This is a genomic window from Candidatus Babeliales bacterium (assembly GCA_035944115.1).
GTDB lineage: Bacteria > Babelota > Babeliae > Babelales > Vermiphilaceae > DASZBJ01.
Window position 1 is genome coordinate 1 of sequence record DASZBJ010000038.1, and the last position, 106,206, is coordinate 106,206.

The window sequence follows — 106,206 nt, forward strand, 5'->3', positions numbered from 1 at the left end:
TGTGATAAAAAGGGTTTTCTTACGCAGTCATTGCGAGGAACGAAGCAATCTAGCCTCGTTAATAAAGGAGATTCTCATACAAATCTATCCAATCAGGATTAATGGTTTTTATTAGATGTAGTTTTTGCTCTCTTGAACCTCCCTTGATCTGTTTTTCTCGTGCAATTGCAGATTCCATAGTTTCATGCGGTTCATAAAATACCAACAATTTGCATCCGTATTTTTTTGTAAAGCCTTTGACGAATCCCTGCTTATGTTCATGGATTCGTTTGGCGAGATTAGATGTTACTCCAACATAAAGAGTGCCATTTTCTTTGTTAGTAACAATATAGACTGCGGGCTGTTTCATAAACAATATTTCTTTGTGAGGCTCGATTGCTTCGTTCCTCGCAATGACGGCGATCGAATACCAATAATGCTATAGCCAGTCTGACACATCTCATAAATATCAATACGATAAAATTTGATTTTTATATAAACCTGTTACGTCGAACTCACGTTAGTTAAAAAGCCGCTAACATGATCATATTATTAATTGTCCCACAGCTGTGGGACAATTAGCTTTTTCAGAAACACCCCGTAATTTACTTCATCTTTTTCAATTTTTTCAGTCCCGCTTCGATTTCTTCAATAGAAGGTAGCTTACCTTTAAATTCTTTTGGCAACGATTCTACCAATTTAGTTGTATAACTCGATATGCCTATCGGTTTTTTAATATCTCTTAAAGCATATTCCGCAACATAATTATTTTTTGACCTACACAATAGTAAGCCAATAGTTGGTTGATCGCTCGGAATTCGCAATAGATCGTCTATGGCAGATAAATAAAAATTAAGCTTTCCTGCATACTCTGGAATAAATTCTGTATTTTTAAGTTCAACAACAATAAAACAGCGCAATGTGAGATGATAAAATAATAGATCAATATAAAAGTCCTGTTCACCTACCTCTACGTGATACTGTTGTCCCACGAAAGAAAATCCTTGCCCTAACTCAAGTAAAATTTTTTCAGTGATTTTTACACCCCAACCTTCAGATGCAATTTTGTCTAAAAGAACTTTCTCCATGTGCCATAACTCTTGCGTAACCGATAATGTAGCTTTCAGCTGTGTTTGGGCTATATCTTGTTTAATAGTATCTAGAAATTGTGCATATTGCTTAGGTTCTAAATCAATATTTTCATCTTTTATTATCTTATTTTTTTTTATTGGATTACGCATGGCACTCCATTGTATATAATACGATTGTCTATGAATATCCATTGAATATACATAATCACTTATATTTTTCTACACGCAGCAACAGAGAAATCAAAATATGGTAACTAAAAAAACCGCTCATATAGCCGTATCCCACAGCTGTGAGACAATTAAGCTCTTGATCAAATTATATTCACAATTTACTGATTATTGGCCCTACTGCCTCCGCATCCCGTTTTTTCTGGACTTCCTGAAGATATGTAGCAATTTCTTTGGACTTTATACTTTCAGCAATCTCCAAAGCAGTTTTGCCATATTTATCTTTAATATCAATATCCGCACCTGCACTTACTAAGAACTGTGCTACGTCCAACCTCCCTATCATCGCTGCCTCCATTAATGGCGTTATACCTTGCTGATTTTTAGCGTTAAGATCAGCTCCCCGCGCCAACAGTTTTTTGATGCGTTTTATTGCATCGGGTTGCCTTACGGCTTCAAAAATACTCATTTCCGTTAGACGTTCAATCGCAGATTCAACTACTGACCGCTCCTGAGATGTCAGAGGCTTTTGCTGCGCTGTAGGTTCTGCGCCATAAACAGCCTTAGCATAATATCGAGAGCCTGCGCGCTCTGCAAAAATTTTGCTCGCCACAATTTTAACAGCTTCTTTCGACTCTCTTAATTGCTCTGCTGAAAGAGTCGTAAATCGAAACATCTTTGCTCCTAGAGCAGGATTTAATAAAGGCCCCATTTTTGAAAAAAACAACCGTAGCTGTATTGTTTTCGACTCGGGAACAGCATCTGGGTTAATTTGTAATAACTCAAGAATGCCACTACATTTTGTATACCGTTGACGCACGTTGTCATATAACATAACCCCTTTATTATCCGTTATAATTGGCTGACCATATTTATCACGAAGTTGCTCTTTCTGCGGAGCCCCCCATGCTTGGCAAAGATACGCACTATCATCAACTAAATTTTTTGGTATAAATATTTGTACAATATCACCCGTTTTAGGTTTATTTCTCTTGTTAATATCAATAAGATCCCGAATAAATGATTCCTTAAATCCATAGTGCTTAAATATTTTTTTTAATGGAATATGAATAAAATTGCTTATACCTTGTTCATTCAAAAAATAATCAAAGGTACACTCACCGCTATCTTGAAAATTACCAAACAGTAGAGGATTAACGGCCAAGAGAACCACCCGTATATCTTCACGATTATCATTTAAATCATTGTCACCAACGGTAAAAGGATTAGGAATACCAAAGCTATCTAAATAACTATTAACATCTTTAAAATCAGATCCGTCTTTCCATAACCGCAAAAACTCAAAATCGAGGCGTAACTGTTTTTTATATTCCCATGCATATACATTTCTTAACAATTCTACAATAATCCTATTTCCCTGATTTTGTGCATGATAAAAAACAAAATGCGTGTCCCTATATCGCTCCTCATTTTCCAACATCCGCTGTATTATTGTCTCTCCAAATAATCTCAATTGCGTTTTCCACTTTTGCACAACCGCTTGGCAATGCTCTGGCCTTTCAATAAATGTACTCGTCGCACCAACATCTTCTGGTGATATGGCAGATTGCGACTTAGTTGGTTGCATTTGTTGTTTCAGCTTCTGCAACCGCCTTTGCGCGTTCTGTACTGAAGCATCACCTGCAACTTCTTTTACCCCTGCATCTGGCTGCATATGCCCTACTATGCGTTCTACCCGTTTACGCGCATGCCCAGATTGATCAGCTGCATGCAATTGCACACTCAAACCAAAATTAATAATAATCGTTATCAAAAGACTCTTTTTTATATATTGCTTCAGCTGCATCATTCGCCACCCCAACATTATGACTTATAATTTACTTTTTATTTTCTCTCTCTGTTGCTTTACATCCTGAAGATATGTAGCAACTTCTTTCTTATGCCTCCATATCGCAATATCTAACGCTGTTTTATTACCTTGATTTTTAGCGTCTATGTTCGCTCCGGCATCTACTAAAATTTTAATCACTTCTAACGATCCATATGCAACGGCATGCATCAATGCTGTTTCATCAGCGATGTCTTTAGCTTCAATATCCACACCTGTTTGCAATAAAAATTTCACTATATCAATATTTTCACCGGCAACCGCAAACATCAATGCTGTTCTACCATACGTATCACGCACTTGCTTATTTGCACCTGCTTGTAATAAAAATTGTACAACATCAACCTTGCCAGCAGACCCAACCGAGTATAGCAATACCGTTCTACCATCCTTATCACGCGCCTCTTTATCCATACCTGCTTGCATTAAAATCTTGACCACATTTAATCGCCCCCATTGGGCTGCCTCCATCAAAACCGTCTGTCCTGAATGGTCACGCGCCTCGATATCAGCGCCATTCTCTAAGAACAGTCTCACAAAGCCCGCCATTCCGTCTCGAGCTGCCACCATTAATGCTGTTTTACCGTCCTTATCACCAGCATTAATATCTACCTTTGCATCCAATACCAAATATTTTATAGTCTCGATATTTGCCCAGGACACTGCACTCATCAATATCGTATGATCATATTTATCACGCGCCTCTTTGTTTGCACCTGCTTCTAGCAACATATGTGCAACGTGAAATCTGCCTTTCTTCACTGCATAAAAAAATGGAGTTTCTCCCTCAGCGTTTACCTGATTAATATCAACACCCTGTGCCAAAAGCTTTTTAACTTCTTCTACAGCATCGAGCATTGTGATTGCTTCAAAAATATTTATTGGTATCACCAACCGATCAACTGTCTTCTCAATAATATTCTTCTCCTGAAATGTAAGCGGCCTTGGTTGAGCCTCATTTTTTTCTTGCGATGTAAGCAGGTTTGACTGTTCTTCTGCTCTTCTTGGCGATGCTTGCTCTTTAGTTCCCAATAAACCTTCCTTTATACGACGCAATAATGGTTTTTCATAATGGGCAAAAGCTTTTCTTAAAACATCTTTAACTGATTCTTTATATTCCCGTAACTGTTCTACAGAAAGGGTTGTAAAACGAAATATTTTTGCTCCCAGATCGGGATTTAATAACGGCCCTGTTTTTGAAAAGAAAAGCCGCAATTGTATTTTTTTAACATCTTCAACAGCATCTTTATCAACTTGTAATAGCTCAAGAATTGTGCGGCACTTTGTATAACGCTCACGCCTATTGTCATATAAGGTAATACCTTTATCATCCTTTATAATCGGCTGACCGTTTTTATCGAGAAGATAGTTTTTTTGCGGAGCACCCCATGCTTGGCAAAGATACGCACAGTCATCAACTAATTCTTTTGGTATAAATACCTGTACAATGTCTCCGGTGTTAGATTTATTTTTCTGATTAATATCAAGAAGGTCTTTAATAAAAGATTTATTAAGCCCATACTTTTGAAAAATATCTCTTAACGCACTCTGAACAAACATTTTTATACTGCGATCACTCAAAAAATAGGCGAAGGTACATTCTCCTTCCCAATCAAAATTACCAAACAATACTGGATTTACGGCTAAAAGCATTGCTCGAATCTTTGGATCATTATCATTCATATTGTTCGGACCAACCGTAAATGGATTAGGTATACCAAAACTATCCAAATAGCTATTAACATCTTTGTAATCAGATCCTTCTGTCCATAATCGTAAAAACTCAAAATCCGAGCGCAATGGTTTTTTATTTTCTCTTTCATATAGATTTTTTAAAGTCTCTACTATAATCCTATTTCCTTGTTGCTGCGCGTGATAGAATACAATATGGGTATCTTGATATCGCTCCTCATTTTCTAACATTTGTTCCACTACGACCCTGCCGTACTTTCGCAGTTCATTTTTCCATTTCTTTATAACAACATCGCAATGCTCTGGTTTTTCAATAAATTTGCTCGTCGCACCAACATCTTCTGGCGCTAAGGCTGATTCTGGCTTGCTTGGTTGTATTTGCTTTTTTAATCGATCAAGCCGCTTTTGCGCTTTCTTCGCTGAGATATCACCCTCAGCTTCTTCCCTTTTTACCCCCGTATCTGGCTGCACGTGGCCCATCAAGCGTTCCGCACGTTTGCGCGCTTGCGAGTCAGGCTTCCTACTTTGCCAAGGCTTCGTAGGACTAGCGGCATGCAACTGCACACTCAACGCACCATTAATAATAATCGCTATCAAAATACTCTTTTTAAAATACTGCTTCATTTTCCACTCCCCGCCCTAATTTTGATCTTTACAACTTGCTTTTTATCTTCTTTATTACCTTTTTATATCCCGGCATCTGCTCTTTATACTTTTGCTGTAAATACTGCGCAATATCCGTATACCCCTTATCTTTCGCTATCTGCCACGCGGTTTTTCCATTATCATCTTTAGCATTAAGATTCACCCCGGCCTCTACTAAAAATCTCACTACGTCAAACTTACCTTTTTCAACAGCATACATTAACGGAGTCTGACTATCTTTTTCCCTAACAAAAGGAAACTTTGGAACTATTTCTTTTTTAGGAAATCTGGCAAGCCATGTCATAGCATCTGAATGATCAATCACTGCAAATATATTGCTCGACAATTGCTTTTTCTGCTCTTGCAAGTATTCAACGACTGCATCGCGCTTCTCTTCTTTCGCAAGATCTAAAGCAGTTCTATCTGCTTTGTCTTTAGCATCAAGATCAGCACCGCCTTGTACTAAAAACTGTACAATATCTAAGTAGCCTGCGCGCGCTGCAAACATTAATAAAGTCCTATCATACTTATTACGTACGTCTTTATTTGCTCCTGCATCTATCAAAAATTGTACAATGCCTAAATCTCCCGACGATACTGCATACATCAATGCTGTTTCATCATATGAATCTCGAGCTTCTTTATTCGCGCCAGAGTTAACAAGTAACCGTACAAGATTTGCTTGTTTTTCTATAGTTGCAACCATTTGATCCTTATACCGATCGCCCCTGTCATCCTTCATGGAACCAATCAATTCTCTTAATCTCGCCAAAGCACAGATGAGCGCCGTCCATTCATATTTTTCACTACGCACTTCTTTATCTGCACCGGCATTAATTAAATATCCTGCAATCTCTGCCCTAGCCATTCTCGCTGCACGCATTAATGCAGTCATACCCTCTGCGTCACGATCATTGATGTCAACGCCTGCTCCGACTAAAAACTGCACTACTTTCTGCTGCTCATATCCATCTTTTTCAACGGCGTAGATTAATGGCGTCTGACCTTTTTTATTCTTAGGATAAGAAACAAGAACCTCTTTAGAATACTTTCTCAGCCATGTCATTGGATGATAATCATCGATCGCCGCAAACACATCAGTCGTCAGCTTTTTATATTCCTGCAAATAGTGTGCAATCCTCGACCTGCTTGTACTCTCAGCCATCTGCTCAGCCGTTTTGCCATCACTATTTTTAGCATCAAGATCAACCCCTGCCCCCACCAAATACTCTACTACCCTAATTTTATCTTGCTCAACTGCATACATTAACGGCGTAAGCCCATCCTTATTTGTACCATACGTAACAATCCGTTCTTTTGAAAATTTGTTGAGCAGATCCATGGCATCGGGATGAGCAATTACCGCAAATAAATCGGTCAATAAAATAAAGTTCTGTAGGTATTGCGCAACGCCTTCTGCTCTCTTTCCCACATCCTGGGCTATCTGCAAAGCCGTTTTACCATCCACTCTCTTAGCATCCACTGTTGCGCCAGACTGTACCAAAAATTTCGCTACATCTAACTTGCCATACTGCGCCGCAAACATTAATGCAGTTCGTCCCTTTGTATCGGTTTCATTAACATCAACACCTGCTTGTACTAAAAATTGTACTACATCGGATTTACCTTTTTCAACTGCATACATTAATATCGTACGCCCATGCTTGTCTTTTTTATAAGAAACAATCTCTTCCTTTGAAAGCTGTTTAAGCACTTCCACAGCATTTGGTCGATCGATTATCACAAATGGGTCAGTCCGTTTGGCTTGTAAATATTCAACGATCTGTTTACTACTCGGTCCTCCATCTTCCGCTATTTGCAAAGCAGTTTTTCCATCCGCATCCTCAATATCAACGTCAGCGCCTGCTTCTACCAAAATTTGTACAATTTCTAGCCAATTATAATCTGCAGCGAGCATTAGTGCTGTTTTGCCTTTCTTATCTTGAGCATTTTTATCGACACCTGCTTGCAACAAAAATCGTACTGTATCTAATCTTCCGTAGTGAGCAACAAGCATTAATGAACTCTGGCCATCTTTATCATAAGCATCCTTATTAGCCCCTACTCCAACCAAAAACTGTACAATATCTAAATATCCATAGTTAGCCGCACTGATTAATGCCGTTCGCCCTTGTACGTCATAAGCATCTTTATCCAAACCTATATGCACCAAAAACCGCACAATCTCTAAACTGTTTTCTGCAACCGCATGCATTAGTGCCGTCTGACCTCCTGCATCACGCACCTCTTTATCAGCTCCTGCATTTATCAGAAGTTGCACCGCCTCCAAATCTCTAGATCCCGCTGCATACAGAAATGCTGTTCTACCATGCTGATCACGAGCTGCTAGATCAACACCCGCCGTTACCAAAAATCGTATAAGGTCTAATTGTTTGTTTCTGGCATCAATCATGTCAGGATATGAAAGATGCCTTAATTCTTTCAATGCATACATTAACGCTGTTTCACCATTTGCATCATGCGCATCTTTATCCACACCCGCTGCTACCAAAAACTGTACTACTTCTAATTGCCTACTATATGCTGCAAGCATTAATGCTGTTTTTCCCTTTTTGTCTTGAGCATCCTTATTAGCGCTAGCATCAACTAAAAATTGTACTATATCTAGTTTCCCCTGCTGCGCCGCAAGCATTAATGGAGTCGCACCATCTTTATTTTGAATGTTTATATCAGCACCTTTTGCCAACAACTCTTTCATTATTGGAAGTGAATCAGACGCATCCATTGCTTGCAAAAGATTAACCGGAGTTGTTAAAACCCCAAATGCTTGCTCAACTTCACCTTTTTCTTTTAGATTAAGGCCTCTCGGGCTTTGCATGGGATCAGCGCGATACACCGTTTTTGCATAAAAGCGTGCTCCTGAATGAGTATGAGCAAAAATTTCCCGTGAAGCTGCCGCAACCCGCTGTTTATATTCCTGCAGCTGTTGCGGAGTAAGAGCCGTAAACCGAAACATCTTTGCCCCCATATCAGGGTTTAACAGCGGACCAGATTTAGCAAAAAAGAGCCGCAGCTGAATATCTTGTGAGTTCTTAATAACTCCTTTTTGCGTCTGCAATAACTCAAGAATCTTATCGCATTTTACATACCGCTCACGAACAGGATCATAATCACCTTCATCATCCTGATCATCTTTTTTTATCTGCACAATCGGCTGATCATTACCATCAACAAAATACGACTTTTTAGGAGCTCCCCATGCTCGGCAAAGGTATGCGTATGTATTGACTAAATGTTTTGGTATAAAAATCTGTATAATATCACCCGTTTTAGCAGGAAAATTTTTATTAATATCGATAAGTTTATGAGCTAAATTTTCTTCAAATTTATACTGACTAAAAATTGCTCCTAATGCTTCTCTAATAAAATTTGCTATACTACGGTTTGCCAAAAAATATTGGAAAGTACATTCACCGCTATAATTAAAATTACCAAATAATACTGGGTTGACCGCTAAAAGCAATCCTCGTATGTCTGCTCGATTATCATTTAAATTACCCACCCCAACCGTAAACGGATTAGGGATACCAAAACTATCTAAATAGCTATTAACATCTTTGTAATCAGATCCATCTTTCCATAATCGTAAAAACTCAAAATCAGGGCGTAATTTCTTCTTTGTTTCAAATTCATACAGGTTTCTTAAAAATTCCACAACCAGCCGATTCTCTGTTTGCTGCGCATGATAAAAAACAAAATACGTATCTTCATATCGCTTTTCATTTTCCAGCATCTTCTTTATTGCATCACCATGCTTTACTAGTTCTGGAAACCACTTTTCTTTAATTTGAGGGCAATAATCTGGTTCTTGCAGAAACATCTCCGTCGCAGCAACGCCTTCCGGTGTAAGAGCTTGTTTGGGTGTGCTTGGTTGCACTTGTTTTTTCAACCGCTGCAAGCGCTTTTGCGCTTTCTGTACTGAAGCATCACTTGCAACTTCTTCCTTTTTTACCCCTGCATCTGGTTGCACATGCCCCATAACACGTTCTACCCGTTTACGCGCTTGCGTTGATGAGTTGGCTGCTTGTAAATGCAGGACCATACTGAAACCAACAACAACTATCAATAAGCTGCTTTTTAAGTATTGCTTCATGGACTACCCTTCTCACCAATTATTGACTTACAAACTACTTTTTATTTCCCTATCTTGCTTTTTCTGCATATCCTTCAGGTACCTAACAATCTCCTCGTTTCCTATCTCTCGCGCAATATCCAATGCAGTGCTACCATTTATATTTTTTGCAGAAATATCTGCGCCCATTTCGACTAAGAATCGAATCACCACTTCTTTTCCTAAAAAAGCAGCATGCATCAACGCTGTCCAGCCATTGTTGTCTGCAGTCTCTTGATTAACATTCGCTGCCACTAAAATTTGCACTGCCATCACACTTCCTGCTATAGCAGCATGCATTAATGCAGTCAATCCATTTTCGTCCCCAAGTTCTTTATTTGCCCCTGCTTTTAATAACACCTGCAACACGTCGCCATAACCCAATTTGGCTGCATACATCAGAGCAGTTTGTTTATACCGATCGAATGCATTTATATCCGCACCAGCCTTTAATAAAAGCTGTACAACATTCGCTTTATGTTCTTTTGTAGCAACAATCAATGGGGTATCACCAAACATATCTTTGGCATTGATCACATTTTTTTCCTTTAAAAATTTACCCATCCATTGCATGGTCTCCGGATGCTTTATTGCTTCAAAAATAGTTGTAGGCTTTGTCAGTTGTTCACGAGCCTCGACTGCTCGCTTTCTTTGATCAGGCTCAGATCTATATTCTCGCTCTCTTTGGTGTATATTGCTGTACAATTTTCCCAGCTGCATACCAAAAACTTCCTGTTGAACTTTACGCATTATCGCACCTGAATGAGCTGCAACCATTCGTTCTGTCACCCCTTTAACCGCTGCCTTATAATTCTGTAATTGTTTTTGATCTAATGAGCTAAACCGAATTATCTTCACCCCCATATCAGGATTTAGAAATGGTCCGTATTTTGAAATAAATAGTCGCACTTGTATGGACTGTATATCTTTAATGCGATCTGCTTGCGTCTGCATTAACTCAAGAATGACACTGCATTTTATATACCGTTGACGAACTGAATCATAATCAGAAAGCCCTAACGATTTACCCGCAATATCAACGATATATTCTTTTTGAGGAATGCCATACACGTGGCATATATATGCGCAGTCATTAACCAACTCTTTTGGGACAAATATCTGCAGGAGATCCCCAGTTGGCGCAGGGAATTGCTCATTAATTGCAAGCAGCTGCTCTATGAATTTTTCTTGCAACCCATATGTTCTAAAAAACTTTTCCAATGCCACTTTAATAAAGTTTTCCAAACTACGATTTCTCAAAAAATAATCCCAGGTGCATGAACCTTCGTTATCAAAATTATTAAAGAGTATTGGGTTTACTGATAATAGCACCGCACGAATTGCTGGGCTTAAATCATTGAGTGTTCTTCCACCTACCGAAAATGGATTAGGAATGCCAAAACTATCTAAATAACTATTAATATCCTTATAATCAGAGCCATCCACCCAAAAACGAAAATATTCAAAATCTTCTCGCAACGGCTTTTTATAAATAAATGCATACAAATTTCTTACAAATTCGACAAGGACCCGATTTTCTTGCTGTTGCGCATGATAAAACACAAAATAATCATCTTTATACAACTCTTCGTTGTAGAGCATCTCTTCTAACATTTTTTCGTATTGTACAAATGATTTCTGCCACAATCCCTGTACCACACCGCAGTAACCGCGCAAGTAAGAAGTGAGCGCTGCCGTATCTTGAGGCACAATGATTGGCGTAGATTTTTTGGCCTGCACCTGCCCGGCAAGACGAGCCGCTCGGTTTTGAGCTTTTTGGACAGAATCATCTGCAGATACATACTGACCTACAAAAAAAGTGGTCGCAATGCCAAATAATAAACCATATTTTATCACCAGCTTCACTTTCAACTCCCTTCCGTCTTCACCTAGGGGCTACGACGTGACCTTGTCCGACCCCTAATTAACAATTTAATTATTTAATGGTTTTAAAATAATACATTTGTTTTCAAATAATCAAGGAAATGAAAACAACAAAGAAAAAACCCAATCTGTGATGAGACTGGGTTTAAAAATCGAAAGTACCAGTGAAATGCATATGCACTCGCCAAAATTTTTATTTTCTCTCATCCCTTAATAAGGGCACCTAAAAACTTGAATACTATGTCTAGCAAGCCATCTGCCACTTTTATCCTACCTATCTCTTTTCTTCCTTCTAACCAAACAGCCACATCTATATGTCCATTTTTGCGAGCCCTCTGCCATGCCCACTGTCCCTTATTATCTTTGTTGTGTAGATTTGCACCCGCCTCTACTAATGCCTTTACCGTTTCCAATCGTCCCTCAGCAGCAGCACGTAACAAAGCCGTTTGGCCATCTTTATCAGTCGAATTTACTGATATCTTGTTTGCCACTAACAGACGTACCATATTTGTATCTTTCGCTTCCATCATCGCTGATCCATTTAAAGCAGGGTCTGCACCTGCGCCAAATAACAACTCAACTATATCTGGCTTATTGGCTCTCACCGCAGCTGCTAATAAAGTAAACCCTTTGCTATCTTTATGATCTATTCCATACCCCTGAGATTTTTTCTTCTCAACTTCCTTTTCAACTTCCTGCACTGGCAAATGGCATAATTTTACATAATCAGTACTGGTATGCACACGCAACACACATAGTAACAACCCAAAAAAATATATAATTTTCGCCAATTTTTTCATATAGAATCCCTCTGTATTTAAAAATAATGTTTTAGATACCTAATGTTACCACAATAATTAAAGATTTTTAAAACAAATCATGGTATGGTAAACAACAATATGTACTTCATAAAAATGGAATTATCTCATGAACCGCATACACCAACTTCCTCCGCACGAAGCTCATAAAATTGCCGCAGGAGAAGTAATCGATAAACCTGCAAACGTTGTTAAAGAGCTCGTTGAAAATGCAATCGATGCAGGGGCAACACAGATCACTGTCTACATAGAAGATGGCGGCAAACAGTTGATTCGTGTTATCGATAATGGGTGCGGTATGTCATATGAAGATGCCCGTATCTGCATTGCACAGTATGCAACCAGTAAAATAAGTTCCATTAATGATTTAACGCATATCAGCACGTTCGGTTTTCGCGGTGAGGCCCTGGCCAGTATCTCTGCCGTTAGTAAAACAATGTTAATCACCAAAGAAGATGACGCTGTACAAGGTATATCACTGACCATAGAAAACAGTGCAATCATACAAGAAGCACTGGTATCATGTAATACCGGTACCGACATTACTATTTCAGACCTGTTTTATAACATCCCTGCACGAAAAAAATTCTTGAAAAAACGGGATACCGAATGGCGTGCGATACTGCAACTGATGCATGCAATTTGCTTATCTTATACGACAGTTAGCTTTAAACTATTTCACGATGGTACACAGGTCCTGCATTGCCCTAGGACTGAAACAGTTCTTGATCGTTGCACACAAATTTGGGACCATACTGTATCACAGCATCTCGTTACCCTACCTAATGAAAATAACAAAACGAACACTATTTCTATAAGCGGCGTTATCTCGAATCATCATTATTACCGCTATGATCGCAGCAATATGTTCTTTTTTGTTAATAAACGATGGGTTAAAAACTATAACCTTGGTCGCGCGTTACTAAAAGGTTATTTGAATGCGATTCCACCACAACGTGCACCACTCACTGCTCTCTTTATAGAAGTCGATCCAACAGAACTAGACGTGAACATTCATCCACGAAAAGAAGAAGTACAGTTTCTACATCCCCATTCAGTTGAAACAGTACTGCAAAGCAGCGTAAAACAAACGTTGGAAAAAAACTTAACGCGTAATATTACACAGCCAACAATATCGACAAATTCACTCACACCAAAAACGTCTTATTTTGATCAAGCACCATATCAATCATACGAGCCTTATCAAAGTTCATTTACCTCATCAGCATTAATTTCAGACAAACCAGCTCTTCCATCTTTTGATTTCAATGCTCCCGTATTTGATGCACCTGCATCCCCTACACAACCACTGTTTGAAGAATATAACGATATACAACAGCCTCTGTATACAACCACACCAACTCCCGCTGCTTCAATAGTTGCTGAACAAAATGATGCTTTTCTTACATCAGAAAAACAGACAGCATATACATTGATTGGACAATATAACAAAACATATATTTTGATTGAACAAGAAGACGGACTCTTTTTAGTGGATCAACACGCGGCTCATGAACGAGTCCTTTACGAATTATTTGCCAAACGATTTAATGAAATCGCCACAATAAGCTTGCTATTCCCTCAAATTGTCACCCTTTCGGACCACGATATCGCGCTCATAACGCCCTATTTAGAACTATTTACGCACAATGGCATCATTGTTGAACCATTCGGGCCTAATCAATTAATAATTCAATCGACCCCAGTGCATCTTAAAAATAGTGACTGCGATGCGCTTATTAAAGAAATAATCAGTTGGATTCACGAAGAGCAAGATGTTACCACGTCAGATTTTTTTGAAACCGCGCATAAAAAATTACGCGCACAGATGGCATGTAAAGCAGCAGTCAAAGCTGGTGATGCAATGACAACTGAACAAATGCAAACCCTTCTTAACGACCTTGGAAAAACCGATAATCGTTTTACCTGTCCTCACGGTCGCCCAACAGGATGGCTACTGAGCTTGCATGACATAGAAAAGAAGTTTAAGCGGAAGAAATAATTCTTAAAAATCGTTACATACGAAATCGGTTACCAGTCCAGGCACGAAACATAAGCTGTGCCATAGAAAAACCACGCAACTGCATGCCATGATGAATACAAATAAGACCAGCCGCTATACAAAAAAGAGGCCACAATAAAGGCCGTATTCCAAACATTAAAAAAAGAGCACCTACTAAAAGATATAAATTCCCCATAAATCGATTACTCATAATCATTCCGCCCTTATTTCATAATAAAATCTTAATTCAATGTAACTTTAGAATAATTAAAAGATCGAGAATGCGCAAATAGGTCTATTATATCGAACGTTTAGATCCTTTTTGCATCATATACAGGATTCCTTTTGTTACTTCGCATACCATCAAATAGGCAAGCGTTAAGCCGGCAATCCATAGAAGCCCATCATACGTCGGCGGCATGAATGAAAACAGCTCTCTTCCCCACGTAGTACAGGGAATCAAGATTCCTATACAAATGGTGATCCCTACAAATAACAATAGCCACCAAGAGGGGCGTACTGCATATGCAAAGAACAACTTGGTTCGTCCGGAAAAAATATATAACGTCTCAGTAACAATATTAAAAATAAACCAATGAGTTTGAAAAAATATCGCGCTATGTCCATAAAAATGATATAAAAACAGAAAATCAAAAACCGAATTTAATAGTGCAAAGATAATGATCGGTACCATAAATTGTCGCAGATTGTACCGCGTTGGTTTTTTTATCTCTTTAATATCTACATTATCTGTTCCAATAGCAATCATGGGTGCATCGGCAAGTATATTCACCAATAAAATTTGCAAAGGCAGCAAAGGCAAAAAGGGAACAAAAAAAGACATAGCCGCGATAGAATATAAATTACCTATATTTAATGCCAAAGTGATTCTCAGATAGTTAAAGGTATTAATGAACGTTTGCCTACCAATCACAATGCCATTAATTATGGTTTTTAAACTTTTTTTGAGCAAAATAATATCCGCAGCGTCTTTAACCGTATCACTTGCACTGTCTACTGCTATGCCAACATGCGCTTCATGCAACGCTAAAATATCATTGATGCCATCGCCAAGATATGCCACTGTTTTATTCTGTTTTAAAACAGCAATCAGCTCAGCTTTTTGTTCTGATAAAAAACGAGCAAAAACAGATGATGTCTCCGCCGTATGCTTTTTATCTTCTGCATTAAGTTGTGCAAAATCTTGACCTGAGATAACCAATTTTGGATCGGATATTAATCCTATACTGTATGCTATATATCCCGCGATCTCCGGGCTGTCACCAGTAATAATCTTTACCGCAAGCCCTAACTTGCGCGCTTTTTTAAGCGTATACTGCACGGTCTCTTTAATCGGATCATACAGTGCAATAAGACCAATGAACTCTAAATCAGATTCCAACGACCATAAATCGTTTATATTCTGTGCGCTAACTTTACGCGCAACTGCCATAACACGACATCCTTTATGTGCCTGCTCCTTTACCCAAGCAACCATATCTGCCTTTTTTTCTTCTGAAAGATGCGCACGTGACAGTATTTCTTCATGTGCGCCACGTACCACCAAGATATACTGCGTACCATGCTGCAACAGCACCAATGATCGTCTATATTTTGTATCAAATGGAACCTCTTGCACCCGATTATATTGAGTAAGTAAATCAAAATCTGTTGGAGACAGCGTATCCCATGCGGCAAAGTCAAACGGACTTGTTGGTCGCACCTCTTTTGTAAAAGGCTGAGCTCCAGACAAAGACATATAAAAAACTGGATTCAACTCACCAACGGCATAGACATCTCCCACGGTCAAGACATTTTCCGTGATAGTCCCTGTTTTATCTGTACAGATAACTTCCAAACTTCCTAAATCCTCTATAACTGCAAGACGTTTGACCACAACATTGTTTTTAGAAAGAATCAAAGCCCCACGGGAAAGTGCAACAGTAATGATCGTTGGTAATGCTTCAGGAATAATACCTACTGCAAGCGCTACCACAAACATCATAAGATCTCCATAATCTTTTGGTGATCTAAACATTAGCTGTGCAACTATTAAAACAATCAATGTCACTACAATCATCTGGATTAAAAAATAACTTATTCGCTGTATCGTATTAAAAAAGTCTGTTTCATGAATTGTTGCTGTTACCGTCTTACCCTCTAAACCAAATACCGTTTTTTCGCCGGTAGCAAAGACAATTGCTTTACCCATACCTTCAACAACAACAGTTCCACTAAAACCAATATTGCTCGCTTGAAAAACGGTCTCAGATGCTATAGTTACTGACTCAATCGTTTTTTGTACCGGTAATGATTCCCCAGAAAGATTTGATTCATCCACCAAAACATTATGACTCTCTATAAACCTAACATCAGCAGGCATTGCATCGCCTGCCTCCAGCACAAGAATATCTCCAGGAATAATCTCTGCATTTTTTACGATTACGGTTGCACCTTGCCTTATCACTTTTGACGATCGCTCTAAATATTTACTCAAAAGTTTCACTGATAATGTAGCCTTATATTCCTGATATGCACCAATAAAAGCGTTCACACCAACAATAGATATAATGATGATAGCATTCATCCATTCATGCAAAACCAGAGAAGTAACAGACCCTACTAATAACAATACAACTATTGGCGATTTATATTGCATGTACATAAAATCTAAAAACTGTACCTTCTTTTCAGGCAACTCATTTCTACCGTATTTTTTTTGATACTCTGACACCTGCTCATTCGTAAGCCCAGTTTGAGCAGAGGAATTAAAGCGTGTTATGATTTCTTCTTTCGATGCGCTTGAATACTGCAAAAATAACGATCGTTTATCAATATTCATACATATTCACTCATTTTTTTAAAGATTTTTTAAGAAAGCCATCATATATAAAAACACATACGAACTACTCTATAGAATCGAGATATATTTTGTTAATCACACGCTCTTTTATACAGAAAAAACAGCGGGAAACCAGCACTCTTGCTATCATTCATCACATGTATTTTTAAAAATTAATAATGAATAAAAACCAAAAAATATTTAAAAGAACAGAGTTTTATCTTTATAATCCACAATAAATTATTAATAATTTTGCAATAATAACAGTCGTCTTTTTTTCCTTGACAATAGCACAACTGATTGTTACGATCTCTTTGCATTATATGAGAATAGAAGAAAATATAAAAAGAGTCCCTAAATGAACAATGCATCTTAGCATTGTTCACCCCCCTAACCCTTCAGCTTTTTTCAAAAGTTGAGGGGTTTTTTAATGCTATTAAAGAGAACATTACATTAAAATTAAAGTCCGCTTTTTCGTTTGAAGTGGCTTGTACAGAATCAATAGAAATTAAAGCGTGAGATGCACATAACTCATAAACGAACTGCAAAAACTTTTGGTATGGAGCGACAACATCAAATCGTACCATGCCCAACTGATACCATCCTTTATCTGTATCTCTTTCAGAACCATACGAATTAAATACGATGCCCGTGCGATACAACACAGAAAAAATAGTCGATGTTAACATTTGAAAACGATCGACAATAGCACCCTGCTGCAAGTTTTTAAGCTCATTAGACAAACCAATTATCGACTGATTCAGCACTTTACACATCGTATCGGATTCATGACATTGGACAATCTGCTGTTGGATTTCATTGATTTTACTATGATACCCTTGTATATAACTTTCGATAGTATAATAACTAGCAAATAACCAAACACCCACTAATCCTACAAGAAATAGTGCTAATAAAAGATACCGATAGGCATTGCGCATATCGGCAACTAATGAAAACAATTTATTAAATCGGGGAATAAAATACATACAATCTCCTTATAAGTATCACCCCAATTGCAATTGTATTATTTTACTATCACCTTAAAAAGTGGACTGCGTCCATTGCATTGGGTCTACCTGCATATTATTCACACGCATCTCCCAATGTAAATGATATCCTTTTGCGTACCCAGTTTTTCCCATAATTCCAAGCGGAGCGCCTTGTGCTATTTTTTGACCAACTTCAATATTGGCAAAATTTTCAAGATGATAGAAAAGAGACAACACACCAAAACCATGGTCAATAACTACAGTATTTCCTGAATCCTCAAATCGGTCTTTGAGTACCACTTTGCCCGCCTGTGTCGCCCATATTACCGATTTTTGCGTACTGCTAATAACATCTAACGCTCCATGTTTATAGCGACCTTTTTCTTGCGTTGTACGAATGGTGCCAAAATCACAGGTAACCTTAACGATATCTATCGGTGTACAGAAACTTCCGTTCCATAATTTTTTTTGCTCAGATTGCAGACCCAACTCTTCTATCATTCGCTCTCTTTCTGCAATACTTAATCCCAATTTCCGCTCTGTTTGCACCATCTCTTTATCAAACTGTAAAGTCTGTTTTTTAAATGGGAACATCACTACTTGCATCTTGTTATCTAGATGTAAAACATTACCTACGTTATCTACAATCTCTACCGAAAATAGATACTCATTGGGCGCTTGCTCACATAAAACGGGGACATAACATTCATAAATAGGAGAGCGATCCGCTTCCGGAAAACAGGTATAATCTGAAGATAATGCCGTTACTTTTGCTTCTTTAATTGGCTTATTGACCTGAAATTGTACATGTAATGTTCTGCCTTGCAACACCTTATAATCTGCATCTGGTTTTACAAAAGCTGCTTGCAAGGGATTATTGTCTACATAAAATTGACGACTTAATGTTGCATGTTTTTTTGCAAACGTTTTTTCTGTAAACTCTGCACGAACTGTATGTTCACCATTCGCGATACTTTGTGTTGGAATAGCAAACGGATAATCTTGGCCACCACTTACACTAAATTTATTAAGAAGCGGTTGATTATCTAACCAAATTGAAAGTTCTCCACGCTTATTACATGCTACGCAACATTGAATGTCCCCTGCGTAATATGAGTTATTTTGCAACCCTTCAATCTGCACATTGGGAATGGTGGCATCAAAAAAATATCCATACCCATACCAACCAACCAACGCCGTAACACCAAAAACAAATAATATCCCTAATTTTCTCTCACGAAAAGCCATTGCACACCCACTATTATTTTCTACACATTATAAATACTGCTAATGGTGTATTACTATAATGTTTTTTGAAAGGGACGTAAATGTAAAAACGCTCATTACTGCATCAGTATGATGCATCGCAATAAACAAAAAGTTCCGATTTTAATCACAATGATTTTTAAGAAAAACCATCACAACTCAAAATCGGAACTTTTAAATTATCTAACTAACTAATTAATCATCATACTGGAGATGCGGCAAGCTCCTGGATTTTGTCTTTTTTCATTCCTTGAGCTTCCTTCCAAGATGGAATGTCGGCCATTAATTGATTAACAATCTCTGCTGCAATATTCACCGTACTCACACCGCGTGCAAGTTTATGGGGCAGCTCAAACCCCCCCCCTGGCTGCTTAATAGCATCCACCTTCCAATTCTCACAAGCACCTTCTGTTTCTAACTCAAGATCGTTAATACGTGGTGTAAAATGACTCGCAAAAATAAATAATACGTACGGACACTCGAGGAGCTCTTTTGCAAATAAACAGCATTGCTCTGCTCCATAATCAGCATGAGTACCCTTATACAATTCATCAATGATAAATAATCCAAGAAGATCTTCGTCACATCTGTTTTTACCTCTCAATAACGATTGCGCTCTCAAGCCCTCAGCTTTATATGATGACGCCTTACCCGTAAAATCAGCAACATTCAATGACGATCCCAAGTACCCGAATGGAGTTAGTTTCACTAATTCTCCTGGAGCAATAGTTAATGACTGCGCAAGCCAAATATCTAGTGCCGACCCTTTTAATATCGTTGATTTTCCACCCATGTTAGAACCGGTTAAAATCATACCACGCATTCCATGCGCAATACCCAATTCTACGTCGTTGACCACGGCTTTATCGGTATCCACAAACGGATTCCAAGAATCTGTGGCTTGGAAATAAGGTAGTTTTGCATTGCTATATTGGGCAAAGCTATAAGAAACACGTTCATCTTTATATTCTTTATACAACTTTGCTATTGAAAGATATGCATCAAGTTGACCTAACACCTGTAATGGCCCCACCAAATCAGCACGTACAGTATCTACATGTTTATATGCAACTAAAATACGTCCCATGTGCGGCGGGAAGAATGATATACCGGTGTCTTTTTTAAAGGTGTTTGTCTTTAACAATTGCTTTAAATGCTGCAACGATTCCGATCGTTCTTCACCTAAGAAAAAATCTCTCAACGCATGTTGCTTATCGACAATCGGCATAAAATTATGCTGCTTTAATGTTTTATTAGCTAATTCAAATGTTGTAAATAATTGTTTCGTACCGACTAATGTTCCTTTTAATCCTTTTAAAAATTCACGTCTAGTTACTTCTGAATTATAAATACCCTTCACGGCCTCATATTTGCCATAGTAAAAGAGCAACATCTGAGAAAAATGCATTAAATGGCCAACCATAGTAGGGCCTGAAAAGTTTTGCCCAAAGATGTCTTTTTCATCACGATTTTCCCCAACGGTTGAAAACCATGCTTTTTTCAAAAGCCCACCAAAAATAGATAAAAGAGCTGGTATCTTATATGGTGTTAAATCTTGTGGTGTTCCATCTTCATTTGCTCCTAGCTTACCACCAGCAAGCCCAATAAGACCTGCAATCACTATCCCTATTTCTCGTGCATTATGTTGAGTCTGATGCAACCAATGATGGAAGGTCGCTTCCAAAAACTCACTCAATAAAATTGTGCGCGATGCAGTCAAAAGCGGGAAAAAGCGATTCCGGAATTCTAACATATACTGATTAGTATTATAATCTTTGAAGCCATCAGCAGTAAAATAATAGTGATTACCCTGTCCTTTAATAATAGACCGTCTTGACTTCCAAATCGGTATGATATTTTCTTCTATTCCTTTTAGCTCTTCTACTACCTGTTCAACTTGGGTATAGAATGCTGGATCGTTGATAAGCGCTTGAATAAACTCCTGACGATCTTGTAATGTTTGTATGTCTCGCACTGGATTTGCGACCATATGCGCTAAAACTGCTTCACCAAACACCGTTTCCGTTTTATTAATCCTTGCAAAAAGGTGGTTACCCAGCTCATCATTCTTACTCAGCGGATCATTCTTCCCACAAAAAATATGTAAATCTTTTAAAATAGAGGCGACCGATTCTCTCTCTATATACTTGCCTTGCGTTAAATGGGTCTGCTCATATTGATCAAGCATAGAAAAAACGATAGCGCGTCGCTCGAAATCGGTAACTTCCCATGAATCGTGATTAATAAAGGACTTCACCCCAAAAGACGGTAAATAGTAGTTTGCTACATCTTTATACCCCATTGGCACATAACTTAAGCCCGATGTAGCTTTATGCTCCGCCGATCCAAGGGTAAAGCTATAGTGAACGGGCCCCAATAAGGCCAAGGCTATAATGAGAGACCTATAAATCCAACTGAATCCACCATTTTTACGTACCATTGCATTCCTTTGATAAACAATTTTGCCACGAAACTGGCATATGTACCTATCCATTCATTCCATTTCAGGAGGGCCTTAAGATGCATAATCAAGTAATGCACACCCCTTTTATAACCATTAGATATATTCTAATAAGTATACAGCGAAAAAAGATAAATAGAACTGGCCCCCCACGCTCAAAACAGCGAACTTCTCTATAAAAATTCAATTTGAATCGACAGACATGCATAAGACACCCCAGTCAACAAAGAGCCTTTTTTTTGCTAAAATAGAGATATATTAGTAAAAAAGGAGCTTATATTCATGAATACAGCCTTTCTTAACACATTGCCCATAACGCCCGGGGTTTACCTGTTTAAAGACCCTACGGGCACAATTTTATACATCGGTAAGGCAAAATCTATTAGAACTCGCGTTAAAAGCTATTTTAATAACTATTATACCGACTGGAAAATAGACAATCTTATCAAAGAGCATGCCAAGGTGGACTATATAGGCACAAAAAACGAGACTGAAGCTTTGCTGCTTGAAGCGCAATTGATCGCCCAACACAAACCAAAATATAATGTTCTGCTTAAAAGCGGGCAGCCCTTTGTCTATATTCTCTTTACCGCTCACACACCAAGCAGTCCTTCGGTTATAAAGATCGTCAGAAACAAGAAGCTAAAGGGCTGCTACTTTGGCCCCTTTTTACACAAAAATCATGCACGCGGCGTTTATCGCTACCTCATGCAAACATTCAAACTGTTCTTATGCAATAAGACTATTGCCAATGGTTGTCTTGATTACCATATTGGGATCTGCGCGGGCAATTGCATGCAACAATTTGACACGCAAGATTATCTCTTTCGCCTTGATCTTGCGCGTGCAGCACTAAAAAGCAATCATGACCTTTTTTTAGAAAATATTAAAACAAAAATAGCTGAATATAATCGCGAGTTAGTATTCGAAAAATCACAGCAACTCAATAACTATCTCGAAAATTTTGATACCATCTTTACCACTATTGCCACACGGTATTCACCAACGAAATACGAAGATGCTATTAATACCGTTACCACACCGCGTTTGCAGCCAGTTGATTCCGCGATTAATTATCAATTACAGCAATTCTTACAAATCGACACCCCAATCAAAACAATCGACTGCTTTGACATCTCTCACTTTCAAAGTAGTTATTTAGTTGGGTCATGTGTTCGTTTTACCGACGGAAAACCGGATAAAAATAGTTTCCGACGCTTTAAAATCAAAACACTTTCAGAACAAAATGATTACGCCGCACTACAAGAAATTGTAACACGGCGCTATAAACACGAAGATGATATTCCTGATTTAGTGTTAATTGACGGTGGCAAAGGGCAGCTTTCTGCCGTTCGTCGCATCATTCCCCAAGCTCGTTGCATTAGTTTGGCAAAACGAGAAGAAACCATCTTTGGAGCGCAATTTCCCGATGGCATCAAGCTGGATTTACAAACCGATGTTGGCCGATTGCTTATTGCTCTTCGGGATTACACTCATCATTTTGCTATTACGTACCATCGCAAACTACGCAGCAGCAGCGCTCCATTTTAGAACAACTAACCCCCTTTTGACCAAAACATTTGTTAAAAAGAAAAACTGTGATAAACCTAAATACGCACTTATTTAGTTTCTTTAATTTTTAGTAATGAAGATGAATTATAAAAAGCTAACTTTTGTAGCAAACTGGAAAATGAATCTCACCAGCGCCGCTGCCACAGAATTATATAAAAACAATAGCGACAGCTTTGATGCTCTGGCGACCAAACACGATGCCACCATCATCGCATGCCCTCCGTTCACCGCTCTTACTCCGCTAGCAGCAGCTCTGAAAACAAGTCCTCTTCATCTGGGAGCACAAAATTGCTCTATTCATAATCCAGGCGCATATACTGGAGAAATATCTGCACAAGATTTAGCAGAAATTGGAAGCGCATACTGCATTATTGGGCACAGCGAGCGACGCACGTTGCTGCATGAAACGGATATTGATATCGCAATAAAAACAGAACAACTACTCGCTCACAATATTACTCCCATCATATGCATCGGTGAGACGCAGGAAGAATATGACAACGGAAAAACAGAAGAAAAACTACGCACACAATTAAGGCTAGTATTTAACATAATCAAACGGTACAGTGATAAAAAAATATACATAGCCTATGAACCTCTATGGGCTATAGGTGCGCATACAACCCCTGATAAAAACTATTTAGAAAAAATATTTAAATGGCTCATCATTTTTTGTGATGACAATAACACCGGCAATAACAATACTTTTTTCTTTTTGTATGGCGGCAGTGTCAATGAAGAGACTATTACCACATTACGCACAATCATCGACATAGAGGGATTTTTGATAGGAAGCGCAAGCTTAGATTTTCAAAAATTTGAGAAAATAGTATCATTAGCGTATATATAACATAGAATAACTTATTGATAGTTTTAATCCGGAGAAAACGATGCTTTACAGCCTACTCATGACTCTTTTTTTCATTATGTGCTTTTTTATGGTGCTTATCATAATGGTACAGCAAAGCAAAGGCAGTCTCGGACTTGGTAGTCTTGGCGGTAGCGCACAGATGCTTTTTGGTGGATCTGGCGGTCAAGATCTTTTTCAAAAAATAACCTGGACCTGCGGTATTATTTTCATGGTGGGAAACCTTATTCTTGCTGTTATGAAATCACACGAATTACGCTCTTCAAAATATATAACAACTACAAAAACTGTTGTACAACCGGTTGCTCCAACTCCTGAGCCAGCAACACCATCAACAAATACTCAACCGCAAATTTAAGAATTAAGTGAGTGCCAAGTGCTTATCCAATATATCGATATAATCGGCGCATCTGTTTTAAGACAGTGCAGTAGACTTGGCACTTTCGTTTTATTTTTGATTCAAGCTATTAAAACTCTTTTTTCTTCCCGCCTAAAAATACATAAAACTTTTGAACAAATGGAAAGAATTGGAGTTGATTCTTTATCGATCGTAATATTAACCGGTACTTTTTCGGGCCTGGTGTTTGCGCTACAAAGTTACATTGGATTTAAACGTGTTGGCGGCGAACAACTCATAGGTGCCGTTGTTGCTCTTGGTATGATTCGTGAATTAGGACCCGTACTTACTGGCCTTATGGTTACCGGACGAGCGGGATCTGCTATTGCTGCTGAAATTGGCACCATGCGCATCACCGAACAAATTGACGCGCTTACTACACTGCGCATTAACACTTTTCAGTATCTTGTTGTGCCACGCATCATTGCAGGCACTTTCATTCTTCCCTTTCTCGCAATTGTTTCTATGATTTGTGGAATAATCGGCGGATACATGGTCTGTGTATACGTTCTTGAGCTAAACGGCGAAGAGTATGTAAATAATATAAAACTACATGTAGAGCTTGCAGACATCAGAGGAGGTCTTCTTAAATCATCTGTGTTTGGATTTATTTTAACCTGGGTTGGATCTTATAAAGGATTCTATACGCAAGGAGGAGCGCGTGGTGTTGGTATAGCAACGACAGCCTCTGTTGTTCTTGCTTCAATATTAATTATTATTTCCAACTACTTCCTGACCAAAATGCTTGAACGTCTTTAAACAAAAAGTAAAACAATAATGAGTATTATAAAGCTGGTTGACCTTAAAAAACGTTTTGATGATACATGGATCACCCGAGGGGTAAACTTAGAAATTCCCGAAGGAGAAATGACTGTCATTATTGGTCGTTCAGGAGAGGGAAAATCGGTACTTTTAAAACAGATTATTGGGTTGCTAAAACCAACCAGTGGGCAAGTTATTATTGATGGTGTTGATATTACAACATTAAATGAACATGATCTAAACCAACAGTTTGCGAAGTTTGGATACGTTTTTCAATTCGCTGCACTACTTGATTCTCTTAATGTTCTTGAAAATATCGCCATCACGCTTCTTGAAAATGGCATGTCAACTGATGAAGTTTTACCGATCGTTAAGGAAAAACTAGCGATGGTAAATCTTAATGAAGACACCCTACACAAATATCCTTCTGAGCTTTCTGGCGGTATGAGAAAACGGGTAGGTCTTGCGCGAACGTTGATAACTAATCCGAAAATCATTTTATATGATGAGCCCACAACAGGGCTTGATCCTATTACCGCACGCGTTATTCATGAACTCATGAACGATATGCAAAAAAAGCTCAAGATAACCTCTGTCATTATTTCTCACGACGTAGAAATCTTTAAATACGCAGATAAGGTTGCACTGCTGCATGAAGGTAAAATTCAATTTTTTGGCGATGCCGCAACTATCTGGCAATCGGATAATCCATACATCTATCAATTTATTCGTGGGCTAGCAGAAGGCCCAATTCAGACCGAGATTCCAAACGAAAAAAATAAGTTTTAACGCTTGTCTAACAATTCCGACCATATTTACTCACCAAATATCGGGAGTAGAAACAGTGCAAAAAATTTTATATGTTCAATGATGAAGCATGTAATGAACATATAAAGTAATAAAAAAAAGAGTGAGCATAGATGAAGTTTTATTCTTATTTCCTTATATTTTTTCTTTCATTCACCCGTTGTTTTGGTCTGACGTCACAAGAGGTGATGCGTCACGAGCGCACTATTGATCTCTTTTATATATACATAGAACGGCAATATTACGCAGAAGGGCAAATAGCATCTCCCTATTGTGTGTTGGCTTGTGTTGTAACAGAAACAGTTGCCCGTCAAGAATTTTTGCAAGCGTCAGATAAAGCACTTTCGGTAACTTCGTTACACATTCCTCCGACCACAAACAATCTTGATCTCAAAGAGAGCGTACACTCATTTTTATCAGATCCATCCCCAGAAAAAACGAATGGTATTTTTATACATAATGCCGTACTGAAAGCGGTATTTGGCAATTTTAGTATTAGTGTGAATCTCATAGAATTAGCATGGTTTGCATTCAACAAGTTACAAAGATTTATAACAACAACAAGAGTAGAGAAAGAGTTTGTTGGGCGATACCACGGATGGAAGCAAGAAGATTTTCAAAATGAAGCATTACAAGTTATTAAAAAAGGTCAGCAGGTTGATGATAATAATAACAATGCGCCGCTTTCACCGGTGGAGCAAGAAGCGATTTTATCGGAATATCATCTCTATCAATTTGATGGCTTTCGCTCATATATAAAGACATTTCCGCACTATGCATCATTTATAAGAGAGTTGCGTATACGTCTTCACGATGATGAACATCATACCGGAAATAGATGGTGGAAAAAATTTCCGGGTTTTTTTTATGAAACATTTCCTGATGTTGTACAGTCTCTTTACCAGGAAATTAAGCATGAGCGGGCAGAACAGATAAAACGAGAGGAAGAAGAGGCAGATCGTAGAAAAGAAGCGAAAAAATTATTGCATGAACAAATTCAAGAACGTTCACAGTATTATGCTGCATATATGCATGAATGCGCAGATGAGTATGCTCTTGAAGTTATATCAGGCACATGTAACAGCGATGCGCAAGCAGAACGGTTTACTAAGCGCAGTCAAGCGATCATGCAGGCAGAAAAAGAGCATTATCGTTTAAGGACATACCAGTATGATTCATCACCACAGCGCGATAATTTTTTACAAAATCACAACCTGAATCCGGATATTTTTAGACAATGCGAGGGATCAGCTATTCAACAATGCTTGCATCAAGAAATAATTATTATTGTGGATCAAGCTGCAGCGATTAGCTCTGAATATGGGCATATGCAAGATCCATCAGTTATTTTTTTTACTGATACGGTTGGTGACATAGCATCAGTTTCAGCAGAGTATAATCACGCAGGGCATACTAAACAGGCATTAATGCTGATCGATTGTTGTTGGAGTTTTTTAGATTGTTCGATTGGCGTCGCACAGGGACTCTGCGACAGCGGGTATAAGATTTACGACGCAACGCAAGATCCTTTTATCACTGCATATAATATGGGGAGTAATATTGGCAGCGCCTTAACCAATGGCATGTGGCATTTAGGGAGAGTGTTTTATGAATTATTCAATGTGCTCGTTGAGTGTGAGACTGATACAGGGGCTGCGGAGAAGTATTTTACGCAAAAGGCTAAAAATATAGGAGCGGTTGCAACTGCTCTTGCAGATAAAATACAAAAAGTACCTTTGCAAACTGTTGCACGCGAGGGTACTGCGATGGTAGTTGATGCGTTTCTCACTAAAAAATGTTTGGGAGCTCTGCATACGTTCTATACAACAGTACAAAAAGAACTTATTCCTGTTATACAAGCCATCGAACGCACGGGAGAGGTGCCGGCGATTGCATGTGTTGCTGAAATTATAGTTGCAGAAGGCGCTGCTACAACTACTCAATTGTTTAAACAAGCAGCGGATGCGGCGGAGGCAGTAAAGGATGCCGGCGGTAAAATTGCCGCAACATTGCCATCAATAAAGCTACCCTGTAAAATTGATTATATGATTGCTCACGAACAGGAGATGTTAGGGTTGTTTACACATTTTAAAGATGCATTCAAATTTGGTAGTTATGACTCCGTTATTGGTTTGAGAAACCTTAAGATTACGCCAAACGATTTGAAACATATTTTTGGTATTGAAATTACACAGCAAATGAAAAATTCTGGAATAATTAAGACTATAGTGCAAGGCTTTCATCATAATTTGGGAAATACAATGAGTCATCTTATACACAACCAAATTGTTGATAAAGCAACTGGTGTGATGAAAGGGACGCTTCGTTTTTTAGGAAAAGAGATAGAAGGTAAAACATTTTTTCCTTCTTCATGGTCACGCCCAAAAGTATTGGAAAAAATTGCAGAATCTTTATTAAATCCAATAGAAAAGCCTTTTTTAGATAGGGGGCGTTGGGTATATTTTGGGCTTACCAGTGAAGGAATTAAAGTTAAAACTGTGTTTGAGACTACTGGAAGCTTTGTAAGCTCATATCCAGTTTGGAATGTTTAAAGAGATTAAAAATGAAAATTATAAGACTGAAGTTTAGTGATGGCATTTACCTTCCGGCAGAGCAAAGTTACGGTGACTTTGGGATTTTAGCAGGATTTTTAACTGATGATGCGTGCTCGTATAGTACACCATTGTATAGACAGTTTATATACGACTCGAATAGGACGGAGACAGGAGGTAATTATAGTATTATTGAAAAAGAGAATAACAATGTTCTTATTGGATGTGTATTTGATGATGATCCATTTGAACCAGCTATAAAAATGACACAGCAGCAATTTCTTTCAATTTTAGATCAATGGGAAGAACTTATTAAATTGCGACCAAAAGAAATCATTATTTTTAAAAGAGGCGATTCATACATTTTAGAGGGACGGAATACGCCTTCAAAAGAATAGTTATAAAGAGATTACAATGAAATTAGTAACTTGTGAGTTAATTGATGACAAAGTCTATATTTGTGAAAACTCATCAGGGGGTGATTTTTGGATTTTAGCAGGTTTTTTGACAAGTGATGTTGGAGGGGGTGCATCTTCATATAGAGAATTCATAAACAATCCCAATCAGATAGAAACAAGTAGTAATTATACCATGATGGAGAAAGAAGGGGATGAGTTGTTACTTGCATGTCAATTTGATTATGATTTTGAACCATGTATAAAAATGTCCCAAAAAGAAATGCTTTCAATTTTAGATCAATGGCAAGAACTTGTTAAATTGCGGCCACAAGAAATTATTATTTTTAAAAGAGACGATTCATACATTTTAGAGGGACGGAATGCGCCTTCAAAAGAATAGTTATAAAGATCGAACATGAAAATTGTGAAATTTAAATTGATTAATGATATCTATCTTAGTGCTGAACCAAGCAAGGGAGACTTTTGGATATTATCTGGATTTCTTACAGACGATGTTAGAGGAGGAGGTGTACCTTCATATAGAGAATTCATAAACAATCCTAATGAGATAGAAACGGGTGGTAATTATATGATGCTTGAGAAACAAGGCAATGACATGCTACTTGGGTGTCAGTATGACGACGACTTTGAACCATGCATAAAAATGCCCCAAAAAGAATTGTTGTCTATTCTTGATCAATGGGAGGTTCTCGTTAAATTGCGTCCACAAGAAATTATTATTTTTAAAAGAGGCGATTCATACATTTTAGAGGGGCGTAATAAGTCTTCGAAAGAATAACTGTATCGTTGGAATTGTAACAATTCCTAATCTGGTGAAATTTTTCTGATAAATTCTTATTTTTCAAAATCTTTATACAGCATACTCGCTTGTATTTCACGATTATCTTGATACTTACCACTTTTTCCTGTTGCTGCATACTTCTCGTACTCACCGTGTATTGTGTGATAAAAAATCTGACAAATTTCTACATTCGGATAAATACGCACTGGCTGCACACACATTATTTCTAATGTCCAAAAACCTTGAAATCCAACATCACCAAAACCAGCGGTCACATGTATAAAAATACCAAGGCGTCCAATGGATGAGCGCCCTTCAAGCATCGGCACATGTGTATGCGTAGCAGTATATTCAAGAGTTCTTCCCAAGTACAAACGGTTCGGTTCGAGCAATAAACCTTCTTCAGGAATAATAATTTTAGTAGTTGCTTGTTTTTGTTTCATATCTAAAACGGCATCATTGTAAACGAGCAGCTCATTATGTAACCGCAAGTTATAACTATTAGGACCAATTTGCGCAGGATTAAATGGTTCAATAATAATATTTTTACCCTGCTGAAGCTCGATCTCTTTTCCTGAAATAATCATCTTAAACTCTTTATAAAACTGTTTCACTCTCTGATATTTGTAAGATTACCACAAACTGGTTAGAATATAAGCAATGTTTTTTTAAAAAAGAGGTGTTCCATGGAGATAGAAAAAAATCATACTATTGCTGTTGAAAAAATAAAAGATGAGAGCAATCAATTTCAAGCTCTTGCGCACGAAGTTGGTAAGATAATTGTTGGCCAAGAACAGATTATTAATCTTATTAGCATTGCCATTTTATGCCACGGGCATATCCTTCTTGAAGGAGTTCCTGGGGTAGCAAAAACAACCATGATCAAGGCAATAACCAACGCTCTCGGGCTTACATTTAAACGCATTCAATTCACCCCCGATCTTTTACCTGCAGATCTCATTGGAACATTAATTTATAATCCCAAAACACAAGATTTTGAGACACGAAAAGGTCCTATTTTTGCAAACCTTATTCTTGCTGATGAAATCAACCGCGCTCCTGCGAAAGTACAAGCCGCTCTTTTAGAAGCAATGCAAGAACAACAAGTGACCATTGGATCTCAAACATTTGCACTTGAGACACCCTTTTTAGTATTTGCAACACAAAATCCAATAGAACAAGAGGGTACCTATCGTCTGCCTGAAGCGCAAGTAGATAGATTTATGTTTAAACTGCTGGTTGATTATCCAAACAAAACACAAGAACGCCAAATTATAGAGCGTTCTTTTAATAATTATTCAGGACAACCGGTTTTTTTTAATAATGATATTGCTACAACGCAAGCATTAGTAAAAACGATCTACGTTGATAATAAAATCACTGATTATATTCTTTCTATAATTTTTGCAACACGAGAACCACAACAGTATGGACTTGATGATATCAAGAAATACATCAAATATGGTGTGTCTCCGCGCGCAACATTAGCGCTTTATAATGCATCAAAGGCGCATGCTTTTTTAAAAAAGCGACATTTCGTAACACCTGACGATGTTAAAGCGGTATGTATACCAACATTGCGCCATAGAATATTACTCAGTTACGAAGCAGACGCGGATGAAGTTTCAGCCGATACAATCATAAAAAAAATACTCAACACGGTCCCTACTCCATAATGAAATGATCTTTCTGCATGCCCTCCTTGACAAGGATATAATTAGAAAGGTATCGTGAAACATATAAAAATGAAAATTTTGATAAGGAATATTTAATGAGACATCCATTGTGGATACTAAACAGCACCTTATTAAGCTTATGTATTGCTATACTTTTTTTTATTTTATTTTCTCGACAAGATGTACCTGAGCAAGAAGATATCGAGCCAACTTCAACACAAAAAACGGTTGAAAAACAAGCGTCTGAAATAAATATAAAAAAAATATACGAGTATGATTTGTTTGGCACGTACCACAAAGAACAAATCGAAACCAAGCAACCGGATTATCTTGAACCGCTACCAACTCCGCCACAACCACGCACGCTACAAATTCCTGAAGATCCAAAACCGCAATTTATCGATCCATTAAAAATAACGTTACGTGGTATTACGTATATTATTAACGATTATACTAAAAATCGCGCTATTATTGCCGATTCCGTAACAAGTAAAGAATCAATTTACAAAGTCGGCGATATTGTAGAAGACGCGCAACTCATAAAAATATTTAACAAAAAAGTGGTATTTTTACGCGCAAATGGACAGCAAGAGGTCATTTACTTACGAGAGCAAGATGCGAAACAAGATCAAGAATATGTTGCAATCGGTGACTGGAAAGAAGTAGTACAAAAACTATCTGACAACGTATATATCATCAATAAAAATAAGTTTACACAGCGAGTAAAAACAGTTGCTCAATTTATCGAACTGTTTGATTTAACAACGGTATATAAAAAAGGTATCAGTATAGGATGTCGTATTGGTGCGTCAGGGCAAATAACCGTAGCCCACTCATTTGGGTTCAACGCTGAAGACATTATTATCAGCGTAAATAATATCCCTGCTACAGATACTCCAAATCGACTTAATATTTATAAAAACATACTAAACCTAAAAGACAATGAAACAATTATAGTCAAAGTTATGCGCAACAATTATCCTATAGTAATACAATTTAAATTTGAAGAACCGAAACCAAAGATTAGTTCCCTACAACAAAAAAACACAACCGAAATTTCTCAAGATAAAATACAACAATTACAACAACGACATTCTTTTGCACCGACGCTACGAGAAATAAGAGAGCAGGAACGAAAAAACATGTTAAACAAAGGCAAATTGTCACCAAAACAATCGCCTCAACTTCCTGAGTAAGAGTTATGAAAAATTGTAAAAAAGCATCCTTATATATCAGCTTTTTATTTTATGCTCTACCAAGTGTATGTGGTAGTGCTTACACCCCAAAAGCTGATACCTCTAATACACCTCCATTGAATACATCTATAACCTCTCAACCGATTTCTCATTCTATTCCACAACAATTTAGTAATCCCATAATTCCCCTTACCAATACAACTGAAGCTCCCAAGGAAGAAGCCGAACCTATTAATCCAACAGTTGCCCTAGAACAGATCAATAAAAATGCTGCAGAACAACTACCTATTTATACACCTAACAGCACCAGCGAAGAAAAAACTATTGAGTTCCAATTTGAAAACACAGGACTAGAAAATCTGATTTCCCAAATGGCTGATCTTTTTGATATTACCTTCATTTCTGATGATAGCATTTCACCTTTACCACAACCTGGTGGCAAAGCTATTGTGGGAAATAAAATTTCATTCAAGACGCATGCGCCATTAAGCACTTCTGAAGCATGGAATCTCTTTCTAACATTTTTAGATATTGCTGATTTTGCATTAGTCCCTACAAGCGATCCAAAAATTTTTAGAATAACGACCAGCGCAAAAGCAAAAAAATCATCCATTCCCTCATTTATTGGTGTATCACCTTCTACACTACCAGATAATGATCTGCTTATTCGTTACGTTTATTTTGCAGAAAAAAAAGGATCTCTTGCTAACATTGAGCCCATTATTCAAGCACTGCGCAGTAATGCATCCGCATTTGTAACTCTTTCAGATCTAAATGCCTTTGTTTTAACCGATAAGGCATATAACATCAAAAGCTTGATGAATATTGTTACAGAGATAGATAAAGGGGTTCACCCGGCCATGTCTGTTTTAAAGCTGAGACAAGCAAGTGCTAAGGATATCAAAGCGTTATATGATAATCTTGCAAAGCCGGAAGAGCAGCCGGTCACTGCCCGTCTTTTAGCTGCTCAAAAACAAAACTCCTCTTTATATTTCCCTGAAAACTTACAGCTTATTGCAGAGCCTCGTACAAACTCACTCATTATTTTTGGTCCAAAAGAATCGATTGCAAAAATTCAAGAGTTCATCGTTGAGCATATCGATGTAGAACTCGGCGCTGAAACCCGTTCGCTGCTGCGGACATATAACCTCAAATATGCCGACGCTACAACCGTTGCTAGAATTATGAACGAAGTCACTAAATTTGGTAAATCGACCGATGCAGGAAAGGTCGGTGGTGTACGAGATGGAGATAAATACTTAAAATCTCTCTCCTTTACACCTGAGATAACCACGAATCGTATTGTAATACGTGGAGAAGAAGAAGATTATCAACAAGCGAAGGTTATTATAGAAAAACTAGATGAACCTCAACCGCAAGTTAATATCGAAATTTTAATATTAACGCTTGATTTACAAAACGTAAAAGCACTGGGTACGCAAATCCGCAGTAAAACAGATAGCATGACCAGCTACCGAGGTGGTATCGATGGGCTCGTTGGTACTAATGTTAAATATCAAACGTCTGGGCTCAATGTTGGAGGAGGACCTAATTCCTTTGTTGTTAACAATGCTGCAGCTGGAGTCAACCGCTTGCTTGGTGATCTTATAAAGCTAGTATCTAATCCTATTGCAACTGCAGGAAATACTGCGGTAACTCTCGGAAGTGATGTTTTCGGCGTCTGGGGAATATTTGATGTTTTAAGCACCATCACCGATACACAAATTGTCTCTAATCCATTCTTAACAATCAGCAATAATCAAACCGGTATTGTTGAAGTTGGTACAGAGCGACGAGTGGTCACCAACCAAATATTCTCAGGAGGTACCACTGCAGATGGGCAAGGAGCGGATAAAGCTACTCTTAAAGTTGAAGTTACGCCACAAATCAATTCTGATGGGATGATCGTACTCGATCTCAAGATAAATGTTGATGAATTTACGGATGTCGCAAACCTAAACTCTGGAACAAAAATCGAACGTGAATTAAAAACATTTGTGATATCAGCAGATAAAGAAGTGATTGCTCTTGGTGGATTAGTTAAAAATAATATTAATACCAGTACCAGCAAAGTCCCTGTTTTAGGTAATATTCCTCTCCTTGGATGGCTCTTTAAAAATAAAACGAAAGTACAAAACAAATCAAATCTTCTTATTTTAATATCAACGCAAATTATTCCTGCACATACTACGCATATCACCCATAATCATATTGACAGCTACTACAGAACATTAGACGAGATGCAAGAGACTCCAGAAAAAAGAGATCCAATCAACCGCTTCTTCTTTAAAGAGCATTCACCAACAGAAAAAGTGCTCGATGATTATATCTTTGTAAGAACAGGATGTGAGCCCGGTATACGATCTGGTAAATGTGAAGCATTTGCAGAAAATAAAATACCGAAAAAGAAAAGACGAAACAAAAAAAACAAACGAGAAAAACGACGCGCGTACGTTAAAGAATCGAAACTCAACGAAATAGGAGTTTCTCAATGATTAAAAATGTACTTATTCCAGAAAGCTTTGGTAATTATGCCATATTTCCAAAACGAATTATTGGTATCTACATTGAAAAAACAGAGATACATGCCACTCAAATATTGCTTAAAGGCGCAACAAAAACTATTGAACGATATGCAACGCAATATTTAGAAAATGGGACATCTACAAACTATAATGAACGCGTTTCGCAAGCGATTCGCGCCCTTATAGACTCGCTTGATCCATATGATGAAATCTATACGTCACTCTCTAGCTCACTCGTTTTTTTTAAAGAAATTCGATTGCCTTTTATAAAATATCAACAAATAAAAAGTGTAATCGAATTTGAAGTGGAACCATTACTTCCTTTTTCTTTGCAAGATGCGGTCATTGATTTTATTATTACCAAACAAATACCAGAAGAAAAAAGCTCAGAGATTTTGATCGCAGCGGTACCAAAACAAACCATTGCTGAACATGTACAGTTCTTTAACCAGGCTGGTATAGATCCTACGGTGGTTACTGTTGATCTCTTTGCTCTGTATGGCTTATTTAATGACTACCCAGCATACAGCACTCTTGCCGAAGGGACTGCAATCATATATCTAGGGTTACACAGTACACAGATAGCATATTTATATGACGGCCAGTTACGGCTCATTAGATCTCTACCGAAAGGCATCTTTACTATTGCAAAAACAGCAAGTACTACTTTGGCAATAGATGCTACTGAGGTAATGGAGTCATTGACACGATTTGGTCTTGAAAAGCCCAATGACCCACAATATAACGCTGCCATATCCAGCGCTTTATCTAATTTTTGGAATGAAATTATATTCACTTTAAATTCTTTCGCCACTCAAACCGTCCTTCATCAAACCATAAAACAGATTTTCTTATTGGGCGAAGGGGCCCGTATTCACAAGATTGAACCATTTGCGCAGGCAAAGACAGGGATTCCTTGTGAACAGCTTCAAATACAAAAAATAATCGAAGCGTTAGGAATAACTCCACCAAATAAAAATAACCTCCCTCAAGCAAATATAATTAGCATAAGCACCGCACTCCAAACATCAAAAACAAAACTGTTTAATCTGCGAAAAAAAGAACTCAGTGTTGTTGGCGATGCGTCTCTTTTTTACAAACAATGTATAGTTGCATGTTCTCTGATTATACTTCTTTTTGGCCTACTCACTGCACACAGTTTTTTTCAAACAAGGAAGCTTAATAATGCAGCAGCTGCTTATTCATTGGAGGCAAAAGAAATAATAGAACAACAGTTTAAAGGAATTGAATCTGATAATCTTGAAGATATGGTAGATGATGCTAACCGACTGGTGCAAAAAGAGGAAAAACTGTGGTTTGCCTTTAATCCTGGACGTGCATCATTTTTAGAATATATTCTTGAACTAACCAATAGAATTGATAAAGAAGCGCTTGGATTTACCATAGATAGATTACATATAATTGATACTACAATGACTATCACGGCCCATGTAAAAGATCATGATGCATTAATAGTTTTAGAAAAAGAATTAGGACAATCAAAGCTATTAAAACAAGTTGGCAAGCAGCAATCTCCTAATTTTACCATGACTATAAAACTCGCTCCTAACATATAGGAACATGTATGTATGTTATAGAAAAACTTCGACAATTTATCGACAACCTGGATGAGCAAACGTTTTACAAATATCTTTTAGGGGTCATTGCGATTATAACAGTGATCGTTGTGATGCTCTGTTTTCGTTATTACAGCAAAGTTGATACCGCAATTAAAAAAATAGAAAATATCAATGAGTTGCGCGATGATTTACAACGCACTTTGAGTAAATACCAACGCGTTGCAAAACAGCGTGCGCAAGTAGATATAATGCTTACAGAAAGCGCTTCCTTTAAAATTGAAAATTATTTTAATAAGCTGCTTGAGCAATTGCACTTATCAATTGCAGAAAAGAAAATTGGATTCGAGCATTCTCAAATCGATCAAAGTGAGTATCGAGAACGAATATTAAAAGCAAAATTAACCAATATGAACATGAAAGAAACATGCGAACTTATTGATGCAATAGAGAAAAACACACGAGTATTTATTAAAGAACTTGAATTATTAAAATCAAAAAAACAGCCTAACATGCTTGACGTCAACCTTACTATAGCGACCCTGGAGCATAAATCTGTCATAATAGAATAAATAGAGCTTATTTATGAAAATAAAAAATATCATTCTCTGTCTGATCAGCGGTATATGTGTATCATTTACTACGGAGTCTCTTACAAAAGCACAATTTCCTACCTTACTCGCACAAAAAATCAATGAAGATCATGACATTACATCTTCGAGTGACGCAACTATTTATTTTCAATATGAAAACGAAGATATTACCAATATCATAAATATGCTTGCTGCTGAAAAAAAGGTGAATATCATACTTCCAACCGGCAGCAATTCTTTAGAAGCAAACAAAATAAAAGTAACTCTTTTTATAAAAAACCCTCTGACTTTAGATGAGGCATGGAGTATCCTCTACACATTACTTGACGTTACGGGGTATACCATGGTCCCCAAAAACGATATGTATGTCATTATGAAAAATAGTAAACTTATTGCAAAAGAACCAATACCACTCTACGTAGCAACACCAATTGATCGAATACCAAACACCGATCAACCAATTCGCTATCTCTATTACCTCACCAATAAAATAGCTGATGACCCATCAAAAGATACTATTGTAACCACTTTAAAAGATATTCTTCCCGAAACCGCATCCATCAATGTGGATACTGCTACGAATGCTTTAATTATCACCGATAAAGCAAATGATATACGATCGGCTCTTGCTATTCTTGATGCCCTGAATCAAAAAAAATATAATGAAATTATCGATACAATAAAACTTGAATATACCTCTGCCGAAGCTATTGCAAAACTGTTTACCGAAAATATCTTAAAGACATCTAACGATTTAAATAAATATAATTTAAAGACTCGATCACAAAAGGAAGATGCTTTTTTTTCTTCCCAAATAAAAATCATAGCAGATCCTCGCACCAACAAACTGTTTATTCGCAGTAAAGAACAACAAACCATTGATCAAATTAAAGATTTTATTTTCAAGTATATCGATGTACCTCTTGATACTGGAAAATCTATTCTTCATATTTATCCATTGCAGTATCTTAACGCTGCAAAGTTTGCAACAACACTTGGAAAAATAGTAGAGTCTGAATCATCGGGCACCTCTCAAGCGCGCGGAGAATCTCAAACAAAAGGTATTGATCGGTTTTTTGAAAATGTCCTCATAACACCTGCTATTCAATTAGGAGAAGAAGCAGCAGGTCAATTCAGCGGTAATAAGCTGATAATCGCTGCAAAAAACGAAGATTGGTTTTATATCAAAAAAATAATTGAAGAACTTGACACTCCACAACCGCAAGTAATCATTGAAGTTCTCGTAGCAGACCTTTTGGTTGAAGATACAAAACAGCTTGGCAGTATAATACGTAACCCACAGAATCTTGATTTCAAAGGTAATGTCGATATCCAGGCTGCACAAGGTACCGCTATGGTATTTGACAAACCCCCTACAACCCTTGCTTCAGATTTATTAGCACAAACAGGTGGGCCAGAAAATGACTTGTCTGCTGTTCAATTTACTGCCCTAGGAGAAATGGGAGAACCTGGCTCAACAGCTGTTTCATTTAGCGACAATCAAACTGGATCAACATGGGGTATTTTACAAGTATTAGAAAAGTTCAGTTATAGCAAAATACTATCTCATCCACATATCATTGCTCTTAATAATACAGATGCAAAAATAAGAATTGGAGAACAGCGTTTACTTCCTGGAGAAGCCACTGCGACTTCAGGTGGACAGGTTATCAACTTCCAAAAGGTGAACGCTGACTTAACGGTGACCATCACACCACGCATAAGCTCTGATAATACGGTAAATCTACAAATAACTATTAATATAAATGAATTTGGACCAAGCAACTCCATAATAAAACGTACCGTAACCACTAATGCTACTGTTGGCAGTAATGATATTTTATCTCTTGGTGGACTTATCAGAACTGATTTAACAAACAGTCTCAATGAAACTCCTGTATTGAGTCAAATTCCAATTCTGGGGTGGTTCTTTAAAAAACGAAGAAAAGCTGCTGACAGAACAAATCTAACCATATTTGTTTCTCCAACAATAGTTTCTCCTCGTCTGCGTGGTGGTATTAGTACATACACGAAAGATTATATAAACCTGGCATCAAGTTATTCTGTAGAAGCTGATCTTTTCGATGGATTACGTGACCCAATCACTCATTTCTTCTTTAAAAACAACATCAATGTTAAAGATGAAGTAGATGAATTCCTCAGCAGAGAGGCTCCTAATACACGGCCATTATTCGCTAACAGATCAACACAAAATCAACCAACTGCTACCACTGTTATTGCAAAAAATGAGTCCACTAGCAGTATTCCCACTGTTCCACCTGTTGCATCATCGACTCATGCCGGAATGGCAACAACAGAACCATCACATGCACTAGACGTATCTACAATGTCTATTGCCGCACATAAACCTGCTGGTACAATAACAACATCATCCGACAATACACAAGCGCCTTCTATGACTGTAACTACTCGTAGAACAATGCCAGAGATTCATGAAAAACCTGCTCGTAACTCAAGAATACCGCAATCTGTTCACAATCATATTGAGCAACCTATAATGGCCATAGCTTCAAAAGAAAAAGCCGAAATTCCTACACGGGAAAATCAGCTTCGTAATCTACTAAAAAATGAAAGTAATCCGTTAGTAAATATATAAATTTTACGTCGTGCCCAAGTCATGACGACCAGATATTGAGGCTCTGTTGGTCATTTGTTATCAAACATAGAAAAAAGAAGATCGTCTTCTATTTGTAGGAGACGATTGTATTTCGCCATACGCTCGCCACGAGAGCATCCACCTGCTTTTAACAATCCTGCGCTTGCGCCAACTGCTAGATCAGCAAGAAAATCGTCGTTAGTTTCACCCGAGCGATGAGAAAGTATGGGAGACAGCTCATTACCTTTGCAAAACAAAATCGTTTGTAAGGTTTCTTTTACAGTACCTATTTGATTAGGTTTGATAATCACTGCATCAGCAAAGCCTTCTTTGATTCCCCGTTCAATATGTCCCATGTTGGTCGAAAATATATCATCACCAACAAGATGTATGTCCTCTCCGAGCGCTACCATCATATTTTTCCATCCACTATAATCGATTTCAGCAAGACCATCTTCAATCGAATAAATTGGATATCGCTCACAAAGCTGTTTATACACTTGAATCAATTCTTGTGATCCAATATGACGATCACCCCATGCATATGTCTGCTTGCTCGTATCATAGAATTGTGATGCCGCTATATCAAGCGCTAATACAATAGAAGATGAATCAACCGGTGCTTGATGAATAGCTTCCATAATCAAATCTAACGCTTCATACAAATCAACACATAACGGCGCAAACCCTCCTTCATCACCAACAGCAACCGTTTTACCCTTTTTAATCAAAATAGCTTTAAGGGTATGTGATATTGTCATTGCTTGCTCTAAAGATTCACGGAAAGTAGTTGCGCGTGTTGGTATAATCATACATTCTTGCACAGCAATGTTACTTCCTCCATGCACGCCACCATTTAAAACATTGAACATATTAAATGGAATTGCCACAGATTCTTGCTCACATAAATGTGCAATCAATTCATACACATGCAAGTCATTCACCATTGCCTGTGCCTTACATACTGCAATACTTGCCGCTAAAATAGCATTTGCACCTAACCGTGATTTGTTTTCAGTACCATCAAGCTCTATCATACAGCTATCGAGAGTAATGACATCTGGTTCTTGTCCTATTAAAACAGGAGCAATAATTGTTTGGAGATTTTCAATAGCTTTTAAAACCCCTTGCCCCATCAACCGTTCTCCGCCATCACGTAGCTCTACTGCTTCGTATCCACTACGCGAAGCGCCGGAAGGAACCGATGCGGTAACAAAAGATCCATCTTCCAAAAAAAGATCACACTCTATAGTTGGAATTCCTCTTGAATCGAAAATCTCCCGACCTATTACTTGTGCTATTTTCATACTACTTTACCCCGTTTTTTTCTATTTAATCTTTCTTTTTAGGTGCAAATTTAAGCCCATAATCCTGCAACTGTGATTCCTCAACTTCTGCAGGGCCATCCATCAAAGGATCATAACCACTTGCAGTCTTAGGAAATGCAATTACTTCACGAATAGAAGATGAATTACTCATGAGCATGATTAATCTGTCTAAACCAAGTGCAATACCACCATGAGGAGGGAATCCCAGCTGTTGCGCCTCTAACAAGAAACCAAATTTTTTCTCTACTTGTTCTTTAGTAAGTCCTAATAACTTGAATACTTTATCCTGGACTTGCGCATCATGAATTCGAATAGACCCACCGCCTAATTCAACACCATTTAGCACCACATCATATGCACGTGCAGTCATCTCACCTGGCTGTTGTGTCTCCCATCCATCTTGTGGACTCGTAAATGGATGATGCGTCGCATCCCATCGTTTATTTTCTTTGTCATATTCAAATAAAGGAAAATCAGTTACCCACGAAAAGTTAAATTCATTTTCTGGTATCATCCCAAGCTCTTTGGCCATTTGACAACGCAATCTGCCCAGTAATGTCCATGCTTCATTATATTCACCTGCGATAATAAATAGCACGCTTGATGGCTTTAAATCAGGAATTACTGTTTTTACTTGCGCAAAGAAATCTACGGGCAAAAATTTAGAAATAGGAGACTCAATAGTTTGCTCATCTTTAAATCGCATCCATAGTAGTCCCTTTGCACCGAATTTTTGTGCTTTTGTTACCCATGCATCCAATTCTGATCGAGAAAAATCATGGCTGTTAACATGCAACGCGCCCACCTTACCAGCAGTATCCAGTACTGAGCGTAAAAATTTCAACTCTGTTTGCGCAAACAACGAAGTAATATCATTAATTTTTAATGCATACCGTAGATCTGGTTTATCTGAACCATACATTGAAAACGCCTGGGCATACACAAGCCGTGGAAACGGAGTAACAATATCGATATTAAAGGTTTTTTTCCACACATGGGCTAATAATTTTTCTATTACTTCAATAACATTGCCCTCTTTTACAAAGGACATTTCAATATCAAGTTGTGTAAATTCTGGCTGACGATCAGCACGTAAATCTTCATCACGGAAACAACGAGCAACTTGAAAATACTTTTCCATACCACTCGCCATTAACAACTGCTTATACAGTTGTGGAGACTGTGGCATTGCATAAAAAGAGCGTTCATGAGTTCTCGATGGAACTAAAAATTCACGCGCTCCTTCTGGAGTATTTTTAGTTAAAATCGGTGTCTCTATTTCATAAAAACCTTGCTGATGCAAGCATTCTCGCATTGCAAAGATTACTTCATGTCGTAACGCAAATTTTTCTCGCATAGACGCACGACGCAAGTCAATATATCTATACTTCAACCGAAGTTCTTCATCGACATTACCCGCCTCATCCAACGAGAACGGCAGCGCTTTACATTTGTTTTCAATTACCAATTCAGTAACTTGTAATTCCCATTTTCCGGTCGCTAAATCTTTATTAGTAGTTCCTGCAGCTCGCTCTACAACTACCCCAACCACTGAAATAACAAACTCTGAACGCAATGCATGGGCTGCGTTGTGTGCATCTTTAGAAAAGTCAGGATTAAAAACAAGCTGCATAAGACCAGTACGGTCTCGCAAATCAATAAAAATAAGTCCGCCATGATCTCGACGAGTATTAACCCAACCAGAAATGCGAACCGTTTTACCTAAAAATTCTTGATTAATTAAACCACACGCGATAGTACGCTCAAAATAATGCATGCCTTTCCTTACACAGCTAATTGTTGTCAAAAATGAAAGATAAGAATAACTATAACATATTTCATGAATTAGCAAAAAAATAGCTCAGAGACTGCGCCTCTGAGCTATTTTTATTATCCTAATAGTTCTGCAGCAATTAGAATCTATATTCTAATCCCGCATTTAAAGTAATTGCTACGTTATGCCCTATGTTTGGCAATGGATCTACTGCTTCTCCATTGCGTACGGCCCGACTTAAAATTGCTTCTTGGCCTGAATTTAATGGCTTCCCTTTAATGTCTTTATAATGCTGTCCGGGGAAGAATACTGATCCTACAAAGAACCATTTTACATCCTTAATCGGATTGTAATCAATAAACACGTTAAGCTCTACACCCAAAAAGTTACTTGCATCAACGTATAAATCTTTTCCTAAAATCGCATCAAATTTCTTAGTTGCAAACTGCTGTCCATAAACCAACAAGTTCGGATTTAAATTGAATTTTCGATCCCAATGTTTTGGCTTCCAGCACAATGATGTTCCACCAAATACTAGATTTGAAAACCCTGAAACTTCAAATGCAAATGCACTTGGAGCTTGATTTGATTTTGGAACAGATAGCGGTCGTTTCACTTTTCCTGCACCACTCATTAAGAACGCACTGCGTACACGAGTACCCGAGTATACTTCTTGTAAACCAATAAATCCTTTATAATTTCCGTCTATTGTTTCAGAATTTGGATTGGTGTCTCCAGATGCTACCCCTCCTGCTATTGCCCAGAAAATATTTCTATCACACATCCAATATCCAATGTCCGCAACAGCCATCCATCCCTGCAATTTGTTATTATAAGGATTTCTAAATCTATTTTTAGCATTTATAAGCTCAGTTGTTCCATCTAGCGGTTCATTGTTTAATGCATCAACCAAAAAGGCTTGATTCGTTTGACCAATCGTTTTACCATTCTCTGTCTCATTCTGATATGAACTTTCAATCGTAGTTTGCGCAGCACCTTTAGCAAATGGAACCTTCAGGCCATTTTGAGCTACAACATGTGAGTTTACCTCAACCAATACACCGCCACGATTTTCAAGATTTACTACGTTGCGATCCCAACCGCGTACTTTTTGGTACCCAATATTAACTGCGGTGTCAAAACCAGCTTCCCATGTTTTGCCGATATATTCTAATGCCAATCCTACAGTACCCAATTTACTTGCCGCATCACCCAGAAACTCCACTTGCTGTTCTCTGTCATCATTAAATAATGCATATGGCTCAATAGTTAACTTATCCGAACGACTTTTGCTCAAAACGTTCCATTGTAGTCTACCTGCTACTACATAATTAATTTTCCCATATCCACGTTCTGGATTAAACCTACGTCCAAATTCTTGCATTTGAGTTTTAGAACCAGTTTCAGCAAACGATGCACTTCTATTATTTAAGATACCTGCATATAAATCATAAGAAAGACATTCTTCCGCAAGCTCGCCAGAAAGCTTGGCACCAAAAGCATACTGATCAATAATACTTTCAGCGTAAAACCCTAAATTTTCCGGTCCAACTAAATATGCATCACCAAGAGAAATACCTCGTCCTAACTGAAACGGAAAACTACCAACGGTTAAAGTATGACAATTTAAAAAACCTAAATTAAATAATGCATCCATAGCACATTCAAGCCAAAGTTCTCTGATCCAAAGGACATGGCGAGGGATAGAATGCGAATGCCTACCAACCACTGCGTTAACTGGTTTAACTTCTGCAGCAGTAGTACGTGCAATACTTTCTGTGTTACCCCAGATACCTTTATTACGTATCGTGGCATGGCAAATAACAAGATCGTCACCAAATGTTTTTTGTCCATATTTAACGTCAGTCGTAATATCAAAAGTATGACGCCAGAATATACTGCGATCTTCTCTTACATTACTATTTAAAAGATTAATATTTTTACCCCAAAATGCTTCTGGCCGAAACCTTCCACAAAGCAAAAATACTACATCTGATGATTCTGGCATACCAAGCGTCAAATCAATAGCATTGGTTGATACACCCGTCAGAGAAACAATAAAAGCCAATATGTATATACAATTAAAACTAAACCTTTTCATGAAATCCTCTAAAAAACCTCTAAATTTTTAAACATATCCATCCCTTTTATCGCTCTTGCATCTTCTCATCCAGACAGCATGTGCAACGCCATTACGGTGCCTGAAAAAAACAGTTAATAACAAACGATAATTCAGTAAAATGTAGTCTTTCTCATTGAATTGTCAAATGAATGGTATAAAGTGTCTTTATAGAAAGCCTTTTATAATCCCCAAACAATGAGTCCTTTTATGATAAAAAAAAACACCCCGCTATTAATCGGAGCACATATATCAATAGCCGGAGGTTTTGAAAAAGCCATTGAACGAGGAGTTTCAATAGGATGCACCACAATTCAAATTTTTACTAAAAGCAACCGCCAATGGCATGCAAAGTCAATTACTGATGAAGAAGCAGCTACCTTTAAAGCAACCGCCATTCAGTTGCATATTACTATTATTGTTGCACATGCAACATATCTCATTAATCTTGGATCCCCCGATGCAGCAACACGCAGCAAATCTATCTCAGCAGTTGTCGACGAGCTCCATCGCTGCGAAAAACTGGGTATAACATATCTTGTGCTACATCCAGGGTCTCATTTATCTACCAACGAACAAGAATGTCTTACATCTGTTGCCGATAGCATTAATGCAGTTTTAGAAAAAGCTTCTGGCAATACGATACTGTTAATAGAGAATATGGCCGGACAAGGCTCAATCGTTTGCTATACCTTCGAACAAATAAAATATGTACTCGATCGGTGCACCTTTCCAGAAAGGGTTGGCGTCTGTTTTGATACAGCTCACGCATTTGCAGCAGGGTATGACTTTAGAGACAAAGCAACATACAACGCCATGTGGGAACATTTTGATTCTACAGTAGGGTTATCGCGGTTAAAGGTTATTCACCTAAATGACTCTAAAAAAGAGTTAGGGTCTCGTGTGGATCGTCATGAGGATATTGGAAAAGGCTTAATAGGACTTGCGGGGTTTAAATTACTGATAAACGATTCCCGATTGGCTCATATTCCAAAAATACTTGAAACGCCACAAGAATCGCTCGAGGATGCTTTGCGAAATATAGAAACGGTGAAATCTTTGGTTATTTAAAAATACAGAAAAAAGGAAATCCTTTTAAAAATCGAGAAAGCAATAGAAAAAGATCATTCAATTCTTCTTAAGTCAAGAGGAAATTGCAGTAAAATTTTTCAGATCTTTTTCCATTACTTTTCCCAGTAAGCAGTGCATTTAACTGTTAGTTCAAGGAGGAGTACGCCTTGCAATTAAAACGCACAACAATTTTCTACTATTTAGCGCAAGTTGCAAACCAATAAAACATTACAAAAAATGCAACAACAAATACCCCTTATAAATAGGTACTTTTAAGAAAACACTATTGTTTTTTACAAAAAACAACAACAAAGAAACAATGCAAATTGGCTCTTCTTACTTTTTCTTATAAAAAGCTTTATACAAAATAAGAACCCATAACGCTACTATCCCAAAATAGAGAGCCATAATGTATTGCACTGCCAACTTATTAACGACTAATGCAAAGAAAATAGTCCCTAAAGCAATATTGGCTATAAAAACATATGCTAAAACCATCCATTTAGACCATCCACTCTTAATGAAATAGATAGCAAAGTGATCCAAGCTACCCCTATAACAAGGGATCCCCTTATAGGTTCGAATAACAATCAACCCGCACAGCTCTAGCAAAGGAACGAAAAACAAAGGAAGTAATAAAAAATCTTGATACAAATCACCGCTTCCCCAATCAAATAAAAAAGGGATGAATGACAGAAATCCACCAATATACAACGCCCCTGCATCACCCAAATAAATAGAGGCTGGCGGAGCATTGTACGTAAAAAAAGCACTCAGTGTTCCAATAAAAATGGCCAGAATTGCAGCTTCGGCTAATAGGCCACTACACAAAGCGTACATTAAAAAAGTTGTTGATATACATAAAGCTTGGAGAGCAGCTAGCCCATCCATAACATCAATAAGATTAAAGGCGTTGATAATGGTAAGCACCCATAATAAATAACCCAAAAAATACCATCCAGAAAACAAGAAGTTTTTATAATGAAAAAGCGTCGCAAAACAAAGCAACGCTGCAACGAACTGGCCTAAAAATTTTTGTTGTGGGTTCAATACTATGCAATCATCAACAAATCCCACTAAAAACAACGCGGTTAGCCCTGCAAATAAATACACAAAAAAGGGATGAAAAACGAACAAAAAAAAAGGGATTATGAATCCAAAATATATTGCACACCCTCCCCAATGTGGTATTGGAGAGGTATGTATTTTTATTTTACCATCTGGTGTATCAATACAACCTAATAAGGTTGCCAACCACCTGCAGATAGGAATCAACAGAAAGGTACAAAGAAATGCGATTAAAAAACCTTCGATTACTACATGTAACTCTGCCACACCTGTCCTTTTTTAAATACAGTGCATGCAATTAAATACTATATATCTGGCTGCTCAATAAAACATTCAACTCTATCGTTTTCCTGCCAGTCGCTATAATTTTCTACTAAAAAAGCACATTCAAAACCTGTATGTACTTCCTTAACAACTTTTTTATCGCGCTGTAATGTTTTAATAACGCCCCCACCAATTTTTTGCTTCCCGCGCCAAACAACTACAGAACCTTTGCGAGAGAATGTTCCATCAGTGACATAGCATCCCGCGATAACACCTTGGCCTTTGATATCAAATACGCGACGCACAACAGCCTCACCTGTTTTCACAAGCTTCATTGCTATTTTTTTCTTACTCATAGCAAGGGCTTCGAGGTTTTCAAGCAGTTTATAAATAATATCAAAAAGTCGAATCTCAACGCCTTCTTGTTGCGCGAGCGATAATGCATTTGGCTCTGCTTTTATATGCAATCCAAATAAAATAGAGCGAGTAGAAGCTGCAAGAGAAATATCCCCTTCTCCAATATCACCTACTAAAGCCCGTATGATATTGAACTGGCTTTTTATTTTTTTACCAATCTTTGCTATAGATTCCAACAAAGCTTCTTTCGATGAATTGGTATCAACTTTTATAACAAGATTAATTACTTCATCACCCGTTACAAGCGATTGAGAAAAAGAAGACACTTGTTTAGTAGGGTTAGCTTTAGCTTCACGATAATCAGCTTCAGCTACTTCTTGAAAAAAGTCTCCAGCTTCAGGCAGTTCTGCAAACCCTGCAACACGCACTGGATGAGATGGACCAACAGATTTAATACGAGCCCCGTAAGAATCTACTAATGAACTTACCTTTCCTACGGTATTGCCACATGCAAAAAAGTCTCCGACTTGCAAGTTTCCATGTTGCAATAAAATTGTTGCAACAGAACCGCGCCCTTTTTCCAAACAAGCCTCTAAAACATACCCTTTTGCAGACCCAGTAACATCTGCTTTCAATTCCATCAATTGCGATTGCAATATAATCATTCCCAGCAACTGTTCAATTCCAATACCATTTTTTGCAGATATTGGCACCATAATAACATCGCCACCCCAGTCTTCTGAAATGAGATCATATTGCGCTAAACTTCTCTTAATAACATCAACACGCGCCTGATCAACTCTGTCAATTTTATTTATCGCAACAATAATAGGCACTTCCATTTTCTTGGCTTGCTTTATAGCCTCTATCGTCTGAGGCATAACACCATCATCAGCCGCCACGACCAAAATGGCTATGTCTGCAACCTTAACTCCACGCATTCTCATACGAGAAAACGCTTCATGCCCTGGAGTATCTATAAAAACAATGTCGCCCTGTAGAGTTTTTGCTTGATATGCGCCCAAATGCTGCGTTATTCCACCTTTTTCTCTGGAGGCAACACGGGTTTTTCTAATAAAATCCAACAAGGTTGTTTTACCATGATCTACGTGCCCCATAACAACCACAACGGGAAGCCTTGTTTCAGACTCTCCCTCAGATGATTGAATGACACCTTTATCGATCACTTCTTGCGTAGACGTCGCTGTGCTAACCGGAATGTCATAATGAGTAACAAGTCGCGCAACAACATCCTTTTCAATCACTTTATTTTTTGCTGCTACAACACCCCACTTAAGCAGTGTCATAATCACATCTACCACCGATTTTTCAGCAGCGGTAGCAAATGCATCAACGGTCATCGGCATTACAACAAATGGAGCTTTTTCAATTTTTTTTGGTTCAATTACCACTCGTGCTGTTTTAGCTGTTTGCATAACTTTTGGAGTTGTAATAGGTTTTTTTGTCTCTTGTACTGTTTTATGTACAACAACATCATCAACTTTTTCAACTATACCTTTGTTAGTTTTAAAAATTTTATTGAGATAATTCATTTCTTTCTCTGCCAATACTGACATATGGCTTCCAATATTAAAGTTACCTTTAGAAAGAGCGTCTAGCACTTCTTTCGTCGTAAGATTATTTTGCTTTGCAAACTCATAAACACGCATTGACATTTATTTTATACACCAATCAAAAAATGCATTTAAATATTTTACTACTAACAACCTTTGATACAAATAACTAATCTAGATCATCATTATCATTTACATCGTCAATTGAATCTAAATCAAAACTAACCAATGAAGGATTATCACTTTTGATAAGAACAATATTCATACCAACCAATCGAGATGCAAGTGAAATGTTTTGTCCCATTTTACCGATAGCTAACGAACGCTGATCATCATCAAGCCAAACATGTGCTTCGTTGTTATCCATAACTTTAACTTTATTTACTTGAGCAGGCTTTAATGCGTTTTTAATAAGAGTTTCTATATTATCGCTCCATGCGATAACATCTATTTTTTCTCCACCCAACTCTTTTAAGATAGGCTTGATACGCACACCACCAACACCTACGCAAGTACCAACAGGATCAATGTTAGAGTCGTTTGAAAGGACAACAATTTTTGATTTATATCCAGGAGCGCGAACGATGTTTTTAATTTCAACAAGCTTTTCAAATACTTCTGGAATCTCGAGTTCAAATAATTTCTGCAAAAACGAATCCGAAACCCTATCTAAAATCAGCTGACTTTCGTTTTTCGGCTCAGGCAAAACATCTTTAAGCAGCGCTCGAATTGTATGTCCAACCACACAGCGATCTGTTGAAATAGACAAAGATTTAGGTAAAAAAGCATTAGTATCTTGTAATATAACAACTGTGCCAAAACGTTCACACTTATGAACGACACCATACACAATGGTGCCTTCTTTATCTTTAAACTCATTATAAACAGCACTGGACTCAATCTGCCTAATCTTACCCGCGATAACTTGCTTAGCGCGCAACACATCAACTCTACCGATGCTGCCTTCAAACGGAACCCAAACAACATCTCCTGTTGCCAGATCTTTGTTAAAAGCCCGCGCCTTTCGTATGCTAATTTCAGCTTCGTCATCGCCAGACGCTGCAACAACAACTTTTTGAATCAAAACAACTACATCATCAGTTTTAGGGTCGTGTTCTACTTTAAAAGTAAGATCCGGATACTTTTTGCTATAAGCAGCAAGCATGCCTTCACAAATAATGGCACTCAATATATCGCGGCTAAGGCCTCGTTCCTCAATGAGTTGATCGATAACTAAAGAAAGTTTCACGGTTCCCTTTTATGGTATAAACATTGATAATCATTAATTTTAACAAAAAACACACAAAAGGCAAAAAAGCTCTCTGTGGGATTGGTTGAGTGATATGGGTGAGCTTGGCAATCTTATTATTATATTTATATATATTTATTATTTCTTTAATAATAGGTCAAGGGGGTAGGTGGTGGATAACTTTGTTGATAGGTGCTCAATCTTTATATTTTATGCGGGGTTTCAGATTCTTGGGGGGTGGTGGATAAGTGGTGGATAACTTTGTTGATAAGTGAGAGTGTGTAGTGTTTATGGGGTGTTTGGGGTTGTTTGTTGATCGATAACTAATGTTTATGGGGTGTTTCGTGGGATTTGAAAAGTGAATGGAAAAAGTTATCCACCACTTATCCACCACTTATCCACCACTTATCCACCACCACAGGGTGAAAACTTTGTATTTTTTTAGAAGAGTGTGCTTTTCAGTTGTTGCTTTGAGGTGCATTTAGCCAATCGTAAATCTGATATAAACCGACCGGTTTTTTTATATTTTGCAAAATGTAAGCGGTATAGCGGCTGAAAAGAAGGAGGTGTTTGGGTTGCTTGACCAAACAAAGCACGGTTCTACGAAATGGATAGAATGGATAGAGCTGTTGCGAAATGCATTTCGCAACAGCTCCAGTGGTTACTATTTGATCATGTGTCCCTTATTTTCTGTGTTTTTTGTACATACATTCTCTTGTTGCTTTTTATTAAGTATTAAGAAAATCACGTGTATAGCCAAAATTATTTAGTTTTTTAGGGATAAGAAATATTGCAAGAAGTTTGACCATTGATTTGTTTGGGCAAATTTCGTATTTGGGTATGAAAAGTGCATTCTTTTTTCAGGAAAATATATAGAGATACCTTTAGCAAGTCGTAAGTTTTTCCCGGCTACATTAGCAAATGCAACTTGATTTACTAAATTACAGCCTTGTTGCAATTCGGTACGCAGAGAATTTAGTAAATCAGGAGTTTGTGTGTTGAGTGTTACGTATTTCAGGTTGGCTATAAGATTGGTATATAGGTGATGTAAGTCTAGGTAACTGGGTTCGTCAAAATGGGTGCATGCGCGTTTATTACGACTTGCGTTAATTGCGTTCTTCATGGAATCATTTTTGTCTTTTTGTAGACAAGAAATTAATAAAGCAGCAACTGTGTTAATGTTGCTTTCTAACGCTTGTACCTGATTGAGATTGATTGCTGATTGTGTATAGTCATTAGTGATCGTGTTATAGGTGTTTTGATATGCCATGACGATGTTGCGCGCAAATTGTTCTGGGGTGAGTGTGCTTCTGTCAAATGGAGCAAGAACTTCTTGATAATTCCAACCTGTTCCGAGTTCAACTTCTTGTGAACCAATGAGAATATCTCCATATGCTCTTGCTAGGTTTGCAATTTCTATTCCTGCCATCAAGCATGTATCAAATCCGATGATATCAAATTTGCCATTAAGGTAATTAGCGGTGACTGTTTTAAGGGCTCTCTCTAATTTTTGATTACTGAGATAATTTCCCGTTGTGTCGTCCCAGCAAACACCGCGTTCAATAAAGTTTTGTTGTTCAATAAAATCCATAAATCCAATGTCACGGTTAAGTTCGAGCTTGTCTAATGTAGGATTAAAAGAAAATAGTTTTGTTGGATTGATGATGCGACCATTTACTGGATCAAGTGGACCTGTTCCATGATTCCAGATGATAAGAGCATAGTGATTTGCAGGATATTCATTTATTGCCCATTCACAACAAGAAATTAATGTATTTGGATCGCCGCTATCTTTACCGGGTAAATTGGCATCATCAGGATTAACGAGATAAATTTTGTTTTTAACAATGTAATATCTTCGTGATATTTTTTTATTCTCAGCAATGGTGGTATGCAGTTCTACAATGATATTTATATGTTCATTGGATCCTACTTCGGCCATTTGTTTAATATTTCGTGCTGCAAAACTTTTTAAATCATTATCGCCCGCCACATAGACGACAAAGGTCCAATCTTTTACTTGTCCTGCATATACACTATTGGTGACAGCATAGAGTAATAAATACCAGGGAAGCAAGGCATAGGTTCTAAATATATAATGAGAGAAGTTCTTTTTTATATACATGACAATCGTTCCTTTTTTCTAGAATTTCATTGTCATTGTAATATACGTAACCGATTTAATGGCTTGCAATAGTTTGCAGAGGTTTTTTCAGGAGTTCTGTTTTGATGAGTGAAAAATATGCGAGTGCAAATGTTAATCCAAAACTAAGTTGAAAATCGAGAAAGAGGAGCTGTATAGGGTTATATAATAAGATACACAAGCAGATAAACGCTAACAGATGAAGAAAGTTATTTTGTAATCGCAACAAACTGTTTATCTTATATAAAATAACTGTTGCAAGAGCCCTATAAAATGGAATGCTAGACCAACTAAGCAAACAATAGATGCAGTTGACGATAATGAGAGTCAGATATTTATAGTTGCAAGATATGGGAATTGTGTTTAAAAGCAACAGCCATAGATATACCAAAATCACTAAATGCAACCCCGATCGTGCGAGATAATGCATGATTCCCCAGATAGAGAATGCTGCTTTGATTGATGTGGAATGTTGCTTTTTATCAGTGTTGCTTTTTCCTAAAAAGATTGCACTGAACATGGTAAAGCAATGTGGAGAAAATTTCTGTCTTAACGAGTTATACAGCGATTCTTTTTTTTGATGTATTAAACATTGCCATGACTGGCGATCTGTATTTTTCAGGGTGTATTGTAATTTTGGTATGAATAATGTAGTTCCAATGCCCTCTTTGATCAGATATTGAGAGAAAGAAGAGTTTGGTGCGTTTTTGATATAAATGTCATGCACTTCAATAGTGTCACTAACGCATATATCTTCTTTATTGTTTGTATAAATTTGGATTTTCTCTTGGTGAGAGGTCCATTTGTTGACTGAATCATTTTGTTGCTTTGTTGCAATGTTTTTGATGGTGATAACCATCTGTCTGTTAACGTATTGGATATCAGAGACAGTTCCGGTAATATCTATTTTTCGCTGATTGATCTGCGTATGAAATCGTTGAAACTGATTGATTTGTCGTTGCAATAAGAATCCGCCGCAACTGTAAATGCCAATACACAGAATTATTGCGGGAATTATTTTTTTGAAACTCCATGAAGAATCTGCGTAAGAGATGAATGCAGAAATAGTTACGCACAAGATGAGCGGTAGCATGATGTAATGATTTTGTGTGTATTGTGCTGCAATGCCCACTATGTATATACCCGTAAGAAAAACAAGTGGAGGGGTTTTGTAAATAAGATTTGGTGGTACTAGCATAAGTATTTAAGCGTGCATTTTATATATGATAAGCTCTCAGGATTGTTTCCGCTTGTGTGGATAAATTTCTATACCCTAGTACCGCCTCTAAATAGCTAACGATCTCCGTACTGTCAGAAGCACGAGCGAATTCTAAGGCCGCTTGATTATCATTATTTTTAATGTACATGTCTGCTTCTGCTGTTATTAATATTTTTACAATATCCAATGCATCATAATTAATTGCATGCATTAAAGCGGTATTGCCGGTGCCATCTTGAGAGTTTAAGTCTACTTTTTGTTTTATTAAAAATTCTATAACGTCAAGCTTATGGTGTTCAACTGCATGCATTAAAGGAGTCCAGCCACTTGCATGCTTATCAGGGATGGGCGTGTTGTTAAACATTTTTTTGATTTCTTCAAGAGCGTTAGGATGTTCAATTGCCTCAAATATATTATTTGGCGCAGTTAGAGTTTCAATCGTTTGTGTGACAGTATCCTGCTCTTGATCTGTCAGAACTCTGAAGTTATCAGTTGGATTAAAGATGTATCTATTAATAGTATCTTGAACTGTACGTATATAGGAATCAGTTTTAAATATTTTTTTTGAGATTTTTTTAATCAGATGTTTGTAATTTTTCAATTGATTTGGATTAAGCGTTGTAAATCGAAACATTTTTGCTCCCCTATCAGGATTTAACAACGGCCCGTTGTTTGAGAAAAAAAGTCGTAGCTGTATCGCTTTTGAATCTTCAAGGAGCTGTGTGTTGTTTTGAATGATATCGAGAATCGGTTTGCTTTTTATATATCGTTTGCGTTCTGTGTCATATCCATCTTCAATGGGCTGGCGATCACTATTGAGTATATGTTCGCTCTGCGGCGCACCCCATGCTTGCGAAATATAGGTATGATCATCAACCTCATCTTTTGGTATAAAGATCTGTATGATGTCACCAGTTTGACAAGGGAACTGATTATGTATCTTAAAAAAATCATCTATAAAGTTTTGTTGAAACCCATACCTGGTAAAAATATTTTCTAAAGAAGTGCGAATGAAATTTGCGATACTTTGGTTATATAAAAAATAATGCCAGGTACATTCTCCGGCCCAATTAAAGTTACCAAATAGTACTGGATTCACGGATAAAAGTACTGCTCGAATGTCTGGACTGTTATCATTCAGGCAGCCAAGGCCTAATGTAAACGGGTTAGGAATGCCAAAACTATCTAAATAGCTATTAATATCTGGATAATCAGAACCATTTTGCCAAGAACGGAGAAATTCAAAGTCAGAGCGTAGTGGTTCATGGTGTATGAATTCATATAAGTGTCTTAAAAATTCAGCAATAATCCGATTTTCAGTTTGTTGCGCGTGGTAAAAAACAAAGTGAGTATCCTTATATCGCTCTTCGTTTTCGAGCATCTTTTTTATGATAGTTTCTTTATGTTTAGCCAGTTCTTTACGCCATCTTTCTTTTATTGATTCGCCGTAACCAGCAATACGAATGAAATTTGAAGTGGCAGCGAAGCTTCGTGGTATGGATGATCGATGTATGGCATGCACAGGTAGCCCGGCGCCCAAAACAACGAAAGTAGCTAATATTATATGATTTTTTATAGATAATTTCACTGTATCCCCCCATAGGATCTAAGTATCAAAATAATTAATTAGGCGCTATTGATGTTTTTATATTAATGTTTGACTTGCAAACTGTCAATTGATCGGACTGCATAAGAGGAATGGTCCGCGTAGGGAAAACCCCGTCTTGGAATGGTTAAAATTCGATTCCATGAGTAAAGCTTGGATGTGTGTGTTTGTGGGTAGCGGCTGTTGTGTGGATGCTACTGCAGCAAGCGCTTCATTTTATTGAGTTGGTCTCGCAGCTCTATAGCCTGTTCGAAATCAAAGCGAGCAGCGGCCTCATGCATCTTTTGTTCGATTGCAATGATCTCTTGCAAGGTAGGTAGCTGGGTTGCCGTCTCTTCTTTCTTTTTCTTTTTACCTGCCGAAGCAGCAGCAATTGCCTTTTGGATGTTAGCAATGCTTTTGGTAACCTCGCGCAGGACTGTTTTTGGAGTAATGCCATGTTCTTTGTTGAAATCTTGCTGCAAGGTACGTCGTCTGCTGGTTTCATCTATCGCAGCGCGCATCGATCCAGTAATGGAATCGGCGTAAAATATGACTTTTGATTCGGTATTACGAGCGGCTCGACCGATAGTTTGAATTAATGATCGTTTGTCGCGTAAGAAACTTTCTATATCTGCATCCATAATCGCAACCAGGGCAACTTCAGGAAGATCAAGTCCCTCTCGGAGTAGATTGACTCCAACCAAACAATCAAAGACCCCTAGGCGTAATTTTTGGAGCAATTCCGTGCGCTCAGGCGTTTTTAGATCGCTATGTAGATAGCAGACTTTAATTTTTTGTTCTTGCAGATAGCGCGCGAGTTCTTCAGCAAGCTTTTTGGTAAGTACAGTTATTAAGGTACGGAAACCTTTTTCGGTTGTTTGATTAATTTCAGAAATGAGATGATCGATTTGTCCAGGACGTGGATGGATTTCGATAATTGGGTCAACGAGTCCCGTTGGACGAATAATTTGTTCAACAATCTGGTCTGAATGAGTTAATTCATATTCTGCTGGTGTAGCCGATATAAATACCGCATCTTTAAAATACTGTTCAATTTCGTCAAATTGTAGTGGGCGGTTGTCATAGGCAGAAGGCAGTCGGAAGCCAAATTCAATTAATGCTTTTTTACGTGCTCTGTCTCCCGCGTACATGCCGCGCAGCTGAGGGAGTGCAATATGGGATTCATCGACAACGGTTAAAAAATCGTTACCAAAGAAATCAAAAAGCGTGTATGGCTTTTGCCCAGAGATGCGCCCATCAAAATGGACAGAGTAATTTTCAATTCCAGAGCAGTATCCCACTTCACGAAGCATTTCAACGTCATGAGCAACTCGTTTTTCTATGCGCTCACGGTAAATAGGATTTTTAAGTTGTGGCGCCCATTGCGCAAGCTCTTGTTCGATGCTTTGAATGGCAGCATCCATGCGATGCTTAGGGGTCACAAAATGTTTAGCAGGAAATATGACTGTGTTATCCAACTCATGCATCACTTGGTTGTTTTGTTTACTGATCCATTGAAGCGTGCTGATTTCGTTGCCAAATAGTTCGATGCGTAGCGCATCTTTTTGGTATGGCAGTAGTACAGTAATGGTATTACCCGTTACAGAGAAAGTACCTGACATTTTTTCTATATCATTACGCTTGTATTGAATGTAAATCAGTTTATGAATGAGTTCTGCGCGCGATATGGTTTGATTGACCTTTAACGATAACGCGAGGTTTTTATAGTCAGCGGGATTACCTAACGAGTAAATACAAGAAACTGATGCAATTACGATGGTGTCTTGTCTATTAACCAATGATGCGGCTGCCTCTACACGTAAGCGATCAATTTCACTATTAACTTTGGTTTCTTTGGGTATATAAATATCTTGTGCCGGCAGGTATGATTCTGGCTGATAATAATCATAATAACTGACAAAATAGCAGACTTTATTTTCAGGAAAAAAGAGAGAAAATTCCTCATAGAGCTGTGCAGCCAAGGTTTTATTAGGTGAGAGCACCAATACGGGCTTATCTTGTTGCGCGATAACATTGGCAATAGTAAAGGTTTTTCCAGAGCCGGTAACGCCCAAAAGAGTTGATTGTCCAGGTCTTCCTTCAACGAGTTGTTTGATCGCTTCTGGCTGGCTGCCTGCTGGGAGATAGGGGGAATGTAATTTAAATAAAGGTTTTTTTTCCATACCAACCATTATAGCAGTAACTGATAATAACTAAAACAGGGGCTTGAGGTATATATGGTGCTGTGTTCAATCTATAGATGTAGGTTCGGACCTAGCTAATTTATTGAGTTGCATTTGCAAGATTATTATAGCGATTGGTTGCATAAAGAAAATTAATAAGAAGCATCCGAGAGTAGTGCTTGCCTTGCCATTCAGGATATACCGTGAAAAAGCCTGTGAGTACTTATAAAAGAAATAAATATTTAAGAAGGGTATGATAATGAACCACGCAGTTGGGATGGATGCTCCCCGGCAGTTTAATTCATTTTTAGTGGTTACAAGCCAATGTAGATAAAAAATCATATATGCGATTAAGGCACCAGGAGCAAATATGATTGCGGGCATTGGATGTTCCGCTGTAGTGACGATAATAGATAATGTGCTGAAAATAAAAAGTGTTATGAGTGGTATGCTTCTTTTTTGTATCATAATAAATCCTGACTTTTGTTAAACAAGAGAAAGTATCTATTTTTATGGATCTATTGGCAAGAAGATTATGTATGCAGGTATTGGGAAAGCACAAAGGGAGCCATCAGCCCCCTCTTATTCAATTCAAATGCATTTTTATAATCTAGATAGGAATATGCAGTACCTTTTTTTGGAAAATATTAGCGCTTTGCAGCGAGCGTAAGATGAGATTTTTTGAAATCTTTTATGAGATTGTGATTGTTGAGTTGTTTCCAATAGGCGTGAGTATTATATAATGCCAATATGCCAGCATGTGCTACCCCTACCTTTTGCGCCCAGGTGGCAACTGGTGCATTGTTTACCTGCCCCCGGTATAATCTTGCGGCAGCAGCAAAAGCAAGTCCCCAGAAGGGATTTTTAAGCATTCCTGCATCCTTTAGAGATGGTTTTTGTGTAGGTAAGATTTTTCGCCAAGACGGAGCTTTTACCCTCATTCTGTTTGCAATCAGATTTGCGGTTTGTAACATAGGGTCTAGATAACGTCTTAGGTTTAGGATGTTCGCAGCTTCCACCTGTCCTCCCGCCGCTCTTTCTGAAGCAGTCAAGTAATCATTTAGACAAGATTTATGATGCTCTAGTGCGGTATGATAATCGTTGCTCGAGTATAATGAAGAAGAATCATCATTAGCGCTGCAGTTTGCTGGGATTTTTTCCTGAATTTCCAAGACTTGGCTGGCCTTCTCGAGGAGATTTAATTGATGCATACAGTCAGATCATAGATCTCTTTCAGTGCCCTCATGCCTTTCTGGTTCTGCTTGTTTATGATGTTTAATTATAGCGCTGTGTACCATTGCGTAGAGGGTGGACATTTTAGTGGAATGAGCGATTGAGTTTTTGAGTTGTTCAATTGCGTGAGTGTCAGTAGGAGTGTTTTCTATTGCAGCCGAATATAGAGCGGTGTGTACAAGGGTAGAGCATAATATGATTACGAAGGTGATTGTTTTTATATTTTTCATAAAAAGCCTCATCTGAGAGTATGGAGATTGATAGTTGTGAGTAAAATATAATCTTTTTTCCATACCGTCGAGTTTTTTGTTTTTAATGTAAAAAGTGGTAAAAAGCAAACCAGGAGGAATAGTTATTCCCCCTGATCTACACTTAAAATCTGATTTTTCTGTTTAGTCGATTAATACTTGATCTAACACTTCTTTTGCATTTTTTACGAATGTGATGGTCATGCCTTGCGTAATGCCCTTTTTCTCTGCTTTTTTGAAATCAGGTATGTTTTCTTCTGAAAGGAAGACGTGCATTATACCAGCTTGTTTTGCGCCGAGTAGTTTTTCATTGACGCCGCCGATAGCAGTTACTTGTCCGCGTAAATTAAGTTCGCCGGTCATAGCACAGCTTGCATCTACTTTTTTGTTTGTTAAAACAGATGCGATTGCGGTGAGCATGGTTATACCGGCAGATGGCCCATCTTTTGGTGTGGCTCCTGCTGGTGCGTGAATGTGAATGAAGTGTGTATCAAGCAGAGTTAGATCGATACCAAGTTCTTGAGCGTGTTCACGTGCGTAGCTTAATGCAATGTTTGCAGATTCTTGCATTACCTCTTTCATCTGTCCAGTTAGTTTTAATAATTCTGTGTCATGTGTTGTACGAGGAATTAACGCAGCTTCGATTTTAGTAATCCCGCCCCCTACTGGAGACCAATACAATCCATTAACAATACCAACCATATCTTCTTGTGATTCAAGCGGGTTCTGTATAAGAGGTTCACCCAAATGCTCGATTAACATGTCGGCAGTGATAAATATCTCTTTTTCCATTGGAGTGTTAGTAGTCAAATGGTAGGTGATAATTTTTGAAAGTAACTTGCGAATGGTACGTTTCAGTTGTCGTACTCCTGTCTCTAGCGTGTAATCTTGAATAATATTAGTTAATGCATTTTCTTCAAAAGAGAGAGTGGTGTCATTAAGACCAATATCTTTTTTAACCTGGTTTATTAAACATGTCTCTGTGATCGATTTTTTTTCTTCTAGTGTGTAGCCAGCAAGGGTGACGATTTGCATTCTATCAAGGAGAGGCCATGGCACTTGGCTGGCATCATTCATGGTCGTAATAAAGAGGACTTTTGAAAGATCATAAGGAATATCAAGATATTGATCTTTAAATTGACTATTTTGTTCAGGGTCAAGAATTTCGAGTAGCGTAGCATATACTGAGTCATTTGTTTTATCGATCTCATCAAGCACTATCACAGGATTGCTCGATCCGCATTCTTTTATGGCGTTGATGATTTCGCCTGCAGTAGCATTGACGTATACTCGAGGATTTCCCCGCAATGTGGATTGATACTGCACGCTGCCCAGTGATATTTTAATGAATTTTCTTCCTAAACTTTCGGCAATAGATCTTGCTATTGATGTTTTACCGATCCCTGGTGGGCCATACAAACCAAGTACGGGGAGAGATTTTAGATCTTTATTTATAGTAAGCGTGGCTATAAAGTCTAGGAGCTCTTCTTTTATTTCATCCATACCGTAATGAGATGTATTGAGCTTTTCTTTAATTTGCTCCATGTCTAAGTTGTCTTGCGTCCTATAGTGCCATGGTAATGAGAACACAAATTCAAGGTGTTTTTTAGTTATGGAATCTTGATCAAGCCTAGTTGCTGTCCCTGCATTATCGATCTCTTCATAGAGATTGATTTTGTATTGATCGGCTATGGGGAGCGTTTTTACTTTCATATACATCGAAGCGAGATCTTTTGATGATTGAAATTGTTGTGCTGCATAACTATCTTCTAGCAAAGGAGCACCGAAAAACTGTTTGATATGTTCTGGTGTTATAGTCGTTATTTCTTCCCCTTTCAGATATGCTTGAGCGAGTTTTGCAAAAATCGATTGTATATGCTGCTGCGCCTCTCTCATACCAGCATCTTTTGTGTATTGTTGAAAGAGTAAGGTAAGGGCTTCATCTTGGAACGTGATGTTATGATCTTGCCAGCCCATAAGTGCTATTTGTTTCGGGATAAGAACGGTTTGAGCGATAATTATTTTCTCTTTAATGGTGTAGCCATTTAAATCGATAACTTTCATGCGGTTAAGCAAGGGCGCAGGAATTTTACTTTTGTTATTTGCGGTAGCAATGAAAAGCACTTTTGAAAAATCGTAAGGAATGCCAAGGTAATTGTCACTAAATTGCGAGTTTTGTTCAGGATCAAATAGTTCTAATAGTGCCGCTGAAGGATCGCCGCCATATCCGCTCATTGTGTTTATCTTATCAATTTCGTCGATAATTATTACGGGATTGCATGTGCCAGCTTGTTGAATTGCAGTAATCGGTCGTCCTGGTCGTGCACTGATAAAAGAGCGACGGAATCCTCGTATTTCACATTCATCGTGTATTCCACCAACAGATATGCGGGCCGACTTTCTTCCTAAGCTGCGTGCTATTGATTCTGCGATCGATGTCTTTCCGGTTCCAGGAGGACCCACAAGGCATAGTATTTGAGGAGTAGCATCCTTGGCAAATGCGCGCAGGGCAATGTATTCAAGTATTTCGTTTTTAGCATCAGTGAGGCCAAAATGTTTTTCATTGAGAGCTTTTTCTACAATAACGGGATCTATATTTTCTTTTGTATAGCGATTCCATGGTAATGAAAAAACTATATCAAGGTACGCTTTATTGCTGCCAAAAGGATCCGCGCTCATTACTTCTTTATACAATGTATTTTTGCTGCTTTGTGAGATAGGCAGGTTCATGATAGCCTGCATAACTTCTGTACGGGTGGAAGGTGCGAAGTTATCAGAGGTAGATTCTTGTAAAGATTCAATGGCGATATTGTTAATATGAGCATATATCAGAATTATGTTTCTTATTTCTTGATTAGGGGCGCACGTTAAAGCATTTTGCCCTTGGAAATTGGTATGGGCTATATCAGCATTGTGCAGTAGGAGTAGCCGTACAATTTCTTTATGCCCCTTTGTAATGGCATCAAGAAGAGCGTTATTTCCCATGTGACTATCGATAACGGTATGATCTGCACCAGCTTTTAAAAGCCATTCTGCAATGTCAGCATGTCCTGTGCGACAGGCGCATTTGAGCGAGGTTTCATTGATCATGTTGATCGCGTTAATATCGGTGTAAGAGTTCGAAAGCAACGCTTTTACTATGTTTTTATATCCGTAATAAGAGGCAAACATTAACGGAGTGCTTTGATTGCTATCTCTGACATTGGGGTTGGTGCCTTGGGCAAGCAATGTTTTTACGGTAAGCTGCGCAAGGGAGGTATCGCGGCCATAGTAGACGGTATTAAATAGTAATTTTTCTTTGATGGTGTCAGTAAAGCTTTCGCAATGGGTAGGCAGAGGCGCAAAAACTGCGGCAAAACCGAGAATATAGATATAATTACGGGACATTTTATGTACTCCTCGGATATGTTTATCCAATAAAATGTTTCATATTGTATTTTTGAAAAAAAGCTAGAATCAGTATTTTGTATCACTATTATACTACGTTGTTTGATTTTTTTTGCAATCGCCTATAGTCCAATGGAATATGGGCGATTTGGAAGGGGTATTTGCTTATAAAACGATAGAATGCTATTTCTTATTAGAAATTACTTGCAATAAAAATAATTATATTGTTAGAGTAAGTATCAATGTAAAAATAAATAGGGTAGTAAAGTAGTATTTTTTAAGGGGGGAGCAATGTTAAAGGGTATTAAAGTAGTAAGCAATTATTCGATAGCGGTTTTGCGCGTGTTTTTTATTTTTTTAATGTCGTTGTTTTTTCCGTGGTTATTTCTGTATCACGTGCAGCTTAATGTTATTGACAATAAACCAACAATGTATTCCGTGTGTAACGAGAATAATAATTCTCCTACGGGTTTAGAAAAAGAGAAGATGATTCTTGTATAAGTGGAGTGCGAGCTATGAAGCGTATACTATTGTTAATATTGTCATGTTTGCCTTGTTGCGCGAACGTTTTTCAATTGGGCGTTGAAAATATTTCTCCTGCATTTGTTGCATGGCTTGCGGGTCAACGTGTTGGTCTTGCAACTAATCAGACCGGCGTTAATCAATTGGGCAAAAGGACGATTGACATACTGAAGGCAAAAGGAATTAATCTGTGTGCAATTTTTACACCTGAACATGGAATAACGGGAACAGTCGGTGCTGAGCTAAAGGTAAAAGACTCAGTGGATGGCAGCACAGGTGTTTCGATTTTTAGTTTATATGCGGGAGATACGGGTAAAAAAATAACACAACAAACGTTGGATCCAGTAGATGTAATTATTTTCGACATGCAAGATTCTGGTATGCGCCATTATACGTATATCTCCACATTATTCCACTTAATGAAAGCAGCTGCTCATTTTAAAAAGCGGGTGGTAGTGCTTGATCGCCCTAACCCATTGGGATGCAATATGGAAGGTCCATTAGTAGATGATGGACTAATTTCATTTATATCCATTGCATCGATTCCTGTTCGACATGCTATGACAATCGGTGAGCTTGCTTTATATTTTAATAAAATGTTATTGCATGATGCAGTTGAATTGCATGTGATAAAAATGAGCGGGTATGAACGCAGCAAGGGTATTCAAGGGAAGTTGCTTGTTGGACTTTCTCCGAACATACAAAGTGCAAATTCTTGTTATGGATATAGTTTTTTAGGATTATTAGGTGATATTGATCCATTCCATATTGGGGTTGGAACAGATAAAGCTTTTCAATGCATTATGCTTTCTGAAAAAATGAAAATAGATCAAACGGTTTGGCAGCAGCTACAAAAATTATTAGGTGAAATGCACATTAATGGGTCTCCATACCGATACTACAATGAAAAAAAGAAAGATTGGTTTCAAGGATTATCGCTCCACTTTTCGGACATCAATAAAGTACATTCGTTTACGCTTTTTATGAAAATTTTGGTGCTTTTTAAAAAAGCAGGAGTTACATGTTCTTTTGGGGTTAATTTTGATAAAGCTGTCGGGACATTAGCGGTGCGTGAATTTTTGGCGGGTACTTTATCTGCTGCAGCATTTACTAAAAAAATAAATGATGGTCTTGATAGTTTTTATAAGCAGGCACAGCTTGCTTTCTTATATCAACCAAATCCAACGCTTATCCATGTGCCAATTCTGAATTAGTCTGAGTTTCGCCTAAAGACATTTGAATGGCCGCGTCCACATGAGACTCGACCATTCAAATATTTTCTTTTAGAGCTTTATATTAAGTTATAAAAGTGGTTTGTTGACTTGTTTGCATTGATTAATAAGGTAAACAGGTGAATTCTGCTGATGGTCGTTGGGTGTCAAGCATTGTTTTTTAAGAAGGGATTCTTTCAGAAAGAAATAAGATTCGATATTCGCAACGAAAAAATTGAAGAATAATTTTTCAGAAAAAAAGTTAAAAAATCTATTTGATAATGGGCGCTTAAAGCGTTACATTTATAAGATATCTATAAGTGGAGGTTTTCCATTTGTCCGATTTTTTTTGTTTAAAAAATGAATGAGATGTGTTGTTGCGCAGGTGAGGTGTCTGTATGATGTGCGGAGTAAAGAGTAACTTTTTTTAATTAAGAAGGGTTTGGCTATGGAAGATTTTGCAAAAATTATATCGATCACCAAAAGTGATGGAACGATCGAACCACTTAATGTGGAAAAATGGCGACAAGAGATCGCATGGGCATCTAAGGGGCATGAGGCATTTATAGTAGTTGAAGATATTATTCAAGAAACGATGAAGAATATCTTCAATGGCATAATGACGAACGAAATAGATGATGCACTTATTTTGGCTTCAACAGGACTGATTGAACGAGATCCTGGGTATAGTTATGTATCCGCACGACTTTTGCTTAAAAAATTATATAAAGAAGTTGTGCGAGAATCGATTGTTACCAGCAACGTGAGTGATGCTTATAAAGCTTCATTTGTGAATAACATTAAGCATGCTGTTGAACAAAAGGTTTATGACACCCAGATGAATTCATTTGATCTTGAATATTTAGCGCAGCATCTACGCCCTGAGCGTGATGAGTTGCTTGATTATATGGGACTTAAAACCCTGTATGAGCGTTATTTTACCAAGCATGAAGGGACTCGATTGGAATTGCCGCAAGTATTTTTTATGCGTGTTGCAATGGGAGTTTCGCTTAATGAATCAAATAAAAATGAAAAAGCAGTCGAGTTTTATAATGCGTTTTCTCAATTTCTGTATGTTCCGAGCACTCCAACATTATTACATTCTGGATTAGTGCGGGCGCAGTTAAGCTCATGCTTTTTAAATACTGTATCAGACGATTTAAAGCATATTTTTAAATGTTACGGTGATAATGCGCAGTTATCAAAATGGTCTGGGGGGATAGGAACGGATTGGACTAATGTGCGTGCAACGGGTGCTAACATTAAGAGTATTAAAGTAGAAAGTCAGGGTCTTATTCCGTTTTTAAAAATTGCAAATGATACAACTGCTGCAATTAATAGAAGTGGTAAACGGCGCAGTGCTGCGGTTGTTTATTTAGAAACGTGGCATTTGGATATCGAAGATTTTATTGATTTGCGCAAAAACACCGGTGATGAGCGTCGAAGAACTCATGATATTAATACGGCAAACTGGATACCAGATTTGTTTATGAAACGGGTTTTTGCTGATGATAACTGGACTCTTTTTTCTCCTGATGAAGCACCAGACTTGCATCATATCTATGGTAAAGAGTTCGAAAAGCGCTATGCAGAATATGAAAAACAAGCACAAGAAGGTGTAATAGAGAAATTTAAGGTTGTTTCTGCAGCAAAATTATGGCGTAAGATGTTAAGCCGTTTGTTTGAAACAGGTCATCCATGGATAACGTTTAAAGATCCTTCTAACATTCGCTCGCCGCAAGATCATGCAGGAGTAATTCATGCATCGAATTTATGTACCGAGATTTTGCTTAATACTTCAGAGGACGAAACTGCGGTTTGTAATTTGGGATCAGTTAACCTTGGCCTTCATATCGTGGATGGAAGACTGGATCAAGGATTGTTACAAAAAACAATTTCCACTGCTATGCGCATTCTTGATAACGTTATTGATTTGAACTTTTATCCAACTATTGAAGCGCAAAATGCAAACTTTAAACATCGTCCCGTTGGGCTTGGCGTTATGGGCGTACAGGATGCATTGTATCTTTTGGATATTCCATTTGATGATCCTCGTGCTTTAGAATTTGCTGATACTTCTATGGAGGCGATTTCCTATTTTGCGATTGCAGCTTCTTCACAACTTGCAAAAGAGCGCGGTGCATATGGATCGTATAAGGGTTCAAAATGGGATCGCAATCTATTTCCGCATGATACCATTGAGCTTCTTGAGCAGGAGCGTGGTATGCCTATTGAGGTGCGTCGCGGAGGAATGCTTGATTGGGCCCCTGTGCGTGAGCATGTAAAACAGTATGGTATGAGAAACTCAAACTGTATGGCTATTGCGCCAACAGCAACGATTTCAAATATTGTTGGCTGTTTCCCGTGTATAGAGCCTATTTATAAAAATATATACGTTAAAGCGAATATGACGGGTGAATTCACGGTTGTTAATCGATACCTAATTGAGGATTTAAAGAAGCTAAATATGTGGAACCAAGATATGCTTAATCAACTTAAGTATATGGATGGTAACGTTGCCATGATCGAAGAAATTCCACAACATTTGAAAGATAAATATAAAGAAGCATTTCAAATTGATCCTGAATGGTTATTGCAGTTGACTGCTGCCCGTTCAAAATGGATTGACCAGAGCCAATCTCATAACGTGTTTATGCAGGGTGTATCGGGTAAAAAGCTGAGTGCTATTTATGAAAATGCGTGGAAAATGGGAATCAAGACTATGTATTATTTGCGTACGCTTGGTGCAAGTCAGATTGAAAAATCGACATTGGATGCGAAAAAGTTTGGCTATACGCAAAAAAGGCAGTACACATCTGTTGATAGTGCAATGAGCTCGGATGTGCGGCAAATTCCTGCAACTATGGCAGAAATGGGAAAGTATGTGGATGAAATGCCGCAATCGCCTGCAACTATGGCTAATGCGTGTAGTATTTTAAACGAAGAAGAATGTGAATCGTGTCAGTAACGCAAGGAAAATTAGATGATTCAAAAGGGTGTTATTAATAATTCAACGGTAAATCCAAATAAGATTTTACCGATGACCTATTTGTGGGCGCGTCAGCATTACAAAGATGGAGTTGCGAATAACTGGACTCCTGAAGAAATTTCGATGCAACGAGATGTTGAACAATGGAAGTCTGATACCGTATTAAGTGCAACAGAACGACGTATGATTTTGTGGAATTTAGGATTTTTTTCCACAGCAGAATCATTGACAGCAAATAATTTGGTACTTGCAGTATACCAGCATGTGACCAATCCTGAATGTCGCCAATATATTTTGCGTCAAGCATATGAAGAGGCGGTACATACAGACACATTTATTTACTGTTGCGATTCATTGGGGCTTGATCCTGAAGAGATTTATACTATGTATGAATCTATTGAATCTATTAAAGAAAAAGATGATTTTGTGGTCCAATTAACGAAATCACTTTTTGATCCTACTTTTAAAACTGATTCGCCAGCGAACATTCAAAAGTTTCTGCATGATCTGATTGGATATTATGTGATCATGGAAGGGATTTTCTTCTATGCTGGATTTGCCATGATGCTTGCATTAAAGCGGCAGGATAAAATGGTGGGCATTGGCGAGCAGTTTGAATATATTATGCGTGATGAGAGCTTGCATCTTGCATTTGGTTGCGATTTGATTAACACGATTAAAGTTGAAAACCCTGAAATTTGGACGGAACAATTCCAACAGGAACTTGTTGATCTTATTAAACATGCAGTAACTTTAGAAAAAGCCTATGCAATTGATGCGTGCCCGCAGGGTTTATTAGGAATTAATGCAGAACAGTTTTGCAATTATGTAGAACATATTGCAGATAGACGTCTTGAGCGCATTGATTTACCAAAGGTATATGGCAGAGAAAATCCATTCCCGTGGATGTCACAAGCAACAGATTTGAGCAAAGAGAAAAATTTCTTTGAAACTCGAGTGACAGAGTATCAGACAGCTGGTTCGCTTGATTGGGAATAGTATCTATATTTATTGTATATAAAAGAGGCTACATGTTTTTTGCATGTAGCCTTAATTTTTTCTTAGCTCTCAAGTATAGCTTTTGTTTTAGAATAAGCACTAAAGCCAAAGCAGTATTAGGAGTTACTGATGTTTTTTTATAGTTTCTTCTACCTGTTTTTTATCTGCGCCTGAAATGGTACAAACCACGGCATTATTTTTAACAAAATTAAAGGTAGGTATTGAGCTGACTGAATATTGAGCTGCTAGGTCAGGTACGTTATCAATGTTAACTTTGACAAACACCACCGCAGGATAGGTATCGCTTAATGCATTGAATACCTTGGTAAAACCTTTGCATGGTCCGCACCAAGGGGCGTAAAAGTCTACAACTACCAATTTACCCTTGTTGTTGGCTACGATGGTATCGTATTGTGCCTTAGAGGTTACTTCTTGAACTTGGGCAAAAATAGGTGAAGCTAAGCTTAAAAACGAGGCTAATCCAATTACGGCTATGAACGATTTCATTATAATCCTTTGATTTATAACGGTTAATTATAAATATATCTTCGCACGTCTAACATTACAGGGTCAATTTTTATTGTCAACAAGCTTGATTATATCGTAATAGTCGGGGTTTTCAAATTTTATAATTCAATTCTTGATTTTTCAAATAGAATACTGTTACCATATTCTTATGTAATAAATGTTTATACCAGAAACTCTTATTAAGGAGATATGTATGTTAAAGAAAATGTTAATGGCTAGTTTAGTGTCTGTAATGGCTTTATCTAGCTCGTCAAGTTTTGCAGGATGGAGAAATGGTGAAAAAGCGGGATGCGGTCCATGCGCTAAACCAGTAACAACATGTGAAAAGTTTTATGAGCCTCAACCGGACAAATGTCATGAAGTTTGCAAAAAACAGCCACCAGTATACAGAGAAGTTTGTGTACCACAGCCGGACAAATGCCATACAGTTTGTGACAAACAACCAGACATATACGAAACAGTTTGCGTAAAACAACCAGACATATGCACAGAAAAATGCACAACGGTTACTGAAAAAACAAGACGGTGCAAAACTCCTTGCAAAAAAACTTGCCCTAAACCATGTGCTAAGAAACGTTGCGATACAACACGTCGTAACCGTGACTAATGTTACAATACTCTTATTAAGTTAAGGAGGTATTATGTTAAAGAAAATGTTAATGACTAGTTTAGTAGCTGTAATGGCTTTTGCTAGCACACCAAGTTTTGCAGGTGGATGTCGCCCATGTGTGCGTAAACCACGATGCGAAAAAGTTTGCAAAGCAAAACCTGCATGCCCGCCAAAAAAGAAATGCAAAAAAGCTTGTGTGCGCAAAGCGTGTGCTACAAGACGTTGCAATCGTGGCGGATGCTAAAAATATCCTTTTTTTATTTTGAAAATAAAGAGCGCATAACTTAAATGGTATGCGTTCTTTATTTTTTTAAATATTCTATTTTGGGTTGATTATAGGTAATCAACCTGTTTTTGTATCATCGGTTATTGTTCCATCGAGCAATGTTATAATGCGATTTGCATGCTTGGTTAGTGTTGCATTATGAGTTACCATAACAATGGTGCAATTATTGTTATTATTAAGATCGGTCAATAATTTCATAACTTGTAGGCCAGCCTTTGAATCAAGATTACCGGTCGGTTCATCCGCAAGAATAATAGCAGGATTATTGATAAGGGCTCGCGCAATAGCAACCCGCTGTTGCTGCCCACCAGAAAGTTGATAAGGAAAGCGATATGCAAGATCTTTAAGCCCAACGGCTTCAAGTTGGGCAAGAGCATTTATACGTGCAGAGGGTTCTGAAAATCCTGCGTATAATTGAGGGAGAGCTACATTATCTACTGCAGTTAAGTCGGGCAACAAATTAAATTGTTGAAAAATAAAGCCGATTGTTTTGTTTCGTATAGCAGCAAGTTGATTTGGATTCATGCGAGATACATCTGTTTGATCAATGGAATAAGTCCCACTTGAAGGCATATCTAGGCAGCCTAGAATATTAATGAGGGTTGATTTGCCGGATCCGGAAGGCCCTGCAAGCGTTATAAATTCTCCTGGTTCGATGGAAAACGAGATGTTGCGCAAGATTGGTATAACACTTTTATCTATTATTACTTGTTTGCAGATATTTTCTGTTTTAAGAAATGCCATCTTATTACCTTCTTTTACCAAGTAATGCATCGGCAGGATTCATTAATGATGCTTGATGTGCAGGCTGGTAACCAAAAAATAAGCCTATGAGTGTCGTAGTCCATAGAGCGATGATGATAGGGTATATCTCTAATTTAGTGGGGACATGCATAGTGTGACTGAGGACCAGTTGTATGATAATGCCAAGAATGACACCAAATAATGCGCCAAACAGACAAAGCATAATCGCTTCAATAAGAAATTGTAATTGAATCATTTGTTGCGTGGCTCCTAAAGCCAATTTGATGCCGATTTCTCGTGTGCGTTCACGAACTGATAGTAGCATAATATTCATAACACCAATTCCACCAACAAATAACGCAAGTAATCCGGCAATAAAACCAAAAATCCTTATCATATTTGATGTTTTATTTGTAGATTTGGCAAGAGCGGTGTGATCTAAAATGGTAAAATCATCAGGGATGTCGGGAGTTTTTTTGTGTAGCGTTTGTAAAATTTGTTTAATTTTTCTTGTGATTGTCTTGTTGTTGTTCTGTTTTTGATTGACTTGTAGTGCAATAAAATTAAGATTTCCCTTTCTAACCCCTGCTTTTTGGGCATAAATTTGCGCAGTAGTAGAGGGTATAAATGCATCGTTGTTAGGATCGCTGAGCCCTGCAAGGTGAGCAATTGGATTCATTATACCAATAACCGTAAATAGCTTGTTAAATATGCGGATTGTTGCACCGATTGAATGCGCGTTGCCAAAGAGCTTGTGATTAAGTGAATATCCCAAAACCACGACTGGTTCATATTGTTCTATGTGCTGTTGTGTAAAAAAAGCTCCTTTTTGAAGCGTTAGATTTTTAATGTTAAAAATTGCAGGATCTGCACCAATGATTTGTTGGATTATGATATTTCGCCCCTGTTCTATTGTTGTATTCGTTATATACCCTCGAGAAATTGCTAGGATATCCTGCGATAGTAGTTGTTGTAGTGCTTGAAAATCAGCCTCTGTTAATGTTGTATTATTTGTAGCAATATCATTCAATGATATTGCTCCCCGTTGTGTTATATTATCAGGAACAATAACTAAACCCCCTTCTGATAAAGCTGTTAATTCAGTGTGTGTAGTTTGTTCGATGCCATTGCTGATTGAAACAGTTACAATAACTACCGCAATGCCAATGCTAATTCCTAGTGTTGTCAGTAATGATTGTACGGCATGGGTGCGTATGGTGTGGTATGCGTGTTTAATAAGAATATGCATATTCATGTTGTTTCCTTTTTCTAATATCTACTGTTTAGATTTTGTTGTATAACGTCCATGACTATATCCGCTTGAGCATCAATTCCAGAAGTAATTTGGGCGGATAAAATATTTTGTGTACCAATAGTGACTGCTTTTTCATAAAATGCATGATCTTTATATATCCAAAGATATTTAACCTTTTTCAAGGAATTATTTTGTTGTTTACTATCATCATCTATTGTATGAACTGAGTATTGTAGCTTTGCTGCAATATCTTTAATCATAGATTGAGATATAGCAAAAGCATACTGTGGTACAGTTACTGCATTTTCAGTGGAGGCTAAAATGATATGCGCATTGGTACTCATACCAAGTCGGAATAGTTTTTCAGAATTATCAACTGGTACGATTGCAGTATAACTAACCATGCCACCAGATTTAATAGGAGCGTTGCCGATTGAGGTTATAGTTCCTTTGATGATTTGATGAGGCAGTGCGTCAAAAGAAAGCGTTACCGGAGTGCCAATAGTGACGTTGCCAATATATGGTTCATCAATTTCCAACTGCGCTTCCATAGATGAATTTTTTGCGAGAGAGTAGAGAATAGTTGCGGGAGATGAATTGGTAACAGTTTCACTTTCAGTTGAGTTTTTTGTAAGTATGAATCCATTTTCTGGAGCAATGATTTTTTTGTTATCAAAAAGGAGAACTATTTGTTGATGATTGGCCTGTTTTGCTTCAACATTTGCTTGCGCCACTTTATAATCCCGTTCTATTTGTTCAAATGCATCCTGTGAAATATAACCATTTTCATACAAAACTTGCTGGCGTGTATAATATGATTTTTGATATGCAAGCAGAGCCTTTAGTCGTTTAAGCTCTGCAGCGCTTTGTAGAACTTCAGTATCACTTTTACCATCATCAATATCGGCAAGAAGATCTCCCTTTTTTACATGTGCGCCTTCTTGATAATACATTTTTAAAATAGTGCCAGGAATTTTACTACCTATTTTAAGAAGGTCAGTCACTTCTAATTTTCCTCGTGCACGAATTTCATTGGTTATAGTTGTTATTAATGGTTTTTCTGTACTGAAAAGTTCATGAGTTTTTTTTGTAGGAAGAAACTCATGAATTGAAAAACCAAGAAGTAGCATAAAGCTACATAAAAAGCAGGTATATATTATTTTATTCATTATCGTATTTATCATAGATGTATTCCTATATATAGTGTGATGGATAGCCAGATACAAATAATAGCTCTCTATATTTTTTTGCTGTTGCAACTTCAATATTGATGAAGTTGAATCGTGCATTTGCCCAATCGAGGTCGACTTGTGCTTGTTCTAAAGATGATAATAATCCTGTTTCAAACTCTATCTGTTTTCGTTTGTACTTGGTCTGTGCATCAAGTAGCGCTGTTTTTTGTGCATTCCTTTGTTCCAGTAGTTGTTGTAAATCATAGTATGTCGTTTGTACTTCATTGGTGATGGATACCTGCAATGCTCGTTTTTCTGACTGCGCGGCAAGTATTTGCGCATTTGCTTGATCAGCTTTAAAAGCATTGGTACCACCGTCAAAATTCCAGGTTATGTTGGTAAATACTCCCCAGGCTACTTTGTCAAAACGGGATATAAACAGCTTGCCATGATCATGGCTGTTTTTTGCCACTTGTACTGATAGTGAAACGGTGGGTATGTACGATTTTTTTAATAAACTTTGCTCCATGCATGAGATTTTAATGTGTACATCTTGTATAGCAAGGCTACTGCGATTCTTATAAGCGAGTTCAAGATAATGCTCTACAGGATGTTGTTGCGCCTGCTCAATAGCAGTGGCGATAAAATCATGGGTAGCGTAGTCATCAGGTTGGTATGCGGTAGGACTTTCGATAAAACTGTTTAATGTGTCTAATGTTTGTTGCACCTGTTCGTGATAGTTTTCAATTGTTGCACCGCTTTGTTTAAATGCAGCACATTGGCCGCTCCATTGGGTAATATCAATAAGACCAATGTTTTTTGATTCTTTTGCATTGTTTATGGAAAAAATTGATGCATTATCTAGTGCTGCAATAGTTTTTTCTTTTTGTTTGAGAGCCCAGGAATTAAGCGCTGTTTGCTCGACTTCAAACCGTATTCTCTTTTTATGGCTTTCTTTATGGAGCTGTGCGATATCGATTTTTTGTTTTGAAATTTTATAATGAGCATAAGGTCCTGCAAAATCGAGTAATAAAAGATCGCAACTGAGATTAAAGATTTTGTTGGTCTTAGTTAAAGCTGTTGTGGGGCTAAATAAGTTACTTGAAAAAACGTTAGGAAATTTAGTGAATGATATTTCTGTACTGATATGTGGAAGATATCCAGAAAGATCGACTGCGAGTTGTTTATGCGCAGCGTCGATAGTGTAATCAAGGGCTTGCAGGCTGGAACGGTAGTTATATGCAGTTGCAACTGTTTCTGGAATTGAGCTACTACGTAGATGATTTTGCGGAGAAAGAGCAGCATCCATCTTTGCTGTGTATAAAAAAAATGATATACATGCGGCAAATGAAACGCAGCGGTATATGTTTTTTAATACAAAATTCATTAACACTCTCCGTATGGGATTTAAATTAAAGCTATCATAAGGAATGTAGAGAGTGATTTGCAACGATATAAAAAGATTTATTGATTATAATAGGATGTTTGCTGGTTGACCATCGATAATTGCAGTATTAATTTTTATAGCCCAACCATCACACATTCTATTTTTAGCGATTTGAAATTCTTCGGCTAGTACAGGATCGGTGGTGGTTAAGCGAACTCGTTTCCCGTCAATTATAACAAAAGGATCGATCCCTCTAAATTTACTGGTAACCAAAAGATTTGCTTCTTGTTTAGTGCCAACAAGATTGTGATAATCAGATGCATGTAAAATCATATGCATATTTTTTCGAATCAGATGGTCATTGGAATCTAATAAACAATTCCATATTTCTTGATCTACACCAAAACGAATATCATCCATGTGTATGATCTGTATATCGAGGCCTCTTAAAATTGCTTCAGCAAGCCACATTGAATGTACATAATTTGTTGCGCTTCCCCAACAATCTTGAGACATAAAAAGAGAAAACCGTACCAGTTTTTTGAGTAATTCATAATCATTGCTGATCCACTGGCCGTCGATGAATTTGATTTCATAAAACATGCGTGCCGCTTCTTGATAGGTAATAAATCCTTGATAAAAAGCCCCTTGTAGGTTGTAATCAATTCTATCAGCGCAGAGTGTTGGTAAAGGTTGTTCTAGAGCAGGAAATAGTTCTTTTTTCGGTAAAACATCTTCAATGGTGTAGCCATACTTGTGTAAAATTTCACTCAAGCCACTCCGTTCAAGATAATTGCCGTGCGTAAGAGTCTGGTAATCTTCTTCTTGGTGTTGTCGTTTGAAAATCCAATCGCCTACATGTGAAAAAACGGTATGTGAAACATCATGCAGGAGCCCTGCTATTTGTTCTTCTAAGCAGCAATTATTTATGCGAAGCAAGAAAAAAACACCGAGCGAATGATCATAGCGGGTATAATTTTCACAATGTGTTGTGTAGTAACTAACGCCATATTGATGAATGCCTTTCAGTCGTTGAAAAGCTGGACTTGTTATTAACTCTAAAAGAACGGGTTCTTGTACATCAACAGGTCCATAGAACGTTTCTATCGTATCGGCAACAATAGGATTATAAATCAAGAAAAAAAGGATAAGTTTTTTTGTAAAGTGTAGCATAGCATGTACCAATTTTATTTGTTTTTATTTTTAAGTTTTTTTATTTGCTCTACGCTAAGACCTGTTTTTGTAGCAATGGTTGAAATATCTAAAATATCTAAAAGATTTTTAGCTATTTCTAAAGCCTTTTTTTCTTCAGCTTTTTCTTCGGCATATTGTATTTTTCCTGCATAAGAACGCCTTTCATCTAAATAACGATCATACGCTTCTAGTTCTGCTAGTGACCAATTGCCTCGCTCAAGCACGTCAAAAGCTTCTTTAATTTCAGGGTTTTTTAATGAAGAAGGAATTTTTTGCAATGTTGCCGCATGTTTAAAGAAATAAATCCATTTATCAATGATAGAACTATCCTCATCTACTTCTTTATTAAATTTTTTAAGCTCAATAAAATGAAACTCTAAATGTTTCAGTTCATGTGCATGGGTTTTACTATCTAAAATAAAATGATGACTAACATAATGAGGGTTGTTGTTAAAAAGTGCGAAATCAAGCACACCAATAAAAATAACCGGCACTAACTCTTCATAGTTTTCTTTTTTTGCAAGTTGCCTGCTTAATGCGATAGAACTGTAATATTGAGCTCTAAGGGCATAATGTTTTTGCGTGTCGACTTGCATTTCAATAATATATTGATGTCCTTTCTGATCAGTACAGCGTACATCAACGATGCTCATTTTGGCTTCACGCATTTCGGGAAGATTATTAGGGTCATTCAAAGTAACATCAATAATTTTATTTCCTTCGGTTCGCTCTAATACACTATTTAAAAAACTGATCAAAATATCTTTATGAGCCATATTGGCAAACAGTTTTTTAAATCCTATATCACTGGTTGGATCCATAAAAATCATAGTTTTATCCTTAAAGTAGAAATCTGTATTAATAAGCGTATCATTTTTTATTTTGGTTTCACTTTTTAATATGAATTTATCGTTTTAGGAAAATAAAAATATAGGATGTACACACTAACTATGTACACCCCATTTTTTTAAACATTAATCACCAATTCAGATCTTGTTCATACCCAAGATCAATAAGTAATTGCCCTGCTACTTCTTTAAATAATCGTTTATGTTCATCGGTAAAATATTCTTTCCATCCACCAATTTGTCCTTGTCGGAATGTATGACTTAAGTTAGGGCCAAAAAGAGACTCGGCAACTATTTTTAATTCTTCATCAGAGCGAGTTAATTCTAGATGACGAGCTATTGCATGTACCGTTTCAAGTTGTTTTTCATCAGATCCTCCGCCACGAGAACCAACTAAATCTTCAAATCGTATATTAAGGATTCCAGGATATTGCATCCATGGTAAATACCGTTGATAGAGTTCATTGATGTTGTGGTTAACGATAGGACGTTCACCATATAAAGCTCCTTGAGTAATCAAGTCGGTAATGGCATCGTGTACATCGATTGTGGTGTTGTAGATTTTCATGTAATAAAAAATGAAAGAAATGATTTGGTCGCGCGGGTCTCTATACATAAAAAATAGCTTTGATTTGTTTTTTTCAAGAGCAGTCGCGATGGCAGGATCATACAACAAATGCATCCACCAGAATGCATTAGCCGGCAGATTCATGAGAGCATTGAGATGTTTTTCTGAATCTATCAGGAAATATTTACTCAATCGTTCTTTTTCAGTCAGGGTGATTGAACTGACATTATAGATTGGTTTTCTATTGGTGAGTAATTGAATGCATTTATTTCCAAGGTTAGTGCCGCATTTTAATATGGAAACTTGCAGCATCTGTTGATGTTGAGATTTTGCAAATGAGAGTGAAGCACAAAGGAGCAAGGCGCTAGATAAAAGAATTGAAAGTATATACGTTTTTTTCATAGTATTCCTTAAGGTTGTTACCAGTTCATATCCGATTCATATCCTAGATCGATGAGTAATTGTCCGGCGATTTCTTTAAACAGTTGCTTATGCTCATCAGTGAAATGTTCTTTCCAGCTACCGATTTGTCCTTTACGGAATGTATGACTTAATGTAGAACCAAATAGAGAGTCAGCAACGGTGGCAATTTCTTTATCCGAAAGGTCAAGCTGTAGATGTTGTGCCATAGCTCTCACCGTTTTATATTGTGCGTCTTGTGGTCCACCGCCATTAGGGCCAACTAAATCTTCAAAGCGTACAGCCAATGCATTGGGATGGTGCATCCATGGTAGATAGGCTTGATACAGTTGATATATATTGTGATTTGCAATTGGTCGCAAGCGGTAAAGGGTTCCTTTTGTTATTAAATCAGTAATAGCGTCATTAATATTAATGGTCGTTTTATTGATTTTCATATAATAAAACACAAATGAGATGATCTGATCGCGTGGGTCACGATATATAAAAAAAAGCGTCATGTTGTTTTGGGTAAATAGTGTTGCGTACCGTTCATTATGCATTAAATGCAGGCGCCAAAACTTATCTGCAGGAAGATGCATCATATATTCTAAATCTCGCGCGGTTCGAATGGTGTAAAACTTATTGAAATGTTCATCGCCACGCCAATTTCTCCAGGGGACGTTATGTATAGACTTTCTGTTTGTCAGTAGCTGTATACATTTTTTTGCAAGGTTGGTGCCGGTCTTTGGAGCAGAAATTTCCAAAATCTGTTGATGGAAAGCCGAATATGAAAACGAGGCACATAGCAGTATTGCTATGGCAAGAGATACTATTTGATCCTTCATACATTTTCCTTTTTTAGGTGAAAAATATTTTCTACTGTGATTTCATGAAAATTTTATTTGCGTTATCGATTTATAGGGTATTTATGCATATTTGACCAAAAAAAGTTTATCTATAAACTCGAATTGTATGATTTTATTAATAATTAATTGAGACACAAAAAAATTTCTATGAAGAATCTTTATGTTAGATAAACGGTACGATCATAAAATTTTTGAACCAAAAGTGCAACAAAAATGGGCGGCTGAGCAAACGTATAGTGCGGATAATAATTCTGGTCCATTGTATACGATTGACACACCACCTCCTACGGTTTCCGGTTCGTTGCACATGGGTCATATATTTTCTTATACCCAAACTGATGTTATTGCCCGTTATAAGCGGATGAATGGTTTTTCTGTTTTTTATCCGTTTGGTTTTGACGATAATGGGTTGCCAACAGAGCGGTATGTAGAAAAAAAGAAAAAAGTTTCAGCGCATAAATTGGGTAGATCAGCTTTTATTGAGCTATGCTTGCAAGAGACGCATGAAGTTGAAGAGCAATTTAAATTGTTGTGGCAGCAGATGGGGCTTTCTGTTGATTGGGATTTATGCTATTCAACAATATCAGTAAGCACTCGAAAGCTAGCACAGGAATCATTTATCAAGCTGTATAAAAAAGGTTTTATTTATCGTAAGCATGAACCGGCTTTGTATTGTACTACTTGTCGCACCTCTGTGGCGCAAGCAGAATTAGATGATATTGAACAAAATTCATTTTTTAATGACATTGTTTTTAAAGATAGTGAAGGCAATGATTTAGTGATTGGAACAACGCGTCCAGAACTTTTGCCATCATGCGTAGCGTTGTTGTATAACCCTAAAGATGAACGGTATCAGCATTTAAAAGGCACTAAGGCGACCGTTCCATTGTTTGATTTCGCAGTTCCGATTTTAGCTGATGATGCAGTGGTAATAGACAAGGGCACAGGACTGGTAATGTGTTGTACCTTTGGAGATAAAACCGATATTGCGTGGTTTAAGAAATTTAATTTTTCGTATAAAAAAACTATTGATTTTGATGGCACTTGCACAGAAATTGCCGGACAGTTTGCAGGACTTAAGGTAGCAGAAGCGCGTGCAAAAATTATTGAAACCTTGCGCGAGCAAGGTCTTTTGCTGAATCAACGAGCTATTTCCCATGCGGTTAATGTACATGAGCGATGTAAAAAAGAGATAGAATATATCGCTTTAGAACAATGGTTTTTAAACATTCTTGATCATAAGAAGAAGTTGCTTGCGCTTGCAGATGATATTGCTTGGTATCCATCATTTATGAAAGCCCGTTATAAAGATTGGGTGAAAAACATTGGCTGGGATTGGTGTTTATCACGCCAACGTTTTTTTGGTATCCCTTTTCCGGTATGGCATTGTCAAGATTGTAACCAGATGCTATTTGCGGATACTAGTGAGTTGCCCATCGATCCACAAGAAGTTGCGTGTACAAAAGTGTGCACTACGTGCGGTAGCACTAACACGGTGCCAGATACTGATGTAATGGATACGTGGAATACGTCATCTATCACGCCGTATATTCTTGCGCAGTTATATGCGCCATCATCAACACCGTTTGCAGAAAAAGTACCACAATTTTTACCGATGAGTATGCGTCCACAGGCACATGATATTATTCGTACCTGGGCATTTTATACTATTGTAAAATCGTGGATGCATCATGACATTGCACCGTGGAATGAAATTGTAATTTCAGGGCATGTGCTCAGCGACGCCAACCAAAAACTTTCCAAATCACAAGGTGGTGGCAAGCTTGCGCCAGAGACATTGCTTGAGCAATACCCGGCAGACGCGATTCGTTATTGGACGGCATCAGGTGGTCTTGGCTATGACGTTGCTTATTCTGAAAGTCAGTTAAAAGTTGGATTGAGACTCATTACCAAGTTATGGAATGCATTTCGATTTATAGAAGAGCATATTGCAACGGTAGATCCTGAACAAATGCCAAAGCATCTTGGTGTGGTTAATGAGTGGATTTTGCATCAAGCTTCTGATTGTTTTAAAAAATACAAAGAACAATTTGAAAATCATGAATTTGGTGCAGCATTGGCAGTAGTTGAACCGTTCTTTTGGAATGATTTTTGTGATAACTATTTAGAACTGATTAAAAATCAGTTATTCAATCCACAACAATATGATGAGCAGCAAGTGATTGCAACGCGATGGACCTTGTATACCATTGGTTTACGGTTCTTGCAGTTGTATGCACCATATCTGCCGCATGTTACAGAGCTGTTGTATGAATCGGTGTATAAAAACCGTCTGAAGATTGCTTCCTTGCATCAAACCCGGTTTGCGGACATTCAGCATGCATATGTTTTTGATAAGAGTGTGGTGACGATGCAAGCGATTAATAGCCTTGCAGCGACGGTACGAAAATTAAAAACCGAGCGAATGCTTTCATTAAAAGCACCGCTTGCTACGTTAACGGTATACGCACAAGATGGAGCAGTGATTCGGGCTTTAGAGCAGGAACAGCAAATGATTATTGGGATCACGCATGCGCAGGATCTGAAATTTAACGTTGTTGCATCGCTTGGTGAAAGTACATTGCAAGAAGTTGACACTCTTTGGCATGCAAGTGTGGTGATATGATTTTAATTAAAAATAGGCAGCGTAAGATTGCGGTGGACGTGGCACAGTTAGAACGGGATACGCAAACACTTCTGGATGCTTTGGGGTATTCAGATTTTGATATTGGAATTCTGCTGACAACCAATGCTACGATTCGCAAATACAACCGTGAATATCGCGACAAAGATAAGGCAACAGATATTTTATCGTTCCCCTATCATACTGAGTTGCCTGCTGGTCAATCGATAAAAGTAGAAACAGAGGATGATAAAAATTTAGGCGATTTGATCATCTCGCTTGAATATGTGTATAACGATGCGCAGAACTACGATGTGACGTTTGAAAAGCGTATGCAGGAATTGCTGGTGCACGGGATATGTCACTTGCTGGGGCATGATCATATAGAAGATGCTGATTATGAAACAATGCATAAAAAAGAGATGCAGTTGTTAGCATTGATTGCAAAGTAAAAGTGAGCTTGAGAGAGCAGTGAAGCGATTTTTATTTAGTTGTTTATAAGGGTAATAACCTAAATAATGAGGTTCTTCATGGTTCGAGACAAAAAGATATATAAAATTAGCTATGTAATTTCTGTAGCTATTTTTTTGATTTTACCGGGAAAAATAAAGGCTGCTGATAGTGATGAGCATGTAAATTGGCATGATTCTCCTGAAGAATCTATTCCTCAGAGGCGAAGGAGCAAAGGAGAAACTGTACCAGCTGAACAGACTCTCTTGTACATGCCTTGGCTGAATCGAAAAAATTTAACATTCGATAGTTTAACCGGTCGCGTGGTTCCAAGGGTTCGCAAGAAGCCAGTCGTTGAACCCGACGAGGAAATGGAAGCAATGTTTGGTCGTCGTCGTGTGACTCCCAAGAATCAAAAGAGCCCAGTTGTAAGGTGTGAAGAAGAAACGAAAGAACAATCTGGTCGTCAAGATAATCATACTAATCTCCAGAAGGCAGCATCGCAAATTGGTTTTATGGCCCGCTTGAGGTCTGTTACTGGCAGCCTTACTCCAGGTCAGGCTCTACGGTTTGTGTTTAGAGGAAAGGTCCCTGTGGCGCCTTCACAAGCTGGAGAAGAAAATAAAGAAACGCGAGATTTGTCTTCAGGTATAACGAAATCGAGCAATCCGCAAGCACATATAAGGAACATGTATTTCGATCCGAATACGGTGAGAAATTTGCGTAAGGCAGACTATCCACCGTTGAGACCTCCAGAAGATAGTAAACCACCTAAGCCTTCTAAAAAATCGGTTCAGGTTAGCATGTCTGATTTTGCAGACAACTCATCAACGGGGGAAACGATATTAGCGGGAATGGATTTTCTTAGTCGGCCTTTAGGAGGAGGAGGGCTCACTCAAGAACTTGGAATAGCTCTGCGTTCAACCTTGATGAGCATGGTAGCCATGAAAATGATGGGTGTATTGGAGAATCTACCTGTTCTAGGAATAACTGCTGGATATGCGGCTTATGAGATTATTCGGAATGGACCTCAAGCATATTTGGAGAACATAGCGCGGCTTAAGCAAAGGGAATCGCAGCAAGCAACAATAACTAATGCCTTACAACAACAACGTGCAGAACAACAGGATATACAGAATAAATTGGTGCTTGTAGAAAGTCAGCTAAATGTAATTGCAGCGCAAAAAAGATTGAGTGATACGTTAAGCGAACAAGAGCGCGATAATTTACAAATGTCTGAAAAGCATGCATTTTTACAAGCAACGTTATTGCATGAGAGAATCATGAAATTATCTCCACAAGTAGTATTGGAGCCTCAGATTGCAGCAACTCGTGCACAGCGTTTGCAAACAGAGAAGCAGGTTACACAAATGCTCGCAGATCAAGCAAATAAAAAACAGCAAAAGAAAGTTTTGGGTGCTCAGCTTGAGAAACCAAGCAGTACTCAGGTTGCGCAAGAAGGCGATGTTCACACGCAACCAGAGCAACCAATTCTTACATCGACTCCACCACTAGCATCAGATATACCTGCACCAACCGGTCAAGCGAGTAAAGAGCAGCAGCAGAAGGTTTTAGGTGCTCAAGTTGAGAAAAATAATGCTATTCACACGCAACCAGACCAACCAATTCTTACACCGACTCCAGATATATCTGCATCAACCGCTGCTGTATGGATGCGTGCGCAGACTCGTCAGAAGATAAAGTCGGGAGACTGAAGATTTTCTGAGAATAGGCACTAAAAAGAAATAAAAAAAGAGCTCAGTATTTTCTGAGCTCTTTTTTTTGTACAATAACGTTCTCTTACTTGTGCACCTGCAGTACGTGTGGGTATCGATATGCCAAAATGAGTAATCCGATTAAGTTTGGTATTGCAACAAATGGCAGTAAGAACTCCATGAACCCCCATACAATTTTAGGTTGTACGAGCGTTGCGCAGAATATTAAAATCATACTGATGATCAAATAACTGTTAACGTAACGAAAATTGGTTAATGCGCCAAAGACCTGTCTACCGTTGTAACTATTACCAATCAAAGTAGTGAATACAAACAGTGTTATGGTGATTAAAAAAACATATTTTCCAAGCAGCGGAGATTTGAGCACAAATACTTCATACAGCAATGTTGATCTAAATTCACCTTGCATCCACACACCATTAACCAGCACTAACATGCCAGAAAGCATCGATAGCAGCGCATCAGAAACCATAGAAAACATTGCAAGCAATCCTTGATCAGTTGCGTATTGTACGTTTGCTACCGCATGAGGAATTGATGAGGTTCCCATGCCTGCTTCAGTAATAAAAATTCCTTTGTAAAAGCCCATACGCATTGCTTGATAGATCGAAGCTCCAACAGCACCACCAACTGCAGCAGAAGGGGTAAAAGCGCTTTTACAAATTAAAATCAGGGCATTTTTAAGCGCGGGTATATCTTGAAAGAGAAATACGAGTGCAAAGATAACGTAAAAGAAAAACATGAATGGAACGAGTTTACTTGCTGTTTCCCCTACTCGTTCAGATCCACCAATCAGTACCAGATATGCTAAAGAGGTGATGATAAAGCCGGTGAGCCAGATTGGCATGCCTTCTTGTGCATATACTTGCGCTATGGTGTTTGATTGTACACTCGACCAGCTGATGAATACAAAAAGCATGATGCATGCATACCAATGTGCCAGATAAGGATGTACTACTTCCAAATAGCGCATTGGTCCGCCAATGATTTCGCCACTAGCTGATTTGATTCGTGTATGGAGAGCAAAAACTACTTCGGTAAATTTTGTTGCAGAGCTGAAAAAGATATACACCATCAACCAAAAAAGCGCCCCGGGACCGCCGATGAACACAGCAAGAGGAGGCCCCATTAGATTTCCCATGCCGATGGTAGTTCCCATTGCGGTGCACAACGCTTGGAAAGGGCTGATCATATGCGTGATATGATTAGCATCTTTTTGGCTTGCAGCGGGAAGGCCATTTTTAATAATGGTGATTAATCGCGCAATGCCATGAAATTGGAGAAATCGTAATTTAAAAGTAAGAAGTAGGCCAGTGCCTAAAAATATAATTACTGCTGGTAGGGCGATAAGATCGTCAAACCATTTAAAAAATTCAATGAAATTCATAGAAATCCTTAATGTCGATTATTTGAGTTTCGATAAAAATGATAGTGCATGTCGCATGAGTACATCAAAAGGAAGTATGTTATCGGGATATGCATCGTTAAGATGTTTCATGGTGCGGCTAATTTCTGTCTGTGTGTAGTTAAGCGAAGAAAGCACTTGCGAAACGGTGCTTAATTGCTTAACAGTCCCCGTAGATCCTAAGTCGATGCCCGATTTGAGTAGTTGGGCAACTTTGTGTTTGAGTTGTACGATAATTTGTTCTGCTTTCTTTGCGCCAATGCCGTTTATTTTATAGAGCGCTGCATCGTTACCGGTTTGTACTGCTTCTAAAAAAGCTGCTGCGCCAAGGCTATCAAGGATAGTTAATCCAATTTTTGGACCAAGACCCGAGCAACTGATGATAAGCAAAAAAACTGTTTTATCTAATTCCGTTGAAAATCCAAAAAGAGAAGGACCTTGTTCTTGATTCCAATGAAGATATGTTTGGATAGTGGTAGGTTCATTGAGAGTAAAAGCAGTGCCATTGGGTACTTGGATTGTAAAGCCAATACCGCCAACATCAATGACGATCTGCTGCTTATCGCTTAATTTTACTAACCCAGTGACATAGCTCAACATATAAATCTTTCTGTGCGATTCGAACTTTTTTTGAGAAATACAGTTACTCAGTAAACCTAAAAAAAGGAGGTTAGGCAAGGAGAATGTCATGCTGTTTGTTGATAGAAGAAAGATAGGGCTTGCGTATATCATGTGGCTAAAGTTACAGATTTAGTAATTCTAAGGACATGACATATGCCTTCTACGGCGAAAATAACTGTTATGGGTGGTTAAAACAATTCAGAATGCGATCCTGTTCTTATTAAAATTAATTCTTCAGTGGTTAACTGGTATATCAAAAGCCAATCCGGTTCAATATGACACTCCCAGCAATCGGAATAATTGCCTTTGAGTTTATGGTTTTTATTTTTGGGAGGAAGTGGCCTATTGAGCTGAAGCTCGCTAATGATATGGGCCAGTTTTTCCATATTATGCTTTTGTTTTATAGCAGTTTTAAAATCTTTTTTAAATTGTGACTGCCAGACTATAATGAGCATGTCGTTAACTCAGTTTTTTAAAAAGCTCTTCTACGGTAACTGCTTTCTTGAGGCCTTTTTTTGTTTTTAAATCATCAAGAGCCTGTTTCGTTATTTCATTCGGAATATGGCTTTCTGGGCATTCTGAATAATGCTCTAGTCCGCGCTCTAAAAGTTCTACAACAACTTCTCGCATGCTTTTGCCATAAAAAGCTGCGAGCATTTTGAGTTTTTTATGGTCGACTGTTGGAATATCTATGGTAACCCGTGTATTGGTCTTATTTGTCATTATAGTCCTCTTTTAATATGTTTTTCTCTTATTGTACCATAAATACATAAAAAATTAAATACGTTGATATGTATTTACTTAAAAAAGGCTGTTTTTTATTTGAGACAAACGAGAAAGTTACCACGTTGAAGCAACGAATTCATCTAAAACTCGTTGACAAATACGGATCACATGGTACCCTTTAAGACATTGAATTATTTGAAAATTATGTGGGAATAGCTCAGTTGGTAGAGCGTTGCCTTGCCAAGGCAAAGGTCGCGGGTTCGAATCCCGTTTCCCACTCCATCTTTTGTAAAAAACCGTTGTTTTTATGTGAAAGTTGGTAAAAGCCGTTAATTCTGTTACCATCAACAGTATCTAATTTATCGTATTAGCTATGAAAATCATCTCCTACACGTAATAATCGTGATACATCATAGAGATGATAGAAATCAAAAGGTTTATATTATGAAATCGATTATAGAAGAAGCTTCATCAGTAGCAAAAGCTATAGAAAAGGGATGGGAGCAAGCGGGCAAACCACAAGAATTCTCTGTCCGTGTATTTCAGGAATCAGAAAAAAACTTCATCGGGATGACGAAAACTCCTGCAAAAATCGCAATATTATTTGATTATGCCACTCCAGCGGTTGGGGAGAAACAGGAAAAAAAGCAGACTAAGTATAAATCCGCTCCTGTGCAGCAAAAACATATTTCTCCTACTGAAAAACCAACACACACGCCAGCACCAGCTCAGCAAAAGCAACACGTAAAGCCGGTAAGAGTGGCAGCAGAGCAGCAGCAAGCCAATACCCAAGAGAGGGTTGAAAAAAAGAATGAACCTTTTTGGACGGATGCTATGACTGCTGAAATTACCAGTTGGATGAATGGTGCTTTGCAGTTGCTTGGTAAACCAAACAGTGGCTTTACCTTTGACGTTAAGCGGTATTATTTAAAAATTAGTTTTAATACTCCTTTGTTTGCAGATAAAGAAAAAGAACGTACGGTTTTCAGAAGCTTTGCACATGTTTTGATGCAGGTGCTGCGTAATAAATTTAAAAAGAATTTCCGTGGATTTAAAATCATTCTATTGAGTGAGTAAAATTGTACGTTATATGATGCAAAATCATGATTTAGAAACAATTGTTGCGCAATGTACTCCAATTGGAAAGGGAGCAATTGCCCTGATCCGCGTTTCAGGTATTGATAGCGTGGATATTGTTTCACGAGTAAGTCTGTTACCAGGTAAAAAGTCATTGATGGCATTACCATCACATTCTATTCATTATGGCACGATAGTTGATACGGAGCATCGCCTGATTGATCAGGTGATGTTTTTTTTAATGCGAGCACCAAAAACGTTTACAGGGCAAGACACGGTTGAAATTACCTGTCACAACAATCAGTTTATTGTGCAAGCGATCATTGATCGCTTGGTTTTTGTTGGTGCGCGTATGGCGCAAGAAGGTGAATTCAGTAAGCGTGCAGTGCTGAATGGTAAAATGGATTTATTGCAGGCAGAATCGATTAATGAGCTTATTCATGCACATACCATGCAGGGTCTTAAAAAAACATTGGCGCAGTTAGAAGGTAGCTTTTCTCACGCTATTGCTCAGATCGAACATGCTATTTTAAAAGCAATGGCATTATGCGAAGCTTCGTTTGAATTTATAGACGAAGAGATGACATTTGATGCTCAAATTTCTGGAATTGTAGCGACGACGTTGGGATCTATTGCAGATATCAAAAGAAGCTTTGATCAGCAGCAACGCATAAGAGATGGCATACGCATTGCGCTTATAGGATCGGTAAATACGGGCAAATCTTCTTTGTTTAATGCATTGCTTCATAAAAAGCGATCGATTGTGACGAGCATTGCCGGAACGACACGAGATGCAATTGAAGCAGGTATGTATCGTAACGATCAATATTGGACATTAATTGATACTGCTGGACTTCGTGAAACAGATGATGTTATTGAACAGGAAGGGATCGGTATATCATTTAGGCATGCGGCGTGCAGTGACGTGATATTGTTGATTCTTGATGGTGCACGTGTGGTATCTGATAAAGAGCAAGTGGTTATTGATGAGTTATATAGTACCTATAATGATAAGATTATAACGGTGTGTAATAAAAGTGATTTGCTCAGCGAGTTTGAAAGAAAATCTAAAAATATTTTATTCGTTTCAACAAAAACGGAAGAAAATATCGATTTGTTAGAAAAAAAGATAGAAGAAAAGGTGGCAGAATTATGTGCTCAAGCAAATGCGCCTTTTTTACTTAATATGCGTCAGTTTAATGTACTATCTTCGCTAGAAAAAAAATTGATGATAGTGCAAGCGATGGTTTCTCGTGAAATTGCGTATGAACTTGTTTCATGTCATTTAAATGATGCACTTGCATGTTTGAGTGAGTTGACTGGTAAAACAGTGAGCGAGCAAGTTCTGAATACAATATTTAAGGAATTCTGCATTGGAAAATAAAAAATTAAAAGGGCAAGGTTGTTGGATTGTTCAACAGCTTTATCTAATGGGTTGTGATAGGGATCTAATACGAATTTAGGGAATAAAAATATGAAAAAAATTGTTATTTTTACTTCTTCTGGCGGTGGCGGACAGATATCAGTTACCAAAGCGCTTGCAGAGCATTTGTCGGGTGCCTATCAAATAGTGCCATCCTATATCTTTGCATCCGTGTTAGGATCTATTGATCTTATACAGACATTAACATTTGGAAAATATACGGGTGAAGATTTATATAATCATCTTCTTGCAAAACAAAGCTTAAAGATTTTCAATGGTCTTTTTTATAAGTTAGGTAGTATGTATTATGGTTTTTATCATAAACGGACCAAAAGATTACTCAAAGTCTATTTAGAAGAAGAGAAGCCGGATTTAGTAATTTCTGTAATACCGTATGCCAATCAAGGAATTTTAGAGGCAACGCAAGAATTAGGGATTCCGTTTTTACTATTCACTGCTGATTTAGATCCATTTATTTATTTGCATAACATGGAATATTGTGATGATAAATTATTCAAATTGGCGGTACCGTTTAGCGATCCAGTGCTTTTATCTCATGTAGAAAAATATGCAGTTTCTCAAGACAATGTTGTTGTAACGGGATACCCGGTGCACCCAGCTTTTACACAAAAGAAAGACTCCGCTGCAATCAAAAAAGAGCTACAAATTCCAGCAGATAAACCCGTGGTTTTTGTGCTTCTTGGTGCGCTTGGTTCACCATCGCAATATACGTTTGCTCAAGAGCTCGCTTCAATTTCATACCCGGTACATATCATTTTTGGTGTGGGTAAAAATCATGAGATGAAACAGAAAATTGAAGACATTGCATATCCTGAACATATCACGAAAATGGTTATTGGCTTTACAGATCGCGTGGCTGATATTATGGCGATATCTGATATTTTGCTCACAAAATCGGGCTCAGTGAGTTTTTGTGAAGGATTGTATATGAACGTGCCAATGTTACTTGATGCGACTGCTGACACGGTTATACAGTGGGAAAAAGAGAATCACGTACTTGTTGAACGTCTTGAATTTGGTGTTTCAATAAAAAATTATAAGCAAGCGGTTGATATGATTACGTATTGGTTGGCAAATCCCGAGGAGCTGCAGAAGGTAAAACAACGAATCATGAATTTTGAAAAGAAGGATGGATTGATCGGTTTGCAACAGATGGTAGGTCGATTACTCGAAACGTCGGTTGTGGTGCAAGCGCGAACTTTTCAAGAATATCGAATCGCGTCGAAATTGAATTTGTTAGATTAATGGTAATTTCCAGAAAAAAGGGACTACTTTTATGGCAGTCCCTTTTTTTGATCTTAATTATGAGTAGATGATATGGATTTCATCACGTCTGTTAGGAGCTTGTTGTGTGCGGTCACCAGTTATAGCGACGCCATTAACAACAACAGGCATTTCTGAACCGCGTCCTACAATTTCTATGCATTCTTGAGGAACACCAGCATTGATGAATCGATCAGCGAGAACTCGGGCTCTTTTTTCAGACAACGCTAAGTTATAAGCAGCAGCGCCTGCTGATTTGCATGCATGTCCTTCGATAACAACCTTTGGTAGATCTGCTTCATCACCAAAGAATTTGCATTCTTCTATAGCACTTTTAACAAGAGCTACGTTGTGTGCAATATTTTCTTCTTGGTTTTTTGTAAGGTCATATGAGTTGAACTCAAACTGTATGTTTTTACAAGGGTTATTGTTGTTGTATGTTGCTTCCACCCAAGCAAAATCATCAGTAAATGGATCAGAGAATGTTCCATTATTGGCAAGACCAAGCTCATCATTTGAGATAAACTCTCCCATTTCTTCATCAAATGAACTTGAGCTTGTTAATGGGATATCGATATTCATGCGCGTATCTTTTTTACTTTTTGCAACAGTTGCTGGCTGGTTTCTTTTGTCTTTTTTACGACTTCCACCACATCCAGGCAAACTTACGAGTAGCACTAACGATAATAAACCAAATTTCTTCATAATGTCCTCAATTCGTTTAAATATAAAAGCTACCAGACGCAACTTTAACACAAGTTTGATCAATTTTCTACTCATGAAGATGATTATCAGTTATATTAACACTATTTAAAATATCTCCGTGTTATGTCGCATGGAGAGTTAATTACAATGGATATAGGATGAAAAAAATAATAATCAACAAAACTCCTTGGCAAACAAGAATAGCTATATTGGATAATCAAGAGTTGCAAAATATTTATTTTGCTCCTCACCAAGGAACTCAGCTTGAGCGTAGTTTTTTTAAAGGAATTATTACTAAAGTAATTGCAGGAACGCAGAGTGCTTTTGTTGATATTGGGCAAGAAAAATCAGGTTTTCTTCATATTTCTGAAGTCGATCATGAACTTGCAATACAAAAAATTAGCGCCACAACGCAAATTGATGATGACGAGCCGGTAAAAGATGAAGAGCCAGTAAAAAAAATATCAAAACGAACCCACCATTCTCCGGATATTAAAGATATATTTAAAGAAGGTGATCCGGTTCTAGTGCAAGTGAGTAAAGAGCCTATTTATGAAAAAGGTCCTAAATTAACAACGTGTTTTACTCTTCCAGGACGATTTATTGTTTTGATGCCAAATATTCCTCGTATTGGTATCTCTAAGAAAATAGAATCGAGAGAAGAACGAATACGACTTAAAGAGATAGTGCGCGGACACCTACCTGAAGGCATGGGCGCCATTATCCGTACTACTTCAGAAGAACAGAGTTCGAAAAATTTAATAAAAGATATCGACTTCTTGGTTGAAACGTGGAAACAGATTCAAAAGAAATTTAAAGCAGCGCAGTCAGTAGAAAAAATTCATGAGGATTTAGATTTAGAGTTTCAGGTAGTGCGTGATTCTTTAGATGATGATGTTGAATCTATTATTGTGGATGACAAAGAAGCGCAGCGTAGAATGTATAAATTTGTAAAAGATATTGCGCCTGAACACAGCCAGAACATTCACATATACACTGACCAAGCAAATATTTTTGATTACTATAACATTTCAGCACAAATTGAAGCTGCGTTAAAAAAACAGGTCAATTTAAAATCTGGTGGTTCTTTGATTATAGAATCGACTGAGGCTATGACAGTAATTGACGTTAATACTGGTCGCTTCACCGGTAAAAAAAGTTTAGAAGACACTATTTTTAAAACTAATTTAGAAGCCGCTGGAGAGGTGGTGCGTCAGTTGCGATTGCGTAATATTGGCGGACTGATTGTGATTGATTTTATTGATATGAGCAGCAGTTCAAATCGCAACAAGTTATTCAATACGCTCGGTAAAACCCTAAAAGAAAAAGACAAATTTCAATCAGTTGTTTTGAAAGTTTCAGAATTTGGACTTGTTGAAATGACACGCAAGCGGTCGGGTAAAACATTAGTACAAGAACTTACTAATACATGTCGCGCTTGCCATGGTCTTGGTTTTATAAAATCGCTACAAACTGATTGTTATGCAATTTTTAAAGAATTAAAAACAGCGATTGCGCAAGGTAAGGATTACAAAAAGATCCTTCTTGGGGTTAGCTCGGCCATGTTTGATTATATAACATCGACAGAATATGATGCGATATTACAACTTGAAAAAATGTGTTCTTGTAAAATAGAGGTGGTTCGAATGGCTGATTTTGCCACTGGGCAATACACAATTGAAAAAAAGTGATACAGTAATTACGTTTAGATCTTGAAATATGGTCAATTGATGCATATCGTTGGCCTTATTTTTTAGTATGCAAAAATTAAGGAATTATTGTGTCAAAACAGGATTCAGTATTGAGTCGGTATCCAGATTATACGATTAATATTGGTATAGAGGTACACACTCAGCTTACGACTAAAAGTAAAATTTTTTGTTCATGTCCTAATGAAGTGACTATTGAGCCTAATAAAAACATCTGTAATGTTTGTGCGGGGCATCCTGGAGTTATGCCAGTGCTTAACAAACAGGTTGTTGATTATGCGATCGCCGCGGGACTTGCTACCAACTGTACGATAAATCCTATTTCGACGTTTGCACGTAAGCATTATTTTTATCCTGATTTACCAAAAGGGTATCAAATCACGCAAAGTGATAAGCCGATCTGTCTGGAAGGATACGTGCCCATACGACTTGAGGATGGTACGGTGAAAAATATTCGGCTTATACGAATACATATTGAAGAAGATGCGGGTAAAAATATTCATTCTCCGTATGGTAATGAAAGTTTTGTAAATTTAAATCGCGCAGGGACTCCGCTTTTAGAGACCGTTACGTATCCAGATATTGAAAGCACAGATGAAGCAAAAGCATATTTGAGAGCATTACGATTAATTGTGCAGCAGCTTGGCATCTGTAGTGGAAATATGGAAGAAGGCGCATTTAGAGCAGATACGAATATTTCTGTGCGCAAAAAAGATGCAAAAGAGTTAGGAACTCGCGTTGAGCTTAAAAATATTAACTCTTTTAAGTTTATTGGTGATGCAATTGAGTATGAGATAGAGCGTCAGATCAACGTACTGCAAGCTGGAGGCAAGGTTTATCAAGAAACGCGTCTTTGGGATAGTAAAAATAAAAAATCGATTGTTATGCGTGGTAAAGAAGAAGCCGCGGATTACCGTTATTTTCAAGACCCAGATCTGCCACGATTGGAAGTTAATCCAGATTGGATCAGCAGTATACAAGTAACGTTACCAGAGCTTCCTTATGAAAAATTTGAGCGATTTATAAAAGAAAATGGACTGTCTGCGTACGAAGCTGAGATTATCGTTGACGATTTGGAACTGGCTAATTATTTTGAAGCAGTTTGCGCAGTAACAAAAAGTAAAAATAGCATAAATTGGATATTGCGTGATCTGATGGGATATATCAAAGAAAGCAAGATATCATTGTCTGAATGCAAAGTGACGCCAGCCTATTTAGGATGTATTGTTGATTTGCTCGATGCAGGTAAAATTAATAACCACACCGCGAAAGATATTTTTGCAATGGTAGCGGAAACAGGAAAAGATCCTGTTGTTATTATCAAAGAGCAAGGACTGGAGCAGATTGGTTCAACAGAAGAACTGGAAGTAATCATTAAAGAGATCATTGCTGCTAATCCTGAAAGTGTTGCGGAGTATAAATCGGGCAAAGATAAGCTATTTGGATTCTTTGTAGGACAAGCGATGAAGAAAACAGCGGGTAAAGGAAGTCCGGCAGTGATTCAAGACCTTTTGAAAAAACATCTACAGTAAATTATATAATTTTTTTTGATCTATTAATAAGCGTAGGAATTGTTTCCTGCGCTTATTATTTTTTGTATCTGTAACACAGGCGATATTTATATACTCTTGTTTTTTTTGGTGATGCGGACTATGGTAAACGGCGTTGGCATTGATGATTGAGATGAGAAGTAAAAGGGAGTTATATGAAGCGACTGTTGATTGTTTTTTGTGGTATCTCTGTATCCTTTGCAGCGCCCCCTCCTGCAGTAGAAGCAAAAAAAACAGTGGGGGCAGATGGGAATACGTATATAGATATTACTGTTAACGCGGAAAGTGGTAGTAAGGCAGATGCTGCTAGTAATGGCAAGTTAGAAAAAGAAAAGGAAGATCCAGAAGACTGCAGTAAATATATTGATAAAGAGTTATTGCACAGAATGAGATGGGTTTCTTATGAAAAATGGGTAGAAAATATGGCCCATTTTTCCAAGTATAAGCGAGAAAAATATCTAACACTTTCAGCAAGAGAAGAAAATTTTGCTAGTCTTAGGGGTCATTATAAAAAAATGCGTCAAAATAGACCTGTTCTTGAAAAACAGTATGGAAAAGAGTTTGTAGATCATGTAATAGATACTGTTTATGGACATTTTTTAGAAGAGGAAAAAAGGATCAACAAGCGCACTTGGTTTAATAGTCCATTGGAGAAGTTTATAATAGCATATGAGGGTGTGAAGTATAATCCTATAACAGGGGAGTGGGAGTAATGTGGAGAAAGCAATTTGTGTTCATAGTTCCGTTTATTACGTTTTTTTGTCATATAAAGGCGGGAGCTGATGGTAATAGTGAAGGGGAACTTAAAGTTAATAAAGCAAAAAATGGGGATCTGTATATAAGGTTAAATATAAACAGCATAAGCAAGGCGATAAGCAATTCGAGTGTGCAAACTAATCCTGTTCCAGAACCAATCAAGCATGTGCCGCAAAAAATGGTTCAGACCTCTTTGGATGATTTGCCTGAGCAGCACCCGCAGGGCTTGTTTTCTACGGTGTTTGGAAATATGCATAATTCTTTGCATTATACGGCGCGATGGGGGGTTGGTTTATCAATTTGCGCCTATTTATTAGTGCTTACTAAATTAATGCGGGCCTCGCGATTGATAGGAAGTGAAGGTTCCTGGGCGGTGTGGCGATCCGATGTACCAACGGCGGTATTACAAGAGCTGAGTGTCGAGGTAGTTGCGCATGAACTGTATGAAGCAATTCAAAGAAAATATATATTTGCGGAGTTACAACGTAATAATCTTATGTTGATGGGGCTGTTTTCTCGTGATGTGGATCATGAGCTTGATCGTATGCATCAATTTATTTCTTTACATGCGCGGATTGATAGAATGTATATGTCTATTTTATTTCCTAAGCAGACAGATTTGATACAGCAGGTGCATTATTATATTGATAGGCTTAATTTTTTGAAGCAAATTCTTGAGCAATGGATGCACGTGAACATTTAGGTGTTATATATGCGTATTCTGTACACAGGTTGGGCAATTGTATTGTGCGGTATTGTATCATGTCCTGTATACACAAAAGATAGTAAAGATACATCTTTTGATCAGGCGGTCCAGGCGATTATCAAGGAAAAACCACAAATAATTGCCCAAGCAGAAAAAATTAAACAAAAACCAGTGTTATGGTACACCTACGAAGAAATGCGAAAATCGATTGATGCGGTTGCAGCATTGTACTTGTTATGGCGCGTGGCAAATATTTATTATTATACATATCATGCGCCGATGCTTATTACTCAAGAAAATATTATCTTAAGGGGATTACGATATATTGGGGGTGGAAGCCTCCCATCGTTAATTGGTGTACATTTGATTCCACAGTCATTACAGGTTTTTATTACTTATTTTGGGTTTGCGCGCGCAGTGGTGCTTGTGGCATTAGAAATTATTATATATAAAACAGTTGCCAAGGTTATTTTATATTGTTGTTATGCCGATTTGTTTGATGTTGTCGAGCAGGGGGCAATACGGATCAAAAGGCTGATTTCTGCATTCTTGTTATAAAGGATCTTGGTTAGAGCCTATTTTATGCCTAGAGACGATTTTTATTGAAAATAAAAGGTTTAAACCATTGCTTTTTAGTTATTCTATTTGTTACTTTTAACCATATAGAGCTCTAATGTATATATTTGAATGAAATATATATACCTGTTTTTGTATATGCAATCAGAGGGCATTGGCCTTATCTAATTGTTATATACGTACACTATTTAATATTCAATTTTTAGGAGGATTACTTATGAATAACAAACCAATGGATAAAAAGATGGATAGATCTACAGATAAATCTGTTAATCCAAAATCTGCAACTCCACAAAATCAACATGGTCAGCAAAATCAGCACAACAAACATGCTGATAAAGATCAGAACAAAAACATACACGCTGGTAAAAACAAATCAGAAGAATGTGATGATCGGTCATGCGACAATAAAGCGAAACGTAGCTAAATCCTACACTAGCTAAATTTGTTAATAAAAAAAGGGGTGACTTTGGTCACCCTCTTTTTCGCTTTTAAACTTTTTTGTTTTTAAAATTCACAAGAGAAAATAAGGCCGACTGCACTGAATAATGCAGATCGCTGTCCATTGAATGGAATTTTTCCATATAACCATAATGAGGGTCGCGCTGACGCTTCAGGCAAGTGGCACCCAAAATCATACCCTATTTTTCCTACAAAAGTATGAGCGGTCCATTCTTGTAAGCTGACTGCTGTATTGGCAATACGATTTGAGTGATAAGGAAAATCAACTGCGATTTTGTCATCACCATGTTTTAGGTATTGGTAATTCAGTCTGCATGATAAGCCTTTGCAAAACTCCTCAAATCCTATGTATAAATTAAACTGTTGCGTGAGTCCCCAATCTTTATATGCACATGCTTTTTGTAAGAGTAAGAGATCGGTCTGACTGTGATCGGTTTTGACGCGGCGGTATCGGCTGTTGCCAAATAAATGGAGTAGTTCCACGTCCACACCTGCATACATATAGTCTCCTAGTGTCAGTTCAATACTGCCACCAAAAATAAGCCCCGTTGCTCCATCATGTCCAAATGGCAATGCAAATATTTTATCATCGTCTTGTTTTAGTCCTGTTGGTAGTGATAATCCTATGCGTGCATTGAGCTGTACGTTTTTTAAAAAGGGTTTTGCTTGTTTAAAATTTTCTAGCCATTCAAGTAATAAAACGCCGTCTCCTAAACCGGTACGATGCCATCCCTCAATCGAAAGTCCCCTGCCATACTTATTAACAATAGTGGCTAAATTATCAACAATTTCAGTTTTAAATGCTTCATTATTGGGGTTTAGCTCACTGTCATAGCACCAAGATACATTTGATAGTCGCATGCTATAGACAGGAAGATAAAAACCGAGAGACAGGCCATGATTAAAAATAAATCGTGTGGCAAAAGAGAAGCTGTAGCGAAGGTCCAGTTTTCCTGTAGGAATTATGCGTCCCTCTACGCCATCATCTTTAAATGTTGTAAGGAGGGCGGCTAGCTCAAGTAGAAGTGGATCATTTGGATTTCCGTTTGCCATTGCAAGAATATTTTGATCGCTGTTCCAGATGCGCAATGCATTATTGCAATGCTTTTCAGAATCGTATGTGCGTGTTGAAATTCCTGCTTGCCCAAGCGCAGAGCATTGAAACAGTGACTCACAATGGTAGGGAGGCTTGAGAGGTATATCGTGTAATGAGGTGAGTCCCATGCTACACATATAAGATCCATAGCTAATTGTGCTTACTATGATAGATAATTTATACATTGTTCGAGCGGTGATCATCTATTAATCCTTTTGGTTACATTATCGTGCTATAAAAAAGAGGAGATTGTTTGTTTTTTATTTTATTCATTTACTCGTATGCCAAAATCTCCAATGGCAATCCATGTTCCCAGTGCCTCAGATCGTAATATGTGTGAGATACCTTTTGTATTTTGTATATCAATCGGGGCATAGAATGCAGAGAGAGAGAGGCCAAGTTTTAGACCTGGTATGTCAGTGTGAGATTTTTCCACTGCATGAAGATATAATGCGCCATCAGTGGTAAAACTTTTATTAAATTGGGTAAATGTATAGAGGGGGTATAGCTCATTATTATATATACTGTCTCGTATCAGAGAGGCAGTTGTTTTATTATGTGCGGTTTTTATTGCAAAACGGGACAGCGCAGTCCCTTCTCTTTCCGCTGATTTACTCATTGCATATACCATTCCATGTTGTGCATAAGCAAGATCTTGTTCTCGCCCGGTGGTGGTAATCGCGGTCAAATGATAGGTGGATTTTGTTTTATAAGGAACGGAAACAGTAGACCAGTTTGGTTGTGATTCGTTTGTTATAGTTGTTTCTAATAACTGTTCTTTTGTTGCTAGAAGAATGTATGAGTTTGAAACGATAACATCATTCAGCCGGTCCGTTTTTTGGGATATTTGTGCGATTGTTGCGGCTGAATAATCGGGGCTGCTGATATGTATGCGTTCTAATTTTATTGGGGTAAGAATGTATAAATACCCATTATCAAAAATCAGTTTTTTAACATTAGGTTCATTGCTGATTATTTTAAATTCTAATTTGTCGGTAAGGTTATTAAGAGTCGTTTGTAGATCTGATTGCCATCCCTTGCCCTTTTGGTCAGTTAATATCGCAACTCCTTTTTCACCAGCAACAAATAATAAACCACCTTTTGCTGGAGTCCATCCTATTTCCGCTGCATAGATATCGCCGATTTGATTAAGAGCACCGCCGGTGCAGAGTGTAATCGTATTATTATGGGAACGATCTATAAGACCGTGTAGATATTGTGTTGTATCCGGCTCGATAACAGGAGTTGTTTTTTTTGTATTATGGTTAGATTCTGTTGTTATGCACGCAACTTTATTACGTCCTGTTGCAATGAGCAAAGAGGTTGTGGCAATGCCAGGAGTGATGGTGTGTGGGAATTCAAATAAGCCAAAAACTCCCCCCTGTTCTTGAGGGAAAGAGCTGCTGAACCAACTTTGTAATGGTGCAAGAGCGTGCCCTTTGCCCCATTCTGTCGCTGCAATAGTATTAATTTCTTGTTTGGTTGTGCCTTGCAATGTACAAAAAATTCCAGTCTTGTCGTGATAGGTAAATCCAAAAAGATTAGTAGATGGATGTGCTGCGCGTTTCCATGAGCTCCAGGCAGCTATTTTTCCGTCTTTGTCAAAGATAGCTTGTGAATAGTAAATGCCGGGCGCAGTGTTGATTTGATTATCTGATACGAGCACAAAAACAGAGTCGCCGTGTGCTTCAATTGCATCAATAGTTCCCGCGGTAAGAGGACCATTTCCCACACGTGTGGCGCTATTATCATCTATAGCGTCTGTAGTATACATATCGTCTGCTTCTTTTGCCGGTTCAAGAAATGCACGGTGTATGAGTTGCTTAGGGCTGTTTTTAGCAAAGAGCTCCTGTGGAATTGCGCTTTTACAGGCCAATGTACCATGTGCGATGTTATCAGCAGCGCTATTTTCTTGAAATCTTCTATCAACAAGTGGCAATGAATACAGTTGGTTTTTTGTTTCTTGTGGGGTGCCATTGCCTCCTACTACCAGAAGATAAGGAAGATGTGATGTGGGCCAAAATGTACGTACATGATGCAGAGATACTGATTGTTCTGCACCTCGCGTGCCGATAATGTGATTGTTCGAGGTAAATAGGTGATCGGGTGCGATTGGTACAAAAATAAGTGCACCTTGTGGTGTGAATGCGCCAACGAGTAACGCACGTGCACCATCATTTTGCTCTGGCCCTGCAGTTACTTGTAGAGCAACATAGAGACGTTTGAGTTTTGCATCCCAATGCATATCAATTACTGATCCTACAGCAGAAAGATCATTGCCTATTTTTGCTGTTTTAGTACTGCAGTCAATGGGGTATGCACGCGGTACGTTTGCGCTCAGTTGTGCATCAAGTTGCCAAATAGCGGCTTTCTTTACTGATCCTGTTCCTGTAACATGCTTATAAATATTGATAACGGCAATCCCACCACCTGGTTGTCCAAATTCTCCTTGTGAACTTTTTACTGCCGCTAAACAAAATGACATATCGCCAATGCTGCCGAGTAATCTGACTATTCCGGTGGATGGTATGCCAAATGCATCTTTAATGTGACGTGTTACATATAAAGAATCGCTGCCGATAGTTTCTAGAAAATAAATATCGGATGGTGCATCTGCGGGCACTGCAAGAAGACTTTCATGAAACATATTTCCTTGCGCTTGGCTCATAAAGCTGACATCGGCTTGTGTGGCAACCAGAGCAAGATGCGCAATGCCAGTATCATGCAAAGGATTTTTTTGATCTTTTTCTCCATCGATAGTCACTTTTTCTTTCATTAATCCGAAACATGGTCTGCCGTCATAAGAAAGCGCTGTAATGGAGTATTCTTTTGCCAGGTTTTTTTTTGTAGCAGGATGGGCTGCAACATATACCATATCACCTGCCGGACGCGTGATGTATTGTTGCACAGAGAAATCAAATGTTTTATCTGAACTTTTTGTAGGATTTGTAGGATCATGTTTTTTGACAATATGGGGAGATATAGAAGTCGCCCAAGCAAAAAGCAATAATGTAGCGATAGAGGAATTACAGGAATTTTTTGTACGCTTCATCATATTCGTATTCCTTAAGATGGTAAAGAACGGTAGGTCTTTTTTGTAATCATAGGTTTTTATTGTAAAAAATTTTGACAAAAACTACCACTATGGACTTTGAGCTGACCCGGAAAATCTGAATATATTTATTTGCCATATTAAAAACTAATCGAGACAAAAAAGCCTCCGATCGTCGTCGCGAAGACGATCGGGTGTCAAGAATGCTAAGACTATTATTCATGAGTCCATAGCGTTTGTTCTGTTGAAAGAAATTAAATCTTAAATTTTGGATAGGCTCTTTGCCAGCCTGTCTATATTCAATTGAACTTATATCAAAATAAAAAATTATATGTTACGATTCATTTTGATATAAGCAGTGTTTTTATTTATGTATGGTTATTATATGCAAGCTAAAATATTTTCAGCGACCACCATTGGTGTTGACGCGCATTCTGTGGAAGTAGAGGTTGATTTATCTCCTGGACTTATTCAATTTTATATTGTTGGCCTTCCTGATACCGCAATAAAAGAAAGTAGTAAACGTATTCAAACGGCCCTTAAAAACAGTGGTATTCGCTTGCCCTGCAAACGGATCACCGTAAATTTAGCTCCTGCTGATTTAAAAAAAGAAGGAACTTTATTTGATCTACCGATTGCTGTCGGAATTTTACAAGCAGCAGGTCATTTAGAGGTTCCGCTATCATTTCTGCAAGAAACATTGGTGATGGGTGAACTTTCATTGGATGGAAGTATTCGGTTCATAAAGGGAGCGCTTGCCATTGCCTATGATGCACATAAGCTTGGCAAAAAACGGGTCATTGTACCAAAAGAAAATGCCCATGAAGCAGCACTTATTAAAGATTTAACAGTTATTGGAGTTTCCCATTTAACGGAATTAGTTGCTTTTTTGCGTGGTGAATATGAGATCGCGCCAACCCAAAATTCTTTCGATAATTATAGCGAACAAGAATCAACATCATCGGTTGATTTTTCTCAGGTTAAGGGGCAATATCAGGCAAAACGTGCATTGCAGGTAACTGCAGCAGGATCGCATAACATTTTATTCATCGGTCCCCCAGGATCGGGAAAGACGATGCTTGCAAAACGGTTGCCGAGTATTATGCCGCGCCTGACCTTTGATGAAGTGCTTGCGACCAGCAAAATCTATTCTATTACCGGTAAATTGCATGGCACGCCGTTGATCGCGCAGCGCCCTTTTCGTGATCCGCACCACACAATTTCGCAAGCCGGTCTTGTTGGAGGAGGCTCCTATCCACAACCAGGAGAAATTAGCTTAGCCCATAACGGCATTTTATTTTTAGATGAACTTACGGAATTTAAACGTACGACGCTTGAAGTGATGCGTCAGCCGCTTGAAAATAAGCAGGTGAATATTTCTCGCGTTAATCAATCAATAACATTTCCGGCTTCATTTTTGCTTATTGCAGCCCTTAATCCATGCCCATGTGGTTACTGGGGCGATAAAAAGCGTGCATGTAGCTGCAGTCAACAGCAAGTTGGTCGGTATTTAGAAAAACTTTCAGGACCGTTGCTTGATCGGATTGATATTCAGGTGCATGTCCAAGGAGTTGATTATGATACGGTTAAAACAGATCAACTATCAATGAGCTCAGAGCAAATGTGTGTTGGAGTTAATTGGGCATTGCAGGCGCAGAACAAACGATTTGGCAATCCGACTATGCGAAACGCTAATATGCGTTCAGATCAGATAGAGCAGCATTGCATATTGACTCCCGCAGCGGAAGCTGTGGTCAAAAAAGCATTTGATGTGCTTAATTTGAGCATGCGAGGGTATCATAAGATTCTAAAGGTTGCCCGTACCATAGCGGATATAGAAGAAAAAGAGATAATCGATGTGCCACATATTCAAGAGGCGATTATGTATCGTTCGCTTGACCAGAATCGTGATAGTCAGCGTATCTAGGTAACGCGAACTCGACCCAAAGATGCGGATTTTTGAGAAGAGGATTTTGTCTTCTCTTTTGTCGCGAGCGAAGTGAAAGCGTAGCGCGGCCCTACTACGGGCCATATATCTTCTGTCACAGCAAGACACCTAATAAACTCTTGGATCAATGGATCGGTTTTTTAATATAGCAAAGATTTTTCGGACAGACCTTTGCGGTTCTTGCAGCCACGACATATTGTATTTTGTCGCCATTAAAGTATTATTATTACAGTGTTTTTAGCTATTTATAAAATGTTTTTTCTCTTTTGTGTCGATCGGGGATTCATACATGAAAAGATTATTAAAAAAAATGACATTGCCTTTGGTGGCAGTTTGTATGTTTACTGGGCAAATCAGGGGTCATGAAGCCCAGCTATTAATGGCAAAAAAGCCAGAGACTCCTGTTGAAGGTGCGCTGAGCGAAAAATCCAAAACTGGCGTTAATAAAAAGCGTTTGGCTGTGGGGATTGGTCTAATGGCGACAATGCCAGCGGGTATTGGTTTTGAATCTTTTTTATCAACTAGAGTTGGTCGTGGGTGGTTGGACAGTGCATATGCACAACTCACTACATTGCGTAGATACAACGCAGACCCCATAATTGGCGTATTTGTAGTTTTTCCCCTCCAGTACCTGCATTAGCCAAAGGAGGGATGAGGATTTATTTGCCTTATAGGGGACAACCTGCTATCCATTTTTTCCGGGAAGGCGCGTTGGCACTTACCTATTATGGTATTCGCTTATCTACCCCCGCTGCATTTCTGGCCGGATCCTATATTGTATGTAAAGCATTGAAGGCCGCGCATGAGGCCAACCGACAAGGCTGTTGAGCAACATCTGTTATCGCTCGTTATCTGCCAAGGTGTTGCATATCTAATGCACCTAAAGTATCATTATTACAGTGTTTTTTGTATTTTTTAAAAAGGAATAGCTATGAAGGATATCGCGAAAGTAGTAATGATCAGCATAGTATCTATGACATTCTTTGGGTATACAGGGCGTATAGAATCGCAAGCATCATGTACGAAAAGCTCTAATACGACGCCGGTAATAGCGCAGATTAAAGCAATCGCGCACAAAGTTGGTTATATTGGAAATACAGCGGCAAGTACACTGGCAGCGATTTGGTTATTACAGCATCAGGAGATACCAGGGTTTTTAAGTCCGTATATAAGCATGCCTGCTAATCGGGGAGCTCATGTGACAATGCGTGGCTTAATTTCTTTTGCTGGATTATCTATGCTGTACGTAACTTGGGCTAAAGTGATTAAAAGATGGTAAGTTCTTGTAGGGTATATATCGTAAATGTGTTGGGAGGATTTATAATGCATGGTTCTTTAAAAAAAACAGCATTGTTAATTGTTTTGTTTTCAGGTGCAGTTGGTCAGACAGGATATGTGGTTGCCAATAAACCTAAACCAGCGGGCATAGTATCTAAAGTAGGCAATGCCGTTAAAAAAACTGTTGCGACGGTAGTTGGATTACCTTTATTCCTTGCGGCGCCGATTAATGGTGTATTTAAGGTAATGACTTCTGATAAAGAGATGTTTGCTAAATTGTATACAGCGGCTAAAGATTCGCTTGATAAAATGAATTTTGATGAATCATCAAGGTTGCCTGTATTGCATTTTCTTAATCGTGAAGGTATTCGTAAGCAGTGGGCAGCAAACGTTACCTTAGCTTTTTGTGCGACAGTACCTGCTTCTATAATGGGCGCAGTTATTTTGTATCAAACATGGCTTCAAAAATCTATTAATAAAATCCCATCGCGTAAGAGAAAAGAAGATGTGCAGGAGACTGCGCTTTCTCAATTGATGCGGCTGGTTCAGCAGGTTGAATCTGATAAGATTGCAACACAGGACTTAAAAACGATTGTGCAAGACGCAAAGCAGTTACTTGAATCTATTGCGCATTCAGCTGAACGGGCCGAATTTGCTGCGCAACAAGTTGAAGCGCTTGTTAAGCAGCTTGAGTCATCTGATGTGGTTCAAGCAAAAGGTAATTATCATTCTATGAAAGCCTATAAAGATGCGAGAAAGCGACAGGCTGAGGCTGAAGCAGCAGCAGTTGCTGTGGGCGGATTATCATTGCTTATCGCTATAGCGCTAATCGGCATATCTCGATAAAAAATATGATTATGGGCATCGGGATAGATAGTGTTGAAGTTGCACGATGTGTATCCTGGATTGGTTATTCATCTCAGCAATTATCACGAATCTTTTCTCATGATGAAATTAATTATGCGAGCAGCAACCCGGCAAAAAAAGCAGAACGGTTGGCTGCTCGCTTTGCTGCTAAAGAGGCGTTTTGCAAAGGGTTGCACGCAGCATATCCAGGCAATCGATATTCGTTACTTACGGTGTGCAGGGCCGTGGCAGTGCTGCATGGAGGCAATGGTGCCCCATATTTAGTTGTTGATTGGCGCCTACTTGGACTTGATGATCAGCAGGGCATCCGGATTCATCTTTCTATAACGCATACTAAAACAGTTGCGACCGCGTATGTGGTATTAGAATTGTGAAAATGTAAAATTCGTTTAGAATTATAAAGTAATATCAATATAATAAAAAAGTTATCGTTAACGGTTTGAGGAATTTCGAATGAATAGTTCGTCTAAAAAAGTTGTATATGCTTTGTTGTTTTCAGTTGGGGCAGCACAGATGCAGTATGCGGTTGCTGTAGAATTCGATCAGGTGTGCGAATCAGTGGGAAAAGGCCTTGTCCAAGTACTTTCTTTCGCGCGTGATACTACATGTTCAGCAGGAGGTAGTGTAAAAAATGGTGTCGTTGCAGCCGCAACTGGGGTAAAAGATGGCACGGTTGCTGTGGGAAGAGCAATAAAAACCAGTGTTGGGACTCTTGTTGGCGGGGCTTGTTTATTGGCTGTTCCGATTGTTGTGGGTGGTAAACATTTTATTCTGAAAGATATCTTACACTATCATGAATCGTACAAAGCAGATGTTTTGGAAGCGATTAAAGATCATCAATTTGAAAAGCCAGAAAGTTATAAATATAATAAATATGGGCGTAGGGTGCAGGCAGCGGAAGATCAGGGGTCTGAAAATACGCCAGTTGACGATAAAGCGGCTGCAAATAAGGTTATAGAGGAAATGCAGCATGCAAACAATCAATTCTATAAAGATTTGCATGAATTAAGTATTAAATTGGATAGACAATGTGCTGCTACAAGAAACATGGCGCAAATAGGAGATATAGCATTATTTTTAGCAGTGCCTTTATCAGTTGTTGGTTCAATTATTATCTATAAAATGTGGTTTGAAAAAGAGGCTGAAGTTGAAAAAACGGTGAAAAATAGCTAGTTCTCTATGCCTAACCAGCAGAAAGCAGTTATTTTAGGGCGTTTTTCCAATAGGGCATAAACTTATTTTTCTACTTTATTTGACAAAGAATTAAATGTCTTTAATCTAAAGATAATAGAAATCAAAATTGATCGATCTTTTCAATAAGTCAATTTTGATATTAATTTCGGAATATCGCGGGGTAGAGCAGCTTGGTAGCTCGTTGGGCTCATAACCCAAAGGTCGCTGGTTCAAATCCAGCCCCCGCAACCAAGAAAATCAAAATTAAGGCCTTGTATTTACAAGGCCTTTTTCATTAGACCTCTTCTGAAACCATAAAATTTATGGCATACTCATGATCTGTTTATATAAAAAAAGGTTATGAGAACATGAAATATGAAAAATTAAAATCATCATCAGAGGCACAATTTCGCAGAGTAACTGGGGTCAAGCGC

The 106,206-nt window shown here is 38.0% G+C and carries 84 protein-coding genes and 2 tRNA genes; 43 read left to right on the forward strand and 43 right to left on the reverse strand.

From position 1 onward, the window contains the following. Positions 1-58: 58 nt before the first annotated feature. From VGT41_04300 to VGT41_04330, 7 genes are all read right to left on the reverse strand, one after another. On the reverse strand, positions 59-349 hold the full coding sequence (locus VGT41_04300) for a GIY-YIG nuclease family protein (GenBank protein ID HEV2601495.1): 291 nt from the start codon (positions 347-349) through the stop codon (positions 59-61). 235 nt (positions 350-584) lie between these two features. Beyond that, the gene (locus VGT41_04305; GenBank protein ID HEV2601496.1) at positions 585-1,220 is read right to left on the reverse strand and encodes a PDDEXK nuclease domain-containing protein; all 636 of its coding nucleotides are present in this window, start codon (positions 1,218-1,220) and stop codon (positions 585-587) included. A gap of 172 nt (positions 1,221-1,392) precedes the next feature. Then, a complete protein-coding gene (locus VGT41_04310) occupies positions 1,393-3,048 on the reverse strand; it encodes an ankyrin repeat domain-containing protein (protein HEV2601497.1) in 1,656 nt (551 codons plus the stop codon). 21 nt (positions 3,049-3,069) lie between these two features. Next, complete coding sequence (locus VGT41_04315; protein ID HEV2601498.1) at positions 3,070-5,403, reverse strand: ankyrin repeat domain-containing protein; 2,334 nt, start codon at positions 5,401-5,403, stop codon at positions 3,070-3,072. Between the two features lie 28 nt (positions 5,404-5,431). Continuing rightward, a complete protein-coding gene (locus tag VGT41_04320) occupies positions 5,432-9,538 on the reverse strand; it encodes an ankyrin repeat domain-containing protein (GenBank protein ID HEV2601499.1) in 4,107 nt (1,368 codons plus the stop codon). 27 nt (positions 9,539-9,565) lie between these two features. Next, entirely contained in the window at positions 9,566-11,422 is a 1,857-nt protein-coding gene (locus tag VGT41_04325) for an ankyrin repeat domain-containing protein (protein ID HEV2601500.1), read from the reverse strand. Positions 11,423-11,643: 221 nt separating this feature from the next. Next, entirely contained in the window at positions 11,644-12,240 is a 597-nt protein-coding gene (locus VGT41_04330; protein HEV2601501.1) for an ankyrin repeat domain-containing protein, read from the reverse strand. Between the two features lie 127 nt (positions 12,241-12,367). On the opposite strand from VGT41_04330, the gene mutL reads away from it, so the two are divergent. Beyond that, positions 12,368-14,260: a DNA mismatch repair endonuclease MutL gene (gene mutL / locus VGT41_04335; GenBank protein HEV2601502.1), complete on the forward strand. Its 1,893-nt coding sequence runs from the start codon at positions 12,368-12,370 to the stop codon at positions 14,258-14,260. 13 nt (positions 14,261-14,273) lie between these two features. On the opposite strand, the gene VGT41_04340 is transcribed toward mutL, so the two are convergent. The 5 genes from VGT41_04340 to VGT41_04360 form a co-directional block, all read right to left on the reverse strand. After that, a complete protein-coding gene (locus VGT41_04340; GenBank protein HEV2601503.1) occupies positions 14,274-14,471 on the reverse strand; it encodes a hypothetical protein in 198 nt (65 codons plus the stop codon). 87 nt (positions 14,472-14,558) lie between these two features. Beyond that, positions 14,559-17,102: a cation-transporting P-type ATPase gene (locus VGT41_04345; protein HEV2601504.1), complete on the reverse strand. Its 2,544-nt coding sequence runs from the start codon at positions 17,100-17,102 to the stop codon at positions 14,559-14,561. Positions 17,103-17,500: 398 nt separating this feature from the next. Continuing rightward, positions 17,501-18,091, reverse strand: coding sequence for a hypothetical protein (locus tag VGT41_04350; GenBank protein ID HEV2601505.1), 591 nt, complete (start codon positions 18,089-18,091; stop codon positions 17,501-17,503). 54 nt (positions 18,092-18,145) lie between these two features. Then, on the reverse strand, positions 18,146-19,342 hold the full coding sequence (locus VGT41_04355; GenBank protein ID HEV2601506.1) for a M23 family metallopeptidase: 1,197 nt from the start codon (positions 19,340-19,342) through the stop codon (positions 18,146-18,148). Positions 19,343-19,562: 220 nt separating this feature from the next. Then, positions 19,563-21,800: a hypothetical protein gene (locus VGT41_04360; GenBank protein HEV2601507.1), complete on the reverse strand. Its 2,238-nt coding sequence runs from the start codon at positions 21,798-21,800 to the stop codon at positions 19,563-19,565. A 303-nt stretch (positions 21,801-22,103) separates the two neighbouring features. On the opposite strand from VGT41_04360, the gene VGT41_04365 reads away from it, so the two are divergent. From VGT41_04365 to VGT41_04405, 9 genes are all read left to right on the forward strand, one after another. Further along, complete coding sequence (locus VGT41_04365; GenBank protein HEV2601508.1) at positions 22,104-23,372, forward strand: GIY-YIG nuclease family protein; 1,269 nt, start codon at positions 22,104-22,106, stop codon at positions 23,370-23,372. 100 nt (positions 23,373-23,472) lie between these two features. Then, entirely contained in the window at positions 23,473-24,243 is a 771-nt protein-coding gene (gene tpiA / locus VGT41_04370; protein HEV2601509.1) for a triose-phosphate isomerase, read from the forward strand. 58 nt (positions 24,244-24,301) lie between these two features. Beyond that, a complete protein-coding gene (secG, locus tag VGT41_04375; protein HEV2601510.1) occupies positions 24,302-24,619 on the forward strand; it encodes a preprotein translocase subunit SecG in 318 nt (105 codons plus the stop codon). An 18-nt stretch (positions 24,620-24,637) separates the two neighbouring features. After that, entirely contained in the window at positions 24,638-25,417 is a 780-nt protein-coding gene (locus VGT41_04380) for an ABC transporter permease (GenBank protein ID HEV2601511.1), read from the forward strand. An 18-nt stretch (positions 25,418-25,435) separates the two neighbouring features. Further along, on the forward strand, positions 25,436-26,209 hold the full coding sequence (locus VGT41_04385) for an ATP-binding cassette domain-containing protein (protein HEV2601512.1): 774 nt from the start codon (positions 25,436-25,438) through the stop codon (positions 26,207-26,209). A gap of 131 nt (positions 26,210-26,340) precedes the next feature. Beyond that, entirely contained in the window at positions 26,341-28,779 is a 2,439-nt protein-coding gene (locus VGT41_04390) for an EndoU domain-containing protein (GenBank protein ID HEV2601513.1), read from the forward strand. A gap of 11 nt (positions 28,780-28,790) precedes the next feature. Then, complete coding sequence (locus VGT41_04395; protein HEV2601514.1) at positions 28,791-29,177, forward strand: hypothetical protein; 387 nt, start codon at positions 28,791-28,793, stop codon at positions 29,175-29,177. A 16-nt stretch (positions 29,178-29,193) separates the two neighbouring features. Continuing rightward, positions 29,194-29,577 (forward strand): hypothetical protein, encoded by a 384-nt coding sequence (locus VGT41_04400; protein ID HEV2601515.1) that lies wholly within the window; start codon positions 29,194-29,196, stop codon positions 29,575-29,577. A 15-nt stretch (positions 29,578-29,592) separates the two neighbouring features. Next, entirely contained in the window at positions 29,593-29,976 is a 384-nt protein-coding gene (locus tag VGT41_04405) for a hypothetical protein (protein ID HEV2601516.1), read from the forward strand. A 56-nt stretch (positions 29,977-30,032) separates the two neighbouring features. Here VGT41_04405 and dcd read toward each other — a convergent pair whose 3' ends face one another. Beyond that, a complete protein-coding gene (dcd, locus tag VGT41_04410) occupies positions 30,033-30,566 on the reverse strand; it encodes a dCTP deaminase (protein ID HEV2601517.1) in 534 nt (177 codons plus the stop codon). A 99-nt stretch (positions 30,567-30,665) separates the two neighbouring features. Here dcd and VGT41_04415 point away from each other — a divergent pair, with 99 nt between their 5' ends. The 6 genes from VGT41_04415 to VGT41_04440 all read left to right on the forward strand — a co-directional run bounded on the left by VGT41_04415 (position 30,666) and on the right by VGT41_04440 (position 40,163). After that, the gene (locus VGT41_04415; protein HEV2601518.1) at positions 30,666-31,655 is read left to right on the forward strand and encodes a MoxR family ATPase; all 990 of its coding nucleotides are present in this window, start codon (positions 30,666-30,668) and stop codon (positions 31,653-31,655) included. Positions 31,656-31,750: 95 nt separating this feature from the next. Next, positions 31,751-32,851, forward strand: a complete 1,101-nt coding sequence (locus tag VGT41_04420; GenBank protein HEV2601519.1) for a type II secretion system protein N — start codon at positions 31,751-31,753, stop codon at positions 32,849-32,851. Between the two features lie 5 nt (positions 32,852-32,856). Next, positions 32,857-35,346: a secretin N-terminal domain-containing protein gene (locus VGT41_04425; GenBank protein HEV2601520.1), complete on the forward strand. Its 2,490-nt coding sequence runs from the start codon at positions 32,857-32,859 to the stop codon at positions 35,344-35,346. Then, complete coding sequence (gene pilM / locus VGT41_04430) at positions 35,343-36,953, forward strand: pilus assembly protein PilM (GenBank protein ID HEV2601521.1); 1,611 nt, start codon at positions 35,343-35,345, stop codon at positions 36,951-36,953. The genes VGT41_04425 and pilM overlap by 4 nt, the downstream gene beginning before the upstream one ends. Positions 36,954-36,961: 8 nt before the next feature. After that, the gene (locus tag VGT41_04435; protein ID HEV2601522.1) at positions 36,962-37,525 is read left to right on the forward strand and encodes a hypothetical protein; all 564 of its coding nucleotides are present in this window, start codon (positions 36,962-36,964) and stop codon (positions 37,523-37,525) included. A gap of 13 nt (positions 37,526-37,538) precedes the next feature. Further along, complete coding sequence (locus VGT41_04440; GenBank protein ID HEV2601523.1) at positions 37,539-40,163, forward strand: hypothetical protein; 2,625 nt, start codon at positions 37,539-37,541, stop codon at positions 40,161-40,163. 50 nt (positions 40,164-40,213) lie between these two features. Here VGT41_04440 and eno read toward each other — a convergent pair whose 3' ends face one another. The 3 genes from eno to VGT41_04455 form a co-directional block, all read right to left on the reverse strand. Next, positions 40,214-41,470: a phosphopyruvate hydratase gene (eno, locus tag VGT41_04445; protein HEV2601524.1), complete on the reverse strand. Its 1,257-nt coding sequence runs from the start codon at positions 41,468-41,470 to the stop codon at positions 40,214-40,216. Positions 41,471-41,495: 25 nt separating this feature from the next. After that, positions 41,496-43,268 carry an aspartate--tRNA ligase gene (aspS, locus tag VGT41_04450; protein HEV2601525.1) on the reverse strand — a complete coding sequence of 591 codons (1,773 nt, stop codon included), beginning with the start codon at positions 43,266-43,268 and terminating at the stop codon, positions 41,496-41,498. 136 nt (positions 43,269-43,404) lie between these two features. Further along, complete coding sequence (locus VGT41_04455; protein ID HEV2601526.1) at positions 43,405-45,366, reverse strand: hypothetical protein; 1,962 nt, start codon at positions 45,364-45,366, stop codon at positions 43,405-43,407. A 228-nt stretch (positions 45,367-45,594) separates the two neighbouring features. Here VGT41_04455 and VGT41_04460 point away from each other — a divergent pair, with 228 nt between their 5' ends. After that, entirely contained in the window at positions 45,595-46,455 is an 861-nt protein-coding gene (locus VGT41_04460) for a deoxyribonuclease IV (protein HEV2601527.1), read from the forward strand. A gap of 336 nt (positions 46,456-46,791) precedes the next feature. Here the strand turns inward: VGT41_04460 and VGT41_04465 are convergent, their stop codons facing one another. The 11 genes from VGT41_04465 to VGT41_04515 form a co-directional block, all read right to left on the reverse strand. After that, positions 46,792-47,790 carry an MraY family glycosyltransferase gene (locus tag VGT41_04465; GenBank protein ID HEV2601528.1) on the reverse strand — a complete coding sequence of 333 codons (999 nt, stop codon included), beginning with the start codon at positions 47,788-47,790 and terminating at the stop codon, positions 46,792-46,794. A gap of 38 nt (positions 47,791-47,828) precedes the next feature. Continuing rightward, positions 47,829-49,820, reverse strand: coding sequence for a translation initiation factor IF-2 (gene infB, locus VGT41_04470; protein HEV2601529.1), 1,992 nt, complete (start codon positions 49,818-49,820; stop codon positions 47,829-47,831). A 67-nt stretch (positions 49,821-49,887) separates the two neighbouring features. Continuing rightward, positions 49,888-50,967: a transcription termination factor NusA gene (gene nusA / locus VGT41_04475; protein ID HEV2601530.1), complete on the reverse strand. Its 1,080-nt coding sequence runs from the start codon at positions 50,965-50,967 to the stop codon at positions 49,888-49,890. A 766-nt stretch (positions 50,968-51,733) separates the two neighbouring features. Continuing rightward, positions 51,734-53,092 carry a clostripain-related cysteine peptidase gene (locus VGT41_04480; protein ID HEV2601531.1) on the reverse strand — a complete coding sequence of 453 codons (1,359 nt, stop codon included), beginning with the start codon at positions 53,090-53,092 and terminating at the stop codon, positions 51,734-51,736. Positions 53,093-53,147: 55 nt separating this feature from the next. Then, entirely contained in the window at positions 53,148-54,242 is a 1,095-nt protein-coding gene (locus VGT41_04485; protein ID HEV2601532.1) for a ComEC/Rec2 family competence protein, read from the reverse strand. An 85-nt stretch (positions 54,243-54,327) separates the two neighbouring features. Further along, positions 54,328-55,917, reverse strand: a complete 1,590-nt coding sequence (locus VGT41_04490; protein ID HEV2601533.1) for an ankyrin repeat domain-containing protein — start codon at positions 55,915-55,917, stop codon at positions 54,328-54,330. A 212-nt stretch (positions 55,918-56,129) separates the two neighbouring features. Further along, positions 56,130-58,100, reverse strand: a complete 1,971-nt coding sequence (uvrB, locus tag VGT41_04495) for an excinuclease ABC subunit UvrB (GenBank protein HEV2601534.1) — start codon at positions 58,098-58,100, stop codon at positions 56,130-56,132. 66 nt (positions 58,101-58,166) lie between these two features. Next, positions 58,167-58,568 (reverse strand): hypothetical protein, encoded by a 402-nt coding sequence (locus tag VGT41_04500; GenBank protein ID HEV2601535.1) that lies wholly within the window; start codon positions 58,566-58,568, stop codon positions 58,167-58,169. Between the two features lie 179 nt (positions 58,569-58,747). Then, positions 58,748-59,272, reverse strand: coding sequence for a hypothetical protein (locus VGT41_04505; protein HEV2601536.1), 525 nt, complete (start codon positions 59,270-59,272; stop codon positions 58,748-58,750). Positions 59,273-59,320: 48 nt separating this feature from the next. Next, the gene (locus tag VGT41_04510) at positions 59,321-59,563 is read right to left on the reverse strand and encodes a hypothetical protein (GenBank protein ID HEV2601537.1); all 243 of its coding nucleotides are present in this window, start codon (positions 59,561-59,563) and stop codon (positions 59,321-59,323) included. 162 nt (positions 59,564-59,725) lie between these two features. Beyond that, positions 59,726-62,968, reverse strand: a complete 3,243-nt coding sequence (locus VGT41_04515; protein ID HEV2601538.1) for a S16 family serine protease — start codon at positions 62,966-62,968, stop codon at positions 59,726-59,728. 291 nt (positions 62,969-63,259) lie between these two features. Between VGT41_04515 and VGT41_04520 the strand changes: the two genes are divergently transcribed. The 4 genes from VGT41_04520 (at position 63,260) to VGT41_04535 (ending at position 68,689) form a co-directional block, all read left to right on the forward strand. Next, a complete protein-coding gene (locus tag VGT41_04520) occupies positions 63,260-63,469 on the forward strand; it encodes a hypothetical protein (protein ID HEV2601539.1) in 210 nt (69 codons plus the stop codon). Positions 63,470-63,483: 14 nt separating this feature from the next. Further along, a complete protein-coding gene (locus tag VGT41_04525) occupies positions 63,484-64,704 on the forward strand; it encodes a DUF1343 domain-containing protein (GenBank protein ID HEV2601540.1) in 1,221 nt (406 codons plus the stop codon). 445 nt (positions 64,705-65,149) lie between these two features. Beyond that, positions 65,150-67,669 (forward strand): ribonucleoside-diphosphate reductase subunit alpha, encoded by a 2,520-nt coding sequence (locus VGT41_04530; protein ID HEV2601541.1) that lies wholly within the window; start codon positions 65,150-65,152, stop codon positions 67,667-67,669. Between the two features lie 15 nt (positions 67,670-67,684). Then, entirely contained in the window at positions 67,685-68,689 is a 1,005-nt protein-coding gene (locus VGT41_04535; GenBank protein ID HEV2601542.1) for a ribonucleotide-diphosphate reductase subunit beta, read from the forward strand. Positions 68,690-68,812: 123 nt separating this feature from the next. Here VGT41_04535 and VGT41_04540 read toward each other — a convergent pair whose 3' ends face one another. Next, on the reverse strand, positions 68,813-69,196 hold the full coding sequence (locus VGT41_04540) for a thioredoxin domain-containing protein (protein HEV2601543.1): 384 nt from the start codon (positions 69,194-69,196) through the stop codon (positions 68,813-68,815). A gap of 214 nt (positions 69,197-69,410) precedes the next feature. Here VGT41_04540 and VGT41_04545 point away from each other — a divergent pair, with 214 nt between their 5' ends. Together VGT41_04545 and VGT41_04550 are read left to right on the forward strand one after the other, a co-directional pair. After that, a complete protein-coding gene (locus VGT41_04545) occupies positions 69,411-69,824 on the forward strand; it encodes a hypothetical protein (protein HEV2601544.1) in 414 nt (137 codons plus the stop codon). Between the two features lie 34 nt (positions 69,825-69,858). Further along, positions 69,859-70,071, forward strand: a complete 213-nt coding sequence (locus VGT41_04550; GenBank protein HEV2601545.1) for a hypothetical protein — start codon at positions 69,859-69,861, stop codon at positions 70,069-70,071. A gap of 99 nt (positions 70,072-70,170) precedes the next feature. On the opposite strand, the gene VGT41_04555 is transcribed toward VGT41_04550, so the two are convergent. The 8 genes from VGT41_04555 to VGT41_04590 form a co-directional block, all read right to left on the reverse strand. Next, positions 70,171-70,857 carry an ABC transporter ATP-binding protein gene (locus tag VGT41_04555; GenBank protein ID HEV2601546.1) on the reverse strand — a complete coding sequence of 229 codons (687 nt, stop codon included), beginning with the start codon at positions 70,855-70,857 and terminating at the stop codon, positions 70,171-70,173. 4 nt (positions 70,858-70,861) lie between these two features. Continuing rightward, positions 70,862-72,112 carry an ABC transporter permease gene (locus VGT41_04560; GenBank protein HEV2601547.1) on the reverse strand — a complete coding sequence of 417 codons (1,251 nt, stop codon included), beginning with the start codon at positions 72,110-72,112 and terminating at the stop codon, positions 70,862-70,864. A gap of 14 nt (positions 72,113-72,126) precedes the next feature. Continuing rightward, positions 72,127-73,296, reverse strand: coding sequence for an efflux RND transporter periplasmic adaptor subunit (locus tag VGT41_04565; protein HEV2601548.1), 1,170 nt, complete (start codon positions 73,294-73,296; stop codon positions 72,127-72,129). Positions 73,297-73,306: 10 nt separating this feature from the next. Beyond that, entirely contained in the window at positions 73,307-74,671 is a 1,365-nt protein-coding gene (locus VGT41_04570; protein ID HEV2601549.1) for a TolC family protein, read from the reverse strand. An 84-nt stretch (positions 74,672-74,755) separates the two neighbouring features. Then, on the reverse strand, positions 74,756-75,844 hold the full coding sequence (locus tag VGT41_04575) for an HD domain-containing protein (protein HEV2601550.1): 1,089 nt from the start codon (positions 75,842-75,844) through the stop codon (positions 74,756-74,758). 14 nt (positions 75,845-75,858) lie between these two features. Continuing rightward, positions 75,859-76,695, reverse strand: coding sequence for an Rpn family recombination-promoting nuclease/putative transposase (locus VGT41_04580; protein HEV2601551.1), 837 nt, complete (start codon positions 76,693-76,695; stop codon positions 75,859-75,861). Between the two features lie 148 nt (positions 76,696-76,843). Further along, positions 76,844-77,683 carry a sulfotransferase domain-containing protein gene (locus VGT41_04585; GenBank protein HEV2601552.1) on the reverse strand — a complete coding sequence of 280 codons (840 nt, stop codon included), beginning with the start codon at positions 77,681-77,683 and terminating at the stop codon, positions 76,844-76,846. A 17-nt stretch (positions 77,684-77,700) separates the two neighbouring features. Beyond that, positions 77,701-78,528, reverse strand: a complete 828-nt coding sequence (locus VGT41_04590; protein HEV2601553.1) for a sulfotransferase domain-containing protein — start codon at positions 78,526-78,528, stop codon at positions 77,701-77,703. Positions 78,529-78,709: 181 nt separating this feature from the next. Between VGT41_04590 and VGT41_04595 the strand changes: the two genes are divergently transcribed. The 3 genes from VGT41_04595 to VGT41_04605 all read left to right on the forward strand — a co-directional run bounded on the left by VGT41_04595 (position 78,710) and on the right by VGT41_04605 (position 83,337). Beyond that, a complete protein-coding gene (locus VGT41_04595; GenBank protein ID HEV2601554.1) occupies positions 78,710-81,175 on the forward strand; it encodes a valine--tRNA ligase in 2,466 nt (821 codons plus the stop codon). Beyond that, the gene (ybeY, locus tag VGT41_04600; GenBank protein ID HEV2601555.1) at positions 81,172-81,624 is read left to right on the forward strand and encodes an rRNA maturation RNase YbeY; all 453 of its coding nucleotides are present in this window, start codon (positions 81,172-81,174) and stop codon (positions 81,622-81,624) included. Before VGT41_04595 ends, ybeY begins: the two co-directional genes overlap by 4 nt. A 78-nt stretch (positions 81,625-81,702) precedes the next feature. Then, positions 81,703-83,337 carry a hypothetical protein gene (locus VGT41_04605; protein ID HEV2601556.1) on the forward strand — a complete coding sequence of 545 codons (1,635 nt, stop codon included), beginning with the start codon at positions 81,703-81,705 and terminating at the stop codon, positions 83,335-83,337. A gap of 85 nt (positions 83,338-83,422) precedes the next feature. Here VGT41_04605 and VGT41_04610 read toward each other — a convergent pair whose 3' ends face one another. The 4 genes from VGT41_04610 to VGT41_04625 all read right to left on the reverse strand — a co-directional run bounded on the left by VGT41_04610 (position 83,423) and on the right by VGT41_04625 (position 86,107). Then, positions 83,423-84,745, reverse strand: a complete 1,323-nt coding sequence (locus VGT41_04610) for an amino acid carrier protein (protein HEV2601557.1) — start codon at positions 84,743-84,745, stop codon at positions 83,423-83,425. Between the two features lie 18 nt (positions 84,746-84,763). Next, the gene (ruvA, locus tag VGT41_04615) at positions 84,764-85,363 is read right to left on the reverse strand and encodes a Holliday junction branch migration protein RuvA (protein HEV2601558.1); all 600 of its coding nucleotides are present in this window, start codon (positions 85,361-85,363) and stop codon (positions 84,764-84,766) included. Positions 85,364-85,572: 209 nt separating this feature from the next. Continuing rightward, positions 85,573-85,839 carry a type II toxin-antitoxin system YafQ family toxin gene (locus tag VGT41_04620; GenBank protein ID HEV2601559.1) on the reverse strand — a complete coding sequence of 89 codons (267 nt, stop codon included), beginning with the start codon at positions 85,837-85,839 and terminating at the stop codon, positions 85,573-85,575. Positions 85,840-85,843: 4 nt separating this feature from the next. Then, the gene (locus tag VGT41_04625; GenBank protein ID HEV2601560.1) at positions 85,844-86,107 is read right to left on the reverse strand and encodes a hypothetical protein; all 264 of its coding nucleotides are present in this window, start codon (positions 86,105-86,107) and stop codon (positions 85,844-85,846) included. Positions 86,108-86,316: 209 nt separating this feature from the next. On the opposite strand from VGT41_04625, the gene VGT41_04630 reads away from it, so the two are divergent. The 4 genes from VGT41_04630 to VGT41_04645 all read left to right on the forward strand — a co-directional run bounded on the left by VGT41_04630 (position 86,317) and on the right by VGT41_04645 (position 89,876). Next, positions 86,317-86,392 (forward strand) — tRNA-Gly (locus VGT41_04630). A 162-nt stretch (positions 86,393-86,554) separates the two neighbouring features. Then, entirely contained in the window at positions 86,555-87,187 is a 633-nt protein-coding gene (locus tag VGT41_04635; protein ID HEV2601561.1) for a hypothetical protein, read from the forward strand. A 13-nt stretch (positions 87,188-87,200) separates the two neighbouring features. Beyond that, positions 87,201-88,571, forward strand: a complete 1,371-nt coding sequence (mnmE, locus tag VGT41_04640) for a tRNA uridine-5-carboxymethylaminomethyl(34) synthesis GTPase MnmE (protein HEV2601562.1) — start codon at positions 87,201-87,203, stop codon at positions 88,569-88,571. Between the two features lie 90 nt (positions 88,572-88,661). After that, entirely contained in the window at positions 88,662-89,876 is a 1,215-nt protein-coding gene (locus VGT41_04645; GenBank protein ID HEV2601563.1) for a glycosyltransferase, read from the forward strand. Between the two features lie 57 nt (positions 89,877-89,933). On the opposite strand, the gene VGT41_04650 is transcribed toward VGT41_04645, so the two are convergent. Continuing rightward, the gene (locus tag VGT41_04650) at positions 89,934-90,599 is read right to left on the reverse strand and encodes an OmpA family protein (GenBank protein HEV2601564.1); all 666 of its coding nucleotides are present in this window, start codon (positions 90,597-90,599) and stop codon (positions 89,934-89,936) included. Between the two features lie 158 nt (positions 90,600-90,757). Here VGT41_04650 and VGT41_04655 point away from each other — a divergent pair, with 158 nt between their 5' ends. The 6 genes from VGT41_04655 to VGT41_04680 all read left to right on the forward strand — a co-directional run bounded on the left by VGT41_04655 (position 90,758) and on the right by VGT41_04680 (position 96,323). Continuing rightward, the gene (locus VGT41_04655; protein HEV2601565.1) at positions 90,758-92,290 is read left to right on the forward strand and encodes an Rne/Rng family ribonuclease; all 1,533 of its coding nucleotides are present in this window, start codon (positions 90,758-90,760) and stop codon (positions 92,288-92,290) included. A gap of 89 nt (positions 92,291-92,379) precedes the next feature. Further along, positions 92,380-93,840, forward strand: a complete 1,461-nt coding sequence (gatB, locus tag VGT41_04660; protein HEV2601566.1) for an Asp-tRNA(Asn)/Glu-tRNA(Gln) amidotransferase subunit GatB — start codon at positions 92,380-92,382, stop codon at positions 93,838-93,840. Between the two features lie 173 nt (positions 93,841-94,013). Next, positions 94,014-94,571 carry a hypothetical protein gene (locus VGT41_04665; protein HEV2601567.1) on the forward strand — a complete coding sequence of 186 codons (558 nt, stop codon included), beginning with the start codon at positions 94,014-94,016 and terminating at the stop codon, positions 94,569-94,571. After that, entirely contained in the window at positions 94,571-95,317 is a 747-nt protein-coding gene (locus VGT41_04670) for a hypothetical protein (GenBank protein ID HEV2601568.1), read from the forward strand. Before VGT41_04665 ends, VGT41_04670 begins: the two co-directional genes overlap by 1 nt. A gap of 9 nt (positions 95,318-95,326) precedes the next feature. Then, positions 95,327-95,878 (forward strand): hypothetical protein, encoded by a 552-nt coding sequence (locus tag VGT41_04675; protein ID HEV2601569.1) that lies wholly within the window; start codon positions 95,327-95,329, stop codon positions 95,876-95,878. Between the two features lie 235 nt (positions 95,879-96,113). Beyond that, the gene (locus VGT41_04680) at positions 96,114-96,323 is read left to right on the forward strand and encodes a hypothetical protein (GenBank protein HEV2601570.1); all 210 of its coding nucleotides are present in this window, start codon (positions 96,114-96,116) and stop codon (positions 96,321-96,323) included. Between the two features lie 80 nt (positions 96,324-96,403). Here VGT41_04680 and VGT41_04685 read toward each other — a convergent pair whose 3' ends face one another. Then, positions 96,404-97,657 carry a hypothetical protein gene (locus VGT41_04685; GenBank protein ID HEV2601571.1) on the reverse strand — a complete coding sequence of 418 codons (1,254 nt, stop codon included), beginning with the start codon at positions 97,655-97,657 and terminating at the stop codon, positions 96,404-96,406. Between the two features lie 62 nt (positions 97,658-97,719). Next, positions 97,720-100,509: a hypothetical protein gene (locus VGT41_04690; protein HEV2601572.1), complete on the reverse strand. Its 2,790-nt coding sequence runs from the start codon at positions 100,507-100,509 to the stop codon at positions 97,720-97,722. 382 nt (positions 100,510-100,891) lie between these two features. Here VGT41_04690 and VGT41_04695 point away from each other — a divergent pair, with 382 nt between their 5' ends. The 7 genes from VGT41_04695 (at position 100,892) to VGT41_04725 (ending at position 106,024) form a co-directional block, all read left to right on the forward strand. Beyond that, on the forward strand, positions 100,892-102,433 hold the full coding sequence (locus VGT41_04695) for a YifB family Mg chelatase-like AAA ATPase (protein HEV2601573.1): 1,542 nt from the start codon (positions 100,892-100,894) through the stop codon (positions 102,431-102,433). Between the two features lie 310 nt (positions 102,434-102,743). Then, a complete protein-coding gene (locus VGT41_04700) occupies positions 102,744-103,094 on the forward strand; it encodes a hypothetical protein (GenBank protein HEV2601574.1) in 351 nt (116 codons plus the stop codon). 291 nt (positions 103,095-103,385) lie between these two features. Further along, positions 103,386-103,733, forward strand: a complete 348-nt coding sequence (locus VGT41_04705; GenBank protein ID HEV2601575.1) for a hypothetical protein — start codon at positions 103,386-103,388, stop codon at positions 103,731-103,733. A 44-nt stretch (positions 103,734-103,777) separates the two neighbouring features. Continuing rightward, positions 103,778-104,578 carry a hypothetical protein gene (locus VGT41_04710; protein HEV2601576.1) on the forward strand — a complete coding sequence of 267 codons (801 nt, stop codon included), beginning with the start codon at positions 103,778-103,780 and terminating at the stop codon, positions 104,576-104,578. 11 nt (positions 104,579-104,589) lie between these two features. After that, on the forward strand, positions 104,590-104,973 hold the full coding sequence (locus VGT41_04715; GenBank protein ID HEV2601577.1) for a 4'-phosphopantetheinyl transferase superfamily protein: 384 nt from the start codon (positions 104,590-104,592) through the stop codon (positions 104,971-104,973). Between the two features lie 79 nt (positions 104,974-105,052). Beyond that, positions 105,053-105,772 carry a hypothetical protein gene (locus VGT41_04720; GenBank protein ID HEV2601578.1) on the forward strand — a complete coding sequence of 240 codons (720 nt, stop codon included), beginning with the start codon at positions 105,053-105,055 and terminating at the stop codon, positions 105,770-105,772. A gap of 175 nt (positions 105,773-105,947) precedes the next feature. Further along, positions 105,948-106,024, forward strand: a tRNA-Met gene (locus VGT41_04725). Positions 106,025-106,206 lie beyond the last annotated feature (182 nt).

Coding starts and splice junctions, on each gene's coding strand:
- VGT41_04300 (HEV2601495.1), bottom strand. CDS start 349: ATGAAACAGCCCGCAGTCTATATTGTTACTAACAAAGAAAATGGCACT.
- VGT41_04305 (HEV2601496.1), bottom strand. CDS start 1,220: ATGCGTAATCCAATAAAAAAAAATAAGATAATAAAAGATGAAAATATT.
- VGT41_04310 (HEV2601497.1), bottom strand. CDS start 3,048: ATGATGCAGCTGAAGCAATATATAAAAAAGAGTCTTTTGATAACGATT.
- VGT41_04315 (HEV2601498.1), bottom strand. CDS start 5,403: ATGAAGCAGTATTTTAAAAAGAGTATTTTGATAGCGATTATTATTAAT.
- VGT41_04320 (HEV2601499.1), bottom strand. CDS start 9,538: ATGAAGCAATACTTAAAAAGCAGCTTATTGATAGTTGTTGTTGGTTTC.
- VGT41_04330 (HEV2601501.1), bottom strand. CDS start 12,240: ATGAAAAAATTGGCGAAAATTATATATTTTTTTGGGTTGTTACTATGT.
- mutL (HEV2601502.1), top strand. CDS start 12,368: ATGAACCGCATACACCAACTTCCTCCGCACGAAGCTCATAAAATTGCC.
- VGT41_04340 (HEV2601503.1), bottom strand. CDS start 14,471: ATGAGTAATCGATTTATGGGGAATTTATATCTTTTAGTAGGTGCTCTT.
- VGT41_04345 (HEV2601504.1), bottom strand. CDS start 17,102: ATGAATATTGATAAACGATCGTTATTTTTGCAGTATTCAAGCGCATCG.
- VGT41_04350 (HEV2601505.1), bottom strand. CDS start 18,091: ATGTATTTTATTCCCCGATTTAATAAATTGTTTTCATTAGTTGCCGAT.
- VGT41_04355 (HEV2601506.1), bottom strand. CDS start 19,342: ATGGCTTTTCGTGAGAGAAAATTAGGGATATTATTTGTTTTTGGTGTT.
- VGT41_04360 (HEV2601507.1), bottom strand. CDS start 21,800: ATGGTACGTAAAAATGGTGGATTCAGTTGGATTTATAGGTCTCTCATT.
- VGT41_04365 (HEV2601508.1), top strand. CDS start 22,104: ATGAATACAGCCTTTCTTAACACATTGCCCATAACGCCCGGGGTTTAC.
- tpiA (HEV2601509.1), top strand. CDS start 23,473: ATGAATTATAAAAAGCTAACTTTTGTAGCAAACTGGAAAATGAATCTC.
- secG (HEV2601510.1), top strand. CDS start 24,302: ATGACTCTTTTTTTCATTATGTGCTTTTTTATGGTGCTTATCATAATG.
- VGT41_04385 (HEV2601512.1), top strand. CDS start 25,436: ATGAGTATTATAAAGCTGGTTGACCTTAAAAAACGTTTTGATGATACA.
- VGT41_04390 (HEV2601513.1), top strand. CDS start 26,341: ATGAAGTTTTATTCTTATTTCCTTATATTTTTTCTTTCATTCACCCGT.
- VGT41_04395 (HEV2601514.1), top strand. CDS start 28,791: ATGAAAATTATAAGACTGAAGTTTAGTGATGGCATTTACCTTCCGGCA.
- VGT41_04400 (HEV2601515.1), top strand. CDS start 29,194: ATGAAATTAGTAACTTGTGAGTTAATTGATGACAAAGTCTATATTTGT.
- VGT41_04405 (HEV2601516.1), top strand. CDS start 29,593: ATGAAAATTGTGAAATTTAAATTGATTAATGATATCTATCTTAGTGCT.
- dcd (HEV2601517.1), bottom strand. CDS start 30,566: ATGATTATTTCAGGAAAAGAGATCGAGCTTCAGCAGGGTAAAAATATT.
- VGT41_04415 (HEV2601518.1), top strand. CDS start 30,666: ATGGAGATAGAAAAAAATCATACTATTGCTGTTGAAAAAATAAAAGAT.
- VGT41_04420 (HEV2601519.1), top strand. CDS start 31,751: ATGAGACATCCATTGTGGATACTAAACAGCACCTTATTAAGCTTATGT.
- VGT41_04425 (HEV2601520.1), top strand. CDS start 32,857: ATGAAAAATTGTAAAAAAGCATCCTTATATATCAGCTTTTTATTTTAT.
- pilM (HEV2601521.1), top strand. CDS start 35,343: ATGATTAAAAATGTACTTATTCCAGAAAGCTTTGGTAATTATGCCATA.
- VGT41_04435 (HEV2601522.1), top strand. CDS start 36,962: ATGTATGTTATAGAAAAACTTCGACAATTTATCGACAACCTGGATGAG.
- VGT41_04440 (HEV2601523.1), top strand. CDS start 37,539: ATGAAAATAAAAAATATCATTCTCTGTCTGATCAGCGGTATATGTGTA.
- eno (HEV2601524.1), bottom strand. CDS start 41,470: ATGAAAATAGCACAAGTAATAGGTCGGGAGATTTTCGATTCAAGAGGA.
- aspS (HEV2601525.1), bottom strand. CDS start 43,268: ATGCATTATTTTGAGCGTACTATCGCGTGTGGTTTAATTAATCAAGAA.
- VGT41_04455 (HEV2601526.1), bottom strand. CDS start 45,366: ATGAAAAGGTTTAGTTTTAATTGTATATACATATTGGCTTTTATTGTT.
- VGT41_04460 (HEV2601527.1), top strand. CDS start 45,595: ATGATAAAAAAAAACACCCCGCTATTAATCGGAGCACATATATCAATA.
- infB (HEV2601529.1), bottom strand. CDS start 49,820: ATGTCAATGCGTGTTTATGAGTTTGCAAAGCAAAATAATCTTACGACG.
- VGT41_04480 (HEV2601531.1), bottom strand. CDS start 53,092: ATGTATATAAAAAAGAACTTCTCTCATTATATATTTAGAACCTATGCC.
- uvrB (HEV2601534.1), bottom strand. CDS start 58,100: ATGGAAAAAAAACCTTTATTTAAATTACATTCCCCCTATCTCCCAGCA.
- VGT41_04500 (HEV2601535.1), bottom strand. CDS start 58,568: ATGATACAAAAAAGAAGCATACCACTCATAACACTTTTTATTTTCAGC.
- VGT41_04510 (HEV2601537.1), bottom strand. CDS start 59,563: ATGAAAAATATAAAAACAATCACCTTCGTAATCATATTATGCTCTACC.
- VGT41_04515 (HEV2601538.1), bottom strand. CDS start 62,968: ATGTCCCGTAATTATATCTATATTCTCGGTTTTGCCGCAGTTTTTGCG.
- VGT41_04520 (HEV2601539.1), top strand. CDS start 63,260: ATGTTAAAGGGTATTAAAGTAGTAAGCAATTATTCGATAGCGGTTTTG.
- VGT41_04525 (HEV2601540.1), top strand. CDS start 63,484: ATGAAGCGTATACTATTGTTAATATTGTCATGTTTGCCTTGTTGCGCG.
- VGT41_04530 (HEV2601541.1), top strand. CDS start 65,150: ATGGAAGATTTTGCAAAAATTATATCGATCACCAAAAGTGATGGAACG.
- VGT41_04535 (HEV2601542.1), top strand. CDS start 67,685: ATGATTCAAAAGGGTGTTATTAATAATTCAACGGTAAATCCAAATAAG.
- VGT41_04540 (HEV2601543.1), bottom strand. CDS start 69,196: ATGAAATCGTTCATAGCCGTAATTGGATTAGCCTCGTTTTTAAGCTTA.
- VGT41_04545 (HEV2601544.1), top strand. CDS start 69,411: ATGTTAAAGAAAATGTTAATGGCTAGTTTAGTGTCTGTAATGGCTTTA.
- VGT41_04550 (HEV2601545.1), top strand. CDS start 69,859: ATGTTAAAGAAAATGTTAATGACTAGTTTAGTAGCTGTAATGGCTTTT.
- VGT41_04555 (HEV2601546.1), bottom strand. CDS start 70,857: ATGGCATTTCTTAAAACAGAAAATATCTGCAAACAAGTAATAATAGAT.
- VGT41_04560 (HEV2601547.1), bottom strand. CDS start 72,112: ATGAATATGCATATTCTTATTAAACACGCATACCACACCATACGCACC.
- VGT41_04565 (HEV2601548.1), bottom strand. CDS start 73,296: ATGATAAATACGATAATGAATAAAATAATATATACCTGCTTTTTATGT.
- VGT41_04570 (HEV2601549.1), bottom strand. CDS start 74,671: ATGAATTTTGTATTAAAAAACATATACCGCTGCGTTTCATTTGCCGCA.
- VGT41_04575 (HEV2601550.1), bottom strand. CDS start 75,844: ATGCTACACTTTACAAAAAAACTTATCCTTTTTTTCTTGATTTATAAT.
- VGT41_04580 (HEV2601551.1), bottom strand. CDS start 76,695: ATGATTTTTATGGATCCAACCAGTGATATAGGATTTAAAAAACTGTTT.
- VGT41_04585 (HEV2601552.1), bottom strand. CDS start 77,683: ATGAAAAAAACGTATATACTTTCAATTCTTTTATCTAGCGCCTTGCTC.
- VGT41_04590 (HEV2601553.1), bottom strand. CDS start 78,528: ATGAAGGATCAAATAGTATCTCTTGCCATAGCAATACTGCTATGTGCC.
- VGT41_04595 (HEV2601554.1), top strand. CDS start 78,710: ATGTTAGATAAACGGTACGATCATAAAATTTTTGAACCAAAAGTGCAA.
- ybeY (HEV2601555.1), top strand. CDS start 81,172: ATGATTTTAATTAAAAATAGGCAGCGTAAGATTGCGGTGGACGTGGCA.
- VGT41_04605 (HEV2601556.1), top strand. CDS start 81,703: ATGGTTCGAGACAAAAAGATATATAAAATTAGCTATGTAATTTCTGTA.
- VGT41_04610 (HEV2601557.1), bottom strand. CDS start 84,745: ATGAATTTCATTGAATTTTTTAAATGGTTTGACGATCTTATCGCCCTA.
- ruvA (HEV2601558.1), bottom strand. CDS start 85,363: ATGTTGAGCTATGTCACTGGGTTAGTAAAATTAAGCGATAAGCAGCAG.
- VGT41_04620 (HEV2601559.1), bottom strand. CDS start 85,839: ATGCTCATTATAGTCTGGCAGTCACAATTTAAAAAAGATTTTAAAACT.
- VGT41_04625 (HEV2601560.1), bottom strand. CDS start 86,107: ATGACAAATAAGACCAATACACGGGTTACCATAGATATTCCAACAGTC.
- VGT41_04635 (HEV2601561.1), top strand. CDS start 86,555: ATGAAATCGATTATAGAAGAAGCTTCATCAGTAGCAAAAGCTATAGAA.
- mnmE (HEV2601562.1), top strand. CDS start 87,201: ATGATGCAAAATCATGATTTAGAAACAATTGTTGCGCAATGTACTCCA.
- VGT41_04645 (HEV2601563.1), top strand. CDS start 88,662: ATGAAAAAAATTGTTATTTTTACTTCTTCTGGCGGTGGCGGACAGATA.
- VGT41_04650 (HEV2601564.1), bottom strand. CDS start 90,599: ATGAAGAAATTTGGTTTATTATCGTTAGTGCTACTCGTAAGTTTGCCT.
- VGT41_04655 (HEV2601565.1), top strand. CDS start 90,758: ATGAAAAAAATAATAATCAACAAAACTCCTTGGCAAACAAGAATAGCT.
- VGT41_04665 (HEV2601567.1), top strand. CDS start 94,014: ATGAAGCGACTGTTGATTGTTTTTTGTGGTATCTCTGTATCCTTTGCA.
- VGT41_04670 (HEV2601568.1), top strand. CDS start 94,571: ATGTGGAGAAAGCAATTTGTGTTCATAGTTCCGTTTATTACGTTTTTT.
- VGT41_04675 (HEV2601569.1), top strand. CDS start 95,327: ATGCGTATTCTGTACACAGGTTGGGCAATTGTATTGTGCGGTATTGTA.
- VGT41_04680 (HEV2601570.1), top strand. CDS start 96,114: ATGAATAACAAACCAATGGATAAAAAGATGGATAGATCTACAGATAAA.
- VGT41_04685 (HEV2601571.1), bottom strand. CDS start 97,657: ATGATCACCGCTCGAACAATGTATAAATTATCTATCATAGTAAGCACA.
- VGT41_04690 (HEV2601572.1), bottom strand. CDS start 100,509: ATGATGAAGCGTACAAAAAATTCCTGTAATTCCTCTATCGCTACATTA.
- VGT41_04695 (HEV2601573.1), top strand. CDS start 100,892: ATGCAAGCTAAAATATTTTCAGCGACCACCATTGGTGTTGACGCGCAT.
- VGT41_04700 (HEV2601574.1), top strand. CDS start 102,744: ATGAAAAGATTATTAAAAAAAATGACATTGCCTTTGGTGGCAGTTTGT.
- VGT41_04705 (HEV2601575.1), top strand. CDS start 103,386: ATGAAGGATATCGCGAAAGTAGTAATGATCAGCATAGTATCTATGACA.
- VGT41_04710 (HEV2601576.1), top strand. CDS start 103,778: ATGCATGGTTCTTTAAAAAAAACAGCATTGTTAATTGTTTTGTTTTCA.
- VGT41_04715 (HEV2601577.1), top strand. CDS start 104,590: ATGGGCATCGGGATAGATAGTGTTGAAGTTGCACGATGTGTATCCTGG.
- VGT41_04720 (HEV2601578.1), top strand. CDS start 105,053: ATGAATAGTTCGTCTAAAAAAGTTGTATATGCTTTGTTGTTTTCAGTT.